Origin of the sequence: Pseudomonas saudiphocaensis (genome assembly GCF_000756775.1) — a bacterium.
In the GTDB taxonomy this organism is placed as follows: Bacteria; Pseudomonadota; Gammaproteobacteria; order Pseudomonadales; family Pseudomonadaceae; genus Stutzerimonas; species Stutzerimonas saudiphocaensis.
Genome location: NZ_CCSF01000001.1, coordinates 1,762,076 through 1,875,656, shown reverse-complemented (window position 1 = coordinate 1,875,656; position 113,581 = coordinate 1,762,076). Strand labels below are relative to the sequence as shown.

At 61.5% G+C, this 113,581-nt stretch carries 95 protein-coding genes, 5 tRNA genes and 6 pseudogenes (1 of these 106 only partly in view); 56 read left to right on the top strand and 50 right to left on the bottom strand.

Features of this window, described 5'->3' with window-relative positions; genetic code table 11:
* Nucleotides 1-86 precede the first annotated feature (86 nt).
* Nucleotides 87-1,073: an SDR family oxidoreductase gene (locus BN1079_RS08710; protein ID WP_037023712.1), complete on the bottom strand. Its 987-nt coding sequence runs from the start codon at nucleotides 1,071-1,073 to the stop codon at nucleotides 87-89.
* 394 nt (nucleotides 1,074-1,467) lie between these two features.
* On the opposite strand from BN1079_RS08710, the gene BN1079_RS08705 reads away from it, so the two are divergent.
* From BN1079_RS08705 to arsH, 3 genes are read left to right on the top strand one after another with little or no spacing between them, the layout of a single operon-like run.
* Nucleotides 1,468-2,751, top strand: coding sequence for an arsenic transporter (locus BN1079_RS08705; RefSeq protein WP_037023711.1), 1,284 nt, complete (start codon nucleotides 1,468-1,470; stop codon nucleotides 2,749-2,751).
* A 24-nt stretch (nucleotides 2,752-2,775) separates the two neighbouring features.
* A complete protein-coding gene (locus tag BN1079_RS08700) occupies nucleotides 2,776-3,246 on the top strand; it encodes an arsenate reductase ArsC (protein ID WP_037023710.1) in 471 nt (156 codons plus the stop codon).
* A 12-nt stretch (nucleotides 3,247-3,258) separates the two neighbouring features.
* Nucleotides 3,259-3,960: an arsenical resistance protein ArsH gene (gene arsH / locus BN1079_RS08695; RefSeq protein WP_037023709.1), complete on the top strand. Its 702-nt coding sequence runs from the start codon at nucleotides 3,259-3,261 to the stop codon at nucleotides 3,958-3,960.
* Nucleotides 3,961-3,964: 4 nt separating this feature from the next.
* On the opposite strand, the gene phrB is transcribed toward arsH, so the two are convergent.
* From phrB to BN1079_RS08680, 3 genes are read right to left on the bottom strand one after another with little or no spacing between them, the layout of a single operon-like run.
* On the bottom strand, nucleotides 3,965-5,407 hold the full coding sequence (gene phrB / locus BN1079_RS08690) for a deoxyribodipyrimidine photo-lyase (protein WP_037023708.1): 1,443 nt from the start codon (nucleotides 5,405-5,407) through the stop codon (nucleotides 3,965-3,967).
* Nucleotides 5,408-5,417: 10 nt separating this feature from the next.
* Nucleotides 5,418-6,317, bottom strand: coding sequence for a MerR family transcriptional regulator (locus tag BN1079_RS08685; RefSeq protein ID WP_037023707.1), 900 nt, complete (start codon nucleotides 6,315-6,317; stop codon nucleotides 5,418-5,420).
* Complete coding sequence (locus BN1079_RS08680) at nucleotides 6,314-7,273, bottom strand: YbgA family protein (RefSeq protein ID WP_037023706.1); 960 nt, start codon at nucleotides 7,271-7,273, stop codon at nucleotides 6,314-6,316. Before BN1079_RS08680 ends, BN1079_RS08685 begins: the two co-directional genes overlap by 4 nt.
* 218 nt (nucleotides 7,274-7,491) lie before the next feature.
* Here BN1079_RS08680 and BN1079_RS08675 point away from each other — a divergent pair, with 218 nt between their 5' ends.
* Entirely contained in the window at nucleotides 7,492-8,343 is an 852-nt protein-coding gene (locus tag BN1079_RS08675; RefSeq protein ID WP_081950822.1) for an EAL domain-containing protein, read from the top strand.
* Here BN1079_RS08675 and BN1079_RS08670 read toward each other — a convergent pair.
* From BN1079_RS08670 to BN1079_RS08660, 4 genes and pseudogenes are all read right to left on the bottom strand, one after another.
* Nucleotides 8,314-9,228, bottom strand: coding sequence for a TIGR01777 family oxidoreductase (locus tag BN1079_RS08670; protein ID WP_037023705.1), 915 nt, complete (start codon nucleotides 9,226-9,228; stop codon nucleotides 8,314-8,316). The genes BN1079_RS08675 and BN1079_RS08670 overlap by 30 nt on opposite strands.
* A gap of 188 nt (nucleotides 9,229-9,416) precedes the next feature.
* A pseudogene (locus BN1079_RS17995) lies at nucleotides 9,417-9,863 on the bottom strand (methyl-accepting chemotaxis protein); the annotation flags it as partial.
* 102 nt (nucleotides 9,864-9,965) lie between these two features.
* Nucleotides 9,966-10,646 (bottom strand): annotated as a pseudogene (locus BN1079_RS17990) (PAS domain-containing protein); the annotation flags it as partial.
* A gap of 482 nt (nucleotides 10,647-11,128) precedes the next feature.
* Entirely contained in the window at nucleotides 11,129-11,581 is a 453-nt protein-coding gene (locus BN1079_RS08660; RefSeq protein WP_037023703.1) for a PAS domain-containing protein, read from the bottom strand.
* 153 nt (nucleotides 11,582-11,734) lie between these two features.
* On the opposite strand from BN1079_RS08660, the gene BN1079_RS08655 reads away from it, so the two are divergent.
* Complete coding sequence (locus BN1079_RS08655; RefSeq protein ID WP_037023702.1) at nucleotides 11,735-12,703, top strand: MerR family transcriptional regulator; 969 nt, start codon at nucleotides 11,735-11,737, stop codon at nucleotides 12,701-12,703.
* 73 nt (nucleotides 12,704-12,776) lie between these two features.
* On the opposite strand, the gene ppa is transcribed toward BN1079_RS08655, so the two are convergent.
* From ppa to BN1079_RS17810, 3 genes are all read right to left on the bottom strand, one after another.
* Nucleotides 12,777-13,304 carry an inorganic diphosphatase gene (gene ppa / locus BN1079_RS08650; protein ID WP_003290517.1) on the bottom strand — a complete coding sequence of 176 codons (528 nt, stop codon included), beginning with the start codon at nucleotides 13,302-13,304 and terminating at the stop codon, nucleotides 12,777-12,779.
* A gap of 141 nt (nucleotides 13,305-13,445) precedes the next feature.
* Nucleotides 13,446-14,258: a M90 family metallopeptidase gene (locus tag BN1079_RS08645; protein ID WP_037023701.1), complete on the bottom strand. Its 813-nt coding sequence runs from the start codon at nucleotides 14,256-14,258 to the stop codon at nucleotides 13,446-13,448.
* Nucleotides 14,259-14,557: 299 nt separating this feature from the next.
* Complete coding sequence (locus tag BN1079_RS17810) at nucleotides 14,558-14,731, bottom strand: sigma factor (RefSeq protein WP_231850771.1); 174 nt, start codon at nucleotides 14,729-14,731, stop codon at nucleotides 14,558-14,560.
* 145 nt (nucleotides 14,732-14,876) lie between these two features.
* On the opposite strand from BN1079_RS17810, the pseudogene BN1079_RS08640 reads away from it, so the two are divergent.
* A pseudogene (locus tag BN1079_RS08640) lies at nucleotides 14,877-15,272 on the top strand (RidA family protein); the annotation flags it as partial.
* A 231-nt stretch (nucleotides 15,273-15,503) separates the two neighbouring features.
* Here the strand turns inward: BN1079_RS08640 and exaC are convergent.
* Entirely contained in the window at nucleotides 15,504-17,024 is a 1,521-nt protein-coding gene (gene exaC / locus BN1079_RS08635) for an acetaldehyde dehydrogenase ExaC (protein WP_037023700.1), read from the bottom strand.
* A gap of 326 nt (nucleotides 17,025-17,350) precedes the next feature.
* On the opposite strand from exaC, the gene mpl reads away from it, so the two are divergent.
* From mpl to ftsH, 4 genes are all read left to right on the top strand, one after another.
* Entirely contained in the window at nucleotides 17,351-18,700 is a 1,350-nt protein-coding gene (mpl, locus tag BN1079_RS08630) for a UDP-N-acetylmuramate:L-alanyl-gamma-D-glutamyl-meso-diaminopimelate ligase (protein WP_037023699.1), read from the top strand.
* A gap of 115 nt (nucleotides 18,701-18,815) precedes the next feature.
* On the top strand, nucleotides 18,816-19,445 hold the full coding sequence (ubiX, locus tag BN1079_RS08625; protein ID WP_037023698.1) for a flavin prenyltransferase UbiX: 630 nt from the start codon (nucleotides 18,816-18,818) through the stop codon (nucleotides 19,443-19,445).
* 1 nt (nucleotide 19,446) lies between these two features.
* Entirely contained in the window at nucleotides 19,447-19,737 is a 291-nt protein-coding gene (locus BN1079_RS08620; protein WP_037023697.1) for a YceK/YidQ family lipoprotein, read from the top strand.
* Nucleotides 19,738-19,837: 100 nt separating this feature from the next.
* Complete coding sequence (ftsH, locus tag BN1079_RS08615) at nucleotides 19,838-21,658, top strand: ATP-dependent zinc metalloprotease FtsH (protein ID WP_037023696.1); 1,821 nt, start codon at nucleotides 19,838-19,840, stop codon at nucleotides 21,656-21,658.
* 10 nt (nucleotides 21,659-21,668) lie between these two features.
* On the opposite strand, the gene queG is transcribed toward ftsH, so the two are convergent.
* Entirely contained in the window at nucleotides 21,669-22,742 is a 1,074-nt protein-coding gene (gene queG, locus BN1079_RS08610; protein WP_037023695.1) for a tRNA epoxyqueuosine(34) reductase QueG, read from the bottom strand.
* A 69-nt stretch (nucleotides 22,743-22,811) separates the two neighbouring features.
* Here queG and BN1079_RS08605 point away from each other — a divergent pair, with 69 nt between their 5' ends.
* The 11 genes from BN1079_RS08605 to BN1079_RS08555 all read left to right on the top strand — a co-directional run bounded on the left by BN1079_RS08605 (nucleotide 22,812) and on the right by BN1079_RS08555 (nucleotide 35,819).
* Entirely contained in the window at nucleotides 22,812-24,302 is a 1,491-nt protein-coding gene (locus tag BN1079_RS08605) for a bifunctional ADP-dependent NAD(P)H-hydrate dehydratase/NAD(P)H-hydrate epimerase (RefSeq protein ID WP_037026717.1), read from the top strand.
* Entirely contained in the window at nucleotides 24,290-24,781 is a 492-nt protein-coding gene (gene tsaE, locus BN1079_RS08600; RefSeq protein WP_037023694.1) for a tRNA (adenosine(37)-N6)-threonylcarbamoyltransferase complex ATPase subunit type 1 TsaE, read from the top strand. The genes BN1079_RS08605 and tsaE overlap by 13 nt, the downstream gene beginning before the upstream one ends.
* Nucleotides 24,782-24,798: 17 nt before the next feature.
* Nucleotides 24,799-26,223 carry an N-acetylmuramoyl-L-alanine amidase gene (locus BN1079_RS08595; RefSeq protein WP_037023693.1) on the top strand — a complete coding sequence of 475 codons (1,425 nt, stop codon included), beginning with the start codon at nucleotides 24,799-24,801 and terminating at the stop codon, nucleotides 26,221-26,223.
* Nucleotides 26,220-28,097 (top strand): DNA mismatch repair endonuclease MutL, encoded by a 1,878-nt coding sequence (mutL, locus tag BN1079_RS08590; protein ID WP_037023692.1) that lies wholly within the window; start codon nucleotides 26,220-26,222, stop codon nucleotides 28,095-28,097. The genes BN1079_RS08595 and mutL overlap by 4 nt, the downstream gene beginning before the upstream one ends.
* Before the next feature lie 85 nt (nucleotides 28,098-28,182).
* A complete protein-coding gene (gene miaA, locus BN1079_RS08585) occupies nucleotides 28,183-29,154 on the top strand; it encodes a tRNA (adenosine(37)-N6)-dimethylallyltransferase MiaA (protein ID WP_037023691.1) in 972 nt (323 codons plus the stop codon).
* Between the two features lie 90 nt (nucleotides 29,155-29,244).
* Nucleotides 29,245-29,499 (top strand): RNA chaperone Hfq, encoded by a 255-nt coding sequence (gene hfq / locus BN1079_RS08580; RefSeq protein ID WP_037023690.1) that lies wholly within the window; start codon nucleotides 29,245-29,247, stop codon nucleotides 29,497-29,499.
* A gap of 12 nt (nucleotides 29,500-29,511) precedes the next feature.
* Entirely contained in the window at nucleotides 29,512-30,813 is a 1,302-nt protein-coding gene (gene hflX, locus BN1079_RS08575) for a ribosome rescue GTPase HflX (protein WP_037023689.1), read from the top strand.
* Nucleotides 30,814-30,910: 97 nt separating this feature from the next.
* Nucleotides 30,911-32,098: an FtsH protease activity modulator HflK gene (hflK, locus tag BN1079_RS08570; protein ID WP_037023688.1), complete on the top strand. Its 1,188-nt coding sequence runs from the start codon at nucleotides 30,911-30,913 to the stop codon at nucleotides 32,096-32,098.
* On the top strand, nucleotides 32,098-32,970 hold the full coding sequence (hflC, locus tag BN1079_RS08565; protein ID WP_037023687.1) for a protease modulator HflC: 873 nt from the start codon (nucleotides 32,098-32,100) through the stop codon (nucleotides 32,968-32,970). The genes hflK and hflC overlap by 1 nt, the downstream gene beginning before the upstream one ends.
* Nucleotides 32,971-33,250: 280 nt before the next feature.
* Nucleotides 33,251-34,438 carry an ATP phosphoribosyltransferase regulatory subunit gene (locus tag BN1079_RS08560; RefSeq protein WP_037023686.1) on the top strand — a complete coding sequence of 396 codons (1,188 nt, stop codon included), beginning with the start codon at nucleotides 33,251-33,253 and terminating at the stop codon, nucleotides 34,436-34,438.
* Nucleotides 34,439-34,523: 85 nt separating this feature from the next.
* Nucleotides 34,524-35,819 carry an adenylosuccinate synthase gene (locus BN1079_RS08555; protein ID WP_037023685.1) on the top strand — a complete coding sequence of 432 codons (1,296 nt, stop codon included), beginning with the start codon at nucleotides 34,524-34,526 and terminating at the stop codon, nucleotides 35,817-35,819.
* Between the two features lie 341 nt (nucleotides 35,820-36,160).
* Here the strand turns inward: BN1079_RS08555 and BN1079_RS08550 are convergent.
* Nucleotides 36,161-36,247 (bottom strand) — tRNA-Leu (locus tag BN1079_RS08550).
* Between the two features lie 94 nt (nucleotides 36,248-36,341).
* A tRNA-Leu gene (locus tag BN1079_RS08545) sits at nucleotides 36,342-36,428 on the bottom strand.
* Between the two features lie 205 nt (nucleotides 36,429-36,633).
* Between BN1079_RS08545 and rnr the strand changes: the two genes are divergently transcribed.
* The 10 genes from rnr (at nucleotide 36,634) to BN1079_RS08495 (ending at nucleotide 49,262) form a co-directional block, all read left to right on the top strand.
* Complete coding sequence (rnr, locus tag BN1079_RS08540; protein WP_037023684.1) at nucleotides 36,634-39,159, top strand: ribonuclease R; 2,526 nt, start codon at nucleotides 36,634-36,636, stop codon at nucleotides 39,157-39,159.
* Nucleotides 39,156-39,899: a 23S rRNA (guanosine(2251)-2'-O)-methyltransferase RlmB gene (rlmB, locus tag BN1079_RS08535; protein ID WP_037023683.1), complete on the top strand. Its 744-nt coding sequence runs from the start codon at nucleotides 39,156-39,158 to the stop codon at nucleotides 39,897-39,899. The genes rnr and rlmB overlap by 4 nt, the downstream gene beginning before the upstream one ends.
* A 234-nt stretch (nucleotides 39,900-40,133) precedes the next feature.
* Nucleotides 40,134-41,714 carry an ATP-binding protein gene (locus tag BN1079_RS08530; protein WP_037023682.1) on the top strand — a complete coding sequence of 527 codons (1,581 nt, stop codon included), beginning with the start codon at nucleotides 40,134-40,136 and terminating at the stop codon, nucleotides 41,712-41,714.
* 180 nt (nucleotides 41,715-41,894) lie between these two features.
* The gene (gene rpsF, locus BN1079_RS08525) at nucleotides 41,895-42,314 is read left to right on the top strand and encodes a 30S ribosomal protein S6 (protein ID WP_037023681.1); all 420 of its coding nucleotides are present in this window, start codon (nucleotides 41,895-41,897) and stop codon (nucleotides 42,312-42,314) included.
* A 28-nt stretch (nucleotides 42,315-42,342) separates the two neighbouring features.
* Nucleotides 42,343-42,573: a 30S ribosomal protein S18 gene (rpsR, locus tag BN1079_RS08520; protein ID WP_037023680.1), complete on the top strand. Its 231-nt coding sequence runs from the start codon at nucleotides 42,343-42,345 to the stop codon at nucleotides 42,571-42,573.
* A 37-nt stretch (nucleotides 42,574-42,610) separates the two neighbouring features.
* On the top strand, nucleotides 42,611-43,501 hold the full coding sequence (locus BN1079_RS08515; RefSeq protein ID WP_037023679.1) for a hypothetical protein: 891 nt from the start codon (nucleotides 42,611-42,613) through the stop codon (nucleotides 43,499-43,501).
* Nucleotides 43,502-43,522: 21 nt separating this feature from the next.
* Nucleotides 43,523-43,969, top strand: coding sequence for a 50S ribosomal protein L9 (gene rplI, locus BN1079_RS08510; protein ID WP_037023678.1), 447 nt, complete (start codon nucleotides 43,523-43,525; stop codon nucleotides 43,967-43,969).
* Nucleotides 43,970-44,123: 154 nt separating this feature from the next.
* Nucleotides 44,124-45,518, top strand: coding sequence for a replicative DNA helicase (gene dnaB, locus BN1079_RS08505; protein WP_037023677.1), 1,395 nt, complete (start codon nucleotides 44,124-44,126; stop codon nucleotides 45,516-45,518).
* Nucleotides 45,519-45,653: 135 nt separating this feature from the next.
* Entirely contained in the window at nucleotides 45,654-46,730 is a 1,077-nt protein-coding gene (gene alr / locus BN1079_RS08500; RefSeq protein WP_037023676.1) for an alanine racemase, read from the top strand.
* Between the two features lie 252 nt (nucleotides 46,731-46,982).
* Nucleotides 46,983-49,262: a YgiQ family radical SAM protein gene (locus tag BN1079_RS08495; RefSeq protein WP_037023675.1), complete on the top strand. Its 2,280-nt coding sequence runs from the start codon at nucleotides 46,983-46,985 to the stop codon at nucleotides 49,260-49,262.
* Nucleotides 49,263-49,334: 72 nt separating this feature from the next.
* Here BN1079_RS08495 and BN1079_RS17985 read toward each other — a convergent pair whose 3' ends face one another.
* Nucleotides 49,335-50,114, bottom strand: coding sequence for a methyl-accepting chemotaxis protein (locus BN1079_RS17985; RefSeq protein WP_408581883.1), 780 nt, complete (start codon nucleotides 50,112-50,114; stop codon nucleotides 49,335-49,337).
* Nucleotides 50,115-51,354: 1,240 nt separating this feature from the next.
* Nucleotides 51,355-52,965 carry a response regulator gene (locus BN1079_RS08485; protein ID WP_037023672.1) on the bottom strand — a complete coding sequence of 537 codons (1,611 nt, stop codon included), beginning with the start codon at nucleotides 52,963-52,965 and terminating at the stop codon, nucleotides 51,355-51,357.
* 211 nt (nucleotides 52,966-53,176) lie between these two features.
* Here BN1079_RS08485 and BN1079_RS08480 point away from each other — a divergent pair, with 211 nt between their 5' ends.
* A complete protein-coding gene (locus BN1079_RS08480; protein WP_037023670.1) occupies nucleotides 53,177-54,226 on the top strand; it encodes a DUF2333 family protein in 1,050 nt (349 codons plus the stop codon).
* A 76-nt stretch (nucleotides 54,227-54,302) separates the two neighbouring features.
* Here BN1079_RS08480 and BN1079_RS08475 read toward each other — a convergent pair whose 3' ends face one another.
* The 4 genes from BN1079_RS08475 to BN1079_RS08460 form a co-directional block, all read right to left on the bottom strand.
* Nucleotides 54,303-55,643, bottom strand: a complete 1,341-nt coding sequence (locus tag BN1079_RS08475; protein WP_037023667.1) for a sigma-54-dependent transcriptional regulator — start codon at nucleotides 55,641-55,643, stop codon at nucleotides 54,303-54,305.
* A gap of 200 nt (nucleotides 55,644-55,843) precedes the next feature.
* Nucleotides 55,844-57,436, bottom strand: a complete 1,593-nt coding sequence (locus BN1079_RS08470; RefSeq protein ID WP_052114456.1) for a sensor histidine kinase — start codon at nucleotides 57,434-57,436, stop codon at nucleotides 55,844-55,846.
* Nucleotides 57,426-57,662 carry a PP0621 family protein gene (locus tag BN1079_RS08465; RefSeq protein ID WP_037023664.1) on the bottom strand — a complete coding sequence of 79 codons (237 nt, stop codon included), beginning with the start codon at nucleotides 57,660-57,662 and terminating at the stop codon, nucleotides 57,426-57,428. Before BN1079_RS08465 ends, BN1079_RS08470 begins: the two co-directional genes overlap by 11 nt.
* 79 nt (nucleotides 57,663-57,741) lie before the next feature.
* Nucleotides 57,742-58,740, bottom strand: a complete 999-nt coding sequence (locus tag BN1079_RS08460) for an outer membrane protein assembly factor BamD (protein ID WP_037023661.1) — start codon at nucleotides 58,738-58,740, stop codon at nucleotides 57,742-57,744.
* Between the two features lie 285 nt (nucleotides 58,741-59,025).
* On the opposite strand from BN1079_RS08460, the gene rluD reads away from it, so the two are divergent.
* The 7 genes from rluD to BN1079_RS08425 all read left to right on the top strand — a co-directional run bounded on the left by rluD (nucleotide 59,026) and on the right by BN1079_RS08425 (nucleotide 66,072).
* Nucleotides 59,026-60,000 carry a 23S rRNA pseudouridine(1911/1915/1917) synthase RluD gene (gene rluD / locus BN1079_RS08455; protein WP_037023659.1) on the top strand — a complete coding sequence of 325 codons (975 nt, stop codon included), beginning with the start codon at nucleotides 59,026-59,028 and terminating at the stop codon, nucleotides 59,998-60,000.
* Nucleotides 59,997-60,734, top strand: a complete 738-nt coding sequence (gene pgeF, locus BN1079_RS08450) for a peptidoglycan editing factor PgeF (RefSeq protein WP_037023657.1) — start codon at nucleotides 59,997-59,999, stop codon at nucleotides 60,732-60,734. Before rluD ends, pgeF begins: the two co-directional genes overlap by 4 nt.
* Nucleotides 60,735-60,817: 83 nt before the next feature.
* Nucleotides 60,818-62,860, top strand: coding sequence for a BCCT family transporter (locus tag BN1079_RS08445; protein ID WP_052114455.1), 2,043 nt, complete (start codon nucleotides 60,818-60,820; stop codon nucleotides 62,858-62,860).
* A gap of 193 nt (nucleotides 62,861-63,053) precedes the next feature.
* Nucleotides 63,054-65,618, top strand: coding sequence for an ATP-dependent chaperone ClpB (clpB, locus tag BN1079_RS08440; protein ID WP_037023655.1), 2,565 nt, complete (start codon nucleotides 63,054-63,056; stop codon nucleotides 65,616-65,618).
* 211 nt (nucleotides 65,619-65,829) lie between these two features.
* Nucleotides 65,830-65,905, top strand: a tRNA-Asn gene (locus tag BN1079_RS08435).
* Between the two features lie 9 nt (nucleotides 65,906-65,914).
* Nucleotides 65,915-65,991, top strand: a tRNA-Pro gene (locus BN1079_RS08430).
* A gap of 5 nt (nucleotides 65,992-65,996) precedes the next feature.
* Nucleotides 65,997-66,072 (top strand) — tRNA-Lys (locus tag BN1079_RS08425).
* Between the two features lie 156 nt (nucleotides 66,073-66,228).
* On the opposite strand, the gene BN1079_RS08420 is transcribed toward BN1079_RS08425, so the two are convergent.
* From BN1079_RS08420 to BN1079_RS08410, 3 genes are all read right to left on the bottom strand, one after another.
* Entirely contained in the window at nucleotides 66,229-67,521 is a 1,293-nt protein-coding gene (locus BN1079_RS08420) for an NAD(P)/FAD-dependent oxidoreductase (protein ID WP_037023654.1), read from the bottom strand.
* A gap of 60 nt (nucleotides 67,522-67,581) precedes the next feature.
* Entirely contained in the window at nucleotides 67,582-67,755 is a 174-nt protein-coding gene (locus BN1079_RS08415; RefSeq protein WP_037023652.1) for a DUF3094 family protein, read from the bottom strand.
* A gap of 108 nt (nucleotides 67,756-67,863) precedes the next feature.
* On the bottom strand, nucleotides 67,864-70,155 hold the full coding sequence (locus BN1079_RS08410; RefSeq protein ID WP_037023650.1) for a DUF1631 domain-containing protein: 2,292 nt from the start codon (nucleotides 70,153-70,155) through the stop codon (nucleotides 67,864-67,866).
* A gap of 329 nt (nucleotides 70,156-70,484) precedes the next feature.
* On the opposite strand from BN1079_RS08410, the gene nadC reads away from it, so the two are divergent.
* Nucleotides 70,485-71,333, top strand: coding sequence for a carboxylating nicotinate-nucleotide diphosphorylase (nadC, locus tag BN1079_RS08405; RefSeq protein ID WP_037023647.1), 849 nt, complete (start codon nucleotides 70,485-70,487; stop codon nucleotides 71,331-71,333).
* A 188-nt stretch (nucleotides 71,334-71,521) separates the two neighbouring features.
* Here nadC and BN1079_RS08400 read toward each other — a convergent pair whose 3' ends face one another.
* Complete coding sequence (locus tag BN1079_RS08400; protein WP_037023645.1) at nucleotides 71,522-71,950, bottom strand: Z-ring associated ZapG family protein; 429 nt, start codon at nucleotides 71,948-71,950, stop codon at nucleotides 71,522-71,524.
* A gap of 242 nt (nucleotides 71,951-72,192) precedes the next feature.
* On the opposite strand from BN1079_RS08400, the gene BN1079_RS08395 reads away from it, so the two are divergent.
* The 3 genes from BN1079_RS08395 (at nucleotide 72,193) to zapE (ending at nucleotide 75,494) form a co-directional block, all read left to right on the top strand.
* Nucleotides 72,193-72,822: an alpha/beta hydrolase gene (locus BN1079_RS08395; RefSeq protein ID WP_037023643.1), complete on the top strand. Its 630-nt coding sequence runs from the start codon at nucleotides 72,193-72,195 to the stop codon at nucleotides 72,820-72,822.
* A 71-nt stretch (nucleotides 72,823-72,893) separates the two neighbouring features.
* Complete coding sequence (locus tag BN1079_RS08390) at nucleotides 72,894-74,252, top strand: tryptophan--tRNA ligase (RefSeq protein WP_037023641.1); 1,359 nt, start codon at nucleotides 72,894-72,896, stop codon at nucleotides 74,250-74,252.
* Between the two features lie 147 nt (nucleotides 74,253-74,399).
* Nucleotides 74,400-75,494, top strand: coding sequence for a cell division protein ZapE (zapE, locus tag BN1079_RS08385; protein WP_037023639.1), 1,095 nt, complete (start codon nucleotides 74,400-74,402; stop codon nucleotides 75,492-75,494).
* Nucleotides 75,495-75,696: 202 nt separating this feature from the next.
* On the opposite strand, the gene BN1079_RS08380 is transcribed toward zapE, so the two are convergent.
* Nucleotides 75,697-76,689 carry a GlxA family transcriptional regulator gene (locus BN1079_RS08380; protein WP_037023637.1) on the bottom strand — a complete coding sequence of 331 codons (993 nt, stop codon included), beginning with the start codon at nucleotides 76,687-76,689 and terminating at the stop codon, nucleotides 75,697-75,699.
* A gap of 154 nt (nucleotides 76,690-76,843) precedes the next feature.
* On the opposite strand from BN1079_RS08380, the gene nfi reads away from it, so the two are divergent.
* From nfi to BN1079_RS17975, 5 genes and pseudogenes are all read left to right on the top strand, one after another.
* On the top strand, nucleotides 76,844-77,572 hold the full coding sequence (nfi, locus tag BN1079_RS08375) for a deoxyribonuclease V (RefSeq protein WP_037023636.1): 729 nt from the start codon (nucleotides 76,844-76,846) through the stop codon (nucleotides 77,570-77,572).
* Between the two features lie 69 nt (nucleotides 77,573-77,641).
* A complete protein-coding gene (gene ampD / locus BN1079_RS08370) occupies nucleotides 77,642-78,193 on the top strand; it encodes a 1,6-anhydro-N-acetylmuramyl-L-alanine amidase AmpD (protein ID WP_037023634.1) in 552 nt (183 codons plus the stop codon).
* A gap of 28 nt (nucleotides 78,194-78,221) precedes the next feature.
* Nucleotides 78,222-79,058 carry a regulatory signaling modulator protein AmpE gene (gene ampE, locus BN1079_RS08365; RefSeq protein WP_037023632.1) on the top strand — a complete coding sequence of 279 codons (837 nt, stop codon included), beginning with the start codon at nucleotides 78,222-78,224 and terminating at the stop codon, nucleotides 79,056-79,058.
* 198 nt (nucleotides 79,059-79,256) lie between these two features.
* Nucleotides 79,257-80,471: pseudogene (locus BN1079_RS17980) on the top strand (HAMP domain-containing protein); the annotation flags it as partial.
* A 141-nt stretch (nucleotides 80,472-80,612) separates the two neighbouring features.
* Nucleotides 80,613-81,326, top strand: a complete 714-nt coding sequence (locus BN1079_RS17975; protein ID WP_414860258.1) for a methyl-accepting chemotaxis protein — start codon at nucleotides 80,613-80,615, stop codon at nucleotides 81,324-81,326.
* Between the two features lie 79 nt (nucleotides 81,327-81,405).
* Here BN1079_RS17975 and BN1079_RS08355 read toward each other — a convergent pair whose 3' ends face one another.
* On the bottom strand, nucleotides 81,406-82,185 hold the full coding sequence (locus BN1079_RS08355; RefSeq protein ID WP_139053073.1) for a TatD family hydrolase: 780 nt from the start codon (nucleotides 82,183-82,185) through the stop codon (nucleotides 81,406-81,408).
* Nucleotides 82,186-82,247: 62 nt separating this feature from the next.
* Nucleotides 82,248-82,769 (bottom strand): annotated as a pseudogene (locus BN1079_RS08350) (methylated-DNA--[protein]-cysteine S-methyltransferase); the annotation flags it as partial.
* Between the two features lie 189 nt (nucleotides 82,770-82,958).
* Between BN1079_RS08350 and BN1079_RS08345 the strand changes: the two are divergent.
* Both BN1079_RS08345 and bfr read left to right on the top strand, forming a co-directional pair.
* Nucleotides 82,959-83,849: a PA4780 family RIO1-like protein kinase gene (locus tag BN1079_RS08345; RefSeq protein WP_037023625.1), complete on the top strand. Its 891-nt coding sequence runs from the start codon at nucleotides 82,959-82,961 to the stop codon at nucleotides 83,847-83,849.
* Between the two features lie 100 nt (nucleotides 83,850-83,949).
* Nucleotides 83,950-84,417 carry a bacterioferritin gene (gene bfr / locus BN1079_RS08340; RefSeq protein WP_037023623.1) on the top strand — a complete coding sequence of 156 codons (468 nt, stop codon included), beginning with the start codon at nucleotides 83,950-83,952 and terminating at the stop codon, nucleotides 84,415-84,417.
* 60 nt (nucleotides 84,418-84,477) lie between these two features.
* Here the strand turns inward: bfr and BN1079_RS17525 are convergent.
* The 3 genes and pseudogenes from BN1079_RS17525 to BN1079_RS08325 all read right to left on the bottom strand — a co-directional run.
* Nucleotides 84,478-86,236, bottom strand: a pseudogene (locus BN1079_RS17525) (methyl-accepting chemotaxis protein); the annotation flags it as partial.
* Nucleotides 86,233-86,655 (bottom strand): Cu(I)-responsive transcriptional regulator, encoded by a 423-nt coding sequence (cueR, locus tag BN1079_RS08330; RefSeq protein WP_037023621.1) that lies wholly within the window; start codon nucleotides 86,653-86,655, stop codon nucleotides 86,233-86,235. The pseudogene BN1079_RS17525 and the gene cueR, both read right to left, overlap by 4 nt.
* The gene (locus BN1079_RS08325; protein WP_037023619.1) at nucleotides 86,652-89,051 is read right to left on the bottom strand and encodes a heavy metal translocating P-type ATPase; all 2,400 of its coding nucleotides are present in this window, start codon (nucleotides 89,049-89,051) and stop codon (nucleotides 86,652-86,654) included. Before BN1079_RS08325 ends, cueR begins: the two co-directional genes overlap by 4 nt.
* Nucleotides 89,052-89,203: 152 nt before the next feature.
* On the opposite strand from BN1079_RS08325, the gene BN1079_RS08320 reads away from it, so the two are divergent.
* Nucleotides 89,204-89,395: a heavy-metal-associated domain-containing protein gene (locus tag BN1079_RS08320; protein ID WP_037023617.1), complete on the top strand. Its 192-nt coding sequence runs from the start codon at nucleotides 89,204-89,206 to the stop codon at nucleotides 89,393-89,395.
* 102 nt (nucleotides 89,396-89,497) lie between these two features.
* On the opposite strand, the gene BN1079_RS08315 is transcribed toward BN1079_RS08320, so the two are convergent.
* From BN1079_RS08315 to BN1079_RS08305, 3 genes are all read right to left on the bottom strand, one after another.
* Entirely contained in the window at nucleotides 89,498-90,139 is a 642-nt protein-coding gene (locus BN1079_RS08315; RefSeq protein WP_037023615.1) for a TetR family transcriptional regulator, read from the bottom strand.
* Nucleotides 90,140-90,235: 96 nt separating this feature from the next.
* A complete protein-coding gene (locus BN1079_RS08310) occupies nucleotides 90,236-91,183 on the bottom strand; it encodes an adenosine deaminase (RefSeq protein WP_037023613.1) in 948 nt (315 codons plus the stop codon).
* A 444-nt stretch (nucleotides 91,184-91,627) separates the two neighbouring features.
* Nucleotides 91,628-92,218 carry an IMPACT family protein gene (locus BN1079_RS08305; protein ID WP_037023610.1) on the bottom strand — a complete coding sequence of 197 codons (591 nt, stop codon included), beginning with the start codon at nucleotides 92,216-92,218 and terminating at the stop codon, nucleotides 91,628-91,630.
* 165 nt (nucleotides 92,219-92,383) lie between these two features.
* Between BN1079_RS08305 and BN1079_RS08300 the strand changes: the two genes are divergently transcribed.
* A complete protein-coding gene (locus tag BN1079_RS08300) occupies nucleotides 92,384-92,713 on the top strand; it encodes a four-helix bundle copper-binding protein (protein ID WP_037023607.1) in 330 nt (109 codons plus the stop codon).
* A 33-nt stretch (nucleotides 92,714-92,746) separates the two neighbouring features.
* Here the strand turns inward: BN1079_RS08300 and BN1079_RS08295 are convergent, their stop codons facing one another.
* The 4 genes from BN1079_RS08295 to BN1079_RS08280 all read right to left on the bottom strand — a co-directional run bounded on the left by BN1079_RS08295 (nucleotide 92,747) and on the right by BN1079_RS08280 (nucleotide 95,638).
* Nucleotides 92,747-93,181, bottom strand: a complete 435-nt coding sequence (locus tag BN1079_RS08295) for a hypothetical protein (RefSeq protein WP_052114452.1) — start codon at nucleotides 93,179-93,181, stop codon at nucleotides 92,747-92,749.
* A 62-nt stretch (nucleotides 93,182-93,243) separates the two neighbouring features.
* The gene (locus tag BN1079_RS08290; protein ID WP_037023605.1) at nucleotides 93,244-93,699 is read right to left on the bottom strand and encodes a DUF2214 family protein; all 456 of its coding nucleotides are present in this window, start codon (nucleotides 93,697-93,699) and stop codon (nucleotides 93,244-93,246) included.
* A gap of 1 nt (nucleotide 93,700) precedes the next feature.
* Nucleotides 93,701-95,080 carry an MATE family efflux transporter gene (locus BN1079_RS08285; protein ID WP_037023604.1) on the bottom strand — a complete coding sequence of 460 codons (1,380 nt, stop codon included), beginning with the start codon at nucleotides 95,078-95,080 and terminating at the stop codon, nucleotides 93,701-93,703.
* A 264-nt stretch (nucleotides 95,081-95,344) separates the two neighbouring features.
* Nucleotides 95,345-95,638, bottom strand: coding sequence for a hypothetical protein (locus BN1079_RS08280; RefSeq protein ID WP_037023602.1), 294 nt, complete (start codon nucleotides 95,636-95,638; stop codon nucleotides 95,345-95,347).
* Between the two features lie 188 nt (nucleotides 95,639-95,826).
* Here BN1079_RS08280 and BN1079_RS08275 point away from each other — a divergent pair, with 188 nt between their 5' ends.
* Nucleotides 95,827-96,765, top strand: a complete 939-nt coding sequence (locus tag BN1079_RS08275; RefSeq protein ID WP_052114451.1) for an SdiA-regulated domain-containing protein — start codon at nucleotides 95,827-95,829, stop codon at nucleotides 96,763-96,765.
* 188 nt (nucleotides 96,766-96,953) lie between these two features.
* On the opposite strand, the gene BN1079_RS08270 is transcribed toward BN1079_RS08275, so the two are convergent.
* The 7 genes from BN1079_RS08270 to BN1079_RS08240 form a co-directional block, all read right to left on the bottom strand.
* A complete protein-coding gene (locus BN1079_RS08270; protein WP_037023599.1) occupies nucleotides 96,954-97,514 on the bottom strand; it encodes a DUF4136 domain-containing protein in 561 nt (186 codons plus the stop codon).
* Between the two features lie 44 nt (nucleotides 97,515-97,558).
* A complete protein-coding gene (locus tag BN1079_RS08265) occupies nucleotides 97,559-98,167 on the bottom strand; it encodes a DUF4136 domain-containing protein (RefSeq protein WP_037023597.1) in 609 nt (202 codons plus the stop codon).
* 14 nt (nucleotides 98,168-98,181) lie between these two features.
* Entirely contained in the window at nucleotides 98,182-98,931 is a 750-nt protein-coding gene (locus tag BN1079_RS08260; RefSeq protein ID WP_037023596.1) for a methyltransferase domain-containing protein, read from the bottom strand.
* On the bottom strand, nucleotides 98,928-99,233 hold the full coding sequence (locus BN1079_RS08255) for a nucleotide pyrophosphohydrolase (RefSeq protein ID WP_037023595.1): 306 nt from the start codon (nucleotides 99,231-99,233) through the stop codon (nucleotides 98,928-98,930). The genes BN1079_RS08260 and BN1079_RS08255 overlap by 4 nt, the downstream gene beginning before the upstream one ends.
* A 229-nt stretch (nucleotides 99,234-99,462) precedes the next feature.
* Nucleotides 99,463-99,924 carry an REP-associated tyrosine transposase gene (locus tag BN1079_RS08250; RefSeq protein ID WP_037023592.1) on the bottom strand — a complete coding sequence of 154 codons (462 nt, stop codon included), beginning with the start codon at nucleotides 99,922-99,924 and terminating at the stop codon, nucleotides 99,463-99,465.
* A gap of 100 nt (nucleotides 99,925-100,024) precedes the next feature.
* The gene (locus BN1079_RS08245; RefSeq protein WP_037023591.1) at nucleotides 100,025-101,608 is read right to left on the bottom strand and encodes a peptide chain release factor 3; all 1,584 of its coding nucleotides are present in this window, start codon (nucleotides 101,606-101,608) and stop codon (nucleotides 100,025-100,027) included.
* Between the two features lie 284 nt (nucleotides 101,609-101,892).
* Nucleotides 101,893-104,019 (bottom strand): TonB-dependent receptor family protein, encoded by a 2,127-nt coding sequence (locus BN1079_RS08240; protein WP_037023590.1) that lies wholly within the window; start codon nucleotides 104,017-104,019, stop codon nucleotides 101,893-101,895.
* 462 nt (nucleotides 104,020-104,481) lie between these two features.
* Between BN1079_RS08240 and BN1079_RS08235 the strand changes: the two genes are divergently transcribed.
* The 3 genes from BN1079_RS08235 (at nucleotide 104,482) to BN1079_RS08225 (ending at nucleotide 108,882) form a co-directional block, all read left to right on the top strand.
* Nucleotides 104,482-105,645: a type III PLP-dependent enzyme gene (locus BN1079_RS08235; RefSeq protein ID WP_037023589.1), complete on the top strand. Its 1,164-nt coding sequence runs from the start codon at nucleotides 104,482-104,484 to the stop codon at nucleotides 105,643-105,645.
* A 282-nt stretch (nucleotides 105,646-105,927) separates the two neighbouring features.
* Nucleotides 105,928-108,144 (top strand): TonB-dependent receptor, encoded by a 2,217-nt coding sequence (locus BN1079_RS08230; protein WP_037023588.1) that lies wholly within the window; start codon nucleotides 105,928-105,930, stop codon nucleotides 108,142-108,144.
* Between the two features lie 57 nt (nucleotides 108,145-108,201).
* On the top strand, nucleotides 108,202-108,882 hold the full coding sequence (locus BN1079_RS08225) for a Fe2+-dependent dioxygenase (RefSeq protein WP_037023586.1): 681 nt from the start codon (nucleotides 108,202-108,204) through the stop codon (nucleotides 108,880-108,882).
* Here BN1079_RS08225 and BN1079_RS08220 read toward each other — a convergent pair.
* The 5 genes from BN1079_RS08220 to BN1079_RS08200 form a co-directional block, all read right to left on the bottom strand.
* The gene (locus tag BN1079_RS08220) at nucleotides 108,876-110,411 is read right to left on the bottom strand and encodes a sulfite reductase subunit alpha (RefSeq protein ID WP_037023585.1); all 1,536 of its coding nucleotides are present in this window, start codon (nucleotides 110,409-110,411) and stop codon (nucleotides 108,876-108,878) included. The genes BN1079_RS08225 and BN1079_RS08220 overlap by 7 nt on opposite strands.
* Before the next feature lie 86 nt (nucleotides 110,412-110,497).
* Nucleotides 110,498-111,397, bottom strand: coding sequence for a DUF4198 domain-containing protein (locus BN1079_RS08215; RefSeq protein WP_037023584.1), 900 nt, complete (start codon nucleotides 111,395-111,397; stop codon nucleotides 110,498-110,500).
* Between the two features lie 15 nt (nucleotides 111,398-111,412).
* The gene (locus BN1079_RS08210; protein ID WP_037023583.1) at nucleotides 111,413-111,916 is read right to left on the bottom strand and encodes a DUF2271 domain-containing protein; all 504 of its coding nucleotides are present in this window, start codon (nucleotides 111,914-111,916) and stop codon (nucleotides 111,413-111,415) included.
* Nucleotides 111,917-111,925: 9 nt separating this feature from the next.
* On the bottom strand, nucleotides 111,926-112,519 hold the full coding sequence (locus BN1079_RS08205; protein ID WP_037023581.1) for a PepSY-associated TM helix domain-containing protein: 594 nt from the start codon (nucleotides 112,517-112,519) through the stop codon (nucleotides 111,926-111,928).
* Between the two features lie 156 nt (nucleotides 112,520-112,675).
* Nucleotides 112,676-113,581, bottom strand: partial view of a TonB-dependent receptor domain-containing protein gene (locus tag BN1079_RS08200; protein ID WP_037023580.1) — the 3' portion only. Its footprint extends 1,377 nt past the window's final position; only the last 906 of its 2,283 coding nucleotides appear in the window; its start codon lies off the right edge, out of view; the stop codon is at nucleotides 112,676-112,678.

Below are 113,581 nucleotides of genomic sequence, written 5' to 3'. Positions count from 1 at the left end.
CCGCTCCGCTTGGCCAAGGGAGTTGCGGCCTTGTACGACTTTCGCCGGGTACTGCAGGACGAAACGTGCGGTCAGAACGGACCGATTCAGGCCATGGCGATCACCACGGCCAACGCGACCGCGAGCGTCAGTCCCAGCGCCAGCTTGCCTACCGTCTCCGAGGCTAGGCTGGGCGCTTTGTCCAAAGCCTCGTCGTCGAAGCGGCCATGAAGACGATGCAGGCCGGCGACTGGCTGAAACAGATTGTCTGGCTGTGCGGCAGCCAGCGGTTCCTCAGTCATCTGGCCGTCCCAGGCCTGTTTGGCCATCATTCGATCGAGCAGACCGGGCATGAGCATTGTGCCGATGATGGCCTGCAGCGAGGCGCGCCCGACCCAGAGCTCGCGCGGTGCTTCGCGGGCCGCACGGAGGATTGCCTGTGCGGCGACCTCCGGCTTGTGAATGGGCGGCACGGGTTGCGCTCTTCGAGACATCTTGTTGCGCGACCAATCGAACTGCGGCGTGTTGTGGGCCGGCAGTTGAACCATCGTCAGCCGCACGCCGCTCTTGTCATGGATAAGCTCGCAGCGCAGGGAATCAGTAAAACCGCGTATGGCGAATTTCGCCGCGCAATAGGCCGACTGCAGCGGGATCGCCCGGTAGGACAGTGCCGAGCCAACCTGCACGATGGTGCCGCGGTTGCGCGGTTGCATATGGCGCAGCGCTGCCAGCGTGCCATGGACAACGCCCAGATAGGTCACTTCCGTGACGCGCTTGAACTCCGCCGCACTGGTCAGGCGAACCGGGCCGAATACCGTGGCCATCGCCGAATTTACCCAGATATCGATCGGCCCCAGTTCGGCCTCGATCCGCTCGGCAGCGCGATCCATCGCTTCGGCATCCGCCACATCCAGTGCGATTGCCAGCACCTGCGCGCCGCTGGCTTCCAGCTCGGCCTGGGCCTCCTCCAGCCCCTGTAGCCCGCGGGCAATCAACGCAACCTGATAGCCCGCCTGTGCCAGCGCTAGCGCCGTGGCCCGCCCGACACCGGCGCTGGCTCCGCATACCACAGCGACTCGTGCGTTATCGGTCATGCCTGGCTCCTCTGGATTCGGGGCCGCATACCTGCCGGCCGTTACCTGCTGCAGTTGACCGGGCAGAGGCTTGCCGAGTTGCGTGCACAAGACGAAGCGCTTTGCGGCTGGGGCGGGACGAAACCTGTGCTCGTGAGCCGTGGAGTGCTCTGGATAAGAGTGACCAGGTCCGGCCGGTATCTTGCCCGTATCGGTTCGCTTTCTCGCTTGCCGTCAGGGCAATGGTCTACTATCGGCTCGGCTCCGACTGTCCGCCTGAATAAACGATTCTCTACCTGCGATTCTGAAGGGCCCGCGCGACTTGCTGGCGGCCAACCGGTCTCGTCTGCAGAATATGCGTGGGCCCGTTCGGGCCTCTTTCTCGTGCTGCTGACCCTCTTTTAAAGAGCTTGAAATGCTGATTGCCGCTGCTGTTTTTCTGCTTACTCTCATCCTGGTCATCTGGCAGCCGAAGGGGCTGGGTGTTGGCTGGTCCGCCAGTATTGGCGCGGTAATCGCCCTGGCAGTCGGTGCGGTTTCCTTGCAGGACATCCCTACCGTCTGGGCGATTGTCTGGAATGCCACCGCGACCTTTATCGCCATCATCATCATCAGCCTGCTGCTGGATGAGGCGGGCTTCTTCGAATGGGCCGCGTTGCATGTGGCGCGTTGGGCAGGTGGTAGCGGAAAACGCCTGTTTGCCTTCTGCGTCTTGCTGGGGGCCGCTGTCTCGGCACTGTTCGCCAACGATGGCGCGGCGCTGATCCTCACGCCCATCGTGATTTCGATGCTGGTGGCGCTGCGCTTTTCGGCGGCGACAACCCTGGCCTTCGTGATGGCTGCCGGGTTCATTGCCGATACCGCGAGCCTGCCGCTGGTGGTATCGAACCTGGTGAACATCGTTTCGGCTGATTACTTCGGCCTGAGCTTTTCCGAGTACGCCTCGGTGATGCTGCCGGTCAACCTGGTCAGCATCGCGGCCACACTGGTGGTGCTGTACCTGTTCTTCCGCCGCGACATCCCCGCGCATTATTCACCAGCGGACTTGAAAGCGCCGGCCACCGCAATCCGTGATAAACGCACGTTTGTCGTCGGTTGGTGGATGCTGCTGGCGCTTCTGGTGGGCCTGTTCGCCCTGGAGCCTCTGGGCATTCCCATTAGCGCAGTGGCAGCGGTGTGCGCGGCTATCCTGTTCGCGGTGGCCGCCAAGGGTCATGTGATTTCCACCCGCCGGGTCTTGCGTGAGGCACCGTGGCAGATCGTGGTCTTTTCGCTGGGCATGTATCTGGTGGTGTACGGCCTGAGGAACGCCGGCCTGACCGATGGGCTGACTCTGGCGCTCAACTGGCTTGCCGGATACGGGGTGTGGGCTTCCGCGCTGGGTACGGGATTGCTGGCCGCAGCGCTGTCTTCGGTCATGAACAATCTGCCCAGTGTGCTGATCGGCGCGTTATCAATCGATGCCAGCGAAGCCAGTGGCGTAGCTCGTCAGGCCATGATTTACGCAAACGTGATCGGCTGCGACCTTGGTCCGAAAATCACCCCCATCGGCAGCCTTGCTACGCTGCTCTGGCTGCATGTGCTGGCTCGCAAGAGCATCCGCATCACCTGGGGCTACTACTTCAAGGTCGGCATCGTGCTGACGCTGCCGGTCCTGCTGGCCACCCTCTCGGCGCTGGCTTTGTGGCTTACTTTCTGAATGCCATTGCGGCAGGGGCACAGCATGCGGGTTCTTTTTATTTGTACGGCCAATAGCTGCCGAAGCATCCTTTCTGAAGCAATGTTCAACCATCTGGCCCCGGAAGGTTTTGCCGCGATCAGTGCTGGTAGTTTTCCCAAAGGCCAGGTGCACCCGCGCAGCCTCTCCACGCTGGAACAGGCCGGTATCTCCATAGAGGGACTGAGCAGCAAGGGCAACGATGCCTTTTCCGATAATCCTCCTGACATCGTGATTACCGTTTGCGACAAGGCCGCGGGCGAAGCCTGTCCGGTGTACTTCGGCCCGACGCTCAAAGCGCACTGGGGGCTGGAAGATCCTTCTGATGTGGTTGGCGACGAAGCCAAGGCGCAGTCCGCTTTCCACGCCACGTTGGCGCAGATAGAGCAACGTTGTCGGGCGTTCCTCGCCTTGCCGTTTGGCGAGCTGACCCGTGACGAACTCCAACGCGAACTGGACCGTATCGGCAACATTTGAGTAGAGAAAATTATGTCCCACAATCTTCCCAACCTTGATTCTGAGCTGCTCGGTGCAACGGATGCCGAGGCTCAAGCCAGCGCCCACAAACCACGCATCCTGCTGCTCTACGGCTCAACCCGAGCGACGTCCTACAGCCGCTTGCTGGTGGAGGAGGCCGCTCGGCTGCTGGAGCACTTCGGTGCCGAGACGCGGATATTCAACCCGTCCGGTTTGCCGCTGCCTGACGATGTGCCCATTGAGCACCCCAAGGTGCAGGAGCTGCGTGACCTGATGCAGTGGTCGGAAGGGCAGGTCTGGTGTTCTCCGGAACGCCATGGCGCCATGTCGGCCGTGTTCAAGGCGCAGATCGACTGGGTTCCGCTGGCGCTCGGCGCGGTTCGCCCGACCCAGGGCAAGACCTTGGCCGTGATGCAGGTCTGCGGAGGCTCGCAGTCCTTCAACGTGGTCAATCAGCTGCGGGTGCTGGGGCGCTGGATGCGTATGTTCACCATCCCCAACCAGTCGTCGGTGCCCAAGGCGTACATGGAGTTCGACGACGAGGGCCGGATGAAGCCTTCGCCGTATTACGACCGCGTCGTCGACGTCATGGAGGAGCTGATCAAATTCACGCTGCTGCTCCGCGACCGTAAGGATTTTCTGGTGGATCGCTATTCCGAACGCAAGGAAAGTGCCGAACAGCTGTCGGCGCGGGTTAATCAGCGTTCGATCTAGTCGTTCAAGCGTCGGTGGATTGGCTCTGGGCAGGCAGGTTTTTGAAGGCGCTCAGCGCTCGCTGCCGGCTGGCGGCGAGGTCGACCAGCGGCGGTGGATAATCGGCCGGGGCGAATAGCCCGCTGGTAGTGCCCGGCGCGTGAATCTGCCGGTCGTCCAGGTGCGCCAGCTCCGGCAGCCATCGGCGAATGAAGCGGCCTTGAGGGTCGAAGCGTTGCGACTGGCTTACCGGGTTGAACAGGCGGAACCAGGGCACCGCATCGGTGCCAGTGGAGGCGCTCCATTGCCAGCCGCCATTGTTTGCGGCGAGATCACCGTCTATCAGGTGGCGCATAAAGAATCGCTCGCCCTCGCGCCAGTCGATCAGCAGGTTCTTGGTCAGGAACATCGCCACCACCATGCGCAGGCGGTTGTGCATCCAGCCGGTGGCCAGCAGCTGGCGCATGGCGGCGTCGATCAGGGGAAAGCCGGTGCGGCCCTGCTGCCAGGCGGCCAGCTCGTCCGGAGCGTGGCGCCAGGGCAAGGCTTCGGTGTGTTGGCGGAAGGCGCGGTGGCGTGAAACCTGCGGGTAGCCGACCAGAATGTGGCTGTAGAACTCGCGCCAGAGCAGTTCGTTGATCCAGGCGACGGCGCCATTGCTACCGGTTTCGAACTCGCCATAGTTGCTGCTCAGCGCCGCATGCAGACATTGCCGGGGCGAAAGCACGCCGGCCGCGAGATACGCAGAGAGCCGGCTGGTGCCGGGCTTGGCCGGCAGGTCGCGCTGCCTGTCGTAGGTGTCCAGGTGCTCGTCGGCAAAGTCCTGCAGGCGTTCCAGCGCCGCTGCTTCGCCCGCCGGCCACAGGGTTTGCAGGCTTTTTTCAGGCGTGGCGAAGCCGGGCACCTGCTGCGGAATCGGGTCGCTGTCGATGGCAAGCGCCGCTTGCGCCCGGGGCAAGCCAAGGGTGCCGGGCAGCGCGCTGTGCAGGCGCTGATAGCAGACCTTGCGAAACTGGCTGAACACCTGAAAGTAGCCGCCCGAACGGGTGAGAATGCTGCCAGGCTTGAACAGCAGGCGATCCATGTGGCTGTAAAAGCCGACGCCCAAAGTTTCCAGCTGCTGAGCTACCTGCCGGTCGCGGCGGGCTTCGTTGAGGCCGTATTCCTCATTGACCTGCACGCTGCCGATCTCCCGCTCGCGGCAGAGGCCGGCCAGCACCGCCGGTGCGTCATGCCAATGTTCGGCGTGGCGGATCAGTAGCGGCACGTTCAGTTGCCGCAGTTCGGCCTGCAGCTCGCGCAGGTTGCGCAGCCAGAAGTCGACCTTGCATGGCGCGTCGTCATGGGCCAGCCACTGTCCGGGGCTGAGCAGAAAAACCGCCAGGGTCGGGCCTGCCTGCAGGGCCGCGTGCAGGGCAGTGTTGTCGCGAACGCGCAGGTCGGTTCGAAACCAGATCAGTTGGCGCATGCGGCGCTCCTTAGCGGTGATCAAGCAGATCGAGGCAATGCAGGCGCTGCATTGCGGCGAGCGGGTCTTCGGCCAGATGCAGGTCAGGCAGATCGACCAGCTCCGCATGGTGAATGCTCACGGCATGACCGCACAGCAGCTGTGGACAGTCGACCGCGTTGAACAGTTGCTGCAGATACCCCGTCGCCAGCATTTGATTGGTGTACAGCAGTACGGCGCAAGGTCCGATCCGGCGTATGGCCTGTGACAGCTCGGTCGCCGGCATTGACCAGTCGAGAACGCGCACGGGCCGGCCCCGGTTGCTTGCCAGCCAGGCACACAGCCAGAGGCCTGGCTCCATTACCTGGTCCGACAGGTTGAGCATCAGCAGCGGCGGGCCGTCGAGCAAGCGGTTGCCGTGGTAGACCCGGGCGCCGAGCTTGCTCCGCAGCCAGGACAGGAAGAACACCTGTTCAGCGCGGGTGCCGGGCTGGCTGTTCCAGCGTAGGCGCAGCTGTTCCAGAATCGGCCACAACAGGTGTTGGCACAGCGTTTCCGAAGGGTAGTGGGCTTGCGCCTGATTAAAGCAGCCGTCCAGCGCCCGCTCATCGAGCTGCTCGATATGGCTCAGCCACTGCTGCCGCTGTCCGTCCCACTGGCTGTAGTCTTGCACCAGTGTGTGCTGCGGGTCTTGCAGCAGCCGCTTGACCTGGCTGATAGCCGCGCCTTGCCCCAGTCGCACAAGTACCTGAAGAATCCGTGCGATGTGTTCGTCTGAGTACAGACGGTGGCCCTTGGCAGTGCGTTGCGGCTGGAGCAATCCGTAGCGCCGCTCCCAGGCACGCAGCGTGGCGGGGCTGACCCCCGTCAGGTGTGCTATTTCGCGGATAGAAAGCAGGCCGGCGGGTTGTTGTGAACCTGGCGCCGTCATAGCGCGTTGCGCAGACTGAGGTTTTCAGGGTGCGGCTGCAGATAGGCCTGGCGCTCGATATAGGCATGCGGATGGCGGCGGAAGTGATGCTTGAGCAGGGTCATGGGCACCACCAGCGGAACGATGCCGAGGCGATACTGTTCGATTACCTGCTGCAGTTCCTGCTTCTCCGCTGCGCTCAGTGAGCGTTTCAGATAGCCCGAGATGTGCTGCAGCACATTGCAGTGGCTGCCACGGCTGGCCGGTTGCTTGAGAGCCGCCATCAGCTGGCTGAAGTAGCGCGGTGCGAATTCATCCAGCGGTGTGTCGCCGATGCGCGCTACGGCGCGCCCAAGCAACTGGTATTGCACCCGGCTGGTGGCCATCAGCTGATACTTGTAATGCTCATGGAAACTCACCAGCGCCTTGCGCGTCATCCCGGCCTGCAGCAGGCGCTGCCATTGGGCATAGGCGAAGATGCGGGTAATGAAGTTCTCGCGCAGCACCGGGTCGTTCAGGCGGCCATCCTCCTCCACCGGTAGGTCCGGGCGTGCGCGCATCAGTGCTGCAGCAAACAGCCCGCGGCCGCCGCCGTCAACGGGGTGGCCGTTGTCCTGATAGACCTTGACCCGCTCCATGCCGCAGGAGGGCGACTTCTGCATCAGGATGTAGCCGCTGATGTCGTGCAGCTGCTTGGCGGCGTTACGGCCATAAGCGCTGAGCGGATCGGTCACATCCAGCTCCGGCGTCACCGTGCCCACTGCGCGCGGACTTTGCGGATCACCCACCAGGCGGATCGGTTCCCGCGGAACGCCCAGGCCGATGGCCTGCTCTGGGCAAAGGGGCACGAATTCGAAATGACGCGCCAGCACCTCGAGACACAGCTGCGATGCCTTGTGCCCGCCGTTGTAACGCACGGGCTGGCCCAGCAGACAGGCGCTGATGCCGATCTTGATGGGATCTGTGGTGGCGGACATGAAACCTCGGGAAACTTATACGTGTTGGTTGGCTTGTACAGGTATATTCAGGATATAAATTATCTTGTACAAGTCAATGGTTGTGTATAGATTTCTGTCGGGTCGACAGAGCGGAGCAGTAAAGCTGATGCCGGCTCTTCTATTGGACAGAGCATTGGTGACAGCTGCTCGGTGTCGCCCAGCCTGAACAGGAATTCTTTTTGAATGGATGCACGAGCATGAATAAACATCTTCCGATTCCCTCCTGCGTCCATTGCAGAGAGGGTAACGCGCTGGACTTTGATTTCAGCATTGCCTTCCAGCCGATCGTCGATCTGCGCAATCAGAGCTTGTTTGCCTATGAGGCACTGGTGCGCGGCATAGACGGCAGCGGCGCGGCCAGCGTGCTGGGGCGGGTCAACGAGCAGAACCGCTATGCGTTCGATCAGGCCTGCCGGGTAAAGGCGGTGGAGTGGGCGGCCCGCCTGCAGATGCCCTGCCTGCTGAGCATCAACTTCCTGCCCAATGCGGTGTATCAGGCGGCTACGTGCATTCGGGCCACATTGCAGGCGGCCCGGCGCTTTAACTTCCCCACTGACCGGATCATTTTCGAAATCACCGAAAGTGAGCAGCTGGTGGAAAAGGAGCACCTCAAGGGCATCATTGACGAATATCAGAGACAGCGCTTCAAGACTGCAATCGACGATTTTGGCGCCGGCTATTCGGGGCTCAACTTATTGGCCGAGTTCCAGCCGGACATCATCAAGCTGGACATGGCACTGGTGCGCGGCATCGATACCGATCCGGTGCGTCAGGCCATTGTTCAGGGCATCCTCGGTGTCTGCCGCGTGCTGAACATCGAAGTGATCGCCGAGGGTGTCGAAACGCTGGGCGAGCTGCGGCTGTTGGAGGGCCTTGGAATCTATCTGTTCCAGGGCTACCTGTTCGCTCGTCCAGCGTTCGAGGCGTTGCCGCAGGTGGACTGGCCGGCCTCTAGCGAGGCCGACTCGGCATTGGTTGAGCCACTGTCGGGATTGCCAGCATTGCTGGCAAGTAGGCGCTCAGCGCTCGGCGTGGTTGCCGTCCAATAGATCGGCCAGCGCCGCCGGTAACTCGGAGAAACGAAACCTGAATCCTTCGGCTGACAAGCGTTCGGGGAGCACGTGCTGGCCGCCCAGCAGCAGCCCGGACAGCTCACCAAAACCGACACGCAATAGCGGCGCCGGCAGTGGCAGCAGTGCCGGCCGGTGCAGCGCTTGTGCCAGATTGCGAGTGAACTCGGCATTGCGCACCGGCTGCGGAGCGCAGGCGTTATAGGGGCCGTTGGCGGTGGGGTGGTGCAGAAGAAAGTCGATCAGCGCGACCTGATCTTGCAGATGAATCCAGGGCATCCACTGTCGGCCATCGCCAATGCGACCGCCCAGGCCCAGTCGAAACGGCGGCAACAGTCGGGTGAGGAAGCCGCCATCGCGGGCCAGTACCAGCCCGGTCCGAATCAGTATTACGCGGATGCCCAGCTCCTGGGCTCGTTGCGCGCTTTCTTCCCAGGCGATGCAGAGCTGACTGGCGAAATCGCTTGAGGCCGGAGGATCGTCCTCCCGCAGTTGGCGCTCGCCGGCGTCGCCATACCAGCCGACAGCCGAGCCGGAGATCATGAGTTGCGGACGCCGGGTCAGCCCGGCCAGCCAGTCGACCAGGCGCTCTGTCAGGTTGATGCGGCTCTCCCATAGCAAAGCCTTGCGTGCCCGGGTCCAGTGGCGCTCGGCAATGGGCGCTCCGGCCAGGTTGATCACCGCGTGCAGCTCGATATCACCCAGCTCTTCCAGCCGAGCCACGCCGCGCACGGCGGCACCGCACAGCTGCGGTACCTGCTCCGGTCGACGGCTCCAGACCAGCAATTCATGCCCCTGCTCAAGCCAGTGACGGCAGAGGGCCCGGCCAATGAGCCCGGTCCCGCCGGTCAGTAGAATTCGCATAGATCCTCCTTGCAGTGCTGTCCCGCCCGCGCTGATTTATCCATGGGCTGGCCACTACGTTATCCGAGGCTAGCCCAAGGCAAGTGAAGCCTATTTCCTCTGGAGGTGCCCGAAGGGTAATCACGGTAGGGCTGCGAATAGCAGTGTGCCGGGTGCGCTGGCCATATCCGTAGCCTTGGTTGCAACTATTACTGTTGTCGATCCAGGGTCTGGGCAAACTGGCTGACCACTTCCACCACCTGCTGCGCGCCCTGTTGAATGTCGAGGATCACCGTTCCTGCCTGGTTGGCGAGGTTCACGCCCTGTTCGGCCTTGAGCGTGCTCGACTCCATGCTGCCCGCCGCCTGCCTGGCCAATTCGCGATTCCTGCCAACGCCCTCTGTGATGGCTATGGTCGCCTGGCTGGTACGCCTGGCCAGGTTGCGCACCTCGTCGGCGACAACCGCAAAACCGCGACCTTGTTCGCCGGCCCGGGCTGCTTCGATGGCGGCATTGAGTGCTAGCAGGTTGGTCTGCTCGGCGATGCTGCGAATTGTCTCGACGATGCTGCCGATCTCTTCAGATTGCGCGCTCAGCGCTGTGATGCCCTGGGCCACCAGCTGCAGCTCATCGGCAATGCTTTGCACCACGCCCACAGTCTGCTGGACCACAGCCGCGCCATGTCTTGCGTGCTCGTCGGTCTGCCGCGAGGTGTCGAAAGCCAGCTGTGCCGCCCTGGTTACAGCGTCGCGCTGTTCGATCCGCTGTGTGATGTCGCTGGCGAACTTGACCACGCCATAGAGCTTGCCGTTAGCGTCAAACAAGGGGTTGTAGGTCGCCTGCAACCAGACCTTTTTGCCGTGCTTGGTGAGTCGCTGGAACAGGCCCGAGTTGAACTCGCCCCCGTTTAGCCCCGCCCAGAAACGGCGATAAGTCTCGCTCTGGACTTCTTCAGGCTGACAGAACAGCTGATGCTGCTTTCCGCGAATTTCTTCGAGGCGATAACCCATCACCTGCAGGAAGTTCGCATTGGCGTTCACCACTTCTCCGCGCAGATTAAATTCGATCACTGCCATGGAGCGCCCCACTGCCTGCATGAAGCTGGTTTCCGCCTGCGCGCGCAGCGTCTGCTCTGTTATATCGGTGCCCAGCATGATGATGCGGTTCATTCTGCCGTCTGCCTCGCACAGCGGAATGTAGCTGGCCTGCAACCATATCTGTTGGCCGTCACGGCCCAGCAGTTGCACTCGCTCATTGTGCGCACGCCCCAGCAGGAGCGCCTGCCAGAACGCCTTGTAGGCATGGCTGCCGGTGTGGGCGGTGTCGCAAAGCTGTCGATGAGACCGGCCGCGAATCTCGCTCAGCGTATAACCCAGCGCCGTCAGGGACTGGGCATTTGCATCGAGAACCAGGCCGTCCTGGCTGAACTCGATGACCATCATGGCGCTACGCAGGGCGTCATGTTCGTTTTCCAGGATTGTCAGCTGCGCCTGATGTTCGCGCAGGGTGTCGTTGTGCTTTCGGGTGCGCATGAACATGTGTCGTGCTCCAAAGTGCTTCCATGAACGTTTTGGCTCACCGCAACTGGCAACCGCTTATACCTTGCTTGGGTTGCAAAGGCTGACTGCACCTATCTGTACAATTTTCGTGCGATGCGTCCGGTCTGCTGGCGGCAGCAGATGCTTCATTGCAGGGGGTTCGGCGAACGTAGATAGATTACGATGCCGATATATCCTATACAACTTTAATAAATGTATAGGTTTGATAGGTTTGGCTAATGGCCGAGCGCCATCGCCGGCCTCATCCGCAAACAAGGCACCCGCCATCCGCTGATTCGGCTTTAAAAGACGGACTTCTGATAGGGAAGCAGGGCGCGAGCCGGCATTGAAGACCGTCAGCGCCCTGGAGAAAGGGGGAGGTATCAGGCTTTGGCTTGTAGTTGAGCCAGTTGGCTTTTCAGTTGAGCGACTTCCGCTTCCAATTCGCGCACTCGCTCGGAAGCGTGTACTTCGGCGCTGACATCTTTCTGAATGCCGATGAAGTAGGTGAGCTGGTCAGCCTCGTTAAACACCGGGCTGATCGAAAGCTCGTTCCAGAACGCGGTACCGTCCTGGCGGTAGTTGCGAATGATCTCCCGGCAAGGCTTCAGGTTGCGCACCGCTTCGCGAATATTGGCCAGGCCTGGTTGATCCCGGTCGTTGCCCTGCAGGAAACGGCAGTCCTGATAGAGGATGTCGTCCACGGCGTAGCCGGTCAGGCGTTGGAAGGCGGGGTTGGCGTAGATCAGGATGTTGTCGTCGCCTTCCTGTTCGGCCACCACGATGCCATCGTTTGAGGCTTCAACCACCAGTTGCAGCAGCTTTGCGTTGATCATGCTCAGACTCTCGCTAGACGACGCGCCATTCTAGAGCAATTCGGTCAAATGATGCCTTGCCGCGGGCCCGTCAGCAGATTTTTGCGGTGTAGCGCTTCTACAAATATCGACATCTGTACACTATCGGTATTCACAGTCCAGTATGCCCTTTCCATGATCGAGCGAGCCGAGCCGTTGCCTACCTTTTCAGCATCTTCTGCCAGTGATGAGCTGCTGCCCATCCGTGAGGTCGTGCGGCTGACGGGGGTCAACCCGGTAACGCTGCGAGCGTGGGAGCGGCGCTACGGTTTGATTCAGCCGGTACGCACCGAGGGCGGGCATCGCCTTTATTCCCTGGAAGACGTTACGACCATTCGCGACATCCTGTCCTGGACCGAGCGCGGTGTCGCAGTGAGCAAGGTGGGCACGCTGCTGGCACGCAACAGGCCTGCGGCCCGCCCGGATACAGTGGCTGGGCCAACGCCGGTGGCCAAGGAGGTGCCTGCAACCTCTGAGTGGCTTGAGTGGCAGGCGGGCCTGCGTCAGGCACTGGCCGACTTCGATGAGGCGCGACTTGAACAGCTGTACGGGCAGGTCTTTTCCCTTTATCCGATCTCACAGGTTTTCGCTGAGGTGCTGCTGCCCTTGTGGCAGGAGCTGATGCATCAGACCGGCTTCGGTCAGCAGAGTCAGTGGCTGTTCTATGACGCCTTCCTGCGTGGACGGGTCTTGCAGCGTCTGCAGTTTGTCCGGCGCAACGCCGAGGATTGCATCCTGCTTGGCGCATTGCCAGGACAGTGTCGCGAGCTGGAGTTGCTGGTTACCGGCTTGCTGCTCGGCGGCGACAGCGGTGCAGTGCGGGTCCTGCCGCTGGGCCAGCCGCTGGACGAGCTGACGCTGCTCTGTCAGTCCATTCAGCCCCGGGCGCTGGTACTTTTTGCACCGGCACCGCCGGCAGCCAGCCTGCTGCTTCAGCTGAACAAGCTGGCGCTGGCCATCGACTGCCCCCTGGCGCTGGCCGGTGCAGGCGCGGAGCTGGTTGCAGAGCAGTTGCAGGGGTCGCCGGTCGCCAATCTGGGTAGCGAACCCCGGCTGATGCTTTCCAGGCTGACGCAGTTTGTAGCGGGGCATCTGGATACCTGATGCGGCCTTCAGGACGCTGAATTCGAGGCAATAAAAAGCCGGCTTGTGGCCGGCTTTTCTTCGGTGCCTGGGCTTACTTCTGATAAGCCTCGGCAGCCTTGATAATGGCGGCGCGGGCGGCGTCGGCGCCTTCCCAGCCTTCAACCTTGACCCACTTGCCCTTCTCCAGATCCTTGTAGTTCTCGAAGAAGTGCTTGATCTGCTCAATCAGCAGTGGCGGCAGGTCGGTGTATTCCTTCACGTCCTTGTACAGCTGGGTCAGCTTGTCATGGGGGACGGCGATCAGCTTGGCGTCGCCGCCGGCTTCGTCGGTCATGTTCAACACGCCGACCGGGCGGCAGCGGATGACCGAGCCCGGAGCAACCGGATAGGGGGTTACTACCAGTACGTCCAGGGGGTCGCCGTCGTCGGCCAGGGTGTGAGGGATAAAGCCGTAGTTGGCCGGGTAGAACATCGGTGTGGCCATGAAGCGGTCGACGAACAGGCAGTCGGTGTCGTGATCGATTTCGTACTTGATCGGCGCGTGGTTGGCCGGAATCTCGATGGCGACATAGATGTCGTTGGGCAGGTCTTTGCCGGCCGGGACTTTGCTGTAGCTCATGGACATTGCTCCGTGGTCGGCCAAGACGGCCTTGGGGGCGAAAAAAGTGGGCGCGATTATAGGCGCACCGTCGAGCGTTTACCACGCCGCTCTTAAACCAGGCGCGAGGGCATGGTGGTGAGCGTATTCGACGATAGGTGGTCAGCGAGGTTCCATGTACTGCGGATGCTGCTGTTGCAGGCGCTTGAGCCGCGTCAACGGGTCCTGTCGATAGAACGCCGCAAGCTGCGTATACACCGCAGGAAAGGCTTCGTGCAGCAAGTCGGGAGCGCTGAAGAAATACTCGCTGGTGACTGCGAAGAACTCTGCCGGGTCTTCCGCGGCGTAAGGATCGATCGCTGTTTGCGCGTCGGGATCGGCATCCAGTGCACTATTGAGCGCATCGTAGGCGTCTTGCATGGCACTGGCCCAATCGCCTATGCGCATGTTGCGGTGCAGTGGCGGCAGCCCGTTGGCGGCTCCGCCCAGCATGTCCAGCTTGTGTGCCAGCTCGTGGATCACCAGGTTGTAGCAGTCCCAGCCGCCGCTTTGTTGTACGCCGGGCCAGGCGAGGATCACCGGGCCCTGCAGCCAGGCCTCGCCGCTGTGCTCGCCGTCCCACTCATGCTCGATACCGGCTGGGTCGCGGTATTTTTGTGGGCTAAGGAAGTCGTCGGGATACAGAACGATCTCGTGAAAGCCCCGGTACCAGCCGAGCTCATCGAGGCAGAGCAGCGGTAGCTGGGCCTGCAGTGCCAAGCGCAGGCGGTCTTCAGGTCGCAGCTCGACGCCCGGCAATGGCGTGAGGCGCTTTTCATGTAGAAACAGCACGGCGCGTTCGCGCAGGCGCCTCAGGTCCTCTTCACTCAGACCGTCGAGCAGCGGCAGGCTGTCCAGCACATTGCGCCAGAGCTCGGCGTCAATCGGGTTGCGCGCAAGAATGCGTTTGCGCTGCCAGGCGCGAAATGACCACATGCAGAGGTTCCGGCGGAAGGGCGTTCAACCATAAGCGGGGCTGCAGCATGCGACAAGATGCCTGCGCGGCTCAGGCGCGGCATCCGGGCTTGGCTGAGGCAGCTTGTGCGGACTGACCACCGAGTAGATGTGGCGGATGTGCCGGCCGTCGCTGAGCAGGGTCATCGCCGTATGAATACGCTCGCCCGTAGCACCAGCACGCCGGGTTCGCCGTTGATCAGTGCGACCCGGGTACGCCATCGGCCATCCGCGCGGCGGGCGATGCCTACGGCGCAATTGGTCGATGCCCAGTCGTGTCACTACGGTGACCAGCCGGCCTCGGTATCGCGAATGGTCGTGGCGTCGGCGGCGATCCAGTTGAACCAGACGTCCTGCAGCAGATCTTCGGTATCGGCCCGGCTGCCCAGCAGGCGATAGGCGAGGCCGAACAGCTTGGGTCGTAGCGCCTGATAGATATCGGTCCTGTTCTGCACGACGAGGTCTCGAAGGACTTCATCCAGTGTGGACGGTTTGGCGCGCCGTTTTGTGACGGGCGGCGTGGCGAGCGTCCGGTTGTCACGAAGCGCTGAGAGGCTGCCTCCTGGCTGTGTCACTTCCGACAATAAGCTGGAGTTCCCCATGACCATTCGCCTCGATTACTTCAAGCACGCCGACCCGGCGCCGAACGGTTACTCCCACGTGGCGCTGCTGCCACCGGGTGCAAGGATTGCTTTCATCGCCGGGTAGGGCGGGGAAGCGGCAGACGGCCGGCTTTCGGCGATCTTCTGCGAGCAGCTGCGCCAGGCCATGCACAACCTTTGCACCGCCATTGCTGCGGTAGGCGGCACGCCGCAGCAGATCGCCAAACTCACCGTACTCATCGTCAATCACAGCGAGGCGCGGCTGCAGGTCTTCGGCGAGGAGCTGGAGCGAGCGCCGGGGTCGGGGCCGGCCTGCACGCTGATTCCGGTGCCGCGTCTGGCGCTGGAGGGCATGTTGTTCGAGGTGGAAGCCGTTGTGTTATTGGCGGAGGGCCAGGGTCTGTTGCCGTTTCGTCGCGAGTGTCGCAACCCTCCGTCACCGCCGCGGGCGAAATGGCAAACAACCCTAGCAAGCGTCATGCCCTGCGCCGGAAGCGCTCGTTCATGGCATTTTCTTCGAAAAAGTGCAGCAGAAACGCACCTTCTTTAGGCTCTAGGCAGCATTGCGGAGCCTGGCAGGTATCTTGTTGGTGCGTGGGCGGCCAGACGCCGCCCACGCGATTGCTTAGAAGAAGCCCAGTGGATTGATGTCGTAGCTGATCAGCAGATTCTTGGTCTGCTGATAGTGGTCGAGGATCATCTTGTGGGTTTCGCGGCCGACCCCGGACTTCTTGTAGCCACCGAACGCGGCGTGCGCCGGATACAGATGGTAGCAGTTGGTCCAGACGCGACCGGCCTTGATCCCGCGGCCCATGCGGTATGCGCGGTTGATGTCACGGGTCCAGACCCCGGCACCCAGGCCGAACTCTGTGTCATTGGCGATGGCCAGCGCCTCGGCTTCATCCTTGAAGGTGGTGACGCCAATCACCGGCCCGAAGATTTCCTCCTGGAATACGCGCATCTTGTTGTGTCCCTTGAGCAGGGTCGGCTGGATGTAATAGCCCGAGGCGAGCGAGCCTTCGAGCTTCTCCACACCGCCGCCGCTGAGCACTTCGGCGCCTTCCTGCTTGGCTATGTCCAGGTAGCCGACGATCTTGTCGAACTGCTGCTGGCTGGCCTGGGCGCCGACCATGGTCTCGGTGTCCAGCGGGTCGCCGCGCTTGATCTGCGCGACCTTCTTCAGCACCACCTCCATAAAGGCCGGGTAGATGGATTCCTGCACCAGTGCGCGGGACGGGCAGGTGCAGACCTCGCCCTGGTTGAAGAAGCCCAGTACCAGGCCTTCGGCGGCCTTCTCGATGAAGGTCGGCTCGGCCTGCATGATGTCTTCGAAGTAGATGTTCGGGCTCTTGCCGCCCAGTTCCACGGTGCTCGGGATGATGTTCTCGGCGGCCAGCTTCATGATGTGCGAGCCCACCGGGGTGGAGCCGGTGAAGGCGATCTTGGCGATACGTTTGTTGCTCGCCAACGCTTCGCCGGCTTCCTTGCCGAAGCCCTGGACGATGTTGAGCACGCCCGGCGGCAGCAGGTCACCGATTAGCTCGACCAGTACGGTGATGCCCAGCGGCGTCTGCTCGGCAGGCTTCAACACCACGCAGTTGCCCGCCGCCAAGGCCGGTGCGAGCTTCCAGCAGGCCATCAGGATGGGGAAGTTCCACGGGATGATCTGACCGACCACGCCCAGCGGCTCGTGGAAGTGGTAGGCCGCAGTGTGCTCGTCGATCTCGGCGCTGGTGCCTTCCTGGGCGCGAATGCAGCCGGCGAAGTAGCGGAAGTGGTCGGCGGCCAGCGGGATGTCGGCGTTAAGCGTCTCGCGCACCGCCTTGCCGTTGTCCCAGGTCTCGGCGACGGCGAGCTTTTCCAGGTTGGCTTCGATACGGTCGGCGATCTTCAGCAGGATCTGCGAGCGGGCCTGCACGCTGGTCTTGCCCCAGGCATCGGCGGCAGCGTGGGCCGCGTCCAGAGCTTTTTCGATATCGGCTGCGTCGGAGCGTGGGAATTCGCCGATAACCGAGCCGTCGACCGGGCTGGTGTTGGTGAAGTATTGGCCGTTGACCGGGGCGGCGAATTCGCCACCGATGTAGTTGCCGTAGCGCGATTCAAGTGACAGGACGGCGCCAGGTGTACCGGGTTTTGCGTAAATCATGACGGCGATCTCTCTTGTTGAAGTGGGTAAGGGCGGCAGGCCGATACTCGAGCGTGCCGCGAACCGTGACGGGATGACGCTCAGGCGCGAAACCGAGGTCAAACCACGTGAAAAATGGGCGTGAACGCATCAACAAGCTTAGCTGGCTTGTGGCGTTTCACCGCGCTTCAGTCGACCGTTGATCTTCAACGGCTGGCTGATCGGTAAAGCTACCGCTCGAAGCAGATCGCGGCCGGCCCGCCTGTCTCGTGCTAATCTTCCGCGCAATCTTTTGCGGCTGAGCCCTTCTGCGACGGGTTCAAGAGCGGCGCTTTTCGAGGTCATTCATGCATATCCACATTCTCGGCATCTGCGGCACCTTTATGGGTTCGCTGGCGGTGCTGGCCAAGGAACTCGGTCATCGCGTCACCGGTTCAGATGCCAACGTATACCCACCGATGAGCACTCAGCTGGAGGCCCAGGGCATCCAGCTGACCCAGGGCTATGAGCCGAGCCAACTGGAGCCCGCGCCGGATCTGGTGGTGATCGGCAATGCGCTGTCGCGTGGCAACCCGGCGGTTGAGTACGTACTGAATAAGGGCCTGCCCTACGTGTCCGGCCCGCAATGGTTGGCTGATCACGTGTTGCAAGGCCGCTGGGTGCTGGCCGCTGCCGGTACCCATGGCAAGACCACCACCAGCAGCATGCTGGCCTGGGTGCTTGAGCATGCCGGCATGAGCCCGGGATTCCTTATCGGCGGTGTCCCGCAGAACTTCGGCATCTCGGCCCGGTTGGGCGGTACGCCGTTCTTCGTGGTCGAGGCGGACGAGTACGACAGCGCCTTTTTCGACAAGCGCAGCAAGTTCGTCCACTACCGTCCGCGCACGGCGATTCTCAATAATCTGGAATACGATCACGCGGATATCTTCCCGGATCTGGAAGCGATCGAGCGGCAATTTCATCATCTGGTGCGCACCATTCCCGGTGAGGGGCTGGTTATACATCCGACCACCGAGCAGGCCATCGAGCGAGTACTGGGCATGGGCTGCTGGTCCTCGGTGCAGACCACGGGCGAAGGCGGCGACTGGCAGGCGCGACTGCTCAGCGAAGACGGCTCGCGCTTCGAGGTGGTGTTCCAAGGGGAGGTGCAAGGCATCGTCGACTGGGAGCTGACCGGCCAGCACAACGTCGCCAATGCCCTGGCGACCCTGGCAGCCGCGCGCCATGTCGGTGTGGTTCCGGCATTGGGCGCTGAGGCGCTGAGCGCCTTCAAGAGCGTCAAGCGGCGCATGGAGAAAGTCGCCGAGATCGATGGCGTGACCATCTACGATGACTTCGCCCATCACCCGACCGCCATTGCCACTACGCTGGACGGATTGCGCAAGCGCGTCGGCGATACGCCGATCATCGCCGTGATCGAGCCGCGCTCCAATTCCATGAAGCTCGGCGCCCACCGTGACGGCCTGGCGGAATCCGTGGCCCTGGCTGACCAGGCGATCTGGTATGCGCCGGACAGCCTGGGCTGGGATCTAGCTGCGACAGTCGCCGGCTCGCCGGTGCCGACCACCGTCTGCGATTCGCTGGAGGCGATCATTGCCAAGGTCAAGGCCGATGCCACACCGGGAACTCAGGTGGTGATCATGAGTAACGGCGGCTTCGGCGGGCTGCATGGCAAGCTGGCGGAGGCGCTGCGCTGACCGCCCATGGTGGAAAACGCTTCGCGGTTTTCCACCCTACGATGACATGGGTGGGTAGGGTGGAAATCGCCGAAGGCATTTCCACGCGTAGGATTGAAAAGAAACTGGAGGCACCATGAGCGGACCGGAACGCATCACCCTGGCCATGACCGGCGCCTCGGGCGCGCAATATGGCCTGCGCCTGCTCGATTGCCTGGTGCAGGAGGACCGCGAGGTGCATTTCCTGATTTCCAAGGCCGCTCAGCTGGTGATGGCCACCGAAACCGACGTGGTGATGCCGGCCAAACCCCAGGCCATGCAGGCCTTTCTCAGCGAATACACCGGTGCGGCGGCCGGGCAGATCCGGGTGTTCGCCAAGGAGGACTGGATGGCGCCGCCGGCCTCCGGTTCCGGTGCGCCGACGGCGATGGTGGTGGTGCCCTGTTCAACCGGCACCTTGTCGGCCATCGCCACGGGGGCCTGCAACAACCTTATCGAGCGCGCCGCCGACGTTACCCTCAAGGAGCGCCGGCAGCTGATCCTGGTGCCGCGCGAAGCGCCTTATTCGAGCATCCATCTGGAAAACATGCTCAAGCTGTCGAACCTGGGCGCGGTGATCCTGCCGGCATCCCCCGGCTTCTACCACCAGCCGCAGACGATCGACGACCTGGTGGACTTCGTTGTCGCGCGCATCCTTAACCTGCTGCAGATTCCTCAGGACATGCTGCCGCGTTGGGGCGAGCACCATTTCGTCAGCGACGAGTGACATGGACGGCCGCGCCCTTCTGTTGTTGCTCTCCCTGAGCCTGTTGGGCGGCTGTGCCAGTGTGCGCACCCTGGACGCCGCCAAACCTGGCGCTCCGATCATCTATTCCGGCACTCGCCTGGACTGGTACAGCCTCAACGGCGGTTGCTGCCCGCAGGATCGCTTCGGAGCGGTGGCGCCGAAATATCCCATGCTGGATCTTCCCGCCAGCGCTTTGCTGGATACGCTGCTGCTGCCCTTTGCCGTAGCGGCCGAGCTGGGCGTAGGGCTTGGTGTGCGCGGTGGGCTGTAGTAGCGCCTGAACTGATCTGAGCCCAGGTCTGCCGGCCAGGTAGCGGGCATAATTCAGGCGTCTGAACAGCGCTGCGTGGCCGCGGCAGAAGGAGAAGGGTGTGAAAGACCGGGCTCAGTTCCACATGAATTACTGGATGATCGCCATTCTGGTATTCGTCGGCTTGCAGTATCTGCTGTCGGTCCGGCAGGAAGTGACGACCATTCCCTACAGCGAGTTCGAGCAGCACCTGAAAGAGGGGCGCATCGATGAGCTGGCGATAACCGAGCGGCGCATCGAGGGCACGCTCAAGGAGCCGCTGGCCAGCGGTCAGCGGCGTTTTGTCGCCAACCGTGTCGAGCCGCAGTTGGCCGAGCACCTGCAGCAATACCCGGTGCGCTACAGCGGTCGCATCGAAAGCACGTTGATCCGCGATCTGCTGTCCTGGATCGTCCCGGCGCTGCTGTTTTTCGGAGTCTGGCTGTTTCTGCTGCGGCGCATCGGCAGTGGCCTGGGTGGCGGCAGCATGATGCAGATCGGCAAGAGCAAGGCCAAGGTCTACGTGGAAACGGATATCAAGGTCAGTTTCGCGGATGTTGCCGGGGTGGATGAAGCCAAGGACGAGTTGCAGGAAATCATCGACTTTCTGCGCGACCCCGAGACCTACGGGCGGCTGGGTGGCCGCCTGCCCAAGGGCATTCTGCTGGTCGGCCCGCCGGGCACTGGCAAGACCCTGCTGGCTCGCGCAGTGGCGGGTGAAGCCGGTGTGCCGTTCTTCTCCATCTCGGGTTCGGAGTTCGTCGAGATGTTTGTCGGGGTTGGGGCGGCGCGCGTGCGTGATCTGTTCCAGCAGGCCCGGGCCAAGGCGCCGGCGATCATCTTCATTGACGAGCTCGACGCCCTGGGCCGTGCGCGCGGCGCCGGGCCGCTGTCCGGTGGTCACGATGAGAAGGAACAGACGCTCAACCAGTTGCTGGTGGAGCTGGATGGTTTCGATACCTCCAGCGGGCTGGTGTTGCTGGCTGCAACCAACCGCCCGGAAATTCTCGACCCGGCACTGCTGCGCGCCGGCCGCTTCGACCGTCAGGTGCTGGTCGATCGTCCGGACAAGCTGGGCCGCATCCAGATCCTCAATGTCCACCTGAAGAAATCCAGGCTGGCCGACGATGTCGATCCACAGGCGCTGGCCGAGCTGACGCCGGGCTTTACTGGTGCAGACCTGGCCAACCTGGTCAACGAGGCGACCCTGCTGGCCACCCGGCGCAAGGCCGAGGCGGTGACCATGGAGGATTTCAACAGCGCCATCGAGCGTATCGTCGCGGGCCTGGAGAAGCGCAACCGGCTGCTCAATCCGAAGGAGCGCGAGGTGGTTGCCTACCACGAGATAGGCCATGCGCTGGTGGCGATGGCGCTACCCGGTGTCGATCCGGTGCACAAGGTCTCGATCATTCCGCGTGGCCTGGGGGCGCTCGGCTACACCATCCAGCGACCCACCGAGGATCGTTTCCTGATGACCCGTGAGGAGCTGGAAAACAAGATGGCCGTGCTGCTCGGTGGGCGTGCTGCTGAATGGCTGGTGTTCGGCCATCTGTCCACCGGAGCTTCCGACGACCTGCTCAAGGCCACGGACATCGCCCGCGCCATGGTCACCCGCTATGGCATGTCCGAGCGCCTCGGGCATATGTCGCTGGAGCCTGAAGCCAATCCCTATCTGGGTGAGCAGCGTCTGTTTCATCGATCCGAGTATGCGCCCAGCACCGCCAGCATCATCGACGAGGAAGTCCAGGCTCTGGTGCAGGCGGCGTTCGAGCGCAGCTTTCGCCTGCTTGATGCGCGACGCGGGCTGCTTGAACGTTGTGCCCGCCGTCTGCTGGCGGAGGAAACCCTGGATGCCGAGGCGTTGCGTGAGCTGCAGAGTGCAGAGGCGGGCGCGCCGGCCTGACGACGTGACGCTAAGCGCCACTGCGCAGACGATGCTGCGCCAGCGCCCATTCCACATGCTCGCGCACCAGCTCGGAGGGATGCTCGCGGCGTGCTTCCAACGCTTCCAGCACCGGGATGCTCGAAGGCGCATTGCCCAGGCCCACGGCCAGATTGCGCAACCAGCGCTCATAGCCGGTGCGGCGTAGCGGCGAGCCTTCGGTACGGCTGAGAAATTCCTCTTCACTCCAGCGGAACAGCGTCGCCAGTTCGGCGTTATCCAAATTGTGGCGTGGCTGAAAGTCGGGCTGCTCGGTCGGTCTGGCGAACCGATTCCAGGGGCAGACGATCTGGCAGTCATCGCAACCGAACACGCGGTTGCCGACCTTGCTGCGCAGCTCCACCGGGATGGGCCCCTTCAGCTCGATGGTCAGGTAGGAGATGCAGCGCCGTGCATCCAGCACGCGCTCGCCGACGAAGGCCTCGGTGGGGCAGATATCCAGGCAGGCGTGGCAACTGCCGCAGTGATCGCGGGTCACCGGCTCGTCGACGGGGAGGGCAATATCGACGAACAGCTCGCCGAGAAAGAACCAGCTGCCGGCCTTGCGGTTCAGCACCAGGGTGTTCTTGCCTATCCAGCCGAGCCCCGCCTGCTGCGCCACGGCTTTCTCCAGCACTGGTGCGCTGTCGACGAATGCGCGAAAACCGAAGGGGCCGATCACCTGCTGGATACGCTCGGCCAGCTGTTGCAGCCGTTTGCGAATCAGCTTGTGATAATCACGCCCCAGTGCATAGCGCGACACATAGGCCTTTTCCGCCTGCGCCAGTTGCTCGGCCATGCCGGTATCGCCCGGCAGGTAGTCCATGCGCAGGGAGATCACCCGCAAGGTGCCGGGCACCAGTTCGTCGGGCCGCGAGCGTTTGGTGCCGTGGGCGGCCATATAGTCCATCTCGCCCTGGTAGCCCTGGTCCAGCCAGCGCTGCAGGTGCGCTTCATGCTCGGCAAGGTCGACACCGGTGATGCCCACCTGCTGAAAGCCGAGCTCACGTCCCCATTCCTTGATGGACTGGGCGAGAGCTGCGGGATCTGGGACGGAACTGGACATCGAAGGGGCGATCTAGTGGGCGGGTGCGTATAATTCTGCCAGATATTCCAGCCGATGATCCTTGCGCCGATGACCGATACCTTGCCCGCTGCCCTCTATACCGCCGCCCAGGTGCGCGAGATCGATGCGCGTCTGATCGCCGCCGGTACACCCGGCTTCGAGCTGATGCAGCGCGCCGCCCATGTGGCCTGGCGTGCGTTGCGCCGACGCTGGCCGGAGGCCGATACGCTGACAGTTCTGGCCGGGAGCGGAAACAACGCCGGCGATGGCTACCTGATCGCGGCGTTGGCACAGCGCGCGGGCTGGTCGGTGCAGGTGCTCGCGGTCGCCGATCCGCAGCGATTGCAAGGTGATGCCGCCAGCGCTTTCGCCGAGGCGCAGAATTCAGGTGCGGCTATCGAAGCCTGGTCCGTGGCTGCGCCATTGCAGGGCGTTGTGGTCGATGCGCTGCTGGGTACGGGACTCAGTGGCGAGGTGCGCGAACCCTATGCAGGTGCTATCGCTGCGCTGAATGCCAGCGGCCTGCCAGTCATGGCGGTGGATCTGCCGTCAGGCCTGTGTGCCGATACCGGCCGCGTGCTTGGCTGCGCGGTTCGCGCTGAGCTGACGGTCAGTTTCATTGGCCTCAAGCTTGGGCTGTTCACTGGCGAAGGCCCGGCCTATGTCGGTGCGCTGGTGTTCGATGATCTGCAGGCTGATGCAGCCATCGTCGAACAATTTGTGCCCGGTACGCTGCGCCTGTGCGAGGCGAATCTGCCGAGGCTCGCGCCGCGCTCGCCGACTGCACACAAAGGCAGCTTCGGTCAGGTGCTGGTGATTGGCGGGGACCTGGGCACCGGTGGTGCGGCCCTGCTCAGCGCAGAAGCGGCGTTGCGCTGTGGAGCGGGCATGGTGACGCTGGCGACTCGTCCCGAGCATGTCACCGCTTCACTGGTGCGGCGTCCGGAAATCATGTGCAGTGGTGTTGAATCCACCTACGGTCTGACTGCGTTAGCACAGCGTGCCGACGTACTGGTGATCGGTCCTGGTCTGGGCCAGGCACCGTGGGGGCGCAGCTTGCTGTCGCTTGCGGCTCAGTGCCCGGTTCCCCAGGTATGGGATGCCGATGCGCTGAACCTGCTAGCCGATAACGGCATCGAAGCACCTGACGACGGCCTGCTGACACCGCATCCAGGGGAGGCGGCACGGCTGCTGCAATGTACCACTGCCGAAGTGCAGGCTGACCGGCCTCGAGCGGCGCGCGAGCTGGCCAGGCGCTATCGCTGCACGGTGATTCTCAAAGGGGCTGGCAGCCTGATCGCTGCCGCCGATGGGCGATTGGCACTCTGTAGTCGTGGGCATCCGGCAATGGCCAGTGCCGGCCTGGGCGACGTTCTGGCTGGAGTCGCAGGGGCGTTGTTGGCTCAGGGGCTGGCTTCGTTCGAAGCAGCTTGTCTGGCTGTCTGGCTGCATGCGGTGGCCGGCGAGCGTAACGGTGAGCTCGGGCGAGGGCTTGCTGCCGCTGACTTGATAGCCACCATTCGGGAACAACTGGAGTCGCATTCGCCATGTCGCAGCTGACAACTACCACGTCGCCGCTTGCGTTGTTCGCCGCCGATGAAGAAGAGATGCTGGCGCTTGGTGCACGCATCGCCCAGGCAACCGCCGGTCGGGGCGTAATCTACCTGCATGGGGATCTGGGCGCTGGCAAAACCACGCTGTCCCGCGGGCTAATCCGCGGGCTTGGCCACCAGGGCAAGGTCAAGAGCCCAACCTTTACCCTGGTCGAGCCCTATGAAATGCCCGGTGCACGGGTTTTCCATTTCGATCTGTACCGGCTGGTCGACCCGGAGGAGCTGGAGTTTCTCGGGGTTCGTGACTACTTCGAAGGGGATGCGCTATGCCTGGTGGAGTGGCCGGAACGCGGTAAGGGCATTTTGCCAAAGGCCGACCTGGACATTACCATTACGCCCCACGGCGCTGGCCGCGTGCTGAGCCTGGTGCCACAAGGCGAGCGGGGCGCTGACTGGTGCTCCATCCTGACCATCGGCAATCAATAAATTTTATGGGGTTGGGTATGCGCATGCGCGCGCTGGCAACAGGTTTGGCATTAATGCTTGCGGCAGTCCAGGTGCTGGCCGCCTCCGACGTACAGAGCGTACGGCTGTGGCGGGCACCGGACAACACGCGGCTGGTTTTCGACCTGTCTGGCCCTGTTCAGCACAAAGTATTCACCCTGACGGCACCGGACCGCATCGTCATCGATGTGGATCAGGCCAATTTGTCCAAACCATTCGAGCCGCTGCCTCTGGAAAACACACCGGTGGCAGGCCTGCGTGCGGCGAAGTTTGACGCTGATACGCTCCGGATCGTCATTGACCTGTCCGCTCAGGTTGCCCCCAAGAGCTTTACCCTCGCGCCCAACCAGCAGTACGGCCACCGCCTGGTTGTCGACCTGTTCGACAGCGAGGCCGACGCCACCGCGGCCACTGCCGCCTCGGCGAGGGTGCCTGCCACGGTAACGCCGAGTACACCGGCCAAGCCGGTCTCGCCGGCCCTGCCGACAAAATTGCCGCCACTGCCCAGCAGTCAGCGCGACATCGTCATTGCCATTGACGCCGGCCATGGTGGCGAGGATCCGGGTGCGATCGGGCCGGGGAAGGTTTACGAGAAGCATGTGGTATTGCAGATCTCCAAGGAGTTGCAACGCCAGGTCAATGCTGAAAAGGGCTTCCGTGCCGAGCTGGTGCGCACCGGCGATTACTTTATTCCGCTGCGCAAGCGCACCGAGATTGCCCGCAAGAAAGGCGCTGACCTGTTCGTTTCCATCCATGCCGACGCGGCACCGCGATCTGCCGCCTATGGCGCTTCGGTATTTGCCCTGTCGGATCGCGGTGCCACGTCGGAAACGGCGCGCTGGCTGGCCGATAGCGAAAACCGCTCCGACCTGATCGGTGGGGCAGGCAACTTAAGTCTTGGTGACAAGGACCAGATGCTTGCGGGGGTGCTGCTCGATCTGTCGATGACGGCTTCGTTGGCGTCGAGTCTGAATGTTGGGCAAAAGGTGCTGAGCAACATGGGGCGGATCACGCCGCTGCACAAGAGCCGAGTCGAGCAGGCCGGGTTCATGGTGCTCAAATCACCGGATATCCCGTCGATCCTGGTGGAAACCGGATTTATCTCCAATCCGTCCGAGGCGCGCAAGCTGCAAACAAAGTCACACCAGCAGGCGCTTGCTCGCTCGATCCATGGGGGGATACGGCAGTTCTTTCATGAGAACCCGCCGCCCGGTACCTACATCGCCTGGATGCGTGACTCCGGCAAAATCGCCAGTGCGCCTCGCGAACACATCGTGCGTTCCGGCGAAAGCCTGGCGTTGCTGGCCAATCGTTACCAGGTCAGCCTGGCCGCTTTGCGCAGTGCCAACAGCCTGAAGAGTGACGTGATCAAGGTTGGCCAGAAGCTGACCATTCCCGTGACCACCCTGGCCGCACAGCCATGAGTGAAGCTTCACGCATCCAGCTGCTGACACCGCGGCTGGCGAACCAGATTGCCGCCGGTGAGGTGGTCGAGCGCCCGGCGTCGGTGATCAAGGAGCTGCTGGAGAACAGTCTGGACTCGGGCGCCCGGCGCATCGAGGTGGATGTCGAGCAGGGTGGCGTGAAGCTGCTGCGCGTGCGCGACGATGGCAGCGGGATTGCCGCCGAGGACCTGCCGCTAGCGCTCGCCCGTCATGCCACCAGCAAGATTCGCGAACTGGAAGACCTCGAGCGTGTGATGAGCCTTGGCTTCCGCGGCGAAGCGCTGGCCTCGATCAGCTCGGTATCGCGCCTGACCCTGACCTCGCGCACGGCTGACGCGGCTGAAGCCTGGCAGGTTGAAACCGAGGGGCGGGATATGGAAGCGCGGGTGCAGCCTGCCGCGCATCCGGTGGGTACATCGGTAGAAGTTCGCGACCTGTTCTTCAATACCCCGGCGCGGCGCAAGTTTCTGCGTACCGAAAAAACCGAATTCGACCACCTGCAGGAGGTCGTCAAGCGCTTGGCGTTGGCCCGCTTCGATGTCGCCTTCCATCTGCGCCATAACGGCAAGGCAGTGTTGTCGCTGCATCAGGCCGAAGACAATGCCGCGCGTGCGCGGCGTGTGGCTGCGGTGTGCGGGGCTGCGTTTCTGGAGCAGGCGCTGCCCATCGAAGTCGAACGTAATGGTCTGCATCTCTGGGGCTGGGTGGGTTTGCCGACCTTTAGTCGCAGCCAGGCAGATTTGCAGTATTTCTACGTCAACGGGCGAATGGTGCGCGACAAGCTGGTGGTCCATGCGGTGCGCCAGGCGTACCGAGATGTACTGTACAATGGCCGTCACCCGACGTTCGTACTGTTCCTTGATGTCGATCCGGCGGTGGTGGACGTCAACGTCCATCCGACCAAGCACGAAGTACGTTTTCGTGAAAGCCGCATGGTTCACGACTTCCTCTACGGCACCCTGCATCGTGCCATCGGAGAGGTGCGCCCCGAGAATCAGCTGGCGGCACCTGCCGGTGTGGCACCGATTACCCAGATCAGCGGCCACGCAGCGGGTGAGTTCGCGGGGCAGAACGAGATGAGCTTGGCCGCCAGTGTCAGCGAAAGGTCGCAAACCGAGATGCCGGCCTGGCGCGGGAGTGGAGCCGGCTATCAGGCGCCGCGCCCGATGCCTTCGGGCAATACGGCTGAAATGCAGGGTGCCTATCGCGAGTTCTTTACGCCGTTGGCCGAGGCAGACACGCCAGTGTTGCCTGAGTCTGCCGACGACGTGCCGCCGCTGGGCTACGCCCTGGCACAACTCAAGGGCATCTATATCCTGGCCGAAAATGCCCAGGGGCTGGTGCTGGTGGACATGCATGCGGCCCATGAGCGCATCACCTATGAGCGCTTGAAAACCGCCATGGCCAGTGAGGGGCTGCGTGGTCAGCCGCTGCTGGTACCCGAGTCGCTCGCCGTGAGTCAGCGCGAAGCCGATTGCGCCGAGGAGCACGCACTGTGGTTCTCGAAACTCGGTTTTGAGCTGCAGCGGCTGGGACCTGAAACCCTGGCCATCCGCCAGACGCCGGCGCTGCTCAAACAGGCCGAGGCTACTCGGCTGGTGTGCGATGTGCTGGCCGACCTGCTCGAGTACGGCAGCAGCGACCGCATCCAGGCGCACCTAAACGAGCTGCTGGCAACCATGGCCTGCCATGGCGCGGTGCGGGCCAATCGCCGCCTGACCCTGCCGGAAATGAACAGCCTGCTGCGAGATATGGAACAGACCGAGCGCAGCGGCCAGTGCAACCATGGCCGCCCGACCTGGACGCAGCTGGGAATGGCGGATCTGGACAAGCTGTTCCTGCGCGGGCGATAAGATCGAAAAAGCGCTGGAGACTGGGGTTTATTGCTCCGCTCGATTCGTTTCTCTCCAGCCCCAGCCTTTTAGTGGATTCCCCTCAATGCCCCAGCTCCCCCCTGCCATCTTTCTCATGGGTCCTACCGCGGCCGGCAAGACCGACCTGGCGCTGGAGCTTGCCCGCGAGTTGCCGTGCGAGCTGGTAAGCGTCGATTCGGCGCTGGTCTATCGCGGCATGGATATCGGTACGGCGAAGCCTTCAGCCGAGGTGCTGAGCGAGTTTCCACATCGGCTGATCGATATCCGCGACCCGGCTGAGAGCTATTCGGCTGCCGAGTTTGTTGCTGATGCACTCGCAGCCATGGCGGAAATCACCGCTGCGGGGCGAATCCCGCTGCTGGTCGGCGGCACCATGTTGTATTACAAGGCGTTGCTCGAAGGGCTGGCCGACATGCCTGCGGCAGATCCAGAGGTGCGTGCCGAACTGGAGAAGCTGGCGAGCGAACAGGGCCTGGCCGAGTTGCATCGGCTGCTGGCAGAGGTCGATCCCGAGTCAGCTGCAAGGATTCATGCCAACGATCCGCAGCGTCTTGTCAGGGCGCTGGAGGTCTACCGAGTCAGCGGGTTGAGCATGACCGAACACCGCACCCGACAAAGGTTGCAAAAAGCCGGAGGCGGCACGCCAGACACTGATGTCTTGCCTTATACTGTCGCGCAAATGGCCATTGCGCCTGCTCAGCGGCAGGTCTTGCATCGGCGTATTGAACAGCGTTTCGTGCAAATGGTTGAACACGGCTTGGTCGAGGAGGTCGAAGCCCTTCGGGGACGAGCTGACCTGCATGCCGAGTTGCCTTCCATGCGTGCCGTAGGTTACCGACAGGTCTGGAGTTATCTGGACGGCGAGTACTCCAGGGACGAGATGGTCCAGCGTGGCATTATCGCTACCCGGCAGTTGGCCAAACGCCAATTAACCTGGTTGCGAGGCTGGGAGGGCATACATTGGCTGGAGACTTCAGCCTGTGACAATCTGCCGCGAGCATTGAAATACTTGAATGGGCTCACCATATTGAGCTGAGTGTGATTTGACCGGCTATCCTCTGAACAAAGGGTCGGCTGTGTTTGATTCTAAAAATTAATGAAAAAGATCCTTTAAGGAGTGCGGCACATGTCAAAAGGGCATTCGCTACAAGACCCTTACCTGAACACCTTGCGCAAGGAGCGTGTTCCGGTTTCCATCTATCTGGTCAACGGCATCAAGCTGCAGGGTCAGATCGAATCTTTCGACCAGTTCGTCATTCTTCTGAAGAACACCGTCAGCCAGATGGTGTACAAGCATGCCATTTCCACTGTCGTTCCGGGCCGTCCCGTGCGTCTGCCGGCTGCCGGCGATGCTGATGAATCCGAGTCGGGTAACGACTAAAGGGAGCCGTCTTTGTTCTTCGAACGTCCCGATGGTGGTGAGCGGGCTATCCTGGTGCATTTGGATGGCCAGGATCCGGCGGCGCGTGAAGATCCTCAGGAATTCCAGGAGCTGGTTCGTTCGGCAGGCGCCGATACCGTCGGTTTCGTCAGTGTGGCCCGGCACCAGCCATCGGCCAAGTTTCTGATCGGCAGCGGCAAAGTCGAAGAATTGCGTGACCTCGTCCGTGAGGGCGAGGTCGAGCTGGTCATCTTCAATCACACGCTGACACCCAGCCAGGAGCGCAACCTCGAACGCGCGCTTGAATGTCGTGTGCTCGATCGAACCGGGTTGATCCTAGATATCTTTGCCCAGCGGGCGCGTACTCACGAGGGCAAGTTGCAGGTCGAGCTGGCCCAGCTTGAGCATATGAGTACCAGGCTGGTGCGTGGCTGGACCCACCTTGAGCGGCAGAAGGGCGGCATCGGTCTGCGCGGGCCAGGTGAAACCCAGCTGGAAACCGACCGGCGTCTGTTGCGCGTGCGCATCCGGCAAATCAAGCAGCGCCTGGAAAAGGTCCGTGGTCAGCGCGAGCAGGCGCGCCGCGGGCGTCGGCGTGCCGATATCCAGCTCGTATCCCTGGTGGGTTACACCAACGCGGGCAAGTCGACGCTGTTCAATGCTTTGACTCAATCGTCGGTCTATGCCGCCGATCAGCTGTTCGCGACCCTTGACCCGACCTTGCGCCGACTCGAGCTCGATGATCTGGGTCCGGTGGTGCTGGCCGATACGGTAGGTTTCATCCGACATCTGCCGCACAAGCTGGTGGAATCCTTTCGGGCCACTCTGGAGGAGTCGAGCAACGCCGACCTGCTACTTCATGTGATCGATGCGCACGAGCCCGAGCGGGACGAGCAGATCGAGCAGGTGCTGGCGGTGTTGACGGAAATCGGCGCGCACGAGTTGCCGATACTCGAGGTGTACAACAAGGTGGATCTGCTTGAAGGCATTGAGCCGCAGATCCAGCGAGATGCCGATGGGGTGCCGCAGCGAGTCTGGATTTCTGCGCAGAAGGGGTTGGGGCTTGATCTGTTGCAGCAGGCTATTGCCGAATTGCTTGGCAATGACTTGTTCGTTGGGAGGATGCGGCTTCCGCAGAGCCTAGGGCGGTTGCGGGCGCAGCTGTTCGGGCTGGGCGCTGTGCAGTCGGAGTCTCATGACGAGGAGGGTGGTAGCCTGTTGGATGTCCGCGTACAGCGCGTCGAGTTACATCGCCTGATCAGTCGGGAAGGTTTCGATACTGAGCAGTTCCTGCAGCAACACACTTTGCAATAAAGCTCGGGCGGCTTTTGGGCCGTTTGAACCGGGCTTTCGGTAGCATTGGCGGCCGCGCCGTTGGCGCGTCTTTAGCTTTTTTGGAATGGAGAGCGCTATGGCTTGGAATGAGCCGGGTGGCAACTCGAATAACCAGGATCCCTGGGGCAGTGGTGGCGGTGGTCGTCGCGGCGGTGGTGGTGGCGATCAGAAAGGTCCACCGGATCTGGATGAGGCTTTCCGTAAGCTGCAGGACAGCCTTAATGGCATGTTCGGCAAAGGAAAAGGTGGTAACGGTTCGTCGTCTTCAGGCGGCGGTGGCCGTCGCGGTGGTTTCATGCTGGTATGGGTTGGCCTGGTGGTTTTGCTGGCGATCTGGCTGTCCAGTGCGATCTACATCGTGGACGAGCAGGAGCAGGCGGTGGTCCTGCGTCTTGGCAAATATCACGAAACCGTCGGTCCGGGTCTGAACATCTATTTCCCGCCCTTCGATCGCAAGTTCCAGGCCAACGTCACCCGCGAGCGCTCCTACAGCAAGCAGGGGCAGATGCTGACCGAGGACGAGAACATCATCGAAGTGCCGCTGACCGTTCAGTACAAGATCAGCAACTTGCAGTCCTTCGTGCTCAACGTCGATAATCCTGAAGCTTCGCTGCAGCACGCCACCGACAGTGCCGTGCGCCACGTGGTGGGTTCCACGGCGATGGACCAGGTCTTGACCGAGGGTCGTGAAGCCATGGCCGGCGAGGTCAAGGAGCGTCTGCAGCGCTTCCTCGACAACTACGGCACCGGCATCATCGTGACTCAGGTCAACCTGCAGAGTGCGGCTGCGCCGCGCGAAGTCCAGGAAGCCTTTGATGACGTGATTCGTGCTCGTGAAGATGAGCAGCGCGAGAAGAACCAGGCTGAATCCTACGCCAATGGGGTAATTCCCGAGGCGCGTGGTCAGGCCCAGCGGATGCTTGAAGAGGCCGCCGGTTATCGCGATGCGGTGATCTCTCGCGCCCAGGGTGAGGCGGATCGCTTCACCAAGCTGGTGGCCGAGTATCGCAAGGCGCCGGAGGTGACACGCGAGCGTCTGTACATCGAAACGATTCAGGAAGTCATGGGTAATACCAGCAAGGTTCTCATCACTGGCGAGAGTGGGCAGAACAACCTGCTCTATCTGCCGCTGGACAAGATGATCAACAGCCGCAGTGGTGCAGAGCGCTCCTCTACTGCAAACGCAGCCCCGGCATCGACCCAGTCCACGCGCCTGCCGCCGGAACTCGATCCGCGTGAGATGCGTACAAGGGAGGCCCGTTAATGAGTAACAAGTCTCTGACCGCCCTTATCGTGGGTGTGGTAGCGGCGATTGTGCTGTGGAACAGCTTCTATATCGTCTCGCAAACCGAGCGTGCGGTTCTGCTGCGCTTCGGCAAGATCGTCGAGCCCGACGTGAAGCCTGGCCTGCATATGAAGATTCCTTACGTCAACAGCGTGCGCAAGTTCGATGCGCGTCTGATGACACTGGACAGCACTACTTCGCGCTTCCTGACGCTGGAAAAGAAGGCGCTGATGGTCGACTCTTACGCCAAATGGCGTGTGGATGATGCCGAGCGTTTCTATACCGCGACATCGGGCATGAAGCAGATTGCCGACGAGCGTCTGGCTCGCCGTCTGGAAGCGGCTCTGCGTGACCAGTTCGGTAAGCGGACTCTGCATGAGTCCGTGTCGGGCCAGCGTGACGAGCTGATGGCGACCGTCACCAACAGCCTAAACCGCGCGGCGCAGCAAGAGCTGGGCATCGAGGTTGTGGACGTGCGCGTCAAAGGCATCGATCTGCCTCGCGAAGTGAACCGCAGCGTATTCGAGCGTATGAGCTCCGAGCGTGAGCGTGAGGCGCGCGAGCATCGGGCGAAAGGTAAGGAGCTGGCCGAAGGTATTCGGGCGGACGCCGACCGTCAGCGCCGCGTGTTGCTTGCCGAGGCCTTCCGCGAGGCTGAGGAGCTGCGCGGTGAGGGTGATGCGCAGGCTGCGGCGATCTATGCTCAGGCTTACGGGCAGGATCCGGAGTTCTACTCCTTCCACCGTAGCCTGCAGGCTTACCGCGATAGTTTCTCCAGCAAGGAAGATATGCTGGTGCTTGATCCCAAGAGCGAGTTTTTCCGCTATTTGGAGTCGGCAACCGCGAAATAATGACGCTTCGACGGGCTCCATCCGGCAGGACGTTCGCGTCCGCCGGGTGACCCGTTGGCAAAACGTTGTTATGATTCGCCAGCCGGGGAAACCCGGCTTTTTTGCGTCTGCGTCCCTGCGGAAACAGGCTGATCCATCCGGACAGCATGTCTGCCCTTTCGGGGCGTGGCACTGGCGCCATGCATCAAACACAAACGCACACGACCGATGGCCAGCTCAGCCTGTAGCCCGGTGTTCGTCTGCTTGACTAGGCTTGCCGTATCGAGGGGTGATTGGCGAAATGGCAACGGTAGACCGCTGGCTCTTGCCAGATGGCATCGAAGAGGTGCTGCCGCCTGAGGCGGGGCGCATCGAAACCGCACGCCGCCGCGTGCTGGATCTTTTCCAGTGCTGGGGCTACGAGTTGGTCATCACTCCGCATGTGGAGTTTCTCGAGTCGCTGCTTACCGGTGCGGGGCAGGACCTCGATCTGAAGACTTTCAAGGTCATTGATCCCCTTTCCGGCAGGCAGATGGGCTTGCGCGCCGACATCACGCCGCAGGTGGCGCGAGTGGATGCCCATACCTTGCGCCGCGAAGGGCCGAGTCGCCTCTGTTATGCCGGCAGCGTGCTGCACGCCAAGCCGCAGGCGCTGGCGACTTCGCGCAGCCCGATCCAGTTGGGCGCAGAGCTCTATGGTGACAGCAGCACATCCAGTGATATCGAGGTCATCAGCCTGATGCTGGAAACCCTCAGTCTTGCCGATGTGCCTAATGTGCACATGGATCTGGGGCATGTGGGTATCTATCGCGGCCTGGCTTGTGCCGCAGGGTTGTCCGGAGATGCCGAGCAGCGTCTGTTCGATGCGCTGCAGCGCAAGGCCATGGACGAAATCGCCCAGCTCACCACGGATGTGGAGCCGGTGCTGGCTGGTATGTTGCGTGCTCTGGCACGCCTGTGTGGTGGTCGCGAGACGCTTGATGCGGCGCGCGAGGCCCTGGCCGGAGCTCCGGCACCGGTGCTCGAGGCGCTGCAGGGGCTAACGCAGATTGCCGACTGCCTTGCTGAGCGCTATCCCGACTTGCCACTGTATTTTGACCTGGGCGAGTTGCGTGGCTACCACTACCACACCGGTGTCGTATTTGCCGTGTTCGTACCTGGCGTTGGACAGTCGATTGCGCAGGGCGGTCGTTATGACGACATTGGCGCAGACTTCGGTCGTGCTCGTCCGGCAACCGGCTTTTCGACAGATCTGAAGACCCTGGTAAGTCTGGGCAATGCCGAGCTCGCCGCGCCTCTGACAGGTATCTGGGCTCCGCACGATGCCGATCCCGCGTTGTGGCAGGCGATCTGCCAATTGCGCGGGCAGGGCGAGCGGGTTGTTCAGGCGCTGGAGGGGCAGGCCTGCGAATCTGCGTTGTCGGCTGGCTGTGATCGTCAGCTGGTACTGAAGGAAGACACCTGGATGGTGGCGCCGCTGGCGTCCTGATAACGGCCCGGCGATCGCGCTGGGCTGGTTCCGATATTTACCGGTTGTTGTGGCCGGTCTGCTTCGCCGAAGAGGGCATAGGTTTATGGGTAAGAATGTCGTGGTCCTGGGCACCCAGTGGGGTGATGAGGGCAAGGGCAAGATCGTCGATCTGTTGACTGACCAGGCCGCTGCCGTGGTTCGTTTTCAGGGCGGCCACAACGCTGGTCACACGCTGGTTATTGACGGTGAAAAGACCGTACTGCACTTGATTCCTTCCGGAATCCTGCGTGAAAACGTCGAGTGCCTGATCGGCAACGGCGTGGTGGTCGCACCCGATGCGCTGATGCGCGAGATCACCAAGCTGGAAGAGAAGGGCGTGCCGGTCCGCGAGCGTTTGCGGATCAGCCCTGCCTGTACGCTGATCCTGCCGTATCACGTGGCGCTGGACCAGGCGCGCGAAGCGGCACGTTCCGAGGGCAAGATCGGTACTACCGGGCGTGGTATCGGACCGGCCTACGAAGACAAGGTGGCACGACGCGGCCTGCGCATCGGTGACCTGTTCAATCCCGAGCGCTTTGCCGTCAAGCTGCGCGAGTTGCTCGAGTACCAGAACTTCATCCTGCAGAACTTCTACAAGGTCGAGCCGGTTGATTTCCAGAAGACCCTGGACGAGGCGCTGGCTTACGCCGATGTGCTCAAGCCGCTGATGGTCGACGTATCCGCGCGTCTGCATGACCTGCGCAAGCAGGGTGCGCGCGTCATGTTCGAGGGTGCCCAGGGCTCGCTGCTGGATATCGATCACGGTACTTATCCTTACGTGACCAGCTCCAGCACCACGGCTGGTGGCACTGCCACGGGCTCCGGTTTCGGTCCGCTGTATCTGGATTACATCCTCGGCATCACCAAGGCCTATACCACCCGTGTTGGCTCGGGGCCGTTCCCAACCGAGCTGTTCGATGACATCGGTGCCCGTCTGGCCGAGCGTGGTCGCGAATTCGGCTCGACCACCGGTCGCGCGCGTCGTTGCGGCTGGTTCGATGCGGTCATTCTGCGTCGCTCCATCGAAATCAACAGCATCTCGGGCATCTGCCTGACCAAGCTGGATGTGCTCGACGGTCTTGAAACCATTCGGATCTGCGTCGGTTACAAGGATCGCAACGGCGAGGTGTTGGTCGATGCGCCGACCGATGCTGACAGCTACGATGGCCTGCAGCCGGTCTACGAAGATCTGCCAGGCTGGAGCGAGTCGACTGTTGGTATCAAAAGCCTGGAAGAGTTGCCAGCCAACGCCCTGGCCTATATCCGCCGTATCGAAGCGCTGATCGAGGCGCCGGTCGATATCATCTCCACCGGGCCGGACCGCAACGAAACCATCGTGATGCGCCATCCTTACGCTTGATGAGATAGCGCTTGCGCAGAGGCCGCCTTCGGGCGGCCTTTTGCGTTGTATGTGCGAAGAAATCTAAAAGAGGGTGATCAGAAGATCGCGAATGAATTCGCTCCCACGGAGCAGTCAGTTGCTCTCCGTTGTTGGGGTGGGCTTGTCTGCAAGTTCTAGTGGCTAGAACCCAAAAAAGGCAAGGCTCGGGGTGCGCCTCTTCCGCGGGGCGGAGCAAGGTCGGGGTTGTTTAGCCTTTTGGGACAGGCAGTCGCGCTTCGCTGAAGCGCCAGTCGGGAGCGCCAAATACAAGGGGGCGGAAACGAAAAAACCGAGCCAATGGCTCGGTTTTTTCTGAAGAGTGGTGCCCAGGAGAAGACTCGAACTTCCACGGTGTTGCCACCGCTAGGACCTGAACCTAGTGCGTCTACCAATTCCGCCACCTGGGCACATTGCGATGATTGCTCACCGACTTTCTTTGTCGATTGTGGTCGAATTCGACAGCTTCGTTTCTAACTACGCGGAAACAGTGTCATCGAAAAGTGGTGCCCAGGAGAAGACTCGAACTTCCACGGTGTTGCCACCGCTAGGACCTGAACCTAGTGCGTCTACCAATTCCGCCACCTGGGCACTGCAAAACGATGCTGCTTCTTCGTTTCCGTGTTACAACGTCTACCAGACATTGTGGGCGCGAACTATACGGGCGAGGCCGTACCTTGTAAAGCCCTGACTGTTAAAAAAAAATTGCTCGAAAGCTGCCGCCGAGGCTCGTTTCGCGCTTCAATAGATATAGGGCGTTTCGCCTCTATAAATGAATGAAAGGTGACATCTCTTAATGGCCGATTGGCAATCCCTCGATCCCGAGGCCGCACGTGAAGCGGAAAAGTACGAAAACCCCATTCCCAGCCGCGAGCTGATTCTCCAGCACTTGAGCGAGCGCGGTGCGCCCGCCTCACGCGAGCAGCTGGTAGAAGAGTTCGGGCTGAACTCCGAGGAAGACATTGAGGCGCTGCGGCGCCGCCTGCGTGCGATGGAACGCGACGGTCAGTTGATCTATACCCGGCGCGGCACCTATGCCCCGGTGGACAAGCTTGACCTGGTCTGCGGTCGTATCAGCGGTCATCGCGACGGCTTCGGTTTCCTGATCCCCGATGATGGTAGCGATGACCTGTTCCTGAGCCCTGCGCAAATGCGTCTGGTATTCGATGGTGATCGTGCTTTGGCTCGGGTTGCCGGGCTCGATCGCCGTGGGCGCCGTGAAGGCGCCATCGTCGAGGTGATCAGCCGAGCCCACGAAACCATCGTCGGGCGTTATCAGGAAGAAAGCGGCATCGGCTTCGTCATGGCCGATAATCCCAAGATCCAACAGGAAGTGCTGATCACCGCCGGGCGGTCAATGGATGCCAAGCCGGGCCAGTTCGTCGAAGTGAAGATCACTCACTGGCCGACCCAGCGCTTCCAGCCTCAGGGTGACATCGTTGAGGTCATCGGCAACTACATGGCGCCGGGCATGGAAATCGATGTGGCTCTGCGCAGCTTCGACATTCCCCATGTCTGGCCCGAGGCGGTGTTGAAAGAGGCGAAGCGACTCAAGCCCGAAGTCGAGGAAAAGGACAAGCAAAAGCGCGTCGACCTGCGTCATCTGCCTTTTGTCACCATCGACGGTGAAGATGCGCGCGATTTCGATGACGCGGTGTATTGCGAAAAACCCGGCGGCTGGAAGCTTCTGACTGGCGGCTTCCGCCTGTATGTGGCCATCGCCGACGTTTCGCATTATGTGAAGGTGGGCTCGGCGCTGGATAAGGAAGCCGAACTGCGTGGCAACTCGGTTTATTTCCCCGAGCGCGTGATTCCGATGCTGCCTGAGGAGCTGTCCAACGGTCTGTGCTCGCTCAACCCCGGCGTGGATCGACTGGCCATGGTGTGCGAGATCACGCTGAGCAAGTCGGGCAAGATGACCGACTACCAGTTCTATGAGGCGGTGATCCATTCCCATGCTCGGCTGACCTACAACAAGGTCAGCTGCATGCTTGAACGACCCAAGAGCACCGAGGCCAAGGAGCTCAGTCGCGAATATGCCGACGTGCTGCCGCACCTCAAAAACCTGCATGCGTTATTCAAGGTGTTGCTCAAGGCGCGCCACACTCGTGGTGCCATCGACTTCGAAACGCAGGAGACGCGCATTGTCTTCGGTGCTGGTCGCAAGATCTCGGAGATCAAGCCTGTCGAGCGCAACGATGCGCACAAACTGATCGAGGAATGCATGCTCTGCGCCAACGTGGCGACCGCGCGCTTCCTGCAGGATCATGACATTCCCGGCCTGTATCGCGTTCACGACGGTCCGCCGCTAGAGCGTCAGGAGAAGTTGCGAGCTTTCCTCGGCGAGCTTGGCATGACTCTGAACAAGGGCAAGGAAGGGCCGACGCCCAAGGATTATCAGGCGCTTCTGGAGCATATCCAGGGTCGACCGGATTTCCATGTAATTCAGACGGTGATGCTGCGCTCGCTCAGTCAGGCGGTCTACAGCACCGACAACCACGGGCATTTCGGCCTCAATTATGAGGCTTATGCGCACTTCACCTCGCCAATCCGGCGCTATCCGGACCTGCTGGTCCATCGCGCCATTCGCAGCGTTATCCGTTCGCGTCGCGAGACTTCGCATGTGCGCCGTGAGGGCGCGGCCGCGATGCCCAAGGCGCGCATCTATCCGTATGACGAGGCGGCTCTGGAGCAGCTTGGTGAGCAATGTTCGATGACCGAGCGGCGTGCCGACGAGGCGACTCGCGATGTCGTCAACTGGCTCAAGTGCGAGTTCATGAAGGATCGTGAAGGTGAGAGCTTCCCTGGGGTCATCACCGCAGTAACCGGCTTTGGTCTGTTCGTAGAGCTGACGGATATCTACGTCGAAGGATTGGTTCACGTGACGGCGATGCCGGGCGATTACTACCACTTCGACTCTTTGCATCACCGCCTTTCCGGTGAGCGTAGCGGACGTAGCTTCCGCCTGGGCGACAGCGTCGAGGTGCGCGTAATGCGTGTCGACCTGGATGAGCGCAAGATCGATTTCGAGCTGATCAGCGGTGGCAGCAAGACCGGCATTGGTCAGCGTGGATCTGCCGATGCCGGAAGCGAGCGCAAGGCCGGGCGGGAGCGGAAAGGTTCCGCTGAGAAAGAGACAGTCGGCGCCGATGTGCGCAAAAGCCGCGAGATGAAAAAGGCCCTGCTCGGCGAGGCCAAAACCGCCAAGCCTGATGGAGACAAGTCCAGGCGCAGCGGGCAGAAATCCAAAACCGGTAGCAAGCCCAAGCCCTCAGGCCGGTCGGATAGCGGCGCTGCAAGCAAGCGTAAGGGCAGGTCATGAGCGATCTGGAAAAGATCTACGGCCTGCACGCTGTAGAGGCGCTGCTTCGCCACCACCCCAAGCGGGTCAAGCAGGTTTGGCTGGCTGAGGGGCGTGGCGATCCGCGGGTTCAGACGCTGATTCAGCTGGCCGAGCAGTCGCGGGTTCGTGTCGGGCAGTGTGAGCGGCGTGAGCTGGATGCCTGGGTCGAAGGTGTGCACCAGGGCGTCGTGGCGGATGTCAGTCCCAGTCAGGTCTGGGGTGATGCGATGCTCGAAGAGTTGCTGGATCGTACCGAGGGTGCGCCTTTGCTGCTGGTCCTCGACGGTGTGACCGATCCACACAACCTGGGCGCCTGTCTGCGTACTGCTGATGCCGCCGGTGCGCTGGCAGTGATCATTCCCAAAGACAAGTCAGCCACTCTGAATGCCACGGTACGCAAGGTGGCCTGTGGTGCGGCGGAAGTGATTCCGCTGGTCGCGGTCACCAATCTTGCGCGTACTCTGGAGAAACTGCAGCAGCGCGGACTGTGGATTGTCGGTACGGCGGGTGAGGCCGAGCAGGAAATCTATGACCAGGACCTGCGTGGCCCGATCGTGCTGGTGATGGGGGCGGAAGGCAAGGGTATGCGCCGCCTGACCCGCGAGCACTGCGATTTTCTGGTGCGCTTGCCGATGGCCGGAAGTGTCAGCAGTCTCAACGTCTCGGTTGCCACTGGCGTCTGTCTGTTCGAGGCGCTGCGTCAGCGTCGCTCGGGCTAGCGAGGCTAAAGCCGCCGGGCGATGTCTTCAGCGGCGTTTCTGCGGGTGGGCGCAAAGACGCCTGAAGGCATTCAGCGCCCGTTCAATTTTATTTCTACTCGCAACCCAAACCTTCAGCTGGTGTCCATTGTCCGATTCGGGCGCGCTTGGCGCGCCATTCGTTTTTCGGGGTCTGCAAGACCGCCGCTGGTTACCCGTTACTGAGTCGCCTCAGGCACGCATCATGGAGGCTGTATGCCGCAATACCCGTCTTCCGAGACGCTGTTCAGGATTTCCCCCAACGCCTATTTGTTGTTGGGTCGTGACGGGCTGGTGGCAGATGCCAATGCCGCGTATCTGCAGTGGGCTGTGCGTGATGTTCAAGGCCTGGTCGGAAGGCGCATCGAAGATGTACTTGCCATTGATCTGCAACTGTCTCAGTCCGCGGTCGAAGACAGCCTGGCGTCGATAGCGCGAGTTTTCGACCTGGGTGTGGCCGACAGTCTGTCGGTTACCGGTAAGCACCGTAGCCTGCGGCTGACGCATACACCGATACCGGGCTCGCGCGGAGAGGTCGAGAGCATCCTGCAGAGCATCGAGCGTGTCGCGGGGTTCGAAAACACGCATGAAGCGTCGCATGGCGAGCAGAGCCGAGCCGCATCCCAGGCGTCCTCGGCGCAGGCGCACAGGCTGGAAGCCATCGGCAAGCTTACTGGCGGTATCGCCCATGATTTCAACAATATGCTGCAGATCATCGGTGGGAACCTGCAATTGTTGCGCCGCAATCTGGCGGCCGACGAAGCGGCGCAACGACGCCTTGAATCGGCGGCAAGCGGCGTGGATATGGGGGCTCGCCTTGCCTCGCAGTTGCTGGCTTTTGCCAGTCGACAGCCTTTGCAGCCTCGCTGGGTGGATTTTGGCGAGCTGGTGGGGCGGATGGATGGCCTGTCAGGCGGAGGTGCCTCTACCTTCAGGCTCGATATCCAGCAGGGGTTGTGGCCGCTTTTCGCCGATGCAAGTCATCTGCAGGGCATGATTTTGCGTCTCGTCGCCAATGCTCGGGCGGCTATGGCAGGTGGCGGTACGCTGAACCTGCAGGCGCGTAATTGCACGCTGGATGATGCCCAGCTTGCGGGGCAGCCGGGCGTCGAGGCTGGGCGGTACGTGGAAATCTGCGTGATCGATGACGGAGCGGGGATGAGCCCTGAGGTGCTTGAGCACGCCTTTGAGCCCTTCTTCACAACCCGGCGCAGCGCGGGAGCCTCAGGTTTGGGGTTGAGCGAGGTCTACGGATTCGTCAGGCAGAGTGGTGGCTTCGTCGTGCTGGAAAGCGAAGAAGGCCGAGGTACCTGCGTCCGCGTCTATCTGCCGGCGGATGCCGAGCAGGCGGACATTTCGACCGAGTCGCTTGAGCCCGCCAGACAGGACCTGCCAGAGGCCAGTCGCACCGAGGAAGGGTGCAGTGCCGGCCTGAAGATTCTTTTCGTTGAGGATGATCCCACACTGCGCATGCTCACCGGGGAAGTGATGGATGAGCTCGGTCACGAGGTGTGCCTGTGCGAGTCGGCCGAGGCGGCACTGGAGCAGCTGGAACAGCAGCGTTTCGATGTGCTGCTGACGGATGTTGGCCTGGCCGGCATGAGCGGCATCGAACTGGTGCGCATGGCTCGTGAGCGCGACGCAACGCTGAGTGTCGTGATTGCATCGGGCTATGAGGTGGACGTGCGTCGGGAAGGCCTGGAGGGGTTGCGGACCATGCTCAAGCCCTATGACATCCACCAGGTCCGAAGCCTGCTTGAGCGCATCGGCGAAGAGCGCAGGTCTGCAGGATATTAATGGGCGGGCTGGTTAAATAATCACCAGTTCGCCTTGCGCAGCAGGCCAGGCTTCTCTAGAATTGCGCCCCTTGCCCGGATGGCAGGCGTTTGCGCGCCTCTCTGGCTGGCAAGGCAACACACTATTCACTCCTTGTCTGATCCGCGTTGTGCGGCAGACTGCAACCCGTAAGGAGCAACAATGCGTCATTACGAAATCATCTTTCTGGTCCACCCCGATCAGAGCGAGCAGGTCGGCGGCATGGTGGAGCGTTACACCAAGCTGATCGAAGAAGATGGCGGCAAGATCCATCGCCTGGAAGACTGGGGCCGTCGTCAGCTGGCTTACGCCATCAACAACGTCCACAAGGCTCACTACGTGATGCTGAACGTTGAGTGCAGCGGCAAGGCACTGGCCGAGCTGGAAGACAACTTCCGCTACAACGACGCCGTCATCCGTAACCTGATCATCCGCCGTGACGAGGCTGTTACCGAACAGTCCGAGATGCTCAAGGCTGAGGAAAACCGTAGCGAGCGCCGTGAGCGTCGTGACCGCCCTGAAACTGACAATGTCAACGAAAGCGATGACAGCGACAGCAGCGACACCAACGCTGACGAGTAATCCACGGGTCTATTGAGGAGCCTATTTCATGGCACGTTTTTTCCGTCGTCGTAAGTTCTGCCGTTTCACCGCTGAAGACGTGAAAGAGATCGATTACAAGGATCTCAACACTCTGAAAGCCTACGTTTCCGAAACCGGCAAGATCGTTCCAAGCCGTATCACCGGAACCAAAGCACGCTATCAGCGCCAGCTGGCCACCGCTATCAAGCGCGCCCGCTTCCTGGCCCTGTTGCCCTACACCGACAGCCACGACCGTTAATCGAGCTGTTCGACGGTAAAGAGTAAGGATAGATCGCATGCGTGCCCTGGCAGAATTCATCATGCGCGGCCGTATGCAAGCCATTGTTGTGATGGCTGGCGCTGCGGCATTGCCGATGTTGTTCTGGCTGAGTGCCGCTGCAGGTAGCCTGGTGCTGTTGCGCCGCGGATTGGACGATACGCTGGGGGTACTGGTCTGGGCTGTATTGCCTGCACTGGCCTGGTGGTATTTCGGGGATCCACGAACGCTGCTGGTGCTGCTGGGCGCCTTCGGGTTGGCGCTATTGCTGCGCAGCCAGAATGCCTGGCCCCGGGTGATGTTGTGCAGTGTGGGTGTCGGGCTGTTGTATGCCGTGGCGCTTAGCGTGGCATTCGGCGAGCCGATTGCTGCGGTGGCAGCCGAGCTGCAGAAAATGCTGCCCAACATCCTGTCGCAAGCCTATCAGCAGCTTTCGCTCGAAGAGCGGACGCAACTGGAGGCGCTGCTGATACCGGTCCTGACCGGGCTGTTGGCCGCACTGCTGCAGATCGTTACCCTGCTTAGCCTGATGCTTGGGCGCTATTGGCAGGCCCTGCTGTACAACCCCGGTGGCTTCGGGCTTGAGTTTCGCGCCCTGCGCTTTCCGCCGGCTCTGGCAATGTTGCTCCTGGCGGGCATGTTGTTCAGCCCGAGCCTGAACGTGCAGTTGGCGATGCTGGGTCCGCTGTGCAGTGTTCCGCTGGTGTTTGCCGGCGCCGCACTGCTTCACGGGCTGGTATCGCAAGGCCGGATGCGGCGGTTCTGGCTGGTGGGGCTGTATGTCACGCTGGTGCTGTTCATGCAGGTGATTTATCCGTTACTGGTCGTAATGGCCATCGTCGACAGTTTGTTTGATTTTCGCGGTCGGGCATCCCCAAATGATGCGGGACCTGCGAACGGTGAAGGTTAAAAGTTAAGAGGTAAGACTCAAATGGAAGTCATCCTGCTGGAAAAAGTCGCGAACCTGGGCAACCTGGGCGACAAGGTAAACGTCAAGTCTGGTTACGGCCGCAACTACCTGCTGCCGCAGCGCAAGGCTACCGCCGCAACTCCGGCCAACATCGCCGAGTTCGAAGCTCGTCGTGCCGAGCTGGAAAAAGCTGCTGCCGAGCGTAAGGCTTCTGCCGAAGCGCGTGCTGCTCAGCTGGCCGAGCTGGAAGTCACCATCACTGCTACCGCGGGCGATGAGGGCAAGCTGTTCGGTTCCATCGGCACTCACGACATCGCCGACGCCCTGACCGCCTCTGGCGTGGAAGTGGCCAAGAGCGAAATCCGTCTGCCGAACGGCACCATCCGTCAGGTTGGTGAGTACGACGTAGCCGTGCACCTGCACAGCGACGTTGAAGCGACCGTGAAGCTGATCGTGATCGCTGGCTGATAGCAGCCGTCGTCTGGCACCTAAGGTGCCCGACGAGTAACATCAGGCACGTTTCCACGCGAGTGGAACGTGCCTTTTGTTTTTTAAACGCCAGAGTTTGGCCGTGCCGTCGCGACTACGGCTACGGCGGAAAGACTTAAAGAATTCGAGTGCCATGAACGACATCAGCATCCCGCAGCAATACGATCTGGAAACCGCCGCACTCAAGGTGCCGCCGCATTCCATCGAAGCCGAACAGGCCGTGCTGGGCGGGTTGATGCTGGACAACAATGCCTGGGAGCGCGTGCTCGACCAGGTTTCCGATGGCGATTTCTACCGCCACGACCATCGCCTTATCTTCCGCGCCATCTTCACATTGGCCGAGCGCAACTCGCCGTTCGACGTGGTGACCTTGTCCGAGCAGCTGGACAAGGAAGGGCATCTGCCCCAGGTGGGAGGCCTTGCCTATCTCGGTGAGCTGGCCAAGAACACGCCCTCGGTGGCCAACATCAAGGCCTACGCGCAGATCATTCGTGAACGGGCCACCTTGCGCCAGCTGATCGGCATCAGCAATGAAATCGCCGATAGCGCCTATGCGCCGCAAGGACGCACCGGTGAGGAGATCCTCGACGAGGCCGAGCGGCTGATCTTCCAGATCGCCGAGGCGCGGCCCAAGGTCGGCGGCCCCATCGGCATCAATGACATCCTGGTCAAGGCAATCGACCGTATCGACTCGCTGTTCAACGCCGGCGAAGCGATTACCGGCCTGTCCACCGGCTTCACCGATCTGGACGAGGCCACCAGTGGTCTGCAGCCCGCCGATCTGATCATCGTCGCCGGGCGCCCATCCATGGGTAAGACCACCTTCGCGATGAACCTGGTGGAAAACGCGGTGTTGCGCACGGAAAAGGCGATTGTCGTCTACTCGCTGGAAATGCCCGCCGACTCCATCGTGATTCGTATGCTGGCCTCGCTGGGGCGGATCGATCAGACCAAGGTGCGTACCGGCAAGCTCAGCGACGATGACTGGCCTCGGCTGACCTCGGCGGTCAATCTGCTCAACGACCGCAAGCTGTTCATCGACGACACCGCCGGTATTTCCCCTTCGGAAATGCGCGCCCGTACTCGACGCCTGGCGCGAGAGCACGGCGAGATCGGCATGATCATGGTCGACTACCTGCAGCTGATGCAGATTCCCGGCTCCAGCGGTGATAACCGCACCAACGAGATTTCCGAGATCTCGCGCTCGCTCAAGGGCCTGGCCAAGGAATTCAACTGCCCGGTGGTGGCGCTGTCGCAGCTCAACCGCTCGCTTGAGCAGCGTCCCAACAAGCGGCCGGTCAACTCCGACTTGCGTGAATCAGGCGCCATCGAGCAGGACGCCGACATCATCATGTTCGTCTACCGGGACGAGGTGTATCACCCGGAAACCGAATACAAGGGCGTCGCCGAAATCATTATCGGCAAGCAACGGAACGGCCCCATTGGCACCACGCGACTGGCCTTCCTTGGCAAGTACTCACGCTTCGAGAACCTGGCACCAGGTAGCTATCAGTTTGATGATGACTAATCGCCTTGGGCATTAAGGGATAGCAGGGCAGGGCTAAGCTTCCTCAGCCATGCCGTTCAGCCCTGGCTGGCTTCCAGCTTTTGGCGGATCAGCCTAAGATTCCGCTTCATTTTTCCGCTGTGCAGGAATTCACCCATGCGTCCCCTTGTTGCCACGGTCGATCTGGCCGCCATTTGTCATAACTATGCCCTGGCGAAACGCTGCGCTCCGGGGCGGCGCGCTTTTGCGGTGGTCAAGGCCGATGCCTACGGGCACGGGGCGGCGGCGGTGGTGGCAGCGTTGCGTGACGTGGCTGATGGCTTTGCGGTGTGCAGTGTCGAAGAGGCACGCGTGGTGCGTGAGCAGGCGCCTGAGGCTCGATTGCTGCTGCTTGAGGGCTGCTTCGACGCCGAGGACTATGCGGCGGCCATGGAGATGGGGTTGGATATTTCGGTGCAGGGTGCCGAGCAGGCGCGGCGCCTGCTCGATTGCGCGCCAACGCGCCCACTGAATGTCTGGCTCAAGCTGGATTCGGGGATGCACCGGCTGGGGTTTGAACCGGCTGAGCTGCAGCACTGGGCAGAGGTTCTGAGGGCAGCACCGCAGGTGGCCGAGGTCAACCTGATGAGTCACCTGGCCTGCGCCGATGAACATATGCACCAGCTGACTGACCGCCAGCTGGAAAGCTGCCTGGGCATGCAAGAGTTCGTCTTCGATCAGCGCAGTTTTGCCAACTCCGCTGCGGTGCTGACGCTGGCACCGGCCCATACGGACTGGCTGCGACCCGGCATCATGCTTTACGGTGCCTCGCCATTTGCTGAGCGCAGCGCCGCCGAGCTGGGGCTGCGCCCGGTCATGACGCTCACGGCCGAAGTGATTGCCTTGCACGATGTGCCGGTGGGAGACAGCGTCGGCTATGGCGCGACCTGGGTGGCGCAGCGCCCGTCGCGCATCGGTACTGTCAGTTGTGGCTATGCCGATGGTTATCCGCGTCATGCGCCGTCGGGCACTTGCGTGGTGGTCCGGGGCCAGCGCGTACCTCTGGCCGGTCGAGTTTCGATGGATATGCTGGCGGTGGACCTGACCGACCTGCCGGACGCCGCAATCGGCGATTCCGTCGAGCTGTGGGGTGCACAGATGCCTGTCGATGAAGTGGCTCAGGCAAGCGGCACCATCGGCTATGAATTGCTGACCAAGGTGACCCAGCGCGTACCGCGCAAATACCTCAGTTAAGTCCTTGGCTGCGGGCCTGATGACTTGTTCGGCCGTGGCGAAGTCCTCTGGTCGGATAGGTTAGGCCCTTCCAAGCCAAATGGTCGCTCTCCGGTTCCGTGAGGTGGATGACGCGAAGTTCATCCACCGGGCGGAGTCATGGTGGATATCAGGAACGGCGTCCCGTAACGATTTCCGACCTTTCCACTGGGGCATGCTGGTCATTTTTTGTGCTATATTCCGCGCCCGTTTTCGTTGCCCCGGTTTTTTGCCATGCACCCCGCCAAGCCTTTGTTTGACTATCCGAAATACTGGGCCGAATGCTTCGGTCCAGCACCTTTTCTGCCGATGAGCAGGGAGGAGATGGATCAGCTCGGCTGGGATTCGTGCGACGTGATCATCGTCACTGGCGATGCTTACGTAGATCATCCGTCGTTCGGCATGGCGATCATCGGTCGGCTGCTGGAGGCCCAGGGCTTTCGCGTCGGCATCATCAGCCAGCCTGACTGGCACAGCAAAGACGACTTCATGAAGCTCGGCGAGCCGAATCTGTTCTTCGGCATTGCCGCCGGCAACATGGACTCGATGATCAATCGCTATACCGCTGACCGCAAGGTGCGCTCCGACGACGCCTACACGGCCGGTGGGCTGGCCGGCAAGCGCCCCGACCGCGCCAGCCTGGTTTACAGCCAGCGCTGCAAGGAGGCCTACAAGCATGTGCCGGTGGTGCTGGGCGGTATCGAGGCGTCGTTGCGGCGCATCGCCCACTACGACTACTGGTCGGACAAGGTCCGTCGTTCGATCCTGATGGATGCCACCGCCGACATCCTGCTCTACGGAAACGCCGAGCGCGCCATCGTCGAGGTTGCGCAGCGCCTGGCGCGCGGCGAAAGCATCGCCGATGTCACCGATGTGCGCGGTACGGCCTTTATTCGCAAGAGTTCGGCCCCGGGTTGGTTCGAGCTTGATTCGACACGTATTGACCGGCCGGGCAAGGTCGATCCGATACTCAATCCTTACGTCAGCACACAGGACCTTCAGGCCTGCGCCATCGAGAAGGAAAAGGGGCCGATCGAGGACCCGAACGAAGCGAAGGTCGTCCAGCTGTTGCCCAATCCGAAGATCGAACGCGACAGAACGGTGATTCGCCTGCCGTCGTTCGAGAAGGTGCGCAACGATCCGGCGTTGTACGCTCACGCCAACCGCGTGCTGCATCTGGAAACCAACCCCGGCAACGCCCGTGCGTTGGTGCAGCGCCATGGCGACCACGACATCTGGCTCAACCCACCGCCGATTCCCCTGACCACCGAAGAAATGGACTACGTGTTCGCCGCGCCCTATGCGCGCGTGCCACATCCGGCCTACGGCGATGCGAAAATTCCGGCCTACGAAATGATTCGGTTCTCGGTGAACATCATGCGCGGCTGTTTCGGCGGCTGCACCTTCTGCTCGATCACCGAGCATGAGGGGCGGATCATCCAGAACCGCTCGCATGAATCGATCCTCAATGAAATCGAAGCCATGCGCGGTATGCCGGGCTTCACCGGGGTGGTTTCCGATCTGGGTGGGCCGACCGCCAACATGTACCGCATGGCGTGCAAAAGCTACGAGATCGAGAAACACTGCCGCAAGCCATCCTGCGTGTTCCCCGGCATCTGCGAGAACCTTGATACCGACCACAGCTCGCTGATCGAGCTGTACCGCAAGGCTCGGGCGCTGCCGGGTGTGAAGAAGATCCTGATCGCCTCGGGTCTGCGCTACGATCTGGCGGTGGAGTCGCCTGAGTACGTCAAGGAGCTGGTCACCCACCACGTCGGTGGTTACCTGAAGATCGCGCCCGAGCACACCGAGAAAGGTCCGCTGGACAAGATGATGAAGCCGGGCATCGGCAATTACGACAAGTTCAAGCGGATGTTCGACAAGTACTCCAAGGAGGCGGGCAAGGAGCAGTACTTGATCCCGTACTTCATCGCCGCGCATCCGGGCACCACTGACGAGGACATGATGAACCTCGCGCTCTGGCTCAAGGCCAATGGTTTCCGTGCCGATCAGGTGCAGGCCTTCTACCCCTCGCCGATGGCCAGTGCCACGGCCATGTACCACACCGGCAAGAACCCGCTGCGTAAGGTCACCTACAAGAGCGAGGGGGTGACCATCGTCAAGAGCGAGGAGCAGCGCCGTCTGCACAAGGCCTTCCTGCGCTATCACGACCCCAAGGGCTGGCCGATGCTGCGCGAGGCGCTGCTGCGCATGGGGCGCGGCGACCTGATCGGCAGTGGCAAGCATCAGCTGATTCCGGCGCATCAGCCGGCGGTGGATGGCTATCACAGCGCACGTCGCAAGAATTCCACGCCGGCAGGCAGCAAGAAGGCCGGGCAGGGCGGAAAGATCCTGACCCAGCATACCGGCCTGCCGCCGCGTAGCCACGACGGTAACGCCTGGGATAAGCGCGAGCAGGCCAAGGCTGCCGCTGAGGCCCGGCGCAAGGCAGCAGCTGGGGCGGGCAAGGTGAAGCCATCGGGCAAGAGTGGCAGGCAGCCGGTGCCGCGCTAATCATTCACGACTGAAGTGGCTCCCTCACCAAAACCCGTGGGAGCTGCTTTAGTTGCGGGCTTTTGCTTGTAGCTACACCCGAAACGTCTGAGTCGCCTGGTTCAGCTCATTGGCCAGGCGCAACATCTGTTCACTCTGTTCCCGGCCACGCCTGATGTGGCCGAGATTGCTGTCGCCCTGTTCATGGATATGTTCGCTGTGGCTGCGGATTTCGCTGACGGCTCCGCTCTGTTGCGACGTGGCCTGGGCGATCTGCTCGGCCATGCGTTCGATGTTGCCAATGGTGGCGACGATCTGATCCAGAGCCAGGTCGGCGGTTTCGGCCAGTTCGGCAGTGACCGTGGCGTGCTCGACCTGTACCCGCATGGCCTCCACTGACTCGTTCGCCGTAATCTGCAGATTGCCGATCAGCTGCTGGATTTCCTCGGTGGCGCCGCTGGTGCGCTGCGCCAGGGTGCGAACTTCGTCGGCCACTACGGCAAAGCCACGGCCTTGCTCGCCCGCTCTGGCCGCCTCGATGGCGGCGTTCAGAGCAAGCAGGTTGGTCTGGTCCGCGATGGAGCGAATGACAGTCAATACTTTGCCGATGGTATTGGTTTCGTCGGCCAGGCGTTCTATCGCCAGCGCATTGCCCTGCACTTCGCTGACCAGTTGATGCAGGCCCGTGAGGCTCTGGCTGATGTCCTGCTGCCCCTGGGCGACGGCCTGACTGGCTGAGCGGCTGGCTTCGGCAGCCTGTCCAGCACCGTCGGCAACGTGCTGGATGGTCGCTTCAAGTTCGCTCAGCGAGTCGCGGATCTGCGCGGTATCGCTGGTCTGGCGGGTGGCGCCCTGGTACAGGTCATTGCTCATTTCGGCCAGGCTGCCGCTATTGCCTGCAACCTCCTGGGCATGCTGGCGCAGCGTGCCGACCAGCGTCACTAGATAGCTTCTCAGCTGGTTGAGCGAAGTTTCGATTTCGATCATTTCCGGCGTTTTCGAGCCGAGCTGAACAGCCTGGCCAAAGTCGCCCCGGGCCCAGGCGCGCAGGTCCGGTGCCAGCTGCCCCAGAGCGCGAGTCAATTGCCGCTGCAGGCGGTCGATGGCGAAGGCGGTCAGCAGGATCAGCGCAATGATGGTGCCTTGGATCAAGCGCACTTCTGACTGGATGCGCCCGTGCTCGGCACGTACGACAGGCTCCAGTTCTGCCAGCGCCTGCTGCAAGCTGGCGACACGCTCTGCGCTGCTGGCCAGCAATTGGTTGCGCTGCTCGATCAGTTCTTGTGTCCGACGCAGTTCGTCGGGGTAACGTTTGACGAGGCTGGCGATATCGCGTTTGAGTGCGATGCCCTTGTCTTCGCTGGTCTGTTCGCGATGCTCGCTGCCCTGGAGGTTGAGCAGAGCTGCAAAAGTGCTGCTGCCGGACTGCTGCTCATCGGCAATACCGAGCAGTGGCAGGGCTTCGAGATCGGCGACTGCAGCGCCCAGTCTTTGCAGAGCCTGCTCAGCTTCGCTCGCCAGTGCATCCTGGCCGCTGGCTATCAGCCTGCCGCGCGCGTGGCTCAGGCGCAGCAGCTGGCGGCTGGCTTCGAATATGGCGCTCTGGTACGCCGCGGCGCTGGGCAAGTCGCTCTGCTCGGCATATTGCTGCAGTTGCGCCAGTACCGCGATCATTTCGCGTTCGGCCTGCAGGAGAAGTCCCTGTGGGTCACCGGCCAGTTTGCCCGCAGCCAGCAAATCATTAGCAGTGAACTGGGCGAGCTGTTCGAGGCTGGGTGTAAGGCGTTCGGCAAAGCGCGCGGGCAACGCAGCAATGTCGCTTGCCAGAGTGTCCAGCGCTTGCAATGCAGCGCTGTGCTGCAAAGCATCACCGCTAGCCAGATAGCTCTGGATGTTGCCGGCAACAGGTTGCTGAAACTGCTGAGAGAGTTCGAGGTAGCTCTCCATCAGCTGATAGGGACGCTCCAGCGCACGCTCCGACCACCAGAGCGTGGCGCCCAGGGCGAGACAGATGGCCACGAGCAACAGGGTGTTGAATGTGGTGAGCGATTTCAGGCGCATGCCGGGCTCCAGAAGGGTAGGAGGCCCGCAATGTATGGCTATTTGATGTCAATCAGGTTACAGCAGCAAAACCCACCACGCGGTTGCGTCCGGCATTCTTGGCGCGATAAAGCGCTTCGTCGGCCTGCTGGCTTAGGAGTTTTACATCGGTGCTCGATGTGAGCTGCGTGATGCCGCCGCTGAAGGTGCAGGAAAGGTCGGCAGGTTGTGCCGGAAAGCGGATTTCGGAAAAGCGCTGACGAATCTCGTCGAGTACCCGGCAGGCGTTTTCCAGTGTGGTATCGGGCAGGACGATGGCGAACTCTTCACCACCGTAGCGACCGACAACGTCGGTTTTGCGCAGGCGCTGCTTGAGAAACAGCGCCAGGCTCTTGATCACCCGGTCGCCCATGGGGTGTCCGTAGGTGTCGTTAACCTTTTTGAAGTGGTCGATATCGACCATGGCGAAACACAGCGGAGTGCCGTCGCGTTGCGCTCGGGCGCTGGCGTCTTCGAGCAGCTGCAGGCTGTGGGTATGGTTGTAGAGACCGGTCAGGCTGTCGCGGACAATCCGTGCCTTGAGGTTGCGCGCGCGCTCGGCACGGGTGCGCACGGTGGCGATCAGATGACTGGGCTTGATCGGCTTGGTCAGGAAGTCGTCGCCGCCTTCGTTCATCGCGCTGAGTTGCTTGTCCAGATCGTCTTCGGCGGACAGATAGATGATCGGCACGCTGACATAGCGTTCGTGCTGGCGGATCACCTTGGCCAGCTCGGTGCCCATGCACTCGGGCATGTACATGTCGAGGATGATCAGATCAGGCTGGAACTCGGCCAGATAGCTGATCGCCTGAATCGGCTCGTTAAGCGTGCGGGTGATGATGCCGGCATTGTTCAGTACGCGCTCGGTATGCGTGGCCTGGGCACGTGAGTCGTCGATGATCAGCACCCGGAAAGGCTCGTAATAGGCGGTTCGGGTATAGATCTCGATCTTCTCCAGCAGGCTCGAAGCATCCAGCAGCTCGGTGAACAGTTCCAGACCGCCGGCGCGTACCGCCGCCAGGCGGGTGGGCGTGTCGGTGTCCTGGCGGCTGAAGAAGATCAGTGGCAGTTTCTCTTCCAGCCCCTGCTGCACGCGTTCGGCCAGCTTTAGTCCTTCGCCCGGGCCGGTGAAATCGACGTCCATGACGATGGCTGCCGGGTGGCGCAGGTGCATCGCAGCAAGAAATTCTTGATCACTGGTGAAGGCCCGGGCACCCATGCTGAAAAACTCCAGCTGGCGAACCACATGGCTGGCGCGCTCATGATCCTCAAGGGCGATGTAAACCGGCTTGCTCAGCGAGGGCACCTGGGCAGAAGGGCTGCGAGGGTCGCCGTTTTGCAAGCCGGTACGGGCAAGTCGATAGATCAGCTGGCTAAGCGTTGCGATGATCTCGCTGGAGAGGCGGCCTCGATTGTCATCGATGTCCTCGAGGCAGTCCTCTATCTCGAGCGCAAGCTGATGGTGCTCGGCCTGTTCGAAGCGCTCGGCAAACCGCTGCAGCCGCTGATTGGCTTCAGCCAGGGCGGCATGATAGGAGGCGTTCCACTCGTTGCGCTGAACCTGCTGCCAGACTTCCAGCACTTCGCGGGCCTGGTGAATGACCCGCTGGGCGAAGTGTTGCTTAAGTTCTTCCTGATCCGACATTTCTACTTCCTGAGCGCTGCGCCAGTTCATGCAGCGTTGTGCTGGCGGCATGCTATCACCTGCCGGCTGGTTCCAGATGCTGCAATGGTGGCGTGGTTCTCATTCTGAAGATCGGTCTCGGCAGCTGCGTTATAGTGAGGTGCCGGCCGCAACGCTCCTGGTGACTGACGGTCGAACCTCTGAACTCTGAAAGAGAGAAGGACAGATGTCTATGTTGGATTGGAAGAACCGCTTTGGTCGTCTCGGCTCGTCGGCGAACGGCGCGACTGCGCGTGACACGAACCGCAATCCACTATGGCTGGCGCTGGTCGCGTTGCTGGCCCTGTACCTGCTGGTGACACTGGTTCTGGGCTGGTACTGGAGCCGTGAGCCCGACCGGTTTTCGGTGCAGCAGCATGTCCGCCAGGCGGCGGAGAACTCGCAGCGCCAGATCGTCAATGGCTACACCACAGTCGAAACACTCAAGCAGGTCGCCACGACCCTGCTGGAAAAGCCCGGCGGCTACCTGACCAATGACGTAGCCCCTCCCGGCCTGTGGCTGGACAACATGCCCAGCTGGGAATACGGCGTACTGGTGCAGGTGCGTGACCTCAGCCGTGCGTTGCGCAAGGATTTCGCCCGCTCACAATCGCAGTCAACCGAAGACCCCGATCTGTCCAAGGGCGAGCCGCTGTTCAATTTCGATAACCGCAGCTGGGCATTGCCGGCCACCGAGTCGGAGTACCGCAACGGCATTCGCTACCTCGACAGCTACCTTGCGCGCCTGAGCGATCCGGCACCCAAGGCGCAGTTCTATTCGCGTGCGGACAACCTCAACAACTGGCTCGGTGATGTGGGTACCCGCCTGGGTTCGTTGTCCCAACGTCTATCCGCCAGTGTCGGACGGGCGCGGCTGGATACCGCGAGCGCGGCGGAGCTGGAGTCCGAAGGTATGGTAGTGGAGGACGATCGCGTCGAGACCTCTTGGCTGCAGATCGACAACGTCTTCTACGAGGCCCGCGGCCAGGCCTGGGCGCTGTCGCATCTGCTGCGAGCGATCGAAGTGGATTTCGCCGACGTGTTGGCCAAGAAGAACGCCACCATCAGCGTCAGGCAGATCATCCGCGAGCTTGAAGCCGCACAGGAGCCGCTGTGGAGCCCGATGGTGCTCAATGGCAGTGGCTACGGAGTTCTTGCCAACCATTCGCTGGTGATGGCGAACTACATTTCCCGTGCAAACGCGGCCATTATCGATTTGCGAAACCTGCTGTCGCAGGGCTAAGGATAAACGCTGGGCCGAACCTGTTCGGCCTTTTCGGGTTTGTGGCGGAATGGGTTCGGCCTCAACGGACTTGAGGCTAATCCAGCCCCAGCTTTTTCAATCGATAGCGCATGGAACGGAAGGTCAGCCCCAGGCGCTGGGCAGCCGCAGTGCGGTTCCAGCGGGTCTCTTCCAATGCCTGCATGATCAGCTGGCGTTCGACCTCTTCCAGATGATCTTCCAGGTTGTCGATCTGCGCCAGGCTCGCTTCCGGGGTCTCGCCGGCTCCGTTGGCATCGCTCAGGCGCAGGTCGCCGGCCTTGATTTCATCGCCCTCGCACAGCGTGTAGGCCCGTTCCAGCATGTTCTCCAGCTCGCGCACGTTGCCGGGAAAGCGGTAGCTCTGCAGCTTCGCCAGGGCGTCCGGGTGCAGACGCGCGGGGCGGTCGCCGCATTCGTCGGCGAGCCGTCGCAGCAGGGTCTCGGCGAGCAGGGCAACATCCTCACGGCGCTCGCGTAGAGGCGGAACACGCAGCTCGATGACGTTAAGGCGGTAGTACAGATCCTGGCGGAAACGTCCTGCCGCAACTTCGGCAGCGAGGTCCTTGTGGGTGGCACAGAGCACACGCACATCCACTACCACTTCCTTGGCGCCGCCCACCGTGCGAACGGCTTTTTCCTGAATGGCACGCAGCAGCTTGACCTGCATGGTCAGTGGCAGATCGGCGACCTCATCAAGGAACAGGGTGCCGCCGTTGGCTTCCTGAAACAGCCCGGGCTTGTCTTCGATGGCACCGGTAAAACTGCCTTTCTTGTGACCAAAGAACTCGCTTTCCATCAGCTCCGATGGAATCGCTCCGCAGTTGACCGGGATGAAGGGGCGGTCGTGGCGAGGCCCCTGCTCGTGGATCAGGCGTGCCACCAGCTCCTTGCCGCTACCTGATTCGCCGCTGATATAGACCGGCGCCTGGCTGCGCGCGAGCTTGGCGATCTGCTTGCGCAACAGGTTCATCGGCGGGGAGTTGCCGAGCAGGCGGTTGTCGGCGCTCAGATCGTTGGGGCTTGGACTGCGCAGCCGCAGCGCGGTGTTGACCAGCTCACGCAGGCGGCTGAGATCCACGGGTTTGGTGAGAAAGTCGAATGCGCCGGCCTTGAGTGCGCCGATGGCGGTATCAAGGCTGCCGTAGGCGGTGATCATCGCCACCGGCAGCTGGGGATACTGTTGCTGGATGTGCTGGACCAGCTCCAGTCCGCAACCGTCGGGCAGCCGCATATCAGTGAGGCACAGGTCGTATTGCTCGCGCGCCAGGCACTCGCGGGCTTCCTTGAGATTGCGTGCGCTGCGGGTATCGAGCTTCATTCGCCCCAGGGTGATCTCCAGGAGTTCCCGGATGTCGGGTTCGTCATCGATGATCAAGGCTTTTTGGCGGGCGGTCATGGTCTCGGTCTTTCAGTGGCAACAGGGCAAGCGTATAGCGCTCGGGACGCAATATTAGCGTTACAAGAGGTGTTTGTACGCGATCTCTATTAGGACTGTGACCTGAAGCAGTCAGATGATGCCCATCCTGCGAGGGCAGGTGGTTGCAGCAGCCCGCTCGTGGCTGTCTCGTCGCATCGGCCTTCCTGGCTGGCCAGGCCTCAGGCCAGCTTGCCCGGATGGGCGAAGACGATACGAAAACAGCTGCCGCCCTCGTCCCTGGTGCGATAGTCCAAACGCGCCTGGTTGCTTTCACAGAGTTCTCGGCAGATGTACAGGCCTAGCCCTGTGCCCTTGTTCTCGGTGGTGAAGAAGGGCTCAAAAATGTTCTGCACTTGTTCGGCAGGAACGCCGGGACCGTCATCGAGCACTTCGAGCACTGGCAGGTCGCTGGCTTCGTCGCGAAAAAGGTGCAACCAGACCTGGGCCTCGGGGTGTTCCTGGCCGCTGTAGCGCAGACCGTTCTGCACCAGGTTGGTCAGGACCTGGATCAGCTGGTTCGGGTCCATGCGCGTCTGCAGCGAGCTGCCCAGGGTTTTTACATGAACGCTCTGGTGAGCGGGCAGGCTGGAGCGAAACTCGCTGGCGAAACGATGTACCCAATATTTGAGGTCCAACAGCTGCGGCTCGGCCTGTCGCCGGCGCGACAACTGCAGGACGTTCTCGATCACCAGATTCATCCGCCGGGAATGGTCCTGGATGATCTGCGTCAGGCGCAGGTCGGCAGCATCCAGCTCTTCGGACTCTTGCAGCAGTTGCGCGGCGTGGCTGATGGCGCCGAGCGGGTTACGAATTTCATGGGCGATGCTGGCCGTCAATCGACCGAGGGAGGCCAGCTTGAGCTGCTGAGCCTGTTGCGCGATTTGCGAAATATCTTCGAGAAAAACCAGGGTGTCCTGGCGTACCCCATGCTGCAGGGCGGCGAAACTGGGTTGCAGCATGGCGCCATTTGGCGTGGCCTTGAATTGCTGTGGGCGCAGTGTCGGGTTCTCGCGCCATTGACGTAGAGCGTCGATCAGCGCCGGGCAGCGCGGCGCCAGTCGCTCGCCGACCAGAGAGTGCTGATCGAGCATGTCCAGAGCTCCCTGATTGGCGAGCAGGATGCGCTGCTGCGGATCGAGCACCAGGATGCCGGTGCGCATGCGCTGCAGGATCTGGGCGTTCAAGGCTTCGAGGTTGGCGACTTCCTCGGCGCGCTGCCGAGCCAGGGTCTCACTGACCTGCAGGCGGCGCGTGAGGCCCTGCACCAGCAGCGCGGCGGCGAAACACAGGGTGCCGAGTGCCGCCGCTTGCACGTACTGGGTGCCGGCTTCGCTGTTGTTCAGGCTGAGGTAGAAGGTCAGGTAGATGAGGCCGGTGGCGGCAACTGCGGCGATGAGGAAGCCGATGCGTCCGCGCAGCAGGATATTGGCGATGGCGACGGCAATGATCAGCAGGTTGCCGATGCCGCTGGGGGTACCTCCAGCGAAGTAGAACAGCGCAGAGAGCAGTGACACATCCGTCAGTGCGAGGATCATGACGGACAACTCGCGCCTGGGGTTCTGCAGCAGAACGGCAATGAGCGTGTTGAGAATCAGGTAGCCCCAGGCGCCATAGTGGAACGCCGTGGGGTTGACCATGCGCATCAGGTCGCTGTGCAGGCCGCTGCTGATCAGCAGTACCAGAACCAGACCGATGGCGACGCGATACAGGTGATAGAGGCGAAGAATCCGCCGTCCCTGCTGGCCTAGAAACACTGGGCTTTTAGCGTTCACCGGGCTTGCTGCCCTGCTCCAGATGAGCTTGGCTGCAGTACCAGTGGTCGCGTTCCTGCAGCGCCTGGTCGCGGGGCAGATGGACGCCGCATTGGGCGCAGCGAACCATAGGTAGGGTGGGCTGTTCCGGTTTGCGAGTGCTAGTGCGCTTGCTGGTCAGGCGACGCCAGAGCCAGAACGCCGCCGCGATAAGAATGATCCAGAACAGCAGTCGAAACAGTCCCATTTTCACTTCCCGGCGCTGTGGCCGTTACAGGTGCTGGCTCGCCGCCGGCACTTTGCCGGCGGCTGTGGTGGTGGCTAGGTCAGTCGAACAGGCCGAAGGTCAGGTAGCTCCACCAGGAGCGCCCGCTGGCCTGATCTTCCTCGGCTTCAGCCTCCCGCAGAACCGGGCGCAGCTCGTCAGGCAGGTCGCGCGCGGCGTTCTCGTACTGGCGGAGCACGTCACGGTTGGACTGCGAGTTGTCGAGAGGGGCGTCTTTCGATTCGATCAGGCCCAGGGTGGCGCGCGACAGCCAGCCACGATTATCGGCTTCCGCCTGGCGCGGTACGAACTGGCCATTGTCCAGGCTGGGATGTTCGGGGTAGTTGAGCTTCAGGGTTTCCAGGCTGGTATTGGCGAGGTCGTCGAGACTCAGACGCTGGTAGGCTTCGGTCATGACCGCCAGGCCGTCGCCGACCGCTGGTGTGCCCTGGAAGTTTTCCACCACGTAGCGGCCGCGGTTGGCGGCTGCAACGTAGGCCTGGCGGCGCAGATAATAGTCGGCTACGTGGATTTCGTTGGCTGCCAGCAGGTTGCGCAGGTAAACCATGCGGGCCTTGGCATCCGGTGCGTAGCGGCTGTTGGGGAAGCGGGTGGTCAGTTGCGCGAACTCATTGAAAGAATCACGCGCAGCACCCGGGTCACGCTTGGTCATGTCCAGCGGCAGGAAGCGGGCGAGGATGCCGCGGTCCTGATCGAAGGAAGCCAGTCCCTTTAGGTAGTAGGCATAGTCGACGCTTGGATGCTGGGGATGCAGGCGAATGAAGCGCTCGGCCGATGAGCGTGCGGCTTCAGGCTCCATGTTGCGGTAGTAGGCGTAGATCAGCTCCAGTTGTGCCTGCTCGGCGTAGCGGCCGAACGGATAGCGCGACTCCAGAGCCTTGAGCTTGCTGATGGCGCTGTTATAGCTCTTGTTGTCCAGGTCGGCTTGCGCCTGCCGATAGAGCTCGGTTTCGCCGAGGTTCTCGCTAATGGTTTCGTTGGACGAGCAGGCGGCGGTAAGAGCAAAAATGGCGATCAGCAGCAGGTGTTTCACTTGCATGGCGGCTTGCGTCCTGTCACGGCTGGCTGTCTCGCGCTTAGCCGTCCTGTTATGATGAGCGCCCCGGCTGCCCGGGACAAAGACGCCGTATTTAAACACAAGCCTGTTGCCGAAACCAAAGGCTCCCAGGGCAATAGAATCAGTCGGCTGTGCGATCGATATTCGCTGACGTCTGTCTGCGGCGAAATCTGCAACCGTTCCGGTCCGGGAGCAGGCCACGTCGGTTCCCGTTGATCCTGCCAAGCCGTGTGCGGCTCTTCCTTATTTCATAAAGCGTCCTCAATTATGTCCAGCATTCCCACGCAAGCCATCCAACTTCGCGCCGAAGTGTCGCTCGACCTGGGCGGGCAGCGTCTCGATCAGGTCGCGGCTCAGCTGTTTCCAGAGCATTCACGCTCGCGCCTCGCCGCCTGGATCAAGGATGGTTCCCTGACCGTGGACGGCGCAACGCTGCGCCCGCGGGATATCGTGCATGCCGGCGCCGTTCTGGTGCTCAGTGCCGAGCAGGAGGCCCAAGGCGAGTGGGTGGCGGAAGATATTCCGCTGGATATCGTCTTCGAGGATGAACACATCCTGGTCCTGAACAAACCGGCGGGCCTGGTGGTGCACCCGGCTGCCGGGCACGCCAGCGGCACGCTGCTCAACGCCCTATTGCACCATGTGCCGGAGCTGATCAACGTGCCCCGTGCCGGAATCGTGCACCGGCTGGACAAGGACACCACGGGCCTTATGGTCGTCGCCAAGACGCTGCAGGCCCAGACTCGTCTGGTCGAGCAGCTGCAAGCGCGTACGGTCAGCCGTATCTACGAAGCCATCGTGATTGGCATGATCATCACCGGCGGCACCATCGATGCGCCGATCGGCCGTCACGGTCAGCACCGCCAGCGCATGGCGGTGGTCGACGGCGGCAAGGCGGCCGTCAGCCATTATCGGGTGCTGGAACGCTTCCGCTCGCACACCCACGTGCGGGTCAAACTCGAAACCGGGCGCACTCACCAGATTCGTGTGCATATGACCCATCTTGGCTATCCGCTGGTGGGTGATCCGCTGTATAGCGGCCGTTTCCGAATTCCGCCGGCGGCCAGCCCGACGCTGGTGCAGTCGCTGAAGGAGTTTCCGCGACAGGCGCTACACGCCCGTTTTCTTGAGCTGGACCATCCGCTCAGCGGCGAGCGGATGAAATGGGAATCGCCTCTGCCGGACGATTTCGTCTGGCTGCTGACGCTGTTGCAGCAGGACCGCGAGGCCTTCGTCGGGTGAGGAACTGGCCTGGTGACTGGATCATTCCCGACTGGCCCGCGCCGGAACATGTGCGTGCCTGCGTGACCACGCGCGCTGGCGGTGAAAGCCCAGCGCCGTTCGATGCCTTCAATCTGGGCGATCATGTCGGTGACGATGCGGCTGCCGTCATGGCCAACCGCAGCCGTCTGCAGGCAGCTCTCGGCTGTCAGCCGGCCTGGCTGAGCCAGGTGCATTCGACCGTCACGGTCAAGGCCGCCCCGGACCAGTGCCCCAGCGCGGACGCCAGCTGGACGGATGCTCCCGGTATCGCCTGCACGGTGCTCACCGCCGACTGCCTGCCGGTACTGTTCTGCAATCTGGATGGCAGTCGTGTGGCCGCAGCCCATGCCGGCTGGCGCGGGCTGGCCAATGGCATGCTGGAGTCGACCGTGGTCGCGCTGCAGACGCCGGGCGAGCATTTGCTGGCCTGGCTGGGGCCGGCAATCGGCCCGCATGCGTTCGAGGTCGGTCCCGAAGTGCGTGAGGCCTTCGTCGCACAGCATCCTCAGGCGGTCGGGGCTTTCCAGCCTAGTCGCAATTCCGGTCGGCATCTGGCCGATCTCTATCAGCTGGCCCGCATCCGTCTTGCCGCCTGCGGCGTTACCGCCGTGTATGGCGGCGGCTTCTGCGCTTTTACCGATCCGCGTTTTTACTCCTACCGTCGTGCGGCCCGCACCGGACGCTTCGCCAGTCTGATCTGGATCGAAGGCTAACGACCGCTAAAAGGCATTGTGTGCTGCACCAAACGGCGCGGCTATACTCAAAGGCATGAAAAGGCCTATGGAGTACATTTCGCATGCAGGAGTCGACCCGGCCCCGCCTCTGGAACACCACCATACTGCTGCCGGTGTTCATCCCGTCGTTTTTCTTCATTCTGCTGCTGGTCATCGGCACCGCCAGCAAGCCCGAGCTGGCGGGCGAACTGTTCTCCTCGGTCTTGGGCTACATCACCAATACCTTCGGCTGGTTCTACATGCTGGCGGTGGCGATTTTCCTGATCTTCATCGTCATTGTCGCGCTCAGCCCTTGGGGGCATATCAAACTTGGTCCTGACCATGCCGAGCCGCAGTACAGTTTCCCGTCCTGGTTTGCCATGTTGTTTTCCGCGGGCTACGGCATCGCCCTGTTGTTCTTCGGGGTTGCCGAGCCTGTGCTGCACTACGCCGACCCGCCTGAGGGCGCCGAAGGGCTGACCCTGGGCGCGGCCAAGCAGGCCATGCAGATCGCCTTCTTCCACTGGGGTTTCCATATCTGGGCCATTTATGGTCTTACCGGACTGGTGCTGGCGTACTTTTCCTTCCGTCACGGGTTGCCGCTGTCCATCCGTTCGGCGTTGTATCCGCTGATTGGCGAGCGTATCTACGGGCCGATCGGGCACGCCGTGGATACCTTCGCCATTCTCGGCACCATGTTCGGTATCGCCACTACGCTCGGCCTGTCGGTGGCGCAGATGAACGCCGGATTCAACTATCTATGGCCATCAATTCCGGTCAATACCTGGGTACAGGTTGCCAGCATTGCCGGCATCACGGTCCTTACCATGGGATCGGTTGTTGCCGGGATGGACAAGGGGATCAAGCGCCTGGCGATGCTCAATATGATCATCGCGACCTCCCTGATGCTGTTCGTTTTTCTGCTGGGCCCAACGATCTTCATCCTCGAGACCTTTCTGCAGAACACTGGTAGCTACCTGAACAACATTATCGAGCGCACGTTCAATCTGCAGGCCTATTCACGCAGCGACTGGATCGGCAACTGGACGCTGTTCATATTCGGCTGGACCATCGCCTGGGCGCCCTTCGTCGGCTTGTTCATCGCCAAGATCAGCCGCGGGCGGACCATCCGCCAATTCGTTTTCGGCGTAATGCTGGTGCCCACCCTGTTCACCTTTTTCTGGTTTTCCGTATTCGGTGACACGGCGCTGCACCTGATCATCAACCAGGGCTATACCGAGCTGATCGAGCAGGTGAAGTCGGATAACGCCATCGCGTTGTTCAAGCTGCTGGAGCAATTCCCAATGACCTCGGTTCTGTCCTTGCTCACTGTGCTGCTGATCTCGCTGTTCTTCGTTACTTCGGCAGACTCTGGTGCGCTGGTGGTGGACTCGCTGGCCTCCGGCGGTGCACTGGTGACGCCGGCCTGGCAGAGGGGCGGGTGGGCCATTCTCAGTGGGGTGCTGGCCTCGGTGCTGTTGCTGGCCGGCGGTCTCAAGGCGCTGCAGAGCATGGCGGTCGCCAGTGCTCTACCGTTTGCAATCATCATGTTGCTGTCGGCGCTGGGCATGTGGCGGGCGCTGGTGATCGAAAGCCACCACCAGAAGGTCAGTGTGCAATCCAATCGTGCCGGCAACGGGCCTAATCTCTGGCGTAAGCGACTGGCCGGCATCGTCAACTATCCCGAAAAGGATGAAGTCGAACAGTTCATCAAGGGCACGGCCATGACTGCCATGATCCGAGTGGCCAAAGGGTTGCAGGCGCAGTCGTGGCCCGCCGAGGTCCACTACGACCAGGACCATAGCCGCGCCTACCTGGAAGTCGTGGTGCCGGAACAGCTGGACTTCCTCTACGAAATTCGCCTGCGTGATTACCTCCGTCCGGCCTTCGCCCATCCCGAAGCCGAGGAAACGCCGGACGAAGAGAGCCTGTATTACCGGGCAGAAGTATTCCTGCGCCGAGGTGGATTGGCCTACGACGTGTATGGCTACAGCGATGAGGAACTGATCAGCGATATTCTTGACCACTTCGAGAAGTATCTGGCCTTCCTGCATCTGTCACCGGGCGTGCTGCCTTGGAACATGGCCGAGCATGACGAGATGCTGCATCCGCCAAAAACCGAGTGAGGCAAGTGCAGGCCGCCGGACTGGTGGCCTGCGACAGCCCGTCGCCCCTGACCTGCGTCAATGTCATCGGCCTTGAATCGACAACAATCAACCTTATCTATGTTTCATCTCGCAGGCTCCGGCGGACCCTTTCTTAGCGGCCCGCCAAAGGCGAATTCGGGTGCCGGCCTGCCTCTTTAGAAAAGGTGATTACATGCGTATCGATCGTCTGACCAGCAAGCTGCAGCTTGCGCTTTCCGATGCTCAGTCCATCGCAGTCGGGCTGGATCATCCCTCCATTGAGCCACTGCACCTGCTGCAGGCGTTGCTGGAGCAGCAGGGCGGCTCGATCAAACCCCTGCTGATGCAGGTGGGCTTTGACATCAACAACCTGCGGCAGGGGCTGATCAAGGAGCTGGACCAGCTGCCCAAACTGCAGAATCCCACCGGCGACATGAACATGTCCCAGGACTTGGCGCGCCTGCTCAACCAGGCCGATCGGCTGGCACAGCAGAAAGGGGATCAGTACATCTCCAGCGAGCTGGTACTGCTTGCTGCGCTCGACGGCAACACCCGCCTGGGCAAGCTGCTGCTGGCGCAAGGCGTGAGCAAGCAGGCGCTGGAGAATGCCATCAGCAACCTGCGTGGCGGCGAAGCGGTAAACGACCCCAATGCTGAAGAGTCCCGTCAGGCGCTGGACAAGTACACCGTCGACATGACCAAGCGCGCCGAGGACGGCAAGCTCGATCCGGTGATCGGGCGCGACGACGAAATCCGTCGGACCATCCAGGTGCTGCAGCGGCGTACCAAGAACAACCCGGTACTGATAGGCGAGCCCGGCGTGGGCAAGACCGCCATCGTCGAGGGGCTGGCCCAGCGTATCGTCAACGGCGAGGTCCCTGACGGCCTCAAGGACAAGCGCCTGCTGGCGCTGGACATGGGCGCGCTGATCGCTGGCGCCAAGTTCCGCGGTGAGTTCGAGGAGCGTCTGAAAGCCGTGCTCAACGAGTTGAGCAAGCAGGAGGGGCGCATCATCCTCTTTATCGATGAGCTGCACACCATGGTTGGCGCCGGCAAGGCCGAGGGTGCCATGGACGCCGGCAATATGCTCAAACCGGCACTGGCGCGGGGCGAGCTGCATTGTGTAGGTGCGACCACGCTGGACGAATACCGTCAGTATATTGAGCAGGATGCAGCGCTGGAACGGCGTTTCCAGCGTGTTCAGGTCGATGAGCCGAGCGAGGAGGACACCATCGCCATACTGCGCGGCCTGAAAGAACGCTACGAGGTTCACCACGGCGTTTCCATCACCGATGGCGCGATCATCGCCGCGGCGAAACTCTCCCATCGCTACATCACCGACCGCCAGTTGCCGGATAAGGCCATCGACCTGATCGACGAGGCTGCCAGCCGCATTCGCATGGAGATCGACTCCAAGCCCGAAGAGCTGGACCGTCTGGATCGGCGCCTGATTCAGCTGAAGATTGAGCGCGAAGCGCTGAAGAGCGAGGACGACGAGGCCACCAAGAAGCGCCTGGCCAAACTTGACGAGGAAATCGTCAAGCTGGAGCGCGAGTACGCCGATCTGGAGGAGATCTGGAAATCGGAGAAAGCCGAGGTCCAGGGCTCTGCGCAGATGCACCAGAAGATCGAGCAGGCCAAGGCCGATCTCGAAGCCGCGCGGCGCAAGGGTGATCTGTCGCGCATGGCCGAGCTGCAGTACGGCATCATTCCGGATCTGGAGCGCAGCCTGCAGATGGTCGATCAGCACGGCAAGACGGAAAACCAGTTGCTGCGCAACAAGGTGACCGACGAGGAGATTGCCGAGGTCGTCTCCAAGTGGACCGGCATCCCGGTGGCGAAGATGCTCGAAGGTGAGCGCGAAAAGCTGTTGAAGATGGAAGACCTGCTGCACCAGCGCGTAATCGGTCAGCACGAAGCGGTGGTCTCGGTGGCCAACGCCGTACGTCGTTCCCGTGCCGGGCTGGCGGATCCCAATCGCCCCAGCGGCTCCTTCCTCTTCCTCGGCCCGACCGGTGTCGGCAAGACCGAGCTGTGCAAGGCGCTGGCCGAATTCCTCTTCGATACCGAGGAGGCGATGGTCCGCATCGACATGTCGGAGTTCATGGAGAAACACTCGGTGGCACGCCTGATCGGTGCGCCGCCCGGCTATGTGGGCTATGAAGAGGGCGGTTATCTAACCGAGGCGGTACGCCGCAAGCCCTATTCGGTGGTGCTGCTGGATGAGGTGGAGAAGGCCCACCCGGATGTCTTCAACATTCTTCTGCAGGTGTTGGAAGATGGTCGCCTGACCGACAGTCATGGCCGGACGGTGGACTTCCGCAATACGGTGATCGTGATGACCTCGAACCTGGGGTCGGCGCAAATTCAGGAGCTGGTCGGTGACCCGGATGCCCAGCGTGCAGCGGTGATGGATGCGGTGGGTCAGCACTTCCGTCCTGAGTTCATCAACCGTATCGATGAGGTGGTGGTGTTCGATCCGCTGGCGCGTGAGCAGATCGCGGGTATCGCCAGCATCCAGTTGGAACGTCTGCGTCAGCGCTTGGCCGAGCGTGACCTGAGTCTGGAGCTTAGCGAGGAGGCCTTGGACAGGCTGGTTGCCGTCGGCTACGACCCGGTGTACGGCGCACGGCCACTGAAGCGTGCGATTCAGCGCTGGATCGAGAACCCGTTGGCGCAGCAGATTCTCTCCGGTGCGTTTGAGCCGGGCGCCAGCATCAAAGGCAAGGTGGAGGGCGACGAGATCGTATTTGCCTGACGTGAAACGGGCCGCCCCGCTGGGGTGGCCCGGCCTGTAAAAAGGGGCGTCGCCCTGGCTGATTCCCGTCAGCCTGAAGTTTCTCGCAAGGTATTGTAGTAAATCGTGTTTTTTCTGTTGACAGGCGCGTCGAGAACCGTAAAATGGCGCGCCTCAACGGGGGGTTTGCAAGGCAACTCAGCAAGCCAGCCGAAGAGATGGAAATTGAAGTTCCGCGATAGCTCAGTCGGTAGAGCAAATGACTGTTAATCATTGGGTCCCTGGTTCGAGTCCAGGTCGCGGAGCCAAATTCCAATCGGGGTATAGCGCAGTCCGGTAGCGCGCCTGCTTTGGGAGCAGGATGTCGGGAGTTCGAATCCCCCTACCCCGACCATTTTTGGGTCGTTAGCTCAGTTGGTAGAGCAGTTGGCTTTTAACCAATTGGTCGTAGGTTCGAGTCCCACACGACCCACCAAAACCGCTTCGCAAGAAGCGTAAGAGAACCGGAAGGTCCGAGAGGATCTTCCGGTTTTTTTATGCCTGCGTTTTTATTGGCTCTGTAGCCCCTATCTGTTGCAACCCTGTGGGAGCGAATTCATTCGCGAATGAATTCGCCCCCACACAAGGCCGATCAGTGCAGCTTGAGGCGAGGCGTGGTGGTGCTGAGCTTGTCGCCAATCATCATCATGACGGTGCGTGCGATGCCGTACAGCGTCATTTGGTGCATGCGGTAAAGCGAGATGTAGAACATGCGCGCCAGCCATCCTTCCAGCATGATGCTACCGGTAAGGTTGCCCATCAGGTTGCCGACGGCAGAAAACCGCGAGAGTGAAATGAGCGAGCCGTAATCGCGATACCGGTAGCTGGGTAGATCTTTGCCTTCGAGTCGTAAAGCAAGCGATTTGGCCAGTAGCGACGCTTGCTGGTGCGCGGCCTGTGCGCGTGGCGGCACGTTGCGGTCGCTGCCCGGCTGCGGGCAGGCGGCGCAGTCGCCGAAGGCGAAGATATTGTCATCGCGTGTCGTCTGCAGGCTGGAACGCACGACCAGTTGGTTGATGCGGTTGGTTTCCAGGCCATCGATCTCGTGTAGAAACTTCGGAGCCTGGATTCCGGCGGCCCAGACCTTCAGGCTTGCAGGCACGAAACTGCCGTCTTGTGTGTGTAGTCCGTCGGCAGTCACTTCGCTGACAGCGGAGCCGGTGAGCACCTGAACTCCGAGATCTGTAAGCGTCTTGTGTACCGGCTGGCTGATGCGCTCAGGCAATGCCGGCAAGACGCGCGAGCCTGCTTCGATCAGGGTGATGCGCATGTTTTCCGGCTTGATGCTGTCCAGGCCGTAGGCGGCCAGCTCGTGGGCGGCATGGTGGAGCTCGGCCGCCAGTTCGACCCCGGTTGCGCCAGCGCCGACGATGGCCAGGTTGAGCGTCTCGTGCTGGTCCTCGCGGGCATGAGCGCGCATGTAATGACTGAGCAGCCGGCGCCGAAAGCGCTCCGCCTGTTCGCGGGTGTCGAGGAAGATGCAGTGTTCGGCTGCGCCCCGAGTACCAAAATCATTGGTGGTGCTGCCGACAGCGATAACCAGGGTGTCGTAGGCGAGGGTGCGCGCGGGCACGAGCTCCTGGCCCTGCTCGTCCAGGGTAGCGGCAAGGTGGATGCATTTGCGTTCCCGCTCCAGGCCGCACATGCGGCCCAATTGGAACTCGAAGCGGTTCCACTTGGCTTGCGCGACATAGTTGAGCTCATCGGCCGAAGAGTTCAGCGAGCCGGCGGCGACTTCATGCAGCAGCGGTTTCCAGATATGCGTCAGATTGGCGTCGATCAAAGTGATACGGGCCTTGCCGCGCTTGCCAAGGGTCTTACCCAGGCGGGTAGCAAGCTCCAGGCCGCCGGCGCCGCCGCCGACGATTACGATGCGATGGGTCATTAGAAGAACTCATAAAGGTTTTGCGGGATTCGGTGGGGCGCCTGGGGAGCGCAGAATTGCTCATAACACCAGGCGGGCGAGGAGGCGGCTGAGAAGGCCCAGGCCAATCACGACGACCACAGCCAGAAGGAGCAGAAGCCAGGGCCGAAAGGGCTGGCGCTCGACTTGATGCTGAGGGGCGCTGAGGTACTGATCAACGCGCTTTTGGTCTTCGGGATTAAGGCGGCTAGGCATGTGCACCTCGTATGGATGCAGTCATTCTAGCCGCGATGCAGGAAAAGCCAATCGTGCTTGCGCATGAGGGGCGGAGGCGCCGTTTCATGCGAAAGTCTTGTCGGGCTGTCAGTTGTTGCCCTTGAGCTGGCGCAGGTTGCCGATAACCGACTCCAGTGCGCGGTCGAACAGCAGTGTGTCGTTGAGCAGCCGAATGGCGCCGCGACGGAACTCGATGGCAAGCCCCATGCGGGTCTTTTCCAGGACCTTCATACCCGTGCGGTTGACGAAGATGTACTTGCCGGTGGGCTTGATGACCGCAGCCAGTTTGCAGCGCAGCTTGTGCTCTTCATCCTCCTGGAACTCGACCCAGCTGCCGACCCGCAGGTTGTCGACCTGGGCCAGTGCTTCGTCGCTGTCTGCCAGCTCTGGTTCTGGCTCCAGCTCGCGACTTTCGCCAGGCGCGAGCAGCACAATTTCCTCGACCACTTCGACCATCGCGGGCGCTGCAGGTGGAGCATCGGGCTGTACTTGCGAAGGTTCGCGCCGTTGTTCGCTGACTCCCGGTTCGCTGGTCCGTCCCGCATCCGTAAGCGCACTGGCTGACGCCGGTTGGCTGGGTTGATCGATCGGATGCAGCGTCTGCACATGCAGGGCTTCGAGCTGGGTGAAGAATTCGCTGGTCGAGAACGGATCGAATGCGGCGCTGGACAGGCCTTCCCGAAGGCTTTTCAGCAAGCTTGGAACCAGTTCTAGCAGCCGCTCGCGCGACTTCGCGTCGTCGTGTGGTTCGACGCTCCAAATCAGATCATCCATGGTTGCCAGCGCGGCCTGCCATTGTTCGGAATGGGTGCCGTGCTTCAGGCAGGTGAGCAGCAGGACCTTGCTCCAGGCTTCCTGCAGCAGGCGTACCACCACCTCCGGCAGCGTTTTGCCAAGCAGACGCTGGTTGAGTGCGCACTCGACTTCCTGGCGTGCGACCTCCGCCTTTGCGCGTCCCTCTTCGGCATCGCGGGTGCGTTGTTCGAGCAGTTCGCTGCGGCGTCGTTCGTCCCCTGTGAAGGCAAGGAAGTCGGCCAGCAGCTCGGAGAAGATCGTCGGATCATCAACGAAATCGTTCAGCAGGCGCGCCACGATCTGTTCGATCTTCTGATACAGGCTGTCGCGCTGTGTTTCGTCCTGATCGACCCAGCCCATGGCGGCGGAGGCAATTTCGTTGAGCAGGCGGCGGGCGGGGTGGCTGCCGCGGCTGAAAAAGGTCTTGTCCAGAACGGCAACTTTGAGCAGCGGAATCTGCAAGCGACCAATCAGCGCCTTGAGCGAGTCGGGCAGGGTGCGATCGTCGAGAATGAACTCAAACAGCATCGATACCAGGTTGATGACATCCTCATCCACCTCGCCAACGATGCGCGACTTGCCACTCTTGCTATTGATGCGTTGCAGCAGCTGCTCAAGCTGCTCCTGCAGGCTGTACTCATCAGTGATCTGCTGAGGTGCACGAGCCTGCAGATGCGAGAGCAGACGCATCAGGTCGGCGCTGGAGATCGGTACGGCGTCGCTGGGAATGTTGCGTGCAGGGAGGGCGTTACCACGCAGGCCGGAAAGCAGGGCCTGCAGTGCCCCAAACGCCTCGTGAAAGTCCTCCTCAGGATATTCCGGGGCGTGGCTGCCGGCCTGTGCCGGAGAACTGCTTGCTGATGTGGTGGAGCGATTAAGAGGCTTGCGAGGTGGAGCTGAATGCAGCTCCGGGAGTACCCCGGCAGCCACCAGGACCTGATTGCATTCGGCGTAGAGCTGGCCAAGGTCAGCCAGGACGTAGCGTTCGAAGAGCTTGAGAATGATCAGCTTGACCTTGATATCAACACCAAGGCCGCTGCAAGCCTCTACAAAGTTCTCGCATAGCTGCTGGGGTCCGAGCGGGTTGCTCTTGTCGTCAATTTTTTTGCTCACCAGCACGTTCAAGCGGGTGGTCAGGTGGCTGAGCGGCTGGCCGGACCGATTGATGACCTTGGTGACCATGGTGTCGATGGCGACTGTCTCTTCCAGCTCGTCGTTCTGTACCAGTTCAAGGCTGTCGAAAGAGACTTCCGGCTGTGCAGGCTTGCCGATTTCGTACTGATTGAGGCGGGTGAAGGATTCGAACAGAAGCTGTAGAAAGCTTCGCTCGATGCTGCGGCGCTTCATGCGCAGATCGCGCATGGCTTCGAAGAAGGCGTTCTGTTCTGCGTTGCTGGTAGCCCGGTCGGCTATTTCGAACAGCGAATCGTCGGCATTGTCGAGCAGGGTCTGTAGTGCCAGGCGCAGCTGCTGGGCCGCTTGGTCACGAACACTGATGAGTGCGACAGGGAGCCGGCCGGCCGGAGATGATGGCTGGGGGTCTTGAGTCGTCTTCAGGTGCACTACTTTCGCATCTGTTCGCATCGAGGTTCTCCCGAACGCCCCGTAAGGCGGTCACAATGCCTGGCACGCCGTTATAGATTAAAAAATAGTCGGCTGCTAAAAGTTGCCCGCCAATTTTATGGCGTCAATTAATGCGTGCATTATATGTCGACAAGTGCTGCTTTTGGTCAGTGCATCACTTGGACATGATGTAGCTCACAGATACTCCTGCAAATTCCGGCGGACGGTCAGGAAATAGTACCGACGGCGTCTGTTCCGGGATACCTGTGGCTTTTTGCCATTTATTCCCGGTCGCTGCGCGGTCTATGAAGGAGGCTTTATACTGGTGACGAATTTTATGGGAGTTTGTTGTGACCAATCTCACTCTTGCCGACTTGGGCGCTGAAATTGAAACCAATGTGCGCAAGGCCCTGGCCGAAGACGTCGGTGCCGGAGATATCACTGCCCAGTTGATTCCGGCCGAGCGTCTTGCCCATGCGAAGGTAATTACCAGGGAAGCCGCAGTGATTTGCGGGACGGCCTGGGTAGATGCTGTGTTTCGCCAGTTGGACCCTAGAGTGGCGGTACATTGGCAGGTGGCTGATGGCGAACGAGTAGCGGCAGATCGCGTGCTGTTTCAGCTGGAGGGGCCGTCGCGTGCCCTGCTCAGCGGTGAGCGGGCCGCGCTTAATTTTCTGCAGACGCTATCGGGAGTGGCAACCCGGAGTCGGCACTATGCCGATCTTGTCGAGGGCACGGGAGTGCGGCTGCTCGACACTCGAAAAACCATTCCCGGCCTGCGTCTGGCACAAAAATATGCCGTGACCTGCGGGGGCTGCCACAACCATCGGATCGGGCTTTACGATGCCTTCCTGATCAAGGAAAACCACATTGCGGCCTGTGGTGGAATTGCCGAGGCCGTGACAGCGGCGCGGCGCATTGCGCCTGGCAAGCCAGTGGAGGTCGAGGTTGAGAGCCTGGACGAGCTGGAGCAAGCGCTGGCGGCTGGCGTCGATATCGTCATGCTCGACGAGCTGAGTCTGGAGGATATGCGTACCGCTGTGGGGATTGCAGCGGGGCGGGCAAAGCTGGAAGCCTCAGGCGGGATCGATGACGAAAGTCTGCGCAGGGTGGCGGAAACCGGTGTGGACTACATTTCGATCGGCGCCCTGACCAAGCATGTCAGGGCGATTGATCTGTCGATGCGCTTGCAGCAGTGAAAAACTACCTGCGTTGGCAATACTGCGTTCACAACAGGCTCGGACTGCTCATTTAGACCGCTAAACTCCGCGTCCTCGCCTGTTTTCGCCTTGTCTTGCCTGCCTCGGTTACGTTTTTCGATGGGCCTGATGATGTGCTTAAAAGCCGGCGGCGTACCTGGGGTATGCCGCCGCCGGCTCCGTTGCGATCAGTGTTTCTTCAGGCCGAAGTTCTCGTGCAGCGTGCCCGGAGTGTCGTCGCTCTTCGGTGCGTAATCTTTCGGCGGCTCGGTGAATGCCGGTGAATCCAGGCGCTCACGCGTGGTGTGGCTTTCCTGGCTGTGCAGCGCAGTCAACAGGCGCTGGCGGGTCTGCTCGTCGAGTGCGAGCTTGTCGGCGCCCTCGGACAGGTGGTTCTGAATGTCCTGATGGCTGGCCGTAAGCTTGCGCAGCAGATTGGCGGTGGTGTTGAAGTGAGTTACCACTTCGCTCTGATAGGTATCCAGCCGCTCCTGCAGCTCATCCACCTGGTGCTGTGTGCTGTTAGGCGCGCTATTGCGCGAGAGCAGGTAACCAATAGCGATACCGACGATCAGGCCGGCAATCGGAAGCAACCAGGTCGCGAGGTTCTGTTCCACGAGTTTTCCTCTATATAAACGGCAGTGCTGTTCAGGCCGGGTAAAACACCGTAAGGCGTCGGTAGGGCAATCGGGTGCTGCTGCGCCCGGTGCCGCCGGCCGGATTGCCTGGGCGGGTGGTTTTTCCACGGCCTGATACGTTAACGTCTCGTACCTGCCCTGTATACCGCGATGCAGCGCGGCGGTCATCAGGCAGCTCGTAAGCAAGACGAGTCGACTTGCCTCAAGGTCACGGAGCCATTTTGTTGAAACGCGAAATCCCCATCTCCATCGAAGGGCCGGCCGGCGTGCTGGAAGGCCTGCACTACGACCAGCCCGATGCCCGCGGAGTGGCGCTGATCTGCCATCCCAACCCGGTCAAGGGCGGCACCATGTTGAACAAGGTGGTCTCCACCCTGCAGCGCACCGCGCGCGATGCCGGCTACATTACCTTGCGCTTCAACTATCGCGGAGTGGGTGGCAGCGGCGGCAGCCACGATATGAACACCGGCGAGGTCGATGACGCCGAAGCGGCCCTGCGCTGGCTACAGGAGCAGCATCCGGGGCTACCGCTGACGCTGCTGGGTTTTTCCTTTGGCGGCTTTGTGGCTGCGGCGCTGGCGAGCCGGCTGGAGCAGCGCAACGAAAGCCTGCAGCGGCTGTTCATGGTGGCGCCGGCGGTTTCTCGGCTCGATGGTATGCCAATGGCTGAGCGTTGCAGCCTGAGCATTATTCAGCCCGACGCTGACGAAGTGATTGATCCTGCTTCGGTATACGCCTTCTCCGACGCGCTCGAGCGTCCCCACGAGTTGTTGAAAGTGGCAGAATGCGGCCACTTTTTCCACGGCAGGCTGGTGGAGCTGAAAGAGCTGGTTGCACCCCGCTTGAGCTAATGGTGGTCGGAGCGCCTGCGTTTAGGCCTGCGACTTCCCGAGCCGCTTGCAGACTGAATTGAGATAACTCTATGAAAACCCGCATTCTTACCGGTATCACTACCACCGGCACGCCGCATCTGGGCAACTACGCTGGCGCCATCCGCCCGGCGATTGCCGCCAGCCGTGCTGCCGATGCCGACTCCTACTATTTCCTCGCCGACTACCATGCGCTGATCAAGTGCGACGAGCCATTGCGCATTCAGCAGTCGCGCCTGGAAATCGCTGCCACCTGGCTGGCTTGTGGCCTGGATGCCGAACGGGTGACTTTCTATCGTCAGTCCGACATTCCGGAGATCCCGGAACTGACCTGGCTGCTGACCTGCGTTGCCGGCAAGGGTTTGCTCAACCGCGCGCATGCCTACAAGGCTTCGGTGGACAAGAACCTGGAAAATGGCGAAGACCCGGATGCGGGCGTCACCATGGGGCTTTTCAGTTACCCGGTACTGATGGCCGCCGACATCCTCATGTTCAACGCGCACAAGGTGCCGGTAGGGCGCGACCAGATCCAGCATGTGGAGATGGCGCGTGATATCGGCCAGCGGTTCAACCATCTGTTCGGCCAGGGACGTGAGCTGTTCACGCTGCCGGAGGCGGTAATCGAAGAAAGCGTGGCGACCCTGCCAGGGCTCGATGGGCGCAAGATGTCCAAGAGCTACGACAATACCATTCCGCTGTTCTCCAGCGCCAAGGAGTTGAAAAGCACCATCGCCCGCATCGTTACCGACTCGAAGTTGCCCGGCGAGCCGAAGGATCCCGACGACTCCCACCTGTTCACGATCTATCAGGCTTTCGCCAATCCGGCGCAGCTGGCCGAGTTCCGGGCTGAGCTGGTGGACGGGCTGGCGTGGGGCGAGGCCAAGCAGCGGCTGTTCCAGCTGCTTGATGGCGAGTTGAGCGAAGCCCGCGAGCGCTATCACGCATTGATGGCGCGCCCAGGTGATCTGGAAGATATCCTCCAGGCTGGCGCGCTCAAGGCGCGCAAGGTGGCAACGCCCTTCCTGGGTGAGCTGCGCGAAGCGGTAGGGCTGCGCAACTTCCGCAGTGAAGTGAAAACTGCCGGCCCGGCCAAGAAGAAAGGCGGAAAGGTTGCCCGTTTCGCCAGTTTCAGGGAAGCCGATGGTAGTTTCCGTTTCCGCTTCTTCGCCGCCGATGGTGAGGAGCTGTTGCTGTCGCGTCCTTTCAGCGATCCCAAGGCCATTGGCATGCTTAGCCAGCGCCTGATTGCCCAGGGGATCGATGCTCTGGAACTGCGAGCCGATGTGAACGATCAATTCACGTTGTGGCTCGATGGTGAGTGTGTTGCCGATAGTCCGCGCTATGCCGGCGAGGCAGAGCTGGAGGCCGCCATGCTGCGTTTGCGCCAGGCCATGGCGACGCTTGTCGGATAGTTTCGGAGAATTGGGGCGCCGGGCAGAGGTTGTCCGGCTATGTTCCGTAAACACTTGAGGTCAGCTGTTTTGAACGATTTGAGCAAATTGCCATCCGCCGAGGCCGCGGCTAAAGTAACGCCCCCGTTTCACTACCCAGACCCGGCCATGACACCTCTCGAGCGCTATCAGGCAGACCTGCAACGTCCAGATTTCTTTCACGATGCAGCCCAGGAGACAGCCGTTCGTCACCTGCAGCGTTTGTACGATGACCTGGTTGCGGCTGAGCGTTCTTCCTCCGGCCTGCTGGGCAAGCTCTTCGGCAAAAAGCAGCAGGGGCCGATCAAGGGGTTGTACTTCTGGGGCGGGGTTGGCCGTGGCAAGACCTATCTGGTAGACACGTTCTTCGACGCTTTGCCGTTTGAGCAGAAGACCCGTACCCACTTCCACCGCTTCATGAAGCGTGTGCACGAAGAAATGCGCACCCTCAAGGGCGAGAAAAACCCTTTGACCATCATCGGCAAGCGCTTTGCCGCTGAGTCCAGGGTGATCTGCTTCGACGAATTCTTCGTTTCCGACATCACCGACGCGATGATTCTGGCGACTCTGCTCGAAGAGCTGTTCAAGAATGGCGTGAGCCTGGTGGCGACCTCCAATATCGTTCCCGATGGCCTCTACAAGGACGGCCTGCAGCGAGCCCGCTTCCTGCCGGCCATTGAACTGCTGAAGAAGCATACCGAGATCATCAACGTCGACAGCGGTATCGACTATCGCCTGCGCGCCCTGGAGCAGGCTGAGCTTTATCACTTTCCACTGGGCGCCGAAGCGGAGCAGAGCCTGGAGAAGAGTTTCCGCAGCCTGCTGCCAGAGCAGTGCCGGATCACCGAAAATGATGTGCTGATGATCGAGAACCGCGAGATCGTTGCACGCAAGACCGCCAGTGGCGTTGCCTGGTTCGACTTCCGCGAGCTCTGCGACGGCCCGCGCAGCCAGAACGACTACATCGAGCTGGGCAAGATCTTCGATACGGTACTGGTCTCGAACATCGAAAGGATGGATGTCTATAAGGACGATATGGCGCGGCGTTTCATCAACATGGTGGATGAGTTTTACGACCGCAACGTCAAGCTGATCCTCTCGGCTGAGGTCGAACTCAAGGATCTCTATGCCGGCGGCCGCCTGGAGTTCGAATTCCAGCGGACCCTCAGTCGCCTGCTGGAAATGCAGTCCCACGAGTTTCTGGCGCGTCCGCACAAGCCTTAAGTCGATAAAGGAAATTGCCGCAGGTGGATCGCGTTGCATCGATCCACCGGGTGGCGTCCCACCGGGTGGCGCTCCACCGAGCAGAGCTAAGGTGGATGTTAAAGCGCGTCCGCCCCACGCTTTTTCCAGCTTCCAGCTTCCAGCTTCCAGCTTCCAGCTTCCAGCTTCCAGCTTCCAGCTTCCAGCTTCCAGCTTCCAGCCTTCAGCCGCTTTTGTGCCTGTACTGCTGCCGATACTGATTCGGTGAGAGTTCGGTGTGGTGGCGAAACAGGCGGGCGAAGAAGCTGGCGTCGTCGTAGCCGACTTCATAGCTGATGGTCTTGATGCTCTTGCGTGTGGTCGAAAGCAGGCTCTTGGCCGTTTCGATACGCAGCCGCTGCAGATAGTGCAGCGGCTTGTCGCCGGTGGCAGCCTGGAAACGGCGCATGAAGTTGCGAATGCTCATGCCATGCTCGCGGGCCACGTCCTCAAAGCGGAATTTCTCCGCGAAGTGCTCCTCCAGCCATTCCTGTATCTGCAGTACGCGGGTATCCAGGTGCAGCTTCTGCCCGCCGAAGCCGATCCGGCCCGGGCTGTAGTTACGCTGTACTTCGAAGAGGATGTCACGCGCCATGCCCTGAGCAACGCTGGCGCCGCAGAAGCCTTCGACCAGATGCATGTAAAGGTCGCAGGAGGACGTGGTGCCGCCGGCGCAGTAGAGGTTGTCGCTGTCGGTCAGGTGTTTTTCCAGCGTAAGCAGCACGCGGGGAAAGCGCTCGGAGAACTCCTTGGCGAAGCGCCAGTGGGTTGTGGCTTCACGTTCATCGAGCAGGCCTGCAGCAGCCATCCAGAATACCCCACTGGCTTCGCCGCAGATGGCAGTGCCGGCTGCGTGGCGTTCCTGCAGCCAGGGTTCGACCTGTGGGTACTGTTGGCAGAACTGGTCGAAATCGCCCCAGAAGGCCGGCAGAATCACCGCGTCAGTTTCCCCAAGCGAACCTTCGACCTCAATGCGTGAGCCGTTGAATGTCGTGACCGGATTGCCGTCAGGACTGACCAGCCAGGTTTCCAACGCGGGCGTCAGGCCCAGGCCAAGCTGTTTGCCGTAACGCAGGCTAGCCATGTGGAAGAAGTCCTTGGCCTGCATCAGGGTGGAGGCGAAGACGCCATCGGTGGCGAGGATGCTGATGCGCTTGGATGCGGATGGCTTGAGCATGTTGTCTACTTCAAAGAGTCATTATTAGTGAGGCAAGGGTAAATCTGCCTTCTTTAGGCGGGAGCGTCTTATTTTTTTCGCCTAGTGTCCAGTCTCAATCTTCCTGATCACGAAAACGCTCCCGCCGTTGTCCATCCGTAACGGAGGATCCTTTATGACGACCGCAACAACCCTAGACGCCGGTGAGGCGTTTTCCGGCTGGGATGGCAGTACCACCGCGGCGCGCAAGATGCAGCAGGAACTGGCGGAAAAGGTAGTGCTGATCGATGACTTCGAACCACTGCGGCTGATAGCCGGCGTCGATGTCGGTTTCGAAGAAGGTGGTGCGGTGACCCGCGCGGCTGTCGTGCTGCTCGACGCACAGACCCTGGCTCCGGTAGCACAGACACTGGCGCGGGTTCCCACCAGGATGCCCTACATTCCCGGCCTGTTGTCGTTTCGCGAATTGCCGGCGGTGCTGCAGGCGCTCGAAGCGCTCGGGCAGGTGCCGGACCTGATCTTCTCCGATGGCCATGGCATTGCCCACCCGCGTGGCCTGGGTATCGCGGCCCACCTTGGTGTTTTCACCGGCCTGCCGACCATTGGCGTCGCCAAGAAGATACTTACTGGCCAGCATCAGCCTCTTGGGGAGCAGCGCGGCGATCAAGTCGATCTCTTGGACAGGAGCGGCAAGCAGATCGGCACCGTATTGCGTAGCCGGGAAAAAGTACGACCCCTGATCATTTCTCCAGGCAACCGGGTCAGCCTGGAGACTGCGCCGCAGCTGGTGATGCGTTATGTCACCCGCTACCGCCTGCCGGAGCCGACCCGGCTGGCTGATCGTCTGGCCTCGCGCCGAGATGAAAAGCGTGTCGGCATCCAGCCCGACCTGGACCTGCAATGACGCCGCTTGCAGCCTGCCGCCAGCAGGCGCTAGCCTGCAGGGCCGCAACAATAGCCAGGACTCTCTGCGATGCAGCTGGATCACGCGACAGGCTGGTGCCGAGGCATTCGCCATTGCCCATCGCCCAACTTCAATCAGCGCCCGGATGGTGAAATTTCGCTGCTGGTTATCCATAACATCAGCTTGCCGCCGGGGTGCTTCGGTACGGGCAAGGTGCAGCAGTTCTTTCAGAACTGCCTGCCAGCAGACGAGCATCCTTTTTTCGAAGAAATTTCCACGCTGCAGGTGTCTGCGCATTTTCTGATCGAACGCGATGGTGCCGTCACGCAGTTCGTCTCCTGTCTTGATCGAGCCTGGCACGCAGGCGTTTCGAGCTTCGCCGGTCGTGAAGGCTGCAATGACTTCTCCCTCGGCATTGAGCTGGAAGGAACCGATGATGAGCCTTTCAGCGAGGCCCAGTACGAGAGCCTGATTCAGCTCTGTAGCCTGCTGCAGCAGGCCTATCCGGCCATCACGCCAGAGCGGATCTGCGGTCACAGCGATATCGCGCCGGGTCGCAAGACCGATCCGGGCCCGAATTTCGACTGGTCTCGCCTGCGTGCGGCTGCGATCATCACGTGAAACTCGTCCCGCTCAAGGACCCTGATACATGACTTTTCTCGTTCTATTGCTGGTACTGCTGATCGAAAAGCTCACCGACTGGCGACGGGATGTGCAGCAGGATGAACCCTGGTTGCGCCTGTTGCGCAGCGTCGAGGGGAGTGCCAGGTTGGCAGCGATGCCCTGGCTAAGCCTGTTGCTGGTGGTGTTATTGCCGGTGCTGCTGCTTGGGTTGCTGCTGGCGGCACTGGAGCCGCTGGCCTATGGCTGGCTTAGCCTGCCGCTGCATCTGCTGGTGTTGCTCTACAGCCTGGGGCGCGGCCATGCCAAGCGCGATCTGGGCCCTTTCCGGGACGCCTGGCGGCGCGACGATCAGGAGGCGGCGGTGTTGGTCGCTGAGCGTGACCTCCAGCTTACCGCCACAGATGCGCCAGGCTTGCTGCGTGCTGTTGAAGGGTGGCTGCTCTGGTGCAGGTATCAGGGCTTCTTCGCGGTGATTTTCTGGTATCTGTTGCTGGGCCCGATGGCTGCGCTGGCTTATAGACTGCTGGTGCTGACCCTGGAGCATGCGCGCACGGATGCCATGCGCGAGCGCGCCGGCCAGCTTCTGCATGCCTTTGACTGGCCGGCGGTGCGCGTGCTGCTGTTCAGCTTCGGCCTGGTCGGTAACTTCGTCGCCGTCAATCGCTCCTTGCTGCAGGAATTGCTGAACTGGGATATTCCGGCCCGGCAACTATTGAGCAGCGTCGGCCCTGCGGCGGCTGACCTGGGCGAAGCCGTAGAAGGGGAGGCGGGACTCGCTCGGCTCGATAGTCTTGCGGCCTTGCTGACACGTACGCGGATGTTCTGGTACGCGCTGATAGCGCTCTGGACCATATTCGGCTAGCTCTCAAGGGCGCAGTCTGAGCTGGGCGGGCTCGCTCTTGGAAGCAAGGTTGTTTGCTCGGCCAATCCCAACAATAAGACGGGCAGATCATCTGTGCTTATAAGGGCACTTTGCCATTACGTTAATTTACAAAACCCAATCGGCTTCTCCCGTATAACGTCAAGTGCACCTCTCTGACGAGCCCTGTAGCAGCACTTGATGCTGCACGCACAACAACAAAAAGTTGGGAGACGTCTCATGCGCAGCTTGATGGGCCCCGCCATTGCATTGATGAATCGCCTGAGTTTCGCCATGAAATTCAGCCTGATCAGTGTGCTTTTCTTTGTTCCGATGCTGTTGACCAACTTCTATCTGGCACGCGACTCGTACCAGGAGTTTGTTGGCACCCGTCACGAGCTGCAAAGTCTGGATCTCTTGAACAATGCCTTGCAGCTGCGCCGTCAGCTGGAAGACTGGAAGGACCTGGTAGAGATCGAAGGCATCATTGCGCAGTCCGGCGGCGACCAGGCACTGCAGGCCCGCCTGGAAAACGCCGAGCGTGAGCTGTCGATGCGTATGCAAGCTCTGCTGCCGGTTAGCGACGATGCCGACCAGGTTGAGGAATTCAATGGCCGCCGTGACGGCCTTGCAGCAGCCTTGCGCGACGCCCAGGCGCAGCAGTCGCTGCAAGCCAAGGCCGCTATGGCACGTGCCCTGCTGGGTGATACGCAGGTGATGATCAAGCTGATTGCCAGCCAATCCGGGCTCAGCCAGGACGGTCAGCGCGATGTGCGCATGCTGTCGGAACTGTTGACCTCGGTAACGCCGGTGATTACCGCCACTCTTGGCGAGGGAAGGGCCGTGGGTGCCTACACCTTCGGGCAGGGGTATCTGAATTCGGACGCCAGCAACACCCTGGATGCGTTGCTGCTTGAGCTGGAAAAGCAACAGAGCCAATACGCGGCCCAGTTGCAAGCTGTGCTCGCCGGCAGTGCCGCGGCGCAGCAGCACTTGGACAGCTTCGCTCGGGAGAGCCGCGAGTCGCTGCGGATCACCAGCGATATCTTCCAGGATCAGGTGATCATGGCCGAGACTCTGGATCAGCCGTGGCATGCCTTTTACGATCTGATCAGCCGTGAAATGGCGAAAACCTATGGGCTCAACGACGCCATTCTCGGCTTTCTTGATGCCCAGCTTGGCGTGCGTCTGGAGCAGAAGCGGCTATTAATGACGGGCCTGCTGGTGGCGTTGGCGCTGGTGTTCGTACTGGTGGTCTACCTTTACAGCGCCTTTTATATCTCTACCCGTGCATCGCTGCGCAGTCTGGGCGCTACCATGGATCGCGTGGCCGCCGGCGATATGACCGTGCGTTGTGAGGTGCGCAGCCGCGATGAACTGGGTGAGCTGGGGCAGGTGTTCAACCAGACGGTGGCAAGGATTCGCGAGCTGATAGAGCGTGTCGGTCAAACCGTCACCGAGGTCGAGCGTCAGGCCACCCGGGTGGAGCGTGTATCCGGCGAAAGCAATCAGACGGTTTCAGGCCAGCGTGGGCAGATTGAGCAGGTTGCTACCGCAATGAACGAAATGTCGGCTACTGCCCAGGCAGTGGCCAGCAGCGCCTCATCGGCAGTGGACAGCGCCCATGACGTCAACCAGCAGACCGTTGGCGGGCGCGAACTGGTTGAGGCCCAGGTGCAGGGAATCGAGCGTCTGGCTACGGAGATCGACCAATCGGTAGAGGTGATCAATCGGCTGGCCGGCGACAGCAAGACCATCAGTCAGGTGCTGGATGTGATCAAGGGGGTCGCCGAACAGACCAACCTGCTGGCACTCAATGCGGCCATCGAGGCTGCGCGTGCCGGCGAGCAGGGGCGCGGGTTTGCCGTCGTCGCCGACGAAGTGCGCAATCTGGCACGTCGTACGCAGCAGTCCACCGAAGAAATCGAGCAAATGATCAGCCGCTTGCAAGGCGGTGTTGGTGCCGCGGTGAAGAGCATGGGCGCCAGCCATGCAATGGCTGACGCCACGGTCCAGCAGTCGGCACAGGTCCGTCAGGCACTGGAGAATATTCTCGGTGCAGTAGGTGTGATCGTCGATCAGAACCAGCAGATCGCAGCTGCTGCGGAGCAACAGACGGCGGTAGCCCAGGATATCGATCGCAATATCGTTGCCATCAACGAAGCGGGGCAGCGGACAGCTGAGGGCGCCGGACAGACGGCCCAGGCCAGCCAGGAATTAAGCGCACTGGTGGGGCGGCTGCAGCAATTGATTGCGGCGTTCAAGGTTTGAAAGTTCCGCTCTAGAAGCGCCTGGCGAGCTCTTCCAGACGTCTCGGACGGCGCTTAAACGCCGATAGCCCCTTCGGCTGCTATCCCCAACCAAACAGCCCGCAGGTATTACGATAGCTGACCGCAGCCAGCTCTTCGGTGCTGATACCGCGAATTTTAGCCAGCTCGCGGCAGATGTCGGGCAGAAACTCAGGACTGTTGCGCTGGCCGGCATGGCTATGCGGCGTTATGTCAGGAGCGTCGGTCTCCAGCACGATGCTGTCCAGCGGTAGCTGTTGCAGGACGCGATGCATGCGCTGCGCCTGGGGCCAGGTTCCGGCGCCGCCGAGGCCGAGCTTGTAGCCGAGCCTGATGTATTCCCGCGCTTCTTCGAAGCTGCCGCTGAAGGCATGAACGATGCCGGTGCGTTTGAGCTTGTAGTGTTTCAGGGTGGCGATCATCGGCGCATGGGCACGTCGCACATGCAGCAGCACCGGCAGCTCGAACTCATCGGCCAGCGCCAGTTGGGCCTCGAGCACGGCCTGTTGACGTTCCTTATCGGGCTCCTCGATGTAGTAGTCCAAACCAATTTCGCCGATGGCGCAGAGTTTTTCCGCGCCACGCAAGCGCAGCAGCCAGTCTTTCAACTGCTCCAGATGCTCGTTTCTATGTTCTTGCAGGAACACCGGATGCAGACCGAGGGCGGCATGGACAGCCGGCTGGTCCTGGGCCAATTGCCAGACCCGGTCCCAGTTCCCCCGGCACACGCCGAGCACGACGATGCGCTCCACACCGGCGGCTGCACAGCGCTGCAGTACGCTGTCGCGGTCGTCATCGAAATCCTCGAAATCGAGGTGGGTATGGGTGTCGATCAGCTGCATCTGTCGCACGGCAAAACTCTCATGAACAGGGAAGGCCTGCATATCGGACCGCCGGACCCGCCTCAGGCTCCCGCACTTTTGCGTTCGGCGGCGAGCAACGCGGATTTGCGCGCAACGCCCCAGCGATAGCCGGTCACTGCCTGGTCGGCGCCCACCACCCGATGGCAGGGCACTAGCAGACCGATCGGATTGCTCGCACAGGCACGGGCCACGGCCCGGGCATGGCTGCCAAGGGTGGCCGCCAGCTCGCCGTAGCGCATGGTCTTGCCCGGCTCGATGGTTTGCAGGGTTTGCCAGACCCGTTGCTGAAAGGCGCTGCCCCGCAGGTCCAGAGGCAGATCGGCACGGCGGCTAGGGTTTTGCAGTTGCGTCAGTACGGCGTCCAGCCAATCCTGTAGGCCGGCCTGGTCGCGCTGCAGTTCGCCAGCCGGAAAGCGTGCTTGCAGTTCATCGATCAGCGCCTGCTCATCATCTGCGAATAACAGCGCGCAGAGGCCGCGGTCGCTGGCGGCCATCAGCAGCAAGCCCAGTGGGCAGGGCGTGATCGCGTAGCGCAATTGCTCCTGGGTGTCCTTGCGCTGGCGAGTGTCAGTTGGGTGTGAACAATCAGTGGCGAACATGACGACCTCCACGAGTGATTGGCTTGATTGTCCGCCCTGTAAGAGCCCATGCCAATGCTCTGCAGCGGCAAACTTGCGGGTGAGCATGGAAGCTCGCAGGTGATTACCGTAATCTGCAGGCCTCAGTAGCCGAGAAGGGTCTGTAAATCGCTGATGAAAACGCCAAAAAGACTCGAGCCACTGGTCGAGGACGGGCTGATCGATGAAGTGCTGCGCCCGCTGATGAGTGGTAAAGAGGCAGCGGTATACGTGGTGCGCTGCGGTGATGAGTTGCGCTGTGCCAAGGTCTACAAGGAGGCGAACAATCGCAGCTTTAGACAGGCGGTGAAGTATCAGGAGGGGCGCAAGGTGCGCAGCAGCCGCGATGCTCGCGCCATGGCCAAGGGCTCCAAGCACGGCCGCAAGGAAAAGGAAGAAAACTGGCAGAACGCCGAAGTTTCAGCTTTGTACCGCCTGGCAGATGCGGGAGTTCGCGTACCCAAACCCTATGATTTTCTCGACGGCGTGCTGCTGATGGAGTTGATCTCCGGTGAAGACGGCGACGCTGCGCCGCGCCTCAACGATGTGGAGCTGCATCCCGACGACGCCAGAGAGTTTCATGCCTTCATGATCGGTGAAGTGGTGAAGATGCTGTGCGCCGGTCTGGTGCATGGCGACCTTTCCGAATTCAACGTGCTGCTCGACGAGCATGGTCCGGTGATCATCGACCTGCCGCAGGCGCTGGATGCCGCAGGCAACAACCATGCGTTCGAGATGCTTGAGCGGGATGTCGCCAACATGTCGGGCTATTTCGGGCGGTTCGCTCCCGAGCTCAAGTTCACGCGTTATGCCAAGGAAATGTGGGCGCTGTATCAGGAAGGCAAGTTGACGCCCGAAACCCGGCTGACCGGCGAGTTCGCCGAGCCGGAGGATGCCGCCGACCTGGCTGCGGTGATGCGCGAAATCAAGGCGACGCTGGCCGAGCAGGAGCGCAGGGAGGCTTTACGCAAGGCCTCTGACGAACCTTCCGATGAGCCGCCGACGCCGCCCTGGATGCGCCATTGATAATGCCGGTTCGCCTGGGTGAGCGTTGGCCCGCCTGAGCGGGCACGGCGAATTGCGCGTATCATTCCCGGTGTTAACCATTTGTGCAGGGAGAACAGCTATGCAAGGTCAGCCACAGATCATCGAGTATCTGAAGGAGCTGCTGCGGGGTGAGCTTGCCGCGCGTGATCAGTATTTCCTGCATTCGCGCATGTACGCCGACTGGGGCTTCAGCAAGCTCTATGAGCGCATCAACCACGAAATGGAAGAGGAAACTCAGCACGCTGACGCGCTGCTGCAACGTATCCTGTTTCTCGAGGGCACGCCGGACATGACGCCTGACGCGCTCAATATCGGCAGCAATGTGCCGGAGATGCTGCGGGCCGACCTGGCGCTGGAATACAAGGTGCGTCAGGCGCTGGTCAAGGGAATCGCTCTGGCCGAGCAGCATGGCGACTACGTGACCCGCGACGTCCTTGCGTTGCAACTGCACGATACTGAGGAAGATCATGCCTACTGGCTGGAACAGCAGCTGGGGCTGATCGACCGCATCGGCCTGCAGAACTACCTGCAATCACAGGCGGGTTGAGATTCCTTCATAAAGCACGAGGCCAGGCAATTGCCTGGCCTCGTCGTTTCTGCCTGCCGTTCAGATCCGGAAGCGGCTGACCATGCTCTGTAGCTGACTGCCCAGGCGTGCCAGTTCGTGGGTGGCAGCGGCTGTTTGCTCGCTGGCCGAGGCCGTTTGCTCCGACACGTCGCGCACATGCACGACGCTACGGCTGATTTCCTCTGCAACCGCGCTCTGCTCCTCGGCGGCTGTAGCGATCTGCTGGTTCATCGCCTGGATATTGGACACCGTGGTGGTGATATCGGCCAGGGCGCTGCCGGTCTGGCGGGTCAGTTCGACGCTGCTCTCGGTGAGTTCGCGGCTGCTCTGCATGATGCTAGCAACCTGCTGGGTGCCGCTGTGCAGGGCGCTGACCAACTGCTCGATTTCCTCAGTGGACTGGCGTGCGTTGTGCCAGGCCACGTACTTCGTCGGCCACCACCGCGAAGCCCCGACCAGCTTCGCCTGCGCGTGCTGCTTCGATTGCCGCATTGAGTGCCAGCAGGTTGGTCTGCTCGGCAACCGTGCGGATCACACCCATCACGCTGCCGATCTTGTCGCTGTCGCGTTGCAGCGCCGTCATGGCTTCCGAGGAGCGGATGACTTCATTGGCCATGCGCTCGATCTGGGTCACGACCTCAGCCGCCAGACGGTTGCCGTCGCGGGCCTGGATATCCGCCTCGGTGGCGGCCTGCGCAGCCTGTTCGGCGTTGCGTGCGACCTCATGGACGGTCGCCGACATCTCGTGCATGGCGGTCGCGACCTGATCGGTTTCCTCTCGCTGGGAATTGGCCCCGGCGCTGGTCTGGGTAGTAACGGCCGACAATTCTTCGGCGGCACTGCTGATCTGGCTGACGCCATCGCGAATGCCGCCGATGAGTTCACGCAGGGTTTCGCCCATGCTCTGGATGCCGCGCTGCAGCGTGCCCATCTCGTCACGACGGGTAACGGCTCTGCGGGTAGCAAGGTCGCCCGATGCGATATGCTCGACATCCGCTAACGTTTCTTGCAGCGGCAGGGTGATCTGACGGGTGATCAGCCAGGCGGCAGCCACACCCAGCAAGAGGGCCAGGGCAGCGCTGATGCCGAGGCTCAGGTGGGCGCTGTCGCTCTCGCTGCTCATGCGCTCCTGTTGCTGCTGATACAGCGTGTCGCTGATGCGCACGATGTGGGTTTGATGGTCGATCATGTGCTGGCGGGCCTGAGCGGTCGCCAGGGTGGCCTTTTGCAGGGCCTCGATGCCGGTACGGTAATGGTCGAGCGCCTCGCGGGTGCGCTGGAGGATATTGCCGTCGAGCAGGTCACTGTGGCGGTCCAGCGCCGCCATGGCCAGATCCAGTTGCGGGTGGACGGCCTGGGCGCTTTGCTCGGTGTTCAGGTCCATGTAGACCCGCAGGAGGTACCGCGCGTGCTTGATTGCCTCTCGGACTTCGCTGATCGCGCGGTAACGCTCGAAATCGTCTGCGCGCAGCTGTAGAGCCTGTGCGTGGAGCAGGGCGTCCTGATCCGAGAGTACGCGGGCACTCTGCTCGATGGATTGGTTGGCCGCATTGGACTGTGCAAAGGCCTGGCGCATCATGTTCAGCCCCTGCTCGAAGCCTTCGTTGTGGCCAGCCTGCTCCTTGAGCAGTGCCTGATCGGCGGGGTTGTCGAAGTGCCGGATCATCTCACGATGATTGGAGCGGTAGTGGGCCAGGAACTTGTCCACGCGCTCGGTGGACGCGCTGTCACCCTCGGCCAGAATGTACTGCAGGCGAGCAATGCGCAGATCGCTGAGGGCGTTGTTGAGCTGTTTTAAGACTCTTTGGAACCATGGGGGTGGGCAGCACACCCGGACGCCAGGTCCTTGAGAATGGGGCAGTCGGGGCGTTCGTCACCATGGCAGGCACTCACCAGCTCTTGCAGTGTATCGCGCAGTCCTACCAGCTCTTCAATCTTGCGGTTGAGGTCTTCGATATGGGCGCCGGCCAGCCTTTTCACATCGGCGCTGGCGCGCTGGTCGTCTTGCCAGAGCGCCAGCAGCTTGCCGATCTCCTCCAGGGAGAAGCCCAGATCACGCGAGCGTCGGATAAAAGCCAAGCGGTGCAAGTCCTGCTGGTTGAAGTGACGGTAGCCGTTGGCGCTGCGCCCGCTGGAGGAGATCAGCCCGATGGATTCGTAGTAGCGGATCATCTTCGCCGACAGTCCGGTTTGCTTTGCCGCTTCGCCGATGTTCATGCCCGTTGCTCCTCGTCGTGTCCCGGTTTCCAGCGCCTTAGCAGCAGGGCATTGCTGACCACGCTGACGCTGGAAAGCGCCATCGCCGCGCCTGCGACCACTGGGCTGAGGAAGCCGAACGCCGCCAGCGGAATGCCAACCATGTTGTAGATAAAGGCCCAGAACAGGTTCTGCTGAATCTTGCGGTAAGTATGGCGGCTGATATCCAGTGCTGCGGGTACCAGCCGCGGATCGCCACGCATCAGCGTGATGCCTGCGGCGTGCATGGCCACGTCTGTCCCGCCGCCCATGGCGATACCGACGTCGGCGGCGGCCAGGGCTGGTGCATCGTTGATACCGTCGCCCACCATGGCCACCACGGCGCCGCCTTTTTTTAGGTCGGCAACGGTAGCGGCCTTGTCTGCCGGCAGTACTTCGGCGTGCACGCTGTCGATCTTTAACGCCTCGGCCACCACTCGGGCGCTGCCGCGGTTGTCCCCGGTAATCAGATGGCTGCGGATATGGCGGGCATCGAGTGCCGCGATTGCCGCGGCTGCGCCGGGCTTGAGGCTGTCGCCAAAGGCGAACAGACCCAGGACCCGTGGCTGTGTGCCGCTCTCGATCAGCCAGGAGAGGGTACGGCCCTGAGCTTCCCAGGCCTCGGCCTGAGCGGCCAGCTCTCCCGGCTCCAGGCCGTTTTCTTCCAGAAGACGGCGATTTCCCAGTGCCAGCTCACGGCCGTCGATACTGCCGGCGATGCCGCGTCCGGTCAGTGACTGGCTTTTGTCTACTTCAGGCACGAGCAGCTGCTGTTCCGCACAGCGGTCCAGGACCGCTTTGGCCAGTGGGTGCTCACTGCCGCGTTGCAGTGCACCGGCCTGTCTCAACAGGGCTGCTTCATCACCGTCGACAGCCTGTAGGTGAACGATGCGCGGCGTGCCTGAAGTCAGGGTGCCGGTCTTGTCGAAGGCGACAGCGGTAACTGCATGGGCGACTTCCAGTGATTCGGCATCCTTGATCAGGATGCCGTGACGTGCAGCGACGCCGGTACCGGCCATGATCGCCGCCGGAGTCGCCAGCCCCAGGGCGCAGGGGCAGGCGATGACCAGTACCGCAACGGCATTGATCAGCGCGACCTCCGCTGGCGCGCCGGCCAGGAGCCAGCCGATCAGTGTTGCCAGGGCGATAACCAGCACCGCCGGGACGAAGATCTGGCTGACCTTGTCCACAAGCTTCTGGATGGGGGCTTTGGCTGCCTGGGCATCCTCAACCAGACGGATGATGCGTGCCAGCACGGTTTCCCCACCCAGAGCGGTGGTGCGCACCAGCAGACGACCCTCGCCGTTGATGGCGCCACCGGTGATCTTGTCGCCCGGCGCCTTGTTTACCGGCAGGCTTTCACCGCTGATCAGGGCTTCATCAGCCTGGCTGTGACCGTCGACCACCTCGCCATCCACCGGGAAGCGTTCGCCGGGCTTGACCATGACCAGGTCATTCAGGCGCAGCGCGGTAATCGCCACCTCTTCTTCTCGGCCGTCAATGACGCGAGTTGCCCGCTCCGGCCGCAGCGCTTCCAGAGCACGTATCGCCGCACTGGTCTGGCGCTTAGCGCGGTTCTCCAGGTATTTGCCCAGTAGCACCAGGGCGATGACCACGGCTGAAGCCTCGAAATACAGGTGCGGCATTTCGCCTGCGGGCGTAGCCCACCACTGGTAGAGGCTCAGGCCGTAGCCGGCGCTGGTGCCAATGGCCACCAGCAGATCCATGTTGCCGGTGCGGGCGCGCACGGCTTTCCAGCCCGCTACGTAGAAACGCGCACCAAGGATGAACTGCACGGGGGTTGCCAGCAGAAATTGTGCCCAGGCCGGTAGCATCCAGTGCTGGCCGAACAAGTCGCCAAACATCGGCAACACCAGCGGCGCGGCCAGCAGCAGGGCGATGAAAACCGCACGTCGTTCGTGGGCCAGGCGCCGGTCGTTGGCTTGCGCTGCAGTTTCCGGCCTGGCACCGACCTGGGCCTTATAGCCGGCAGCTTCAACCGCCTGCGCCAGGGTTGCGGCTTCCAGTGTGGCGATTGCTTCGATACGGGCACGCTCGCTAGCCAGGTTCACCGTGGCGCTGCGTACGCCAGGCACTTTGAGTAGGGCCCGCTCGACCCGACCGACGCAACTGGCACAGGTCATGCCTTCTACGGCCAGCTCCAGAGTCTGCTGCGGTACGGCATAGCCGGCTTGCTCCACAGCCTGGACCAGGCCGGCGAGATCGCCTTCGCTGCTTTCCACATGTGCCTGTTCGGTGGCCAGGTTAACCGAAGCACTGTCCACGCCAGGCACCTTGAGCAGCGCGCGCTCAACCCGGCCGGCGCAACTGGCACAGGTCATTCCGCTGACGGGGAGGGTATGAGTGGTGCTGGACATGCTCGGCTCCTGCTGATTCGCTGCTGGCATGATCAACCTTTACCTTGTGGCAAGGTCAAGTGCAATGTGCGTCCACAATCTGCTTGACCTTACCCAGGTGGCAAGCCCGAGGATGCTCGAGTGTTCTACAGCAACAATAGAAGGAGAAAGCGATGCAGGCATTCAAGGTAAGCGGCATGACTTGCGGCCATTGCGAGCGCGCAGTGATCAATGCCATCAAGGCGCGCGATGCCGAAGCGCAAGTGAAGGTCGATCTGGATAGTGGCAGCGTGCAGGTGGAAAGCGTGCTGAGCGAGGCGGTAATTCGCGAAGTGATCGAGGAAGAAGGCTACAAGGTGGGCTGAAGCCGTCCCGGCTGGCAGGTGGTTCGGCCGCCTTCAGCGGCGATATCTGCTGGTCGTTGCGTCTTGCTATTGCCTGGAATCTCGAACGGCGAGCTAGATAATTCAGCCCGACTGAGCTGCCTGCAACCGAGCATCCCAGTCACGGATCAGTCCACGAAACAGCGGATCGATCAGAGCTGCGCTGTCGGCTTCGGGGTCGTAGAGGCTGGAATCTCGCGTCCAGTCAGTGAGCAGTCCGACCAATAGAGCGTGCAGCGACAGGGCGGCGATGCGTGGTGTCAGGCCTGGCCACAGGCTGCTGGCGGAGCGTTCCAGCAGCTGCTCGCAGAGATCGATAAATTGATTGATGAAGGCGTGATGCCGTTCCTCGGCTTCGCGCAGGTCTTCGGTGAACTCGCAGCGATGCAGGAGAATGGTCATGATCCGGCGCTTCTGTGCTTCACGCCCCAGCGCCTGAATAGCCTCGACGCAGAGATTGCGCAGTGCCAGCAGCGGCTGCTGCTGGTTGTAGTCGCACAGTCGTTCGGTAATCAGCTCCGGCGGCAGGCGCACCTGGTTGAGCATTTCGTGGAACAGATGCGCCTTGTTCTGGAAGTGCCAGTAGACCGCGCCACGCGTTACCCCGGCATCGCGTGCGATCTGGTCGAGGCTGGTATGCGCCACGCCCTTGTCGAGAAACAGCTTTTCGGCGGAAGCCAACAGGGCAAGTCGGGTCTTTTCAGCGTCTTCTTTGGTTCTTCGCATTTCGGGCTCGGTGTCGGCGTCGAGGTTACGGGGTTACAAACAGACTTACAATCGGTCCCGTATGTAACAGCATCCCCCCGATCTGTAAACGTCCCTTCAGACCAGTCGTGCGTCCAGGCTGTTCTGCGCCAGCCGGCGCGCCTGTTCCTCGGTCATGCCCAGGCTCTCATGCAATGCCATGAAGTTTTCCGTCACGTAACCGCCGAAATAGGCCGGGTCGTCGGAATTGACCGTAACCTTCACGCCCTGCTCCAGCAGTTGCAGGATGTTGTGCTGGCTCATGTCATCAAACACCCGCAGCTTGGTATTGGACAGTGGGCACACCGTCAGCGGGATCTGTTCCTCGATCAGCCGAGCGATAAGCCAGGGGTCTTCGGCTGCACGCACGCCGTGGTCGATGCGGCTGACCTTGAGCAGATCCAGCGCTTCCCAGATGTACTCCGGCGGACCTTCCTCGCCGGCATGGGCGACAGCGAGAAAGCCTTCGGCACGGGCCTTGGCAAACACGCGCTCGAACTTGCTCGGCGGATGACCCACTTCGGAACTGTCCAGCCCCACGGCGAAAAATGCATCGCGGTACGGCATGGCCTGTTCCAGTGTCTTGAACGCTTGTTCTTCTGGGAGATGGCGCAGGAAGCTGAGAATCAAGCCACTGCTGATGCCCAGCAGCTCGCGTCCATCGGCTAGCGCATCGCTGATGCCACGCAATGCGACCTCAAAGGGGATGCCGCGGTCGGTGTGAGTCTGAGGATCGTAGAACGGCTCGGTGTGCACCACGTTCTGTTCTTCGCACTTCTGCAGATAGGCCCAGGTGAGATCGTAGAAATCCTGCTCGGTGCGCAACACGTCGGCGCCGCGGTAATAAAGGTCGAGAAACTCCTGGAGGTTGCCGAACGCATAGGCGCTGCGCAGGGCATCGACGTTATCCCAGGGTAGGGCGATCTTGTTGCGCTCGGCCAGGCTGAAGAGCAGCTCCGGCTCCAAGGAGCCTTCCAGGTGAAGATGCAGTTCGGCTTTGGGCAGGGTGTTGAGCCAGTTATACATATGCAGTTCTCATAATGTTTCGCTCATTTTAGAGGCCTGCTGCAGGGAAAGGTCAAACGGCTCATCAGGCATGCGCAGATTGCAGCAATATGACTACGCGATGAAGATATGGCGGGTCTGGTTAAAAAATGACCATGCTCGGCAAGCGCAGCAACCATCGCTGTCTGGCAGGTTATTCCCACTGTTATCCACAGAGTTCTCCACCTGAAACGGGCATAACTTCGGCCTTGACAGCCTGAAACTGATGGCAACATGCCTTTTAGCGAAGAAAGCCCTAAAAGCTTGATTTATCAAGGGGTTGATCGGTTTGTCTGGCACACTAAACGAGCTTTGCTCAGTAAATGGTCAAAATTCTGAAACCCGCGCCGTTGCGCTCTTGCAGCCAGTCATCAAAAGGTTATCCACAGCGCACTCCACAAGAAATGTGGGCAAAGCAGAGGCGCATCACTCATCGACAGCCGACAGGCGGCTGCGGCCTCGACTGATATCAGCCAGCAGCTGTTGCAGCCCAGGCTGCTGCGACTCGGGCAGGGCGAGCTGCAGTTCGGCGCCTTCTGCATCGAAGGTTTCACTTTCGATAACCGCCTCGTATTCCTCCAGGCGCGCCTTCAGCAGAGCCAGCTCCGAGAACCGGCAATGACAACTGTAGAGTGCTCGGGGAACCAGCTCGATCCGCTCGCCGGCCTGCAGGCACTTCGCTGCCGAGCCGCCATAGGCTCGGGCCAGACCACCAGTGCCAAGTTGGATGCCGCCGAACCAGCGTGTCACCACCACCACGACCCTATCGCAATCCTGCCCTTCGATTGCGACAAGCATCGGCCGGCCGGCAGTGCCGCCGGGTTCGCCGTCGTCGCTAAAACGGTAGCGATTACCAATCTTCCAGGCCCAGCAGTTGTGCGTTGCGGTGTTGTCGCTGACGGCCTGAATAAATGCCTGGGCTTCCTCGGGACTTGCGACTGGCGCAGCTTTGGTGAGGAAGCGGCTCTTGCAGATGGTTTCCTGATATTCGCAGGGCGCGGCGAGGGTAAAGGTCATGAGTACGTCGTAAAGCCGGTTCGGTACACCATTGTAGCGGCCGTAACGCCGATCAGCCCCTTTGGGGCGTTGGTCGGTCAGCTTGAACTCTCCCGTACCTGCGATTGATCAAACTAACAGTGTCCGCACTGGGCCTCAGCAACCGACATCACGGGAGAGAGTCAAATGCTCAACCAACGTTATCAGACCTGTATCGAAGCCTGTTCCGCCTGTGCACTGGTTTGCGAAACCTGTGCCGCCTCATGTCTGCGCGAGACGGACGTAAAAATGATGGCGCGCTGTATCGAGCTGGACCGGGACTGCGCCGACCTGTGCGCTCTGGCCGCATTACTGATGACCCGTGATAGCGAACATGCGAAGGCCGTCTGCCGGCTGTGTGCTCAGGCGTGCCGGGCGTGCGCCGAGGAGTGCGGAAAACATCAGGCCGATCATTGCAAGGCGTGCGCACAAGCCTGCCTGCGCTGTGCCGAAGAATGCGAGCGTATGGCGGCGTAGCAGATCGTTCCAGACGATCTGATGGTGATTTGCCTATCGAGCACGTGCCGGCTCTGTCTCCGGGTTGCCAGTGTTTTCTGGCGACTCCTCGGTCGAACCGCTCAGGGGCTGGTTGGTGGCGCGGCAGGTTAGTTCGGCGAATGGCTCGTCCGGAGAATAGTCACCGGGTACGCGCTCTACCCTTTGGCTGTTCGGGTTCACATTGAAAACCGGCGGTGCTGAGGTGCTCGCCCGTGCATCTGCCGGCACGTGAAACTCGCAGGTCACCATTTCGCCGGTCTTGTTCATCACCCGGATCGCTCGAATGCCCACCAGTTCGCCGCCGGCTTCGGTCGTGGCGGTGGGCACGCCCATGGCTTCGACTTCGATATCCAGGTCGTTGAGATGGGTAATGACCTCCGGTTTCGGGGTCTGGGCCAGCGCAATCGATGTGCACGCGCTGAGGGCGAAGAACAGATGCTTGGTCATGGGTACCTCCTTGATTGCATGCTGCTTGGAGGCTCCTGATGGCCGAGGGTTCGCTCGAATTGCTACAGCATCACGCCATAGCCCCTGGCCATCAGGGCCGCGAACATGGGGAGCAGCAGTAGCAGGAACAGTTCGACGCGAATGATCAGCGTCACTCGCCGTGCCTGGTTAGGGGGGAGGATAGGGACCTGACCGGCCTTGAGTGCAGAGCGCCATTTGAAGAACGTCAGGGTGGGGTACAGCGACAGCAGGGCGACGACGATGAACAGGGCGACCTTGGTGTGGAAAAAGCTGTTGTTGAGGTAGTAGTCCAGCCCCTTGCCGAAGTGCATGGCGCGCGCGGTGCCAGTAAACAGCACCAGGCCGGCGACGATGCCGAAGGCGATATCCGTGCGGTACAGGCCGCGCGCCCGCGCAAAATCCAGCGGCTGGAGCATCAGCTGGTGCTCGATAACCAGCAGTGCGAAGAGCAGCAGGATCGCCACAAAGTGCAGGTAGGCGATGACGGCATAGACCATGTCAGGGTCCTTTCGGTGTATGTACGACGGCCGAGGCATGTGGCGGCTCGAACCATTGCCGTTGGCGTTGCAGGCGCCGGGCAATCGCGCCCAGGCAGAGCCCGCGCAATAGCATGAAGCTGAGAAAGGCCAGCCACAATCCGTGATTTCCCAAATCCTGTAATAACCAGCCCAGTGGGAGTGCAATCGCTACCGCCAGCAACATGGCATTGCGCATTTCGCGAGCGCGTGTGGCGCCAATGAAGAGTCCGTCGAGCAGGTAGCTCCATACCGCGACAAGGGGCAGTGCAGCGAGATAGGGGAGATAGGCGATGGCCATCTCGCGCACGTCCGGAATGTTGGTCTGCATCTGAATGAACAGAGTGCCGCCGAACAGGAAGAACAGGCCGAAGGCCAGGCTCGCTAGCAGCGACCAGCCGCCGGCAACGGTCAGCACGCGCCTTAGCTCCAGACGATTGCGTGCGCCGATGGCGTGTCCGCTGAGCGCCTCAATGGCATGTGCCAGGCCGTCCAGTGCATGTGCGGTGAGCAGCAGGCCGTTGAGTAACAGAGCGTTGGCCGCGACCGTGGTATCACCCAGGCGGGTGCCCTGTACGGTGACCAGAAAGAACACCAGCTGCAGTGCCAGCGACCGTATGAATATGTCCCGGTTGGCGGCCATAAGTGGCTTCCAGTTGACCCAGCGGCCCAGCGCCTGACGGTCGAGCCGCCCCGGGTTCTGCCGCAAGGCGCCGCGCGTCAGCGCCAGGCCCACCGCCAGGCCGCTCCACTCGGCAATCACCGAGGCGCGAGCGGCGCCCGCCACGCCCCATTCCAGGCCCAGAACGAACCAGAGATCGAGGACGACATTGAACAGGTTGGTCGTGAGCAGAATCGCCAGGGGCGCGCGTCCATTCTGGGCACCCAGAAACCAGCCGATCAGCGCCATGCTGCCCAGCGCTGCGGGGAGACCGAACAGCCGAGTGTTTAAATACAGCTGGGCCAGGTCATCGAGTTCAGCGGAGGGCTGCATCAGTTGCAGAGCGAAACCCTTCAGCGGCTGCGCCACAACGCTCAGCAGCAGGGCAAAGCCGAATGCCAGCAGCAGGCCCTGCAACAGCACCTGGCGCAAGGTGCCGCCGTCGTTGCGTCCGCTCGCCTGGGCCGCAAAGCCGGTGGTGCCCATGCGCAGGAAGCCCATTACCCAGACCAGCAGTGTATAGAGCGTGCCGCCGACTGCCACCGAGGCCAGCTGATGGGCGTGGGGCAGGTGACCGATCACTGCACTGTCGACCAGCGCGACCAAGGGCACGGACAGATTGGACAGGATCATCGGCGCAGCCAGCGCCCAGACACGTCGATGAGTGGGCGCGTGCCGCCAGGCAGCGAACAACCGGAACATTGTGGGGCCTCCAGAACAGCCGGCCACTATACCGTATGGGCCCAAGCCAAGCGCGGGCCTGCCGGCGGAGTCGTTCGCGAGCTAAAGGTGATAGTTCTTAGCCAGGCCGAAAAGAAAAGCTTGCGGCTTCCTGGGGCTAATACGCCGCTTTTTGTAGAAGAAGACTCGTCCACAAGATGTTAGCGGAGCCTTGGGCACGGTCAGAAAAGCAAATGCTCGCGGCCAAGGCCGCTCCTACAGAAACCGCCTGCTGTCGCCTGTTGCTTAGTGGATCAGCCAGCTCAACAGCCACAGCCCCAGAAACAGCCAGATCAGTGCGGCAATGATGGAGCCCCGCAACAGCGCGCGCACTGCCGCCGCCAGCAGCATCAGGCCGACGAGCAGGGCGCCCAGGCTGACCAGTGAAGGGTCGATGCCCAGGGTGCGCGCGAGGCCTTCGAGAAAATTGCTCCCGGCCCCGGCCAGAAAGCCGAAAACGCCGCTCAGAGCATCGACGATAAAACGAATCACGGTGCCGAGCGCCTCGCCCAGCCATTCGAAAAAGCCTTCCACGCGCATGCTGCTCTCCTGTCGCTCATACGGCTGCCACGGCATTGGGCTATCAATCGCTCCGGCAGTTCCCGGTACGGTTTGAACTTGAACCTTGCCGGCCGGTCAATTCAGGGCTTTTTGCCTGGTGTATCTTTGTCATCCGGCTGTAATCCCCTTAGGTCAGGCTGGCCGCCTGACTCCTCACGAGATAATTCATGGCAATCCAAACTGGGGTGCGTTCTTCGGGACTTTTCGGGGCCTCGCCGAAAAAACTGTGGGCTCTGGGCCTGTTGTGCGCGGGTCTGCTCTATACCGCATTCGCGATGCACTTGGATGAACGTGCTTTCTACAGCATCAAGTCCGCCTGGCATGAAAACAGCTGGGAAGCGCGCAGCCTGTGGCTGCCGGAGTACGAAGTGCGGGTAGATGCCCTGCCGGTGGAAACCGTCGCCAACAACCTCTCCGGGCTGACGTTCGATGAGCGCCGCAACCATCTCTGGGCGGTGGTGAACAACCCCGAAGAACTTGTCGCGCTGGACAGGGACGGCACCTTCCTCGCGCGTTATCCGTTACGCGGCTTCTCGGACGTCGAGGGCATCACCTATCTCGGCGAAGGCCTACTGGTTCTGGCCGAGGAGCGCAGCCAGTCGCTGGTGATAGTGCCGGTGCCGGAGGCTGCCGGCGCGCTCCAGCGCAAGGACTACGCCTCGATCACCCTGGCAATCGGGGACGGCGACAACAATGGTTTCGAGGGTGTCGGTTACGACCGGCGCGGGGATCGGTTGTTTGTGGTCAAGGAGCACTCACCGCGCAAGCTCTACGAAATTCAGGGCCTGAAGGCCAGCTTGAATGGTCAGATGAACCTGAAGGTCATTGATCGTGAAGCCTGGATCGAGGACAAGGGCATGGCCAGCGACCTGGCTTCGGTGCATTTCGACGAGCGGACCGGGCATCTGGTATTGCTAAGCGAGGAAGCAAAGATGCTGATGGAGCTGGATGGCAACGGCAATCTGGTCAGCTTTCGTTCGCTCTGGCGCGGCTTTGCCGGACTCGAGCGCAGCGTGCCCCAGGCCGAGGGCATGACCTTCGATGCGCGGGGCGATCTGTACCTAGTCAGCGAGCCCAATCTGTTCTACGCCTTCGAGCGCAAGTGAAGCCGTTTTTTATAGGAACAGCTTCAGCCGCAAAATTCGCAGCTTAAACCGCCCACAAAGCAAAGCCTTATCGCCGCACATGGGAGCCGCAACCCCGCAGCCAATGCAGGCGACAGCCTGCCAGCAGGCTTAAAAGCTCGCGCCAGGGGCGCACTCCCAACAAGCGAAAGCCCCGCGCATCATTGGCCTTAATGCGGCGGATACTGCGATAGCACCCGGGTAACGGCTTCGCGGAACATATTGGCGCGTTCCTGAGGACCGCCCGGATTGCTGCGCAAGGTCTGCTCGGTACTGCCACGCCATACCAGCTTGCCGTCTTTGGCGTCGTAGAAATCGATCTGCAGGGTGCCGACCTGGTAGTGCAGGGTGCGGGTATCGGTATACATCGGCCCGCCCCAATAGCCGTGCCACGGACTGCCCCAGGCACCCATGGAGGTGGTGGTGTATTGCTGGGTGCGTTGTTCGACGATAAGCCAGACTTGCACGTGCAGGTCCGCGGCGTTGCCCGCCTGTGCCTTGCGCAAACCGCGCTGATCGAGTTGCTCGCTGACAGCGCTGCGGATGCGTTGCTCGGTGAGATCGCTCTGGATTCGTGGATCATCCGGGCGGTACTGCAAGCCCGGCTCCTGCCAATCCCAGCTGCGATAGCCAGCGTAGTCTCGCTGCGGGTCAAAATCACGCTGCACCTGGGCGCTCTGGCAGGCGCTCAACAGCAATAGCAGAGGGAGCAGCATCAGTGTTCGGAGCATTCGATATCTCCTCGGTGGCAACCCTATTCGCCAGGTCGGCGACCTCAGCGCGGCGGGTAGTCGGCCAGGGCGCGATTGATCGCCTCCCGGGCGGCGTTCTTGCGTTCGGCCTGCTTGCCGGTGCTTCGGGATTCGGCGCGGTTGCTCCAGACGGACAGCCCGGAGGCACTGTCGAAGAGCTCGATGCGCACCGCCATCACCTCTTCCTCGTAATTGCGCACTATGGGCACGCTGGTGCCGACACCGTAACCGCTGCCGTAGCCATAACCGCCGCCATAGCGACCGACGCCGACGCGGGGGCCGTAATCATCATAGACCTGCCGCACCCGCGTTTGCAGGCTGGCGCTGGCAGAGACCTGTATATCGCCCTTGGCGCCGTTTGGTGCCGGGCGCAGGCCGCGCTGATCGAGTGCGCCGGCGACCATTTCCTGCAACTCTTCGCCGGCAAGGGAGGCGGCACCGGCTGGCGGGGTGCGCCAGCTCCAACTCTGGTAGCTGGCAAAGTCCCGAGGTGTGGCTGGGTAGATGGGCGACTGGATCTGCTCGACAGGCGGCGCCGGCGGAATCGGCGCGGACTCGCTCGTGTAGGGGTTGCTGCTCTGGCATGCCGCGAGGCTCAGGCAGAGCAGGGGTATCGCAGTGTGCTTGAGCATTGATGTCTCCCAGTTCAGAGCGGTCGACATAGCCAGTGCAGATAGCGTCCCAGACCGGCAAATGCCGGGTGTCGGCGATACGCCAGCTCCATGTCCACCAGTTCTTGCGGTGCGGCGCGGGTCTGAAAATCGCCAGGCATGTAGTCGTGAAAAACCCGCACGCCACTGCTGCTTTCGACCCGCCAGTAGGGTGCAAGTTGCGCTCCCAGCTCGCGTGGATCGAGCGGTCGTTGTGGAGTCAGGCTCTGGCGCTCGCCGGCAAAATCCTCGCGGCGCAGCTTCTTGAAATGGCCCTTGAGCAGGTTGCGGTAGATCAGCGCGTCGCGGTTGTAGAAGGCCAGTGACAGCCAGCCATCAGCCGCAGCCAGGCGGTGCAGTGCCGGCAGGATCGCCGCAGGTTCGGCCAGCCACTCCAGTACCGCGTGGCAGATGATCAGATCAAAGCGACCCTCGACATGCTCTGCCACTTCTTGCCAGGGCGCCTGAATAAAGGTCGCCGCCAGGCCAGCACTGGCGAAGCGCTCACGGGCACCGTCGAGCATCGGCTCGGCGGGTTCGGCCAGCGTGACATCATGGCCCTGCTGCGCCAGCCAGAGACTCATATGGCCGAGCCCGGCACCGATATCCAGCACCCGCAACGACCGCTGCGGCAGCACCTCGGAAAGGTCCGCCTGGAGCACGGCGAGGCGGATCGCGCCTTTGGTGCCACCATAGATCTTCTCCGCGAAACGGGTGGCCAGCTCGTCGAAATGGCGATCGTTCATGGGGCGAAGCGCCGTTCGTTGTCGGCCAGCTTGGCCAGCAATGCCTGCTCCATATCGATCCCCAGCTCACTGCACATCAGCAGCAGGTACATAAGGATGTCACCGACTTCCTGTCCGGCGTGCTCCAGTTTGTCGGCGGGCAGTTGGCGGGACTGGTCCTCGGTGAGCCACTGGAAAATCTCCACCAGCTCGGCCATTTCTACGCTGGCGGCCATGGCGAGGTTTTTGGGGCTGTGAAATTGCTGCCAGTCGTTCTGGTCGCGGATGGCGTGCAGGCGTCGGGTGATCTTTTCGATGTTCATATGGAGGGCGGCTCGTTTGAAGGCCGCTAGCTTCCAATAGTGCGCGGGTGCCTGCAAGGAGCAGAGGGTTGACTGGGCTAGCTGGGGGCGTTTGGGATGAAGGTTGGGGGGGCGGTGAAGCTTTTGACGTTGGAGGAGGGCGGTCAAGGCCGTTCGCGAGCAAGTTCGCTCTACAGGTTCGGAGGCTGCGTTCGTTTGTAGGAGCCAGCTTGCTGGCGAAGCTTTGCTTTTAGCGATGCTGGAGCCAGACCGCGTCCCAGAACGGATAGCTGCCAATCTGCTTCACCAGCCCGGCCCGCAATGGATTGGCGACGACATATCGTGCGGCGGCGCGAAGGTCTTTCTCATGTCGAATCGCGTGGTCGTGATATCCCTTCTGCCAAAGAGGACCATGGGTTCCGGCGATTTTGTTCACGGCAATGGCACTGCGTGATTTCAATTGCTGCATCGGCTGGCGCAGCGAACCGGCTTTCAACAACACGAGCCAGTGCATGTGATCGGGCATGATTACCCAAGCCAAGGTATCGACCATGCCGGCCTGCCCTGCGAGATGAATTTCTCGAGCCAATGTGGAAGCCGCCAGCCAATGCCCGAAAATGGGTTCACGGTTAAGCGTGACGCTGGTTAGCAGGTAGGCCTGGTTGGGAAGGCTGATACGGCCTTTACGCAGGTCTCTTCCATGAAAACGCATTCCTTTGCGTCCTTCTGGTTGCTGGTTTTCCGATGCCGTGTTTCGCGAGCAAGCTCGCTCCTACCAGAAGAGCGGAGTTTGCTCGTCAGTTTCATCTCTGTCAGTGATGCTCGCGCGTCGCCCGGAATTTCACTTCCGGCCAGCGTTCTTCCATCAGGTTCAGGTTGACGCGGGTTGGTGCCAGGTAGGTCAGGTGGCCGCCGCCGTCGATGGCCAGATTCTCATAGGCCTTGTCGGTGAATTCCTTGAGTTTCTTCTCGTCGCTGCACTCGATCCAGCGGGCGGACCAGACGTTGATCGCCTCGTAGGCGCACTCCACCTTGTATTCCTCCTTGAGGCGGCTGGCGACCACGTCGAACTGCAGCACACCGACGGCGCCGAGGATGATGTCGTTGTTGCGCTCCGGGAAGAACACCTGGGTGGCGCCTTCCTCGGCCAGTTCCTGCAGGCCCTGGCGCAGTTGCTTGGATTTCAGCGGGTCCTTCAGGCGCACGCGGCGGAACAGTTCCGGGGCGAAGTGCGGGATGCCGGTGAAGCTCATGTTTTCGCCGGCGGTGAAGGTGTCGCCGATCTGGATGGTGCCGTGGTTGTGCAGGCCGATGATGTCGCCGCCGTAGGCTTCCTCCAAGCGCTCGCGGTCGCTGGAGAAGAAGGTCAGGGCGTCGCCGATCTTGATGTCCTTGCCGATGCGCACGTGGCGCATCTTCATGCCCTGCTCGTACTTGCCGGAGCACACTCGCATAAAGGCGATGCGGTCGCGGTGGCGCGGATCCATGTTCGCCTGGATCTTGAACACGAAGCCGCTGAAGGCTGCCTCTGTGGGTTGAACCTCGCGCTCCTGGGTCATGCGCGGCAGCGGTGCCGGCGCCCAGTCGACGAAGGCGTCCAGCACGTGGCTGACGCCGAAGTTGCCCAGTGCCGTACCGAAGAACACCGGTGTCATCTTGCCCTGCAGATAGGCCTGCAGATCGAACTCGTGGCAGGCGCCCTGGACCAGTTCCAGCTCTTCCACGAAGCGCTCGTACATATCCCCGAGTAGGGCGCGCGCCTCGTCACTGTCCAGGCCCTGGATGATCTTGTCCTCGGTACGCTCGTGGCCGTGGCCGGGGGTATAGACGTGGATGCAGTCGTTGGCCAGGTGGTAGACGCCCTTGAAGTCCCGATAGCAGCCGATCGGCCAGGTGATGGGCGCGGCCTTGATGCTCAGCACTTCTTCGATTTCGTCGAGCAGTTCGATGGGGTCGCGGATGTCGCGGTCCATCTTGTTGACGAAGCTGATGATGGGTGTGTCGCGCAGGCGGCAGACGTTCATCAGGGCGATGGTACGTGGCTCAACGCCCTTACCGCCGTCGATCATCATCAGCGCGCTGTCCACCGCGGTGAGGGTGCGGTAGGTATCTTCCGAGAAATCCTCGTGGCCGGGGGTATCGAGCAGGTTGATCATGTGCTCGCGGTAGGGGAACTGCATCACCGAGGTGGTGATGGAGATGCCGCGCTGCTGCTCCATGGCCATCCAGTCGGAGGTGGCGTGGCGATCGGATTTGCGCGACTTCACCGTGCCGGCGACCTCGATTGCCTTGCCCATCAGCAGCAGGCGTTCGGTGATGGTGGTCTTACCCGCATCGGGGTGAGAGATGATCGCGAACGTACGACGCTTAGCGACTTCGGCGGCCTGGGTGGTCATGAAAGGCAAAACCTGCTTTTGGCAAAACGGAAAAGTCGCCGATTATACGCGAGTCGTATTTGCTGGTCGCGAACTGCGGGGCTGAAGCTCGGGCCAATCGCCTGAACGGCGCGAAAGGAGTTGCATGCTTCATCAGATGTGAGAGCAAACCTGCTCGCGGGTTGCTTTTGCGGTACACCGGAGTTCGCTAAAAGCTCGCGATTAGATTCGCTCCTACGAAAAAGGCCCCGTCGATCACCACATGGGATGTCCATATGGTGATCCGACAGGATTATGCGGGGCCGTCAGAAGTTGAAGGTCACCCCAGCCAGTACCGAGCGCGGCGCGCCGGGGCGGATGCCTTCCTGGATGTCGGCGATATACAGCTTGTCGGTCAGGTTGCGCCCCTGAACCCACAGAGTGGTATCCAGGCGGGTCGGCAGCTTGTAGCTGGCGCGGGCGGACAGCAGGGTATGGCTGGGCACGCGGCCGGCATCCTCTTCATTGCCTTCAGCGGTGATCGGGCGGGTGTTTTCGATATCGGTATAGAAGGCACCGAAGTGGCTGACGGTGGCGCTCAGGTGCCAGCCGGCAGTGTGCTCCATGCCAAGGGTCAGGCTGCCGCTGAAACGCGGGACTTCCGGCACGTCGTTGCCCTTGAGCGGGCCGTTGCTGAACTTGGCATTGGTGTAGTTCAGCGCGGCTTCAGCGAAGAGGTTCAGCGGCGAGTCGTACCAGGCCCAGGAGTCCACGCGGGCACCCAGGTCCAGGCCGTAGACACGGGAGTCGGCGGCGTTGACGAAGCGGGCATCACCAAAACTGTCCACTTCGGCGCGGATCAGCGTGTCTTCGATGCGGTTGTAGAACAGCGCCATATCCAGACCAACGCCCTTGATGGCACTGCTACGCAGGCCGATCTGGCTGTTGATGCCGGTCTCCGGGGTCAGCGGAAATTCGTCGCTGCGCGCCGAGGCCGGGGCGTAGCCGCGGTGAATGCCGGCATAAATTTCGCTGTTGTCGAAGCCGCTGTAGACAACACTAAGACCCGGCAGTAACAGGGTGTTGCTGTCCTTTTTGGTGGTGCCTTCGTCATCGTCGCTGGGGCGGAAGTTGGTCTTGTTGTACTGGTTGAAAGTCTCGAAGCGCAGACCGGGGGTGATGGCCCAGTCGCCCCAGCTAATAGTGTTCTGGGCGAAGGCAGAAATAGCCTCGGCATCGTAGGTCATCAAGCGACCATCGCGGGTGTAGCCGTTCTCCCCGTCGCGGGCATAGACCTCGCCACGGTTGCCTTCATCCAGCTTTTCGCCAGGGCGACCAACCGGGCGACGGTCGGCGAAGCGATGTTTCTCGTAGCGGATACCGGTTTGGATACGGTGATCGAGGCCGGAAGCGGAGAGGCCACCGATATTCAGGCGGCTGTCCACGCCCAAGGTGTGATAACGGCGATCTCTGCCTTCCATCACGCCACCATCTGCGGGTGATTCTTCGTCTGTCTGGAAGCGCGGGCGATCCAGTTCGGTGGAAAAGACCTTCGACGACAGGCTCACGTCATCGGTGATCTGGAAGTTGTGGGTCAGATCGAGCTTGTAGTAGTCCACCGAAATATTGTTGTACTCGCGACCTTCGTCCAGGCGCTTTTTGCCTCGCGGGTCTTCACGGTACTGCTGCAGCGAGAGGTTGCTTTCGTCGTAGCCCTGGGAGCGTTCGCGGAAATAGGTAGCCGAGGCGGCGAGCTGGTGGCTGTCGTTGAGCTGCCACTCGATGCCGCCGTAGAAATCGTCGAACTCGTGTTCCTCGACATCGAAGGTGCCGTCGCCTTCGCGGCCCGTATAGGAAAACACCATGCCCACGCTGCCTTCGGTACGCCGGTGCATGATGTGCTGCAGACTGCTGTTCAGGTTGCCGCCGGCCAGCTCTACGCGGGTTTCCGGCTCGGCCGTGGGGCGCAGGTTGCGGAAGTTGATGATGCCGTGGTTGTTCAGTGGGCCGTGGACGATCTGACCGGCGCCCTTGAGCACCTCAACCTGCTCCAGACGCTGCATGGGTGGCGTGTAGTGGGCGCCGGAGTCCAGATAGGCGCTGTTGTTGATCGGCGTGCCGTCTTCGAGCAGCAGCACCTTGCGCGAGCGCCTGGGCGGTGCGCCGCGTACGCCTATTCCTGAGCGCAGGCCGAGTACGTCGTCATCGATGGTGCGTACACCGGGCACGAAGTCCAGAGCGTCGTGCAGGCTGTAGGGCTTGTAGGTGTCGACGGTTTCTCGGGTCAGCAGGCTGGCGGCGCCGGGCGTGCCGGTGATGTCTTCGGAGACCAGGCTGCGCACATCTAGGCTGGGCAGTTCCAGCGGCGTGGTGTCTTCCTGGGCCAGAGTCATTGCCGGCATGCACATCAGCACCGAGAGCTTGAGAAGCGACGGGATGGGGCGGGAGCTCATGATTGTTGTCCTTGTGGGCAGCTTTTTTCGCGGCCCATGTTCGGATTCGCCGGGCATGCCGGGAACTGACCGATGGCTCCATTGGTTTAATACTTTTGTTGGGCTTCGTTGGTGAACGCCGTTGGGAAAATTTCCCGAAAATGTTCGGGAAAAATTCCCGGATGGCGCACCGCTCGACTGAAAACATCGTTGCCTTCCCACTGTGATAAACAGCCGGAAATCGACGCTTGACCCCTGTGACACTTGGTCTTATGGTTCGCGCCCGAACGTCCATGCTGGCAACGATCCATCCGGCTCAAGTACTGACGACGAGAGGCTCTGCCATCAGATGATCTGAGCAGGGTTCTCGGCGATACAGCCTTGGGAAGTAGGCGAACCAAAGTGGGGAAACTGATCAGGCGTTCTAACTGGGCCGCGAGCCCATTCCCTTACTAGATTCCGTTGTCCAATTTGGAGTCCTGCATGTCGATCAAGATCGAAGACTACTTTCCTCGCCCCGTTTTCCAGAAGATGAAGGCCTTTGCCGACCAGCACGAAACCCCGTTCGTGGTGATCGACACCGAAACCATCGCCAAGGCCTATGACGAGCTGGTGACCAATTTCCCGTTCGCCAAGATCTACTACGCGGTGAAGGCCAACCCGGCCACCGAGATCACCGAGCTGCTGCGCGACAAGGGCTCGAACTTCGACATCGCCTCGATCTACGAGTTGGACAAGGTGCTGGCCACCGGCGTCAGCCCCGATCGCATCAGCTACGGCAATACCATCAAGAAGGCCCGCGACATCCGCTACTTCTACGAGAAGGGTGTGCGCATGTTCGCCACCGACTCGGAAGCGGACCTGCGCAACATCGCCAAGGCGGCGCCGGGCTCGAAAATCTACGTGCGTATCCTCACCGAGGGCTCCAACAGCGCCGACTGGCCGCTGTCGCGCAAGTTCGGCTGCAACCCGGACATGGCCCTGGATCTGCTGATCCTGGCCAAGCAGCTCAAACTGGTTCCTTACGGCCTGTCGTTCCACGTCGGCAGTCAGCAGCGCGATATCGATGTCTGGGACGCCGCCATCGCCAAGGTCAAGGTGATCTACGAGCGTCTCAAGGAAGAGGACGGCATCACCCTGCAGATGATCAACATGGGCGGCGGCTTTCCGGCCAACTACATCGCCAAAACCAACGACCTGCAGACCTACGCCGAGGAAATCACCCGCTTCCTCAAGGAAGACTTCGGTGAAGACCTGCCGGAGATCATCCTCGAGCCTGGCCGCTCGCTGATCGCCAACGCCGGGATCCTGGTCAGCGAAGTGGTGCTGATCGCGCGCAAATCGCGCACCGCCGTCGAGCGCTGGGTGTACACCGATGTGGGCAAGTTCAGCGGTCTGATCGAAACCATGGACGAATCCATCAAGTTCCCCATCTGGACCGAGAAGAAGGGCGAGATGGAGGAAGTGATCATCGCCGGGCCGACCTGCGACAGCGCCGACATCATGTACGAGAACTACAAGTACGGCCTGCCGCTGAACCTGGCCATCGGCGACCGCCTGTACTGGCTCTCCACCGGTGCCTACACCACCAGCTACAGCGCAGTGGAGTTCAACGGCTTCCCGCCACTGAAGGCGTTCTACATCTAGGTTCGTCGCGCGTTTCAACTCACGTTGATGCGCGCGCGGTAGCCATGCTTGGAAACAGACCTAGATCTGTTCCGGTTTGCTGTTCAAATGCCCTGGGCGTGATGCCCGGGGCATTTTCGTATGGGCACATGATTGGATGCTCGTCGTGCCTTGAGCACCAGCAGTCCTTTGAAAAAACAGTCGTTCAGAAAGCTGAGAAAAAATGACACAAAAAACCAATAAAGATTGAATGATATTGATTCTCGTTTATTATTCGGCGGTTTCTAAACGAGGATGATTCTCATGATCAAGGCGAAAAACAAGTTCAAGTACGCCCAGCGGCATCTTCTGGCAACGGCGGTGGGGCTGTCCGTCGCATCTTGGGCAGGAGCAGGGATAGCGCAGCCGGTGCAATCCGGAAGTGGTGATCAGGTCGAGCTGGACAGCGTCACCGTGACCGGTGAGAGAGAAGGCTACAAGGTGGATCAAGCTTCCTCGCCGAAATACACCGCACCGCTGCTCGATACTCCGCAAACTGTCACGGTGGTGCCTCAGGAGCTTATCCGGGAGCAGAACGCACTGAGCCTGCGGCAGGTGCTCTCCAATGTGTCAGGCATTACCTTCGCCGCAGGCGAGGGCGGCGGAGGTCTGGGAGACAGCATCAATATCCGCGGCTTCAGTGCCAACTCCAACATCCTCATTGACGGACTGCGCGACACCGCGCAATCGAGCCGTTCCGATGCGTTCAATCTTGAGTCGGTGGAAGTGGTCAAGGGGCCTAGCTCGGTCTATTCCGGGGCTGGTACCACTGGCGGCTCGATCAACCTGGTGAGCAAGACACCGCGTGCCTCGGCCTTTCGTAACGCCACGCTCGGCGTGGGCACCGATAGCTACAAGCGCCTGACCGCCGATATCAACCAGCCTCTCGAAGGGCTGGAGGGCGCGGTGTTCCGTCTGAACCTGATGGGCCATGAGAACGATATGGCCCAGCGTGATCACATCGATTTCGAGCGCTGGGGCATCGCACCGTCGCTAACCTTCGGCATGGGCACGCCGACGCGCCTCAACCTCAGCTACTTCCGCCAGTCGGACAAGGACATGCCTGACTACGGCCTGCCGGCACGCGACGGACGTGTGCTGTCAGGTGTCGACCGAGATGGCTTCTTCGGCTTTCGCGATATCGACACCGAGGAAACCGATGTCGAGTCGTTCACCATCCGCCTGGATCACGACTTCAGCGATAGCATCAGCATCAGCAACCTCACCCGCTATTCCGAAACCGAGCGGCTGACGATCATCTCCGCTGCGCATGTGAACACCGTCGGCGTGCCGACGGGCTCCTACCGCCCCGCCGGGCCGCAAGGCCACGGGCGTGACTACAGCACCGAGTTGCTGATCAACCAGACCAACCTGTCTTGGCGGTTCAACACCGGCGGCATTGCCCATACGCTTGTCACTGGTGTCGAAGTATCTCGTGAAGACTACAGCCGCGACACCTTCAGCAGTGGCCTACCCAGTGGAACCGCCTGGCCGGTCTATGACCTTGGCAATCCTCCGGGGTACTGGGGCGGGCCAGTTGCAAAGGTGTCGGGGCAGCGGGTCAGCACCGAGCTCGATAGCAACGCACTTTACCTGTTTGATACGCTGGAGCTGAGTGAGCACTGGCAGGTAAACGCAGGCCTGCGCTACGAGCGCTTCGAGGGCAGCGGCCGGACGCAGAACCTGACCGCTGGCACCAGCGAGCGGCTGGAGTCCTCGGACGATATGGTCAGCGGTCGCCTCGGCCTGGTCTACAAGCCGGTCGAGAACGGGGCCATTTATCTGGCCTGGGGCAATTCATACAACCCCTCTGCGGAGAACCTCGCATCTACCGGCTCGGGGCTGTCCGCCGACACCCAGGACCTGGATCCGGAAGAGAACGAGACCTGGGAGCTGGGTACCAAGTGGGAGTTGCTCGATCGCCGCCTGGCCCTGAATGCTGCGGTATTCCGAGTGACCAAGACCAACGGGCGGATCGACGGAGATGTGATCAGCGATCCTGTCGTGCTCGATGGCAAGCAGCGCGTAGAAGGCATTGAGCTCGGCGTTTCCGGCAAGCTCACCGACCGCTGGGATGTATTCGCCAACTACACCGTCTTGAGCAGCGAGATCCTCAAGGCTGCCGATGCGAATGTCGCTCAGGAAGGGCAAGCGCTGGCCAATACCCCGCCGCGCTCGTTCAGTCTGTGGACAACCTACGATCTGCCCATGGGCTTCGAGATCGGCTACGGCGCGCAGTATGTCAGCGAGCGCAACGTCGCCGTCAGCAGCAGCGCCAAGGTGCCAGAGTACTGGGTGCACAGTGCGATGCTGGGTTACGACGTCAGCGATAACCTGAACCTGCAGCTCAACGTGCGCAACCTGTTCGACAAGGAGTATTACGACCGGGTCCGTAGCAACATCGGCTCGGACGCTCGCTCTTCAGCGCTGGTGCCCGGCGAAGGCCGAACCGCTATCCTGACGGCAAACCTGTCGTTCTGACGGCTCATACGATTGCGGTGCTTCTAGGCGCCGCGATCCTTTCGGAGTGTGATTTCGATGATGCTTCATGTTCCCCAGGTGCTCGACGCCGAGCAGGTGGGCCAATGCCGGCGCTTGCTGCAGCAGGCAAAATGGGTCGACGGCAAGGTGACGGCTGGCTTCCAGTCGGCGATGGCCAAGAACAACCTGCAGCTACCCGAGGATGCGCCCGAGGCGCGGCAGATTGGCGAGCTGATCCTGCAGGCGCTGTCCCGGCATTCGCTGTTCGTCTCGGCGGCCTTACCGAACAAGATCTTTCCGCCCCTGTTCAATTGCTATCAGGGCGGGCAATCCTTCGGCGTGCATATCGACAACGCCATCCGCCAGGTAAGGGCGACCGGCGACTTTGTGCGTACCGATCTCTCGGCCACGCTGTTCTTCTGCGAGCCGCATGAATACGACGGCGGCGAGTTGGTTGTAGAGGACACCTACGGCACCCATAGCGTCAAGTTGCCAGCCGGCGATCTGATTCTCTACCCGGCCTCCAGCCTGCATCGGGTCAACCCGGTAACACGGGGCGCGCGGGTCAGTTCCTTCTTCTGGATTCAGAGCCTGGTGCGCGAGGATTCCCAGCGTGCCTTGCTGTTCGATCTGGATACCAGCATCCAGCAGCTGAATCAGGAGCTGGGCGCTGATCACGCCAGCAGCATTCGCCTTACCGGCGTATATCACAACCTGCTGCGGCAGTGGGCTCAGTAGAGATCCCGGCGATAGCGGCCGGCTTCACGCAGCCGCTCCACTTCGGCTTCGCCCAGCAGGCCGTGGAGCAGGGCGTCCACTTCGCGGCCCATGCCCTGCAAACTGCCGCAAACCAGCAGGCTCGCGCCGCGGCCCAGCCAGCCGCGCAGGTCATCGGCGGCCTCGCGTAGCAGGTGCTGGACATACACCGGCTCGGCCTGATCGCGGGAGAAGGCCAGATCCAGCCGCGCGAGGTGTCCGCTGTGTTGCCAGCGCTGAAGCTCCTCGCGCAGCAGAAAGTCATGGGCGGCATTGCGTTCGCCAAACAGTAGCCAATGTCCATGCTGGCCGAGCCGTTCGCGTTCACGCAGGTGCGCGCGCAGGCCGGCCAGACCGCTGCCGTTGCCGATCAGGATCAGCGGGCCGCTTTCGTGCGGCAGTCGGAAGCCGGGGTTGGCGCGGATTCGCAGATCGATGCAGGCCGCGCTTGCTGCATGCGCGCAGAGCCAGCCGGAGCCGATGCCGAGGCGGCCGTCGGCGTGCTGTTGCAGGCGCACCAGCAGCTCCAGGTGGCCATCCTCCGGCAGTGAGGCGATGGAGTAGTCGCGGTGCGCCAGGCGTGGCAGCTGCTCCAATAGTTGCTGTGGAAGCAGCCCGTGCAGGCTGTGCGGATCTTCCGGCAGCTGTCGGCAACTCAGTTCGTCCGCCAGGGTGCGGCCCTCGGCAAGCAGGGTAGCGCCGTCCAGTTGCACTGCGCTGAGCAGGGCTTCGACTTGTGCGGGGCTTTGCCGCGGGCCGATCTCGGCGATATCACCGGCTTGCCATTGGATGCCATCCGCTGGTGGTAGCAGTTGCAGGTGATACAGGGGCGCACCCTGGCTGCCGGGGTTCAGGTGCTTGCGTGTGGCCAGTGTCCACGGTTGATAGTCGGCTGGCAGCCAGTCGCTGAACTCGGTATTTCCGGCCAGTTGGCCAAGCTGCTGTTGCCAGCGACGCAGTACTGCCGGGTCAAGTGCATCGGCTTCGAGGCGATCGAATAGCGCGCTGGCACCGCGTGCGCGAAGCGTGTGGTCAAGACGCTGGGCGAAGGCGCAGAAGGTTGAATACTGGCGATCACCCAGCCCGAGCAGCGCGTACTCCATGCCATGCAGGTCCAGCCCTGGCTGCTCCAGACGGAGGGCAAAGCGTGCGACATGCTCGGGCGCCTCGCCGTCGCCATAGGTGCTGGCCACCAGCAGCAGGCGCGGCGGTGGCTGCTTTAGATCAAGCGCTTCCAGCGGCAACGCGTGAGCTGGCAGGCCCGCCTGGGCAAGTTGCGCGGCGCTGCGCTCGGCAATGCCACGGGCCTGGCCACCCTGGCTGGCATAGGCGACCGGCAGGCTGTTTGTGCTGGCGACCGGCAGACGCCCGCTTCGCCAGTTGCGCCAGCTGTAAAAACACAGGGCCAACCAGGCAAGCAGAACCAGGAGGGCGGAAACCAGGCGGGGCGGCTCGAGCCAGAACAGGAGAATGGCCAGAACCAGGCCGGCGAGCAGAGGGAGCGACTTCAAGGGGGCGAATCCCGCGCTGGTGTCAGAAGTGCGAGGGGCCGGCAAGCCGGCCCCTACCGGGTGCAATTGATGCGAAGCGCTTGGCCTCAGGGGGCTTGAACTTCAAGGGTTGCGCTGTACACGGCGCGGCGCTCGGTGGCCGGCTTGGCAACGCCTTCGCTGGTGCTCAACTCGGCTTCCAGCCAGTACATGCCTGGTGTCGGCCAGGTGATGGCGACCTTGCCCTCAGCGTCGGTCTTGACGGTGAAGTCGCCGGTCTCGTCGCGGTAGCGGTTGCCACCGGGCACCACGCTGATCTCCACGTTCTGGGCCGGCTTGCCGTCGAGCAGGAAGGTGAACTCTGCTGCCTCGCCGGCGAACAGGTCATTGGGGTGGGTGACCGGCACCAGTTCCAGACCCTGGTTGGTGGGGGCCAAAACCTTGTCGCTGGGGTTGCCGGCAGTGACGAAGGTTTCCATGCGGTTGTTGCTCTGGATGATGCGCAGCTCACTGGCATTGGCCGGGATGGCCTGTTTCAGATCCTCGGCCTTGCCCATCCAGCGACGGCGCTCTTCGCCTTCCTTCCAGGTGGCCATCAGGCCGCTGCTGGCGACCGCCAGCTTGTAGGTTCCCTTCTGGGTCAGATGCACGTCGAAGGTGCTGCGATAACGGCCGACGGCGCCGTTCTGAGCTTCCACCTCGTTGCCATCCGGCGCGAGGATGACCAGCTTGTTGGCCGGGCGGCGCATCGGTGCCGGCGCCGGCTTGTCGCCTTGAGCCGCCTGCGGGCCGCGGGGCATTTCCAGGGGTTTGCCGATGCCTTCGAGCTGCAGCGGGAAATGCTCAAAATAGAACAGGTCGTTGGATACGGCGGCATCCACGGTGATCCAGGGCTCTTCACCGGACAGCACGGTGGAGGAGGGCAGCATCCAGGCGCGGTGGGCCTGGGCGGACAATGGCAGGGTGACGGCGAGGGCCAGGGCGGTCCATTTCAGCATGCGGTTCATGTGCGGCTTCCTTGATCAGGGTTTGATGGTGAGGGTGACGGCACCCAGTTCGGTGGCACCCTGGGCGCTGGCTGCCGAGGCCTGTGGCCAGGTAAAGGGCACGCGCAGCAGTTCGCGACCGCCGACTTCACGCACGGCTTCGACCACCAGGTTGTAGTCGCCATCCTCCAGAGCCTTGAGCGGTGCGTCGCTGCCTTTGTAGATCAGCTGGTGAGTACCGACGGCGCGAGTGGCTGCCGAAACGCCATCAACCGGCATCTCAAGGCTGCGGCCGCTGCGGCGCCACCATTGGCGCAGATCCTTGAGCCACTTCTCCCCTTCCTTGTCCTTGAGCTTCAGGTCGTACCAGACCGTCAGGTCCGCGACATGGCTCTGGTCCGGCTTTTCCAGCCAGATCGCCACGTACGGGCGGTGGTATTCGGCAACCTGTAGCCGCGGGATTTCCACATCGATCTGCATATCAGCGGCCATCAACGGTGCGCTGAGCAAGGCAAGAGGTAACAGCAAGCGTTTACGCATGACACATCCTCAATGAATGAACAGCAGCGCCAGCAATACGGGGATGACCAGACCAGCCCCGACCAATGGCCAGGTTGTTGGGCGACCACCCGCATGACGGTGCAGCAGCAACAGCCCGGTAAGGCTGAAAACCACGCAGGCTGCGGCAAAGATGTCGATAAACCAGCTCCAGGCCGTGCCGGTGTTACGGCCCTTGTGCAGGTCGTTCAGATAGGAAATCCAGCCACGGTCGGTGGATTCGTATTCCAGTTCGCCGGTTTCCAGCACCAGGCTTAACCAGGCGTCACCACCCGGGCGCGGCAGGCCGATATACAGCTCGCCATCGCTCCATTCCGCTTCGCGGCCCGCCAGATTGATGCTTAGCTCGTTTTCCAGCCAGGCTTGCAGCTCGTCTGGCAGCCCCTTGACCGGTTGGTCTTCCATAAACCGCTGCTGCAGAGACTCCGGCAGCGTGGCGGTGCGCTCGACCACCTTAGGCCTGGCCTCGATCTGCGCCGCATGATTAAGCGTGATCCCGGTAATGGCGAACAACAGCATGCCCACCAGGCACAGCGCAGAGCTGATCCAGTGCCATTGGCGCAGGGTGCCGAGCCAGAGTTGCATGCAGGTCCTTGGTGTACGGGAAGGTGGCTGGATTCTAAGAGGCTTTTGGGCTGGATGCTAAAGATTTACAAACAGCATACGTTCGCGTTTTCGTTGTCGTGGTGCAGTTGTGGCAAGGCCGGAGTTGGGCTCCGGCCTTGCCTGTGCACAGCTCTACTAGAAGGTCAGGTTGGCTGAGAGCCAGAGGCGACGGCCTTCTTGTACGATGCCAGTGGTGGACTGCCCGAAGTTGGCGTAATCAGTGCCATATCCGATACCGTTGACGGCGCCATTCGAGTAGGTGTCGTACGGTTTGCCCTTGTTGAACTCCTTATCCAGCAGGTTGTAGATGGCTGCATTCAGAGTCAGGTTCTCAGTGGCCCTGAGCGAGCCCCCCAAATGCAGCAAGGTATAGGCGTCGGTGTTGCGTCCCAAAGTGTCCCAGATCGACTGGTTGGTAGTCTTGTTCCCACCGTCGTACATATTGTCGTACTTGGATGTGAAACGCGCTCGCTCGCCACGGTATTCCGCCTTCAGCCACAGGTTCAGCGAGTTGGTGGTTTGCCAGTCCAGTTTGGCATTAGCGAGGTGCATCGGAGTGTTGGTCAGCGGTGCACCTTTATCTTCACCGCTCCGTTGCTCGCTATCGGTGTAGGTATAGTTGCCACTCAGGGTCCAGGCCGGAGCAAAAGTCCAGCTTGCTGCCAGCTCTAGGCCTTGAGTAACGGCTTTGCCAAGGTTGACGGTCTGGCTGCAAGTATCTTGCGGATTGCCACCGGAGGCTGGATTGCCTACGCAGAGTGGGTCGTATACGTAGCCTGCACTATCAATCTTGTCTTTGAACTTGGTGTGAAACAGCGTTGCGTTGGCATTGAAGCCCGCCAGGTTATCGTAGTACACGCCGAACTCGGTGTTGGTACTGGTCTCTGGCTTCAGGTCAGGGTTACCGATGGATACGGTGCTGCCTTGGCCGCCTACGCCATTGATGCCGCTGTGCAGCTCATTCAGGTCAGGTGTTCTATAGCCACGGCTGACACCGCCCTTTAGGGTCCAATTGTCAGTGGTATTCCATACTAAGTAGGC

Coding starts and splice junctions, on each gene's coding strand:
- BN1079_RS08270 (WP_037023599.1), bottom strand. CDS start 97,514: ATGCTCCGAACACTGATGCTGCTCCCTCTGCTATTGCTGTTGAGCGCC.
- BN1079_RS08485 (WP_037023672.1), bottom strand. CDS start 52,965: ATGTCGGATCAGGAAGAACTTAAGCAACACTTCGCCCAGCGGGTCATT.
- queG (WP_037023695.1), bottom strand. CDS start 22,742: ATGTCCAGTTCCGTCCCAGATCCCGCAGCTCTCGCCCAGTCCATCAAG.
- mutL (WP_037023692.1), top strand. CDS start 26,220: ATGAGTGAAGCTTCACGCATCCAGCTGCTGACACCGCGGCTGGCGAAC.
- BN1079_RS08380 (WP_037023637.1), bottom strand. CDS start 76,689: ATGCTCAAGCCATCCGCATCCAAGCGCATCAGCATCCTCGCCACCGAT.
- BN1079_RS08460 (WP_037023661.1), bottom strand. CDS start 58,740: ATGCAAGTGAAACACCTGCTGCTGATCGCCATTTTTGCTCTTACCGCC.
- BN1079_RS08605 (WP_037026717.1), top strand. CDS start 22,812: ATGACCGATACCTTGCCCGCTGCCCTCTATACCGCCGCCCAGGTGCGC.
- BN1079_RS08680 (WP_037023706.1), bottom strand. CDS start 7,273: ATGTCCGCCACCACAGATCCCATCAAGATCGGCATCAGCGCCTGTCTG.
- cueR (WP_037023621.1), bottom strand. CDS start 86,655: ATGAACATCGGCGAAGCGGCAAAGCAAACCGGACTGTCGGCGAAGATG.
- BN1079_RS08410 (WP_037023650.1), bottom strand. CDS start 70,155: ATGCGAACAGATGCGAAAGTAGTGCACCTGAAGACGACTCAAGACCCC.
- BN1079_RS08250 (WP_037023592.1), bottom strand. CDS start 99,924: ATGCGTTTTCATGGAAGAGACCTGCGTAAAGGCCGTATCAGCCTTCCC.
- BN1079_RS08245 (WP_037023591.1), bottom strand. CDS start 101,608: ATGACCACCCAGGCCGCCGAAGTCGCTAAGCGTCGTACGTTCGCGATC.
- BN1079_RS08355 (WP_139053073.1), bottom strand. CDS start 82,185: ATGCAGCTGATCGACACCCATACCCACCTCGATTTCGAGGATTTCGAT.
- ubiX (WP_037023698.1), top strand. CDS start 18,816: ATGAGCGGACCGGAACGCATCACCCTGGCCATGACCGGCGCCTCGGGC.
- rplI (WP_037023678.1), top strand. CDS start 43,523: ATGGAAGTCATCCTGCTGGAAAAAGTCGCGAACCTGGGCAACCTGGGC.
- BN1079_RS08530 (WP_037023682.1), top strand. CDS start 40,134: ATGCCGCAATACCCGTCTTCCGAGACGCTGTTCAGGATTTCCCCCAAC.
- rnr (WP_037023684.1), top strand. CDS start 36,634: ATGGCCGATTGGCAATCCCTCGATCCCGAGGCCGCACGTGAAGCGGAA.
- BN1079_RS08705 (WP_037023711.1), top strand. CDS start 1,468: ATGCTGATTGCCGCTGCTGTTTTTCTGCTTACTCTCATCCTGGTCATC.
- hflK (WP_037023688.1), top strand. CDS start 30,911: ATGGCTTGGAATGAGCCGGGTGGCAACTCGAATAACCAGGATCCCTGG.
- BN1079_RS08225 (WP_037023586.1), top strand. CDS start 108,202: ATGATGCTTCATGTTCCCCAGGTGCTCGACGCCGAGCAGGTGGGCCAA.
- BN1079_RS08445 (WP_052114455.1), top strand. CDS start 60,818: ATGCAGGAGTCGACCCGGCCCCGCCTCTGGAACACCACCATACTGCTG.
- BN1079_RS08210 (WP_037023583.1), bottom strand. CDS start 111,916: ATGCGTAAACGCTTGCTGTTACCTCTTGCCTTGCTCAGCGCACCGTTG.
- BN1079_RS08700 (WP_037023710.1), top strand. CDS start 2,776: ATGCGGGTTCTTTTTATTTGTACGGCCAATAGCTGCCGAAGCATCCTT.
- tsaE (WP_037023694.1), top strand. CDS start 24,290: ATGTCGCAGCTGACAACTACCACGTCGCCGCTTGCGTTGTTCGCCGCC.
- BN1079_RS08480 (WP_037023670.1), top strand. CDS start 53,177: ATGTTGGATTGGAAGAACCGCTTTGGTCGTCTCGGCTCGTCGGCGAAC.
- BN1079_RS08675 (WP_081950822.1), top strand. CDS start 7,492: ATGAATAAACATCTTCCGATTCCCTCCTGCGTCCATTGCAGAGAGGGT.
- BN1079_RS08295 (WP_052114452.1), bottom strand. CDS start 93,181: ATGACCAAGCATCTGTTCTTCGCCCTCAGCGCGTGCACATCGATTGCG.
- rlmB (WP_037023683.1), top strand. CDS start 39,156: ATGAGCGATCTGGAAAAGATCTACGGCCTGCACGCTGTAGAGGCGCTG.
- BN1079_RS08620 (WP_037023697.1), top strand. CDS start 19,447: ATGGACGGCCGCGCCCTTCTGTTGTTGCTCTCCCTGAGCCTGTTGGGC.
- BN1079_RS08670 (WP_037023705.1), bottom strand. CDS start 9,228: ATGCGAATTCTACTGACCGGCGGGACCGGGCTCATTGGCCGGGCCCTC.
- BN1079_RS08290 (WP_037023605.1), bottom strand. CDS start 93,699: ATGGTCTATGCCGTCATCGCCTACCTGCACTTTGTGGCGATCCTGCTG.
- ampD (WP_037023634.1), top strand. CDS start 77,642: ATGCAGCTGGATCACGCGACAGGCTGGTGCCGAGGCATTCGCCATTGC.
- BN1079_RS08345 (WP_037023625.1), top strand. CDS start 82,959: ATGAAAACGCCAAAAAGACTCGAGCCACTGGTCGAGGACGGGCTGATC.
- BN1079_RS08320 (WP_037023617.1), top strand. CDS start 89,204: ATGCAGGCATTCAAGGTAAGCGGCATGACTTGCGGCCATTGCGAGCGC.
- BN1079_RS08685 (WP_037023707.1), bottom strand. CDS start 6,317: ATGACGGCGCCAGGTTCACAACAACCCGCCGGCCTGCTTTCTATCCGC.
- clpB (WP_037023655.1), top strand. CDS start 63,054: ATGCGTATCGATCGTCTGACCAGCAAGCTGCAGCTTGCGCTTTCCGAT.
- BN1079_RS08235 (WP_037023589.1), top strand. CDS start 104,482: ATGTCGATCAAGATCGAAGACTACTTTCCTCGCCCCGTTTTCCAGAAG.
- BN1079_RS08205 (WP_037023581.1), bottom strand. CDS start 112,519: ATGCAACTCTGGCTCGGCACCCTGCGCCAATGGCACTGGATCAGCTCT.
- rpsR (WP_037023680.1), top strand. CDS start 42,343: ATGGCACGTTTTTTCCGTCGTCGTAAGTTCTGCCGTTTCACCGCTGAA.
- BN1079_RS08390 (WP_037023641.1), top strand. CDS start 72,894: ATGAAAACCCGCATTCTTACCGGTATCACTACCACCGGCACGCCGCAT.
- BN1079_RS08315 (WP_037023615.1), bottom strand. CDS start 90,139: ATGCGAAGAACCAAAGAAGACGCTGAAAAGACCCGACTTGCCCTGTTG.
- BN1079_RS08475 (WP_037023667.1), bottom strand. CDS start 55,643: ATGACCGCCCGCCAAAAAGCCTTGATCATCGATGACGAACCCGACATC.
- BN1079_RS08325 (WP_037023619.1), bottom strand. CDS start 89,051: ATGTCCAGCACCACTCATACCCTCCCCGTCAGCGGAATGACCTGTGCC.
- hflC (WP_037023687.1), top strand. CDS start 32,098: ATGAGTAACAAGTCTCTGACCGCCCTTATCGTGGGTGTGGTAGCGGCG.
- BN1079_RS08255 (WP_037023595.1), bottom strand. CDS start 99,233: ATGAACATCGAAAAGATCACCCGACGCCTGCACGCCATCCGCGACCAG.
- BN1079_RS17985 (WP_408581883.1), bottom strand. CDS start 50,114: ATGAGCAATGACCTGTACCAGGGCGCCACCCGCCAGACCAGCGATACC.
- hfq (WP_037023690.1), top strand. CDS start 29,245: ATGTCAAAAGGGCATTCGCTACAAGACCCTTACCTGAACACCTTGCGC.
- BN1079_RS08645 (WP_037023701.1), bottom strand. CDS start 14,258: ATGTGGTCATTTCGCGCCTGGCAGCGCAAACGCATTCTTGCGCGCAAC.
- BN1079_RS08555 (WP_037023685.1), top strand. CDS start 34,524: ATGGGTAAGAATGTCGTGGTCCTGGGCACCCAGTGGGGTGATGAGGGC.
- phrB (WP_037023708.1), bottom strand. CDS start 5,407: ATGCGCCAACTGATCTGGTTTCGAACCGACCTGCGCGTTCGCGACAAC.
- BN1079_RS08265 (WP_037023597.1), bottom strand. CDS start 98,167: ATGCTCAAGCACACTGCGATACCCCTGCTCTGCCTGAGCCTCGCGGCA.
- bfr (WP_037023623.1), top strand. CDS start 83,950: ATGCAAGGTCAGCCACAGATCATCGAGTATCTGAAGGAGCTGCTGCGG.
- BN1079_RS08415 (WP_037023652.1), bottom strand. CDS start 67,755: ATGCCTAGCCGCCTTAATCCCGAAGACCAAAAGCGCGTTGATCAGTAC.
- BN1079_RS08465 (WP_037023664.1), bottom strand. CDS start 57,662: ATGGGACTGTTTCGACTGCTGTTCTGGATCATTCTTATCGCGGCGGCG.
- alr (WP_037023676.1), top strand. CDS start 45,654: ATGCGTCCCCTTGTTGCCACGGTCGATCTGGCCGCCATTTGTCATAAC.
- BN1079_RS08660 (WP_037023703.1), bottom strand. CDS start 11,581: ATGATCAACGCAAAGCTGCTGCAACTGGTGGTTGAAGCCTCAAACGAT.
- arsH (WP_037023709.1), top strand. CDS start 3,259: ATGTCCCACAATCTTCCCAACCTTGATTCTGAGCTGCTCGGTGCAACG.
- BN1079_RS08300 (WP_037023607.1), top strand. CDS start 92,384: ATGCTCAACCAACGTTATCAGACCTGTATCGAAGCCTGTTCCGCCTGT.
- BN1079_RS08215 (WP_037023584.1), bottom strand. CDS start 111,397: ATGAACCGCATGCTGAAATGGACCGCCCTGGCCCTCGCCGTCACCCTG.
- BN1079_RS08655 (WP_037023702.1), top strand. CDS start 11,735: ATGATCGAGCGAGCCGAGCCGTTGCCTACCTTTTCAGCATCTTCTGCC.
- zapE (WP_037023639.1), top strand. CDS start 74,400: ATGACACCTCTCGAGCGCTATCAGGCAGACCTGCAACGTCCAGATTTC.
- miaA (WP_037023691.1), top strand. CDS start 28,183: ATGCCCCAGCTCCCCCCTGCCATCTTTCTCATGGGTCCTACCGCGGCC.
- BN1079_RS08280 (WP_037023602.1), bottom strand. CDS start 95,638: ATGCGCGTGGAAGGCTTTTTCGAATGGCTGGGCGAGGCGCTCGGCACC.
- BN1079_RS08260 (WP_037023596.1), bottom strand. CDS start 98,931: ATGAACGATCGCCATTTCGACGAGCTGGCCACCCGTTTCGCGGAGAAG.
- BN1079_RS08305 (WP_037023610.1), bottom strand. CDS start 92,218: ATGACCTTTACCCTCGCCGCGCCCTGCGAATATCAGGAAACCATCTGC.
- dnaB (WP_037023677.1), top strand. CDS start 44,124: ATGAACGACATCAGCATCCCGCAGCAATACGATCTGGAAACCGCCGCA.
- mpl (WP_037023699.1), top strand. CDS start 17,351: ATGCATATCCACATTCTCGGCATCTGCGGCACCTTTATGGGTTCGCTG.
- nfi (WP_037023636.1), top strand. CDS start 76,844: ATGACGACCGCAACAACCCTAGACGCCGGTGAGGCGTTTTCCGGCTGG.
- BN1079_RS08275 (WP_052114451.1), top strand. CDS start 95,827: ATGGCAATCCAAACTGGGGTGCGTTCTTCGGGACTTTTCGGGGCCTCG.
- ppa (WP_003290517.1), bottom strand. CDS start 13,304: ATGAGCTACAGCAAAGTCCCGGCCGGCAAAGACCTGCCCAACGACATC.
- BN1079_RS08240 (WP_037023590.1), bottom strand. CDS start 104,019: ATGAGCTCCCGCCCCATCCCGTCGCTTCTCAAGCTCTCGGTGCTGATG.
- ampE (WP_037023632.1), top strand. CDS start 78,222: ATGACTTTTCTCGTTCTATTGCTGGTACTGCTGATCGAAAAGCTCACC.
- BN1079_RS08560 (WP_037023686.1), top strand. CDS start 33,251: ATGGCAACGGTAGACCGCTGGCTCTTGCCAGATGGCATCGAAGAGGTG.
- exaC (WP_037023700.1), bottom strand. CDS start 17,024: ATGATTTACGCAAAACCCGGTACACCTGGCGCCGTCCTGTCACTTGAA.
- rpsF (WP_037023681.1), top strand. CDS start 41,895: ATGCGTCATTACGAAATCATCTTTCTGGTCCACCCCGATCAGAGCGAG.
- BN1079_RS08515 (WP_037023679.1), top strand. CDS start 42,611: ATGCGTGCCCTGGCAGAATTCATCATGCGCGGCCGTATGCAAGCCATT.
- BN1079_RS17975 (WP_414860258.1), top strand. CDS start 80,613: ATGAACGAAATGTCGGCTACTGCCCAGGCAGTGGCCAGCAGCGCCTCA.
- BN1079_RS08310 (WP_037023613.1), bottom strand. CDS start 91,183: ATGTATAACTGGCTCAACACCCTGCCCAAAGCCGAACTGCATCTTCAC.
- BN1079_RS08710 (WP_037023712.1), bottom strand. CDS start 1,073: ATGACCGATAACGCACGAGTCGCTGTGGTATGCGGAGCCAGCGCCGGT.
- BN1079_RS08495 (WP_037023675.1), top strand. CDS start 46,983: ATGCACCCCGCCAAGCCTTTGTTTGACTATCCGAAATACTGGGCCGAA.
- BN1079_RS08595 (WP_037023693.1), top strand. CDS start 24,799: ATGCGCATGCGCGCGCTGGCAACAGGTTTGGCATTAATGCTTGCGGCA.
- BN1079_RS08285 (WP_037023604.1), bottom strand. CDS start 95,080: ATGTTCCGGTTGTTCGCTGCCTGGCGGCACGCGCCCACTCATCGACGT.
- rluD (WP_037023659.1), top strand. CDS start 59,026: ATGTCCAGCATTCCCACGCAAGCCATCCAACTTCGCGCCGAAGTGTCG.
- BN1079_RS08420 (WP_037023654.1), bottom strand. CDS start 67,521: ATGACCCATCGCATCGTAATCGTCGGCGGCGGCGCCGGCGGCCTGGAG.
- BN1079_RS08230 (WP_037023588.1), top strand. CDS start 105,928: ATGATCAAGGCGAAAAACAAGTTCAAGTACGCCCAGCGGCATCTTCTG.